The organism is Pseudomonas sp. WS 5021, assembly GCF_012985535.1.
Lineage (GTDB): Bacteria > Pseudomonadota > Gammaproteobacteria > Pseudomonadales > Pseudomonadaceae > Aquipseudomonas.
Genome location: NZ_JAAQWP010000004.1, coordinates 342366 through 454205, shown reverse-complemented (window position 1 = coordinate 454205; position 111840 = coordinate 342366). Strand labels below are relative to the sequence as shown.

Here is a 111840-nt window from a genome sequence, read left to right as displayed (position 1 = left end):
CGATCCGTACAGCAGCAAAATGCGCGGCTTGTGGATGGAGGTCTTTTCGATACCGAGTTTGTCTGTCGATGGGAGATCAACCAGTTCGGTATCGAGTTGGGGGATAGGGTCATCAAACATAGTCTTTGTCCTGCGCAATGGCGCTCTTGGATTCATCGAACCAGCGGCGTTTCAACCAAAGGGCCACACCGACCAGAGAAATAAGTACCGGTACTTCCACCAGCGGACCAATCACCGTGGCAAAAGCGACCGGAGAAGCCAGGCCGAAGGTGGCAATGGCCACGGCAATTGCCAGTTCGAAGTTGTTGCTCGCGGCTGTGAAAGCCAATGCGGTGGTGCGCGGGTAGTCAGCCTTGAGCAGCTTGCCCATCCAGAAGCTAATGAAAAACATCACCACGAAGTAGATCGTCAGAGGGATCGCGATGCGCAATACATCCAACGGCAATTGCAGCACCACATCCCCCTTGAGGCTGAACATGGCCACGATGGTCAACAGCAGCGCCACCAGCGTCAGCGGGCTGATCTTGGGAATGAAGCGTTCCTGGAACCAAGCCTCGCCTTTACGGGCGATGAGAATCTTGCGGGTAAGAAATCCCGCCAGGAACGGCACACCCAGATAGATCAGAACCGACTCGGCAATGGTGACAAAGCTGGTCTCGATCACACTGCCTTCCAGCCCGAACAGCGGCGGCAATAGCCCCAGAAAGATCCAGGCATACACGCTGAAAAACAGGATCTGGAAGATGCTGTTGAACGCCACCAATCCGGCGACGTACTGATTGTTGCCACCTGCGATCTGATTCCAGACCAGCACCATCGCGATGCAACGAGCCAAGCCGATCAGGATCAGGCCGGTCATGTATTCCGGCTGGTCCCGCAAGAAGATGATCGCCAGCGCGAACATCAACACCGGGCCGATGACCCAGTTCTGGACCAAGGACAAAACGAGGATGCGCTTGTCCTTGAAGACTTCCGGCAGCTCCTCATAACGAACCTTGGCCAGAGGCGGATACATCATCACGATCAAGCCAATAGCGATGGGTATGTTGGTTGTGCCCACGGAAAGACTGTTGAGCCACTGCGGCCAGCCTTCGAACAGGCTCCCCAAACCGATGCCCAAGGCCATGGCGAGAAAAATCCACAGGGTCAGGTATCGGTCCAGGAAGGAAAGGCGGCTTTTACTCATGATCATTGCTCCTGTGGTTACAGCGTGCTAATCAGGGCCAGCTCTGCCTTGAGCTGTTCGGCATTCAGTTGGGAATGCGGTAAAGCCAGGAAGGCTTCAATACGGGTTCTGATCTGCTCCAACGTGGCTTCAAAAGCCGCCTCGATCTCTGCTTGAGTTCCGTGGTATTCCGAAGGGTCAGCCAGCCCCCAGTGGGCCTTGGTGGCCGGTCCGAAAAATACCGGGCAGGCCTCACCGGCAGCCTTGTCGCACACCGTGATGACAAAATCTGGAGCCAGGTTCACATGGACATCGCTGGACTTACTGAACAATCCGTCTGTCGAAATAACTGCTTTCTCCAACGTTTTTAGACTCAGCGGATGCACTCCCCCTTTGGGCTGACTGCCAGCGCTGTAGGCTTTCATGCCTTCCGGTGCCAAGTGATTGAAAACCGCCTCACAAAGGATGCTGCGACAGCTATTGGCAGTGCAGAGGAACAGGATTTTCATCGAGCGATCTCGTAGTCGAAGGCGGAATCAGGCGATTTTGCTTTCACAGCACACGGCTGCCCGTTCAGGACGGTCACCCATTTCATCAAGGCGTTTGGCATCAGGGCTCAACCAGTGCTTGTTGCTTTCCAGCACGGTGGTCAGCACTTGATGAACCCAATCAGGGAGATTCGGGTGCAGTCGGTAATACACCCATTGGCCTTGCCGACGGTCCGACAACAGGCCGCAAGTACGCAGTTGCGCTAGGTGCCTGGAGATTTTCGGCTGACTCTCGTTCAACGCGCAGGTCAGCTCGCAAACACAAAGCTCTCCTTCACGGGTGATGAGCATCATCGTGCGGACCCGAGTGTCGTCAGCAAGGCATTTGAAAACAGTGGTCGGTGTCAGATGGTCAGCCATATCGTTTTCTCAGTGTTTGTTTTTGACCAAGACGAACATCTTGATGCGCTCATGAATTTCGTGAAGGGTGTGACGGAAGGCATCGGGTTTGGTGCTGGTGACCGGGTCTTCAAAACTCCAGGCCAATGCCTCACCCGCTCCAGGTAAAGACAGGCATTCCGCTGCGGCTTTATCACACAAGGTGATGACGTAATCGAAACGCTCACCACGGAATTCGTCTATCGACTTGCTACGTAATCCTTCGGTGCTCACACCGATGTGTGAAAGCGCCTCGAAGGTGCGCGGATCTACCTGAGTTGGAGTTGTGCCGGCGCTGAACGCCTCGAAATGCTCCGAATCGGTATGCCTCAGCAACGCTTGGGCCAACTGGGAGCGTGCAGCGTTGGCAGTACAGACGAACAGGACACGGGCTTTGCTGGTCATTGTGAAGCCTCAGCTCATATGCGGTTTAACGAATATATGTTTTTCCGCATGCAAGGTAAAGAGTCAACGACCCATTAATCCATCAAAACGATTGGACTCCGCCGAGCACCTTCAATGAAAGCTGTGTATTAAGGCGCTAGCCAGCCTTCCGTGTCTCTTCAAATATCTGCGGCGGTGCATATATGGTTTCTGTAATGAATCTGTTACTCACCCAGAAATAGGTCGCTCCTTGGTTCAAGGACTACCTGGACGTGCAAAAGAAAATAAGAAGGTCGCCCCTAACCCGCCCCGGTCATCGAGGGCGGGTTCGGTTACTGCGCACTAGGCTTTGCAACAACCCGGCGAGGTACGAGGCGCGGCCTCAAGGATTGTCTCTCCGGTGCCACAACAAGACGTCTGACTTGCCGAAGCCTTCAAGCGATCATCGACTTCATCGAAATCCGAGTTGCAAATGCCCGTTTCCGGGAGGATCAGCTCAACCCTTTTGGCCGCATCCCAATCACCCGCCAGCGCCGCGACGACAGAGCGAACTTGCTCATACCCAGTCATCAACAAGAACGTAGGCGCCCGACCATAGCTCTTCATCCCAACAATGAACAAACCTTCCTCAGGATGGGCAAGTTCTATCGCGTCATGAGGTCTGACCGTACCGCAGCTGTGCTCGTTGGGATCGATCATTGGAGCGAGCAACACTGCGCTTTGAGTTGCGGGATCAAGTGCGATACGCAACTCGGCGAGCAGGCTCATGTCAGGTCGGAATCCGGTCGCCACAATGATTTGGTCCACAGGTGGAAGTATCTGGTCTCCCGCCTTCACAACCAACCCTTGGCCATTGCCTACAACCTGATCAATAGCGACGTTTTTGAACAGCTCGATCACGCCGTCATTCAGCAATTGGCGAATCTTCAGGCCGAGCTTTCCGCGCTCTTCCAATTGATCATTCGCACCACCACCCAGAATGCGCTCAAGAGAATTACCCCGGATCGCCCATAGCACTTTGGTTTGCGGTGCCTCCTGAATCAGACGCACCAGATCCTGTAGGGCGTTAAACGCGGAGTGACCACCACCCACCACCAGCACTCTTTTGTTGGCATAGCGATTCCGCGCACGACCCAGCACCTCCGGAATGCCGTACGCAATGTGCGCTGCATGCTCGATCTCGCCCAATGCAGGGATGCCATGGGCGCCCATCCAGTTTGGTGTCAGGTAGGTGCCCGAGGCATCAATGACAGCACTGGCAAGCACATCCTGTTCACCCGCCGGCCCTGCGACACGCAGTAAAAAAGGAGCTGCCGATCTGCCCTGGGTCTTCATCACATCCTGACCGACGCGAGTGGCTGCCAGAACACGGGTATTGAACTGCAAGTGACGCTTGATCTGTTCGAGGTCGGCGAAAGGTCGAACAAACCGGTCCAGCAGTTCACGACCCGTTGGATACTCGTTCTCCGGTGGTGGAGTCCAACCATCGGCCAGCAGAAGATTGGCCGCCTCCTTGTCCACATTGAACTGCCACGGAGAGAACATCTTCACATGCGCCCATTCTTCAATGCTGGCCCCAGCCTCCGGACCAGCTTCCAGGATCAGCGGAGTGATACCTCTGGCCAGCAGGTGAGCGGCTGTGGCGAGGCCCACTGGGCCTGCACCGATTATGGCGACGGGAAGGTGAGTGTTATCCATGATCGACTCCTTCAGGTTGGCTGATTGTTCGCGAACAGGCGCTCGACAATCGCGCAGTCGAGCCAACGTCCTTCTAGGCAGGCGTGTTTTTCATATACCCCCACTTGGCGGAAACCGCAGGCTTCGCACAATGCGAGGCTGGAGTGATTGAAGGTAACAATGCGTGAAAGGACTTTCCAGAATCCGCGAGCTTCGGCTTCTTTCAGCAGTGCCTGAAGTAACTGTTTGCCTAGCCCCTGGCCGCGAACACTGCGATCTAGGTAAATGGAAAAATCCGCAATGCCGTCGTAACAGGCACGAGCGCGATAACTACTGAGTCCTGCCCATCCAACAACCTGATCCGTCTCATCGACCATGACCAACACTGGATAGCGCTCCATTGATTTGATGCGATCAAGCATGTCTGCCGGGCTTCGAGGAGTCGTTTCAAACGTAGAGCTACGCTCCTCGATCCCCTGGTTGTAGATGGCGGCTATTGAAACAGTGTCTTTAGTTTCAGCTAAACGAACTCGCATTGTTGGAGCCCCATTACGTTGGTAGTAACAACATTATTGGCAAAAAAAGGGAAGTTCTTCCCTTTCATTCCTTGCTCTTCACGGCTGGGCAGCACTCATTCACGAGCCCGCAGCGAATCTCCGTGGCCCGCGTAATCTGTCTGAGTAAACTCAGCGCTCCCTGCCTAGCCTCAGCTGAGAGGTTCTCGATCATCGCTCGCTCCTCTGCAATCAGGTCAGCTCTGATTTTCGCGTATAGCTCACGCCCAGCATCCGTTGCCTGGATTCGTACTGCACGCCGATCTTCATCATCCTCAACACGTGACACATACCCCTTGCGTTCCAGGGTATCGATCACTCGACTCGCCGTGCTCTTGTCCAAGAACATTTCTTCGGCCAAAACCTGAAGGCGCAGTGCGCCCCTTTTGACCAGCGTCTCGACGGCATAGCATTGGGTGACCGATACGTCGTAACAGCAAATCCGATCACGATCACGGAACTGATGGACGCGAACCAACTGATTCAACGCTTCGTATAGGTCCTCGGAATCCTGAGTCAACTGATCGTTTTTACGCTTCGTCATAACCGTCACAAATTAGTTGTTAGCTGCAACAATAATCCTGGTATCCCGAAAGCGTCAACACCGATCTCTCGGTTGACGATAACCAAAGGAAGGCGATAGCTTGTTGTTACTGACAACAAAAAAATGAGCACGTCGGTCATGACACTTCCAGAACAGATCCATCCCCCGATCAATCGCTCCAGACTCGTATGGGCGATGGGTTTTACTCAAATTCTCGCCTGGGGTTCGACCTACTACTTGCCCGCAGTGCTTGCGTCTCCGATAGCCAAAGAGACGGGATGGTCCATCACCAATGTGGTGGGCGGTCTGTCCTGGGGACTTTTGGTAGCGGGAGCCTCCTCGCCGGCCGTTGGTCGTCAGATTGACCGCCACGGCGGACGCTCTGTCCTAGCGGCCAGTTCACTGCTGCTGGCTCTCGGCATGCTACTAATGGGACTGGCGGGCAACGTTGCCACTTACTATGTCGCCTGGACGTTGATCGGTGTTGCCATGGCGGCGGGTTTATACGACGCAGCCTTCTCAACCCTGGGACGACTGTTCGGCGAAGGGGCTCGAACGTCAATTACCGGGCTGACCTTGTTAGGTGGGTTCGCCAGTACCATAGGTTGGCCGGTGATCGCAGGACTGGAAAGTTGGATCGGCTGGAGAAACGCCTGCTTTGTTCTCGCGGCTGCTCATCTCTTGATTGGGCTACCCATCCACTCGCTGTTGATTCCTGGAAGCACAAAACAACCACCCCACCCCGTCATAACAGAATCACCCAGCGCGTCCGAGCTTCACCCCAAGACCACCAATTATCTATTCTTATTGATTGGCGCCATGCTGACGGTTCTAGCGCTGGTCGTATCAGGTATCTCAGTACACCTGCTTAATGTCCTCAAGCAGCTGGGAATCGCGACCGCTGTGGCCTTGGCCATCGGCATGGTGATTGGTCCCTCGCAAGTCTTGGCACGGGTGGCAGAGTTTTCCATAGGCAGAAATCTCCACCCGACCTGGTCAGCGCGGGTCGGTGTGTTTCTATGCCTGGTCGGGTTGGGATTATTGATCTCAGGGATGCCCTGGATGGCCTTCGTGGCGATCGCACTCTACGGCGCAGGCAACGGCATCCTAACGATCGCTCGCGGCACCCTCCCCTTGGCGCTGTTTGCCCCGCAAGGCTACGGAGCGAGAATGGGGCTTCTCGCCAGGCCGGTACTCGTGGCCCAGGCCGGCGGCCCGATAGCCGCCGCATTTGTTTTGCAGAACTTTGGAGCCTCGGCACTGCTTGTCGTTATGTGCGGTTTGGTTTTGCTGTGCTTCATCGCCAGCTGGCGCCTTCCAACGACTCGACGCACTGACTAAACGTTGCTGCGGTTGAGATTCGTCAACTGCCAAGTTGTCTTCTAAACAGGCATACCGCGGACAAATCGCATCAAGCTGGGCATGATGTAAGACGCATCCTGGCCGACACCTCTGAGGGTCGCTGAAGCAAAGTTCCGTTGCTTCGGCAGACCGACAAAATACAGCCCAGGTAGGTGCTCGGCCTGCCCGTTACGATGAGCCCAATATTCATCGCCTGGGCATTCCAACCCGCTCAAAAATTCCAAGTTCGGGCGAAATCCGGTAGCAAACACCAGGCTATCGGCTTCAGTGTGCTGCCCATCAGCCCAGATCACGCCGGTTGGTGTTATCGCCTCGAACATCGGCTTACGCTCGAACAACTTTTTCTTAAGGGCTCGACGATAGATCCCGTCATCAAGCACCGGCGTACTTTGGTCATTCAACCAACGGGTCTTTTCCAACCCCGACCATTTCAACCACGCATGAAAATCCAGACCCAGTATCTTTTGTGGAAAAAACCGAATTGGCTCCCTGCTTGCCAGCACGACTTTGCTCACATGGGCCAGTTCATAAGCAATTTGAACAGCCGAGTTCGCAGCACCGACCACAACCACTCGTTGATCACCAAAGCCTTCGGCATTTCGATATTCCGCGCTGTGCAAACTGCGCCCGAGAAAGCCCTGAAGCCCTTGAATATCTGGAATGAACGGCTGATTGAATCCCCCCGTACACACGACCAGCGCCCTGGAGCAGAAAATTTCTCCATCGTCCGTTTGAAGCTGAAACAGCCCGCGCGCTCTTCGTACATGCTGCACGCGGGTGTACTGACGAACTGGCAATCTGAATGCCTTTGCATAGTCTTCCAGATAGCGTACGACATCATCACGAAGCGGGTAATGATCAGGTTCTGCCGGGAAGCGCATGCCTGGCAATGACGAGTAAGCAGCTGGAGAAAAAAGCTTCAGACTGTCGTAGTAATTGCGCCAATTCCCTCCCGGTGACCGCTCAGCATCCAAAATCAGGAACCTAAGGTTTTGCTGCTGTAAGTGCCAACCGCACGCTAATCCTGCCTGGCCTGCACCGATCACAATGACATCCAAGATTTCATTTATTACATTCATATATGCACACTCATGCACACTACAGAGCAAAAAAAACTATCCGGACGTACCTGGGCAGCAGAATGGGGCGAGGCTTTTCATATGCTGAAGAATGGCTTCGAGGCGTGTCACCACTGCCGGACCATCCACCTCGTAGAACATCTGCCTGCTGACCTTGGTACCGCGGACGATACCTGCCTCTAACAGTACTTGCAGATGCCGGGAAACAACTGAGCGTTCCTGGGGCAGTGCTTCCGCAATCTCTCCGATGTCGGCGCGCCCCAGTTGCATCACGCGCTTGAGCACAGCTACACGCGAAGGCTCGCAAAGCGCCTTGAAGAAAGCGCCATCGAGAGACTCGATTGCAGCGTCAATTGCGCGGGTTCGGTTAAGGATTCGATTAGTCATGCAACCGACTATATGTGCATATCCATGCACACGTCAACACTCTGCAATTGCACCTCTCCTAAGGCTAAAAGCTGTGCCGTGAAGGTAACCAACTCACCGAGAAAGCCAACAATTTAGGGTGTAACCCCAGGTGGTGTTGGTAAAGATTCCACCGAGAGCCAGTCGTTTTGTAGGGGTAAAAACGCTCGAAAATAAAAAGGGGTCGCGAGATAAAGTCTCGCAACCCCTTGATTTATATGGTCGGGACGGAGTGATTCGAACACTCGACCCCTAGCACCCCATGCTAGTGCGCTACCGGACTGCGCTACGCCCCGACTAGGCGTGAAACTGGGTTCGCTTCATAACGAAGCGATCAGGAATATACCGCAAGCATTTGAAATGTGGAAGTATTTTAAAGGCTTGTTTCACTTTTTCAAAACCACCAGTACATCTTCCAATTCGGAGATCATCTGGCGGATCAGTTGCTTGTATTGGGTGGTGTCGTCTTTGGCTTCATCACCAGACATACGCTGGCGTGCGCCGCTGATGGTGAACCCCTGGTCGTACAGCAACGCGCGGATCTGTCGGATCATCAGCACATCCTGGCGCTGATAATACCGACGATTCCCGGTGCGTTTGACGGGGTTGAGTTGAGGAAACTCCTGCTCCCAATAGCGCAACACATGCGGTTTTACCGCACAGAGCTCGCTGACTTCACCAATGGTGAAGTAGCGTTTGCCTGGGATGACGGGTAGCTCGTCGTTATGACTTGGTTCCAGCATAAGCCTCAACTCGGGCCTTCAACTTCTGCCCTGGACGAAAGGTGACCACACGGCGAGCCGTGATCGGGATTTCTTCTCCCGTTTTTGGATTGCGGCCAGGCCGCTGGCGTTTGTCCCGCAGGTCAAAATTGCCGAAACCGGACAATTTGACCTGTTCGTTGTCTTCCAGAGCGTGCCTGATTTCTTCAAAAAACAGCTCGACCAATTCCTTGGCCTCGCGCTTGTTCAGACCCAACTCTTCGTACAGACGTTCCGCCATCTCAGCTTTCGTCAAAGCCCCCATACGTCACTTCCTTAACGTGGCGTTCAACCTTTGTTCGAGCGAGGTGAGGATATTTTGCGTCGTGGTATTCACCTCATCGTCATTAAGAGTGCGCGATGGATGCTGCCAGGTCAAGCCAACTGCAAGGCTTTTTCTATGCGGATCAATGCCTTTACCCTGATAGACGTCAAATAGCCTGAGGTCCGTCAGCCATTCGCCTGCATTTTCTCGGATTACTTGCAGCACGGCGCTGGCCGCGACATCACGATCCGCCACCAGGGCCAGGTCACGACGCACTTCCGGGAAACGCGACAGCTCGCTGAATTTAGGCATCTTGCCCGCAGCGACTTCAGCCAACACCAGCTCGAAGACGAACACAGGACGGTCGAGACCGAGGGTTTTCGACAGTTCAGGGTGGATCGCACCGACGAAACCGACCAGGCGACCTTCGCGCTCGATGCGCGCAGTCTGGCCAGGATGCAAGGCCGGGTGGCTGCCAGGGACAAACGCGAAGGCATCCAGCGCGCCGGCAAAGCCCAGCACCGCTTCCACGTCCGCCTTGACGTCAAAGAAGTCCACTGGGTCGCGACCCTGCGCCCAACCTTCCGGCAAGCGGCTGCCGCAGACCACACCAGCCAGCATCGGCTCTTGCTTCAGGCCGTCCAGTTGGCCGACAAAGCGCAGGCCGCTTTCGAACATGCGCACGCGGTCCTGCTGACGGTTCAGGTTGTGGGAAAGTGCTTTCACCAGGCCTGGCCACAGGGACGAGCGCATGGCTGCCATGTCGTTGGAAATCGGGTTGGCCAGCAACAGCGGCTCGACACCCGGGGTGAACAGTTCGAACTGCTTGGGATCAATGAAGCTGTAGGTCACCGCTTCCTGATAACCACGGGCGACCAGCAGGCGACGCAGCTCAGGCAGGTGTGCACGGGCTTCGGTCTTGGGTTGCGGGGCCAGGCGTGCTTGCGGGTAACGAACCGGAAGGCGATTGTAGCCGTACAGACGGGCCAGCTCTTCGATCAGGTCGACTTCAAGGCTGATATCGAAGCGATGGCTTGGCACTTCTACACGCCATTGCCCTTCCCCATCAGCGCTGATGCCCAGGCCCAGACCGGTCAGCAGGCGCACGATTTGCGCCTCTTCAATCACCAGGCCGAGCATTTGCTCGACGCGCTGAGCGCGCAACGTCACCGGTGCAATCGACGGCAAATACTGCTCGCTGACCGTCTCGATGATCGGGCCAGCTTCACCGCCGGTGATTTCCAGCAGCAGGCCGGTGGCGCGCTCCATGGCTTCACGGGCCAGTTGCCAGTCCACGCCACGCTCGTAGCGGTGCGAGGCATCAGTGTGCAAGCCGTAAGAACGAGCCTTGCCCGCCACAGCGATCTGGTCGAAGAACGCGCTTTCAAGGAACACGTCACGGGTCGTCGCGGACACACCACTGTGCTCACCGCCCATCACACCGGCAATGGCCAGGGCGCGGGAATGATCAGCAATCACCAGGGTATCGCTGCGCAGGGTGACCTCCTGGCCATCGAGCAAGACCAGCTTTTCGCCTTCCTCGGCCATACGCACGCGGATCCCACCGTTGATCTCGGCCAGATCGAAGGCGTGCAGCGGTTGACCCAGCTCCAGCATCACGTAGTTGGTAATGTCGACAGCGGCATCGATGCTGCGCACGTCGGCACGACGCAGGCGCTCGACCATCCACAGCGGGGTCGGCCGGGACAGGTCGACATTGCGGATCACACGACCCAGGTAGCGCGGGCACGCGTTTGGTGCCAGCACTTCGATGGAACGCACTTCGTCGTGGACTGCCGGGACCGCTGTCACTACCGGACGCGCGACAGGCACGCCGTACAGCGCACCAACTTCACGGGCCAGGCCCGCCAGGGACAGGCAGTCGCCGCGGTTCGGAGTCAGGTCGACTTCGATGCTGGCGTCTTCCAGGTCCAGATAGACACGGATGTCCTGGCCCACTGGCGCATCAGCCGGCAGCTCCATCAAGCCATCGTTGCCTTCGCCAACCTGCAACTCCGCCTGGGAGCACAGCATGCCGTTGGACTCGACGCCACGCAGCTTGGCTTTCTTGATCTTGAAGTCACCGGGCAGCTCGGCACCGATCATCGCAAACGGGATTTTCAGGCCCGGGCGCACGTTTGGCGCACCGCACACGACCTGGAAAGTTTCCGCGCCATTGCTGACCTGGCACACACGCAGCTTGTCGGCGTCCGGGTGCTGCTCGGTGCTCAGCACCTCGCCCACTACCACGCCACTGAAAACACCGGCGGCCGGCGTAACGCTATCGACCTCAAGACCGGCCATCGACAGACGAGCAACCAGCTCATCGCGATTTACCTGCGGGCTTACCCAGCCACGCAGCCATTGTTCACTGAATTTCATCCTGCTCTCCTAAAGGTTCGTTACGACTAGCGAAATTGCGCGAGGAACCGCAAGTCGTTGTCGAAGAACAGGCGCAAGTCGTTCACGCCGTAACGCAGCATGGCCAGACGCTCGACGCCCATGCCGAAGGCAAAGCCCGAGAATTCTTCTGGATCGATCCCGGACATGCGCAGCACGTTGGGGTGAACCATGCCGCAGCCCATGACTTCCAACCAGCCAGTCTGCTTGCAGACCCGGCAGCCTTTACCGCTGCACATCACGCACTCCATATCAACTTCGGCGGATGGCTCGGTGAACGGGAAGTAGGACGGGCGGAAACGTACCGCCAGCTCTTTTTCGAAGAACACCCGCAGGAATTCTTCGATGGTGCCTTTGAGGTCGGCGAAATTGATGTCGCGATCAACCAAAAGGCCTTCAACCTGGTGGAACATCGGCGAGTGGGTGATATCGGAGTCGCTACGGTACACACGGCCTGGGCAGACGATGCGGATCGGCGGCTGCTGCGATTCCATGGTGCGGACCTGTACCGGCGAGGTATGGGTGCGCAACAGCATGTTCGCATTGAAATAGAAGGTGTCGTGCATCGACCGGGCCGGGTGATGGCCTGGGATGTTGAGCGCCTCAAAGTTGTGATAGTCGTCTTCGACCTCAGGGCCTTCGGCAATGCCGTAGCCGATGTGGGTAAAGAACTGCTCGATACGTTCCAGAGTCCGGGTAACCGGATGCAGACCGCCAGAGGTCTGGCCGCGGCCAGGCAGGGTCACGTCAATGGACTCGGCGGCGAGCTTGGCCGCAAGATCGGCCTCCTCGAACAACGCCTTGCGCGCATTGAGAACCTCTGTGACACGCTCCTTGGCAACGTTGATCAGCGCGCCGACTTGCGGGCGCTGTTCGGCCGGCAGATTGCCCAGGGTCTTCATCACCTGAGTCAATTCACCTTTTTTGCCAAGGTAGTGAACCCGGATTTGCTCCAGGGCATTGATATCTTCAGCGCTTTGCACAGCCTCAAGAGCTTGAGCGACCAGCGCGTCCAGGTTTTCCATGTACAGACTCCAGATACAAAATAGGGGAAGAGCTTGAAGGCTCTTCCCCTATTTATGACGTTTACCACCTTGGACTACGGCGTAGCCCAGGGTGACTGTCGGGGGTACTTAAGCCAAGGTGGCTTTAGCTTTCTCGACAATCGCAGCAAACACCGCTTTTTCGTTCACGGCCAGTTCAGCCAGAACCTTACGGTCGATTTCGATGGACGCTTTTTTCAGGCCAGCGATGAAACGGCTGTAGGACAGACCGTTAACACGAGCACCGGCATTGATACGAGCGATCCACAGAGCGCGGAACTGACGTTTTTTCTGACGACGGTCACGGTAGGCGTATTGGCCTGCCTTGATTACCGCTTGCTTGGCAACACGGAATACGCGTGAACGCGCGCCGTAGTAGCCTTTAGCGAGTTTCAGAATTTTTTTGTGACGCTTACGGGCAATGACGCCACGCTTTACACGAGCCATGAGTTACTTCCTCTATTCTTGATCCAAAATTAACGAAGGCGCAGCATGCGCTCGACTTTTGCCACGTCAGACGGATGCAGCAAGCTGCTACCGCGCAGTTGACGCTTACGCTTGGTCGACATTTTGGTCAGGATGTGGCTCTTGAAAGCGTGCTTGTGCTTGATACCGTTAGCAGTTTTCAGAAACCGCTTAGCAGCACCACTTTTAGTCTTCATCTTTGGCATGTTCGGATACTCCGCATTCAGTTGATAAACATAATCAGAAGGCCTGCCGTGCCCTATTGATTACTTCTTCTTTTTCGGGGCGATGACCATGATCAGCTGGCGTCCTTCCATCTTAGGATGCTGTTCGACGGAACCGTACTCCAGCAGGTCAGCTTCAACCCGCTTGAGGAGTTCCATACCCAGCTCCTGGTGGGCCATCTCACGGCCGCGGAATCGCAAGGATACCTTGGCCCTGTCCCCATCACTCAGGAAACGTACCAGGTTGCGCAGTTTTACCTGGTAATCCCCTTCCTCCGTCCCTGGACGAAACTTGATTTCTTTAACCTGGATCTGCTTCTGGTTCTTCTTGGCTGCGGCAATCTGCTTCTTCTTTTCGAAGATCGATTTGCCGTAGTCCATCAGCTTGCAGACAGGAGGTACAGCATCGGCGGAAATTTCCACCAAATCGAGCTTGGCTTCTTCAGCCTTAAGAAGCGCGTCTTCAATTGACACAATCCCAAGCTGCTCACCCTCAGCCCCAATTAACCGAACCTCGCGTGCCGAGATATTCTCGTTGATCGGGGCTTTCGGTGCAGCTCGTTTATCTTGTCTCATTTCACGCTTAATAATAATTACTCCGAATCTGGGCGACCACGCCGGGAAACCGCTTGCGCGAGGAACTCAGCGAACTGGGCGACGGGCATCGAGCCCAGGTCAGCACCTTCACGAGTACGCACAGCGACAGTCTGCATCTCGACTTCCCGATCTCCGATAACCAAAAGATAGGGAACCTTGAGCAAAGTATGCTCGCGGATTTTAAAGCCGATCTTTTCATTTCTCAAGTCGGACTTGGCACGAAATCCGCTTTCGTTGAGTGTTTTTTCAACTTCAGCGGCAAAATCGGCCTGTTTATCAGTGATATTCATAATCACTGCCTGAGTCGGAGCCAACCACGCAGGGAACGCGCCCTCGTAGTGCTCGATCAGGATCCCGACGAACCGTTCGAACGAACCGAGGATCGCCCGGTGCAGCATAACCGGGTGTTTACGGCTGTTATCTTCGGAGACGTATTCGGCTCCCAGACGGATCGGCAGGTTAAAATCGAGCTGCAAGGTACCACATTGCCAGACACGGCCAAGGCAATCTTTCAGCGAGAACTCGATTTTAGGACCGTAGAACGCGCCCTCGCCCGGCTGCAGATCGTACGCAAGGCCCGCACTGTCTAGCGCTGCGGCCAGTGCAGCTTCGGCGCGATCCCACAGCTCGTCGGAGCCAACGCGTTTTTCCGGACGAGTGGACAGTTTCATTTCCACTTCGGTAAAGCCGAAATCGCGATAAACGTCCATGGTCAGCTTGATGAACGCGGCGGACTCGGCCTGCATCTGCTCTTCAGTGCAGAAGATGTGGGCGTCGTCCTGGGTGAAGCCGCGCACGCGCATGATGCCGTGCAGCGCACCCGATGGCTCGTTACGGTGGCAGGCACCGAACTCGGCCAGGCGCATCGGCAGCTCGCGGTAGCTCTTCAGGCCCTGGTTGAACACCTGCACATGGCACGGGCAGTTCATCGGCTTGATGGCGTAGTCGCGGTTTTCCGACTGGGTCGTGAACATGTTGTCGGCGTAGTTGGCCCAGTGCCCGGACTTTTCCCACAGGCTACGGTCAACGACCTGCGGAGTCTTGATCTCCAGGTAGCCGTTTTCGCGCTGAACCTTGCGCATGTATTGCTCAAGCACCTGGTACAGGGTCCAGCCGTTCGGGTGCCAGAACACCATGCCCGGCGCTTCTTCCTGGAGGTGGAACAGGTTCAGGCGCTTGCCGATCTTGCGATGGTCACGTTTTTCGGCTTCTTCGATGCGCTGGATGTAGGCAGCCAGCTGCTTCTTGTCAGCCCAGGCAGTGCCGTAGATCCGCTGCAGTTGCTCGTTCTTCGCATCGCCGCGCCAGTAGGCACCGGACAACTTGGTCAGTTTGAACGACTTGAGGAAGCGCGTGTTCGGCACGTGCGGACCCCGGCACATGTCGACATATTCTTCGTGGTAATACAGGCCCATGGCCTGCTCGTCCGGCATGTCTTCCACCAGACGCAGCTTGTAGTCCTCGCCACGGGCGGTGAACACGTCGATCACCTCGGCGCGCGGCGTGACTTTCTTGATGACGTCGTAATCTTTCTCGATCAGTGCGTGCATGCGCTGTTCGATGGCTGCCAGGTCGTCCGGAGTGAAAGGACGCTCGTAGGCGATGTCGTAATAGAAGCCTTCGTCGATGACCGGGCCGATCACCATCTTCGCGGTGGGGTACAGCTGCTTGACCGCATGGCCAATCAGGTGCGCGCAAGAGTGGCGAATGATCTCCAGCCCCTCTTGATCCTTGGGCGTGATGATTTGCAGGCTGGCATCGGAGGTGACCAGGTCGCTGGCATCAACCAGCTTGCCGTCGACCTTGCCGGCCACGGTGGCCTTGGCCAGGCCTGCACCGATGGATGCGGCGACCTCGGCTACGGAAACCGGATGATCGAATGAACGTTGACTGCCGTCGGGAAGAGTAATAGTTGGCATGGCGCCTCCTCTCCTAGTGGTGACCCCTACCAAAGGTCACGTGGGTTGGGATGAGCCAGTACAAGATCCAACACCAGGCCGCTCATTGCTGAGCGCCTGCCTTACAGCGGCAGGAGCCTTTCGGCCAACCGATAATCGAACCAGAGTGACTGGAGTTAAACAAAAGAAGCCTGGCATGAAAAAAGCCAGGTCGTGGATGCTAGCACAGATGAACGGTCATGGCGCTGCCCTACCGCCTTGTAGCGACAAACTCCAGGCTTTTGCAGCCAAAAGTGAACTTGGGCTGTACGACGGGCCTCAAACACACTGAAAATCGCCGTTCGTCATATCGACTCAAGGAGCATCTAACCATGCGCAGCACCTCGATCTTCGCCCTTGCCGCTTCCCTGGCCCTGTTCTCCATCGGCGCACAAGCCGCCGCGCCCTCCAACTGGCCTGCCGGCGCCCGGGACAGCTTTGTTCAGGACTGCAGCGCTGCTGCAAGCCAGAACGTTGATGCCAAAACCGCCAAAGCCCATTGCGAATGTGGCGCGGACAAGATCAACGCAGAATTGAGCACCGCGGAAATCAAGGAGCTGATGACCAACCAGAACGCCAGCCCAGAGCTTAGAAACAAAGCAGTCGCGGCTATTTCGTCCTGCAAGGTCGTAAAGAAAAAGTAAGCACGACGAGAATTCAGTCCATCAAAAAGACCTGAAAACCCTGTGAAAACTGCTATTTCGCACAATTTACACAGCTTTTACGGCTTTTTTTACTAGCGGATATTTCGTGCTAAAGCCCCGTAAACCGGGGCTTACAGCCAGCCAGGGCACTGAAGAAAACGCGATTGATTAGCAAACAGTGCCTTGGGGGGGCTCCCAAGCCGAACATTTCGACTATGATAGCCCAGTGTGCCCAGTTGGCCTGAGCAGCACAGTACTACTGAAAATATATGTTTCTTGGAGATACACCATGTCTAATCGCCAAACCGGCACCGTTAAATGGTTCAACGATGAAAAAGGCTTCGGCTTCATCACTCCTCAAGGTGGCGGTGACGACCTGTTCGTACACTTCAAAGCTATCGAAAGCGACGGTTTCAAAAGCCTGAAAGAAGGCCAAACCGTTTCCTTCGTGGCTGAGAAAGGCCAAAAGGGTATGCAAGCTGCACAGGTTCGCGGCGAGTAATTCTCCGCTGAGCTAAAAAACCCCGTCCATGTGACGGGGTTTTTTATGGGCGATACAAAAGCGCTGCGTTATCAGCCGCAGTTGACGCGGGTGATCACCAGGTTGTCATCGGTATTGAGGTTCAGGCGATCGGAGCGGTATTCAAGGGTGATCATATCGTTGGGCTTGAGAATGCGTGCATTCTGCGCACCTGCGCGGGTACGGGCCTGCTCCAGCAATTGCGGCGAGGCTTTCTGCCCGATTGCAAACTCCGCAGCCTTCGATTCACAGCGTGTATGAACAGCCGCAGCCGTGTCTTTGGCCGGCTCAGAGGTACCCGAAGTGCTGCAGCCCGCCAGGACGGTTGCCGCCAACAAAGTACCGAATGATGCGAGCTTCCAAGGCATGAAGCCTCCTATGATAAAAATGGACAGAGATCGTGCGACCGTGATTTGGCCAATTGGTTTCAGAATTGTCACAATTGGCCGTAAGCGAGTCTGCCTGACTCGGCCCTACGGCCGGATGAATCATTCGTCACCAGATATGAACAAGTGTCAGTAGACGTCGATGTAGTCAAACGGCGGATTCGGCCAATTCTGTTTCAGCGCGTTATAAATCTGTGTCACCCATACCTCATCACTGGCCGCTATCCGGCCCACATAGCCCGACCCTGCCGCCCAGGTCTCCAGGCGAAACAACAGGCCGTTGACGTCCATCCCGCCCACCACGCAGGAGGAGATATAGGCGATACCAGCCTTGGTCACCCGCAATTGGGTGTGCTGGTCGTCGCTGGCACTGGCAATCATTTGGCGAACGGCTTCCAATGTGAGGCTCTTGGGGTTGGTCAAATCGATGTGCACGTGGCTTGTCCTGGCAATTAAACAAAGTACCAGTGTCGCACAGCCCTCCCCTCATGCCTAAGTAGCAGTGCCAAACGCGGCGCAAGATGGTTAACTCTGCAGGCCATTCCAGCCTTTGCGAACCGCGAGAACCCGATGACCATCGTTACCATCAATGCCGATATCAAAGCCAAGTGGCCCCAAGGGCAAAGCTCCTACAGCCCAGGCAGCCCGGAAGAATTGGCAATCATCGGCATAGACCTGCTGGTCAAGGAACTGGGCACCCAGGCCGCACAAGCCTTTATCGGCCAGATATTCGAAAAATACCCGGCCGACCATATGGGCGTCGAAGACCCCCAGCGCGAATAGAAACCCGCCAACAGGCCGCTTACTTCAGGCGCGCCAGGCGTTCGGTGAGCAGGTCGAAGAAGCCCTGGGCATCGCCGCTTTCCACCCAGAACACGTTCTTGTCGTGCTTGAGGCCATCGTACCAATCGACGATGGTCTGGCCGAACGTCGGGCCTTCGCGGCTATCGACCACCATATTGGCCTGGCGCCCGGTGAACAGCTCAGGCTTGAGCAGGTAGCCGATCACGGTGGCATCATGCACCGGGCCGCCGCTCATACCGTAGTGCTCCATATCGCCTTTGACGTATTCATTGAGAATATCGCCCACCACTTTGCTGGCGTTGTTGTTCAGGTCGGCGATCTTCTTCAGGCGCGCGTCGCTGGTGAGTATCTTGTGGGTCACGTCCAGCGGCAGGTAGGTCAGCTTGACGCCACTTTTGAGGACAATTTCAGCAGCCGCCGGATCGGCAAACAGGTTGAACTCGGCCACCGGGGTAATATTGCCGCCATTAAAATGCGCGCCGCCCATGACCACCACCTCCTTGATGCCCTGGGTGATTTGCGGCGCCTGGGTCAGTGCCAGCGCCAGGTTGGTCTGCGGGCCGAGCATGGCAATGGTGATGCTATGGGGCTTGGCGGTGCTCAGGGTCTTGATCAGGTAGTCCACCGCATTGCCTTCGGCCAGGCCTTTTTTCGGCTCATGTACGGTAACCCCGGAAATGCCTTCCTTGCCATGGATATTCTCGGCATAGATCGGCGTGCGCAGCAGCGGCTGCGGCGCGCCGGCATACACCGGAATCTCTTCACGGCCCCCCCACTCACGGGCCAACCGGGCATTGCGCGAGGTCTTGTCCAGGCGCACGTTGCCGGCCACGGTGGTCAATGCCCGGATATTCAGTTCCTGTGGCGACGCCATCGCAAACAGCAGCGCGACCACATCGTCTGCGCCCGGATCGGTATCAATGATCAGGTCGATTTTTTCCGCCGCCTGGGCGCTTGCAGCAGTTAGCACGGACAAAAGCAGCACACTCCGAAACAGGTGTCGCAGGGTTGGGGTTCTACGTTGCATGACGCACTCCTTGTCATTGTGGGAAATGCTAGAAAGTCACGCCAGACACCAGCGCGATATTACAGTAGGGCTGGCACTCGCCTGTACGCACCACCGCGCGCGCCTTGTGGCTGAGCAACTTGAATTGTTCATGACTGAGCAGGCGACGCTCACCCAGGCCACCCTGGTCGAGCGCGTTGAGATCCGCCAGCGCCGGCGGCTGCTTGAGCAGGATTTCCTCGGCCAATACGTGGCTTTCAACCTGCATCTCGCTGAGCACCACGCGCAGGGTGCTGATGAAATCGGGAATGCCCTGGGTCAGCGCCAGATCGATCAGTTCCACGCCCGGCGGCACTGGCAGACCGGCATCACCGATCACCAGGATGTCGCCGTGGCCAAGAGAGGCAATCAGCCGCGACAGGGCAATGTTGAGCAATGGAGTCTTTTTCATGGGCGAGCAACGCCTTGAACGTCATGCAGTGTAGGAATGGAGGGTTGCGCACCGGCACGGGTGACCGACAGGGCCGCCGCGACCTGGCCGAAACGAATGGCCTCGGCCTCACCCTGACCATTGGCCAGTGCCGCGGCAAAACCACCGACAAAGGTGTCGCCCGCCGCTGTGGTATCCACGGCCTGCACCTTGGGCGCCAGCAAATGCTCGAAGCCCTGGCCATCGGCGAACAGTGCGCCCTGCGAGCCAAGGGTCACAATGACCTTGCCTGCCCCGGCTTTTAGCAAATGGGCAGCCGCGACCTTGGCTGTTTCCAGCGAGTCCACCGGCACACCGCTCAAGGCCGACGCTTCACTCTCGTTGGGGATCAGGTAATCGATCGCGGCGTACCAGTCTGCCGGTAACGGGCCACTGGCGGGCGCGGGGTTGAGGATTACCGTCTTGCCCAGTTCACGACCGCGCTTGAGGGCATACCCCACGGTATCCATCGGCACTTCGAGCTGGCAGACAATCACCTGCGCCGCTTGCAGCACGGCGTCGAACGCCAGCAGCGACGCGGGTGTCAGCTGGCCGTTGCTACCAGCGACAATCACAATCGCATTCTGGCTGCTGTCATCGACCACAATCAGCGCGACGCCACTGGAGCCCTGCACCTCACTGACCGCCTGGCAGTCGATACCCTCCACCACCAGCGCATCGCGCAGTTGGGCGCCGTAGGCATCACTGCCCACACAGCCAATCATCGCAACGTCAGCCCCCAGACGCGCCGCAGCGACCGCCTGATTGGCGCCCTTGCCGCCCGGCACCGTGGCAAACGACTGGCCCACCAGGGTTTCACCGCCGCGAGGCAGCCGGCTGGCCCGGGTCACCAGGTCCATGTTCAAACTGCCTACTACCACTACTGTTGCTGGCATACATCAATACTCATCAATTCGTTCAGCGGTTTGAGGCAAACACGCCAGCCAACGGCGCCGTTGACTCACGCAAGACAATGCTCGGCGTGACAATGCGCTGGTCAGCCGGCAATTGTGGTGTCGCAATCCGTCGCAATAACAACTCCGCCGCCGTTTCCCCCAATTGCAGGATCGACTGGCCCACGGTGGTCAACGCGGGGTACACATAGCGGCTCATTTGAATGTCATCAAAACCTATCACCGACAGCTCGGCAGGCACCCGCAGGTTGCGCTCGGCGGCCGCGCGCAGCACACCGAAACCGATCATGTCGTTGCCGGCGAATATCGCGCTGGGCGGTTGGTCCGCCAACAACTGCACCGCCGCCGCATAGCCGCCGGTACTGGTAAAATCGCTCTCCAGCACGCGACTGGCAGACACGACAATCCCGGCCTCCTGCAACGCACGCTGGTAACCGGCCAGGCGCATCTGCGCGACACGCGTGTGCGCGGGCCCACCGATACAGGCGATATCCCGGTGCCCCAGCTCCAGCAAATGCCGGGTTGCCAGGTACGCGCCCTGCTCGTGATCGATGCGCACCAGATCCACATCAACGCCCTCCAGGCCCCGGTCGACAATGACCATGGGCGTGCGCACCGCCTTGAGGCCCGTGGCCAGGCCACTGTCATCGCCGCCGACCGAGGTGACGATCAAGCCGTCGACACGCTTCTCCAGCAGCACCCGCAAATAATTGCGCTGCTTCTCGGCGTTATCGTCGGAATTGCACAGGATCACGCAGTAGCCATTGCGCTCGCAGTAGTCCTCGATGCCCCTGGCCAGCTCAGCGAAATACGGGTTGAGGCTGTTGGGCACCAGCAAGCCGATGGTCGCGGTGGTCTTGGCCTTCAGCGAGCGGGCGACGGCACTGGGTACATAGTCCAGCTGCTTGATCGCAGCTTCGACCTTGAGCCGCACGGGCTCGCTGACCGGACGGGTCCTGTTCACCACATGGGATACCGTGGTGTAGGAAATGCCCGCCAGCGCCGCCACATCCTTGATGGTTGCCATGGCTCAGCCCCGCCGACTGGCGCGTTGACTGCGGTAGGTGTCGAGCACCACTGCAATCACGATCACGGCGCCGGTAATGATGCGCTTGGTCGGTTCGGTCGCGCCGATCTGCGCCAGGCCGGCCGCCAATACCGAAATGATCAGCACCCCGAAGAACGTGCTGATCACCGAGCCACGCCCGCCCATCAGGCTGGTGCCGCCGATCACCACTGCGGCAATCACCTGCAGCTCCAGGCCGGAGCCCGCATTCGGGTCAGCCGCTTCCAGGCGGGAAATCTGGAACAATGCTGCCACCCCAGCCAACAGCCCCATCAGGCTGAACACCAGGATCTTGTAGGGTTTTGGATTGATCCCCGCCAGACGCACCGCTTCTTCATTGGTGCCGATGCCGATCAGGTAGCGCCCAAAGACGGTACGCGTCAGCACTGCCTGGGCGACGATAATCACCAGCAGCGCAATGATGAATGATGGTGAGATACCAAAGGCCACCGGGTTGGACAGCCAGGCGAAAGAGTCGCCGATATAGGCAGTGCGCGACCCGGTCATCTGGTAGGCCGCGCCACGGGCCATTTCCAGCACGCCCAGGGACACAATGAACGACGGAATCCGCCAGGCCACGGTGATCGAGCCGGTGATGGTCCCCGCCAGTGCCGCGCAACCCATGCCGAGCAGCGCTGCCGGGACCACGCTCCAGCCCCAGCCGAGGATCGCCACGCTGACCGCAGACGCGGCCAGGGCCAGCACCGAACCCACCGACAGGTCGATGCCGCCAATGATCAGGATGAACGTCATGCCCACCGCCAGCACCATCAGGTCGGGAATCTGGTTGGCGATGGTGCTGAACGTGTCATAGGACCAAAAGTGGCTGCTCAGAGCCGAGAACAGCGCGATCATGGCCAGCAAGGCGCCGGCCAGGCCCAGGTAAGTGCCCAGGCCGTAGAAATTACCGCCGGCTTTTGCGGTTGGAGTAGCTGTTTTCATGGGGTTGTCCTGGGCGCCGCTTCATTGAGCAGCGCATCACGTTTCTGATAGCCGGCAAATGCGGCGGCAAGCAATTCGTCCTGGGTCCAGCTGTCCCGCTCAAAGGTCTCGATCAGGCGCCCGGCAGACAGCACCCCGATGCGGTCGCAGATCAGCATCAGCTCGCGCAGGTCACTGGACACCACCACCAGCGCCTTGCCCTGGCGGGTCAAGTCACCAAGCAGCGCATAGATATCGAACTTGGCGCCCACGTCGATGCCACGGGTCGGTTCATCAAACAGCATCACCGCACAATCGCGCTCCAGCCAGCGGCCAATCACCACCTTTTGCTGATTGCCGCCCGACAACTCGGACACCAATTGCGCCGGGCTGGAACTGCGGATACGCATCGCGTCGATCTGGCGCTTGGCCAGGGCCGCTTCATCGCGGCCATTGACCAGGCCGGCGCTGGACACTTTGGCCATATTGCCCAGGGCCGTGTTGGCGCTGATGGACTGGCTGAGCAACAGGCCCTCGCCCTTGCGATCCTCGGTGATCAGCGCAATGCCATGCCCCACCGCGTCCACCGGCGAGCGAATGCTCACCACCCGCGCCGGCGAGCCAAGGGCGACCGTGCCACTGTCGGCCAGGTCGGCACCAAAGATCAGGCGCAGCAACTCAGTACGGCCGGCGCCGATCAACCCAGAGATGCCGTAGATTTCACCGGCCCGCACTTCAAAGGACACATCACGAACCTTGTCCGAACGGGTCAGGCCCGTCACCGTCAAGGCCGGCGCGCCGATGGTGCGCGGGCCGAGGTCGATGTGCTCGCCCAGTTCGCGACCGACCATCAACGTGACCAGTTGCTCGCTGTTGTAATTGGCCATCGGCTCGACACATACCAACTGGCCGTCACGCAGCACCGCAATGCGCTGGGCCACCCGTGCCAGCTCTTCCAGCCGATGGGAAATATAAATAATTGCCACCCCCCGGGCCTGCAGGCGGGTGATTTGTTCAAACAGCATCTCGACTTCACGGGCGGTGAGCATCGCCGTCGGCTCGTCGAGGATCAGTACATGACAGTCGCCGATCAGGTTACGGGCGATCTCGACCATCTGTTGATGGCCGATGCCCAGGCTGCCGACCAGGGTGTCTGGATCGATGGCATCCAGGCCCACTTGCGCCATGGCCTCGATCGCGGCCTTGCGCAGTTGCTTGCGGCTGATCCAGCCACCACGGCTGGGCAGGTTGTCGAGGAACAGGTTTTCGGCCACGGTCAGGGTCGGCAGCAGGTTGAGCTCCTGCATCACCATGCGAACCCCCTGCTTTTCTGCCTGGGTGCGGCTGGCCGGGGCATAGTCCTGGCCGTTGAACTGCATCTGCCCAGTGGTTGGCGTGACCAGGCCGCCGATGATCTTCGACAGGGTGCTTTTGCCCGCGCCATTCTCGCCGGTCAGTGCCAGCACCTCGCCGCGATTGAGCGTCAGGGTTATGTCGGACAGGACGGGCTGGGCATAGGTCTTACCGATACCGCTGACCGAGAGGACAGTGGCCGGTGCGGAAGATGACATAGGAAAGTCTCCAGGCGCCCGCTCGACCTGAGCGGGCGCTGTAGTGCGCAGCCAGGGATTATTGCTTGAGGACGAGTTCAACCGGTGTTTCGATCACACCGTCCACGGACTCGACTTTTTCACCCTTGACCAGCTTCAGCGCATTCTGGATACCAAACACTGCTTGTTGTGCAGCCGCCTGGTCGGCGGTGGCCAGGACGCGACCGTCGTTGAGCATCGGCTTGATCGCGGCAATGTTGTCGTAGCCAACTACCTGCACCTTGCCCGCCTTGCCCGCCGCACGCACCGCAGAAACGGCGCCCAAAGCCATATTGTCGTTACCGGCCAGCAGTGCCTTGAGGTCCGGGTATTCGCTCAACATGGCCGCCGCGACCTTGTTGCCCTGGTCAATTTCCCAGTTACCGGACTGCACGGAGACAATCTTCATGCCGGCCGCATCCATCGCATCCTTGAACCCGGCGGTGCGTTGCTGGGCGTTGGTGGTGGTCGGCACACCTTCGATGATCCCAACCTTGTCACCGCTCGCCAGTTGCTTGGCCAGGTACTCGCCGACCAGGCGCGAACCCTTACGGTTATCCGGGCCGACAAAGGGAACGTCGAGGTTTTTGCTTTTCAGCACTTCAGGGTCGAGGCGGTTATCGATGTTGACCACCTTGATCCCGGCGTCGGAGGCTTTCTTCAGCACGTTGACCAACGCCTTGGAGTCGGCGGGCGCGATGACGATGGCGTTGACTTTGGCGAGAATCATTTGGTTGACGATATCGATCTGCGCCGAGGTATCGGTTTCGTTCTTGATGCCGTTGGTGATCATGTCGAAATCAGCGGCGTGGGCTTTCTGATAGTCCTTGGCACCGTCTTGCATGGTGACGAAAAACTCGTTGGCCAAAGACTTCATCACCAGGCCGACCTTGGGTTTGACGGCGGTGTCATCAGCGAATGCAGAGGAGAGAGGCAGGGTAGCGGATGCGGCAGCCAGCACAGCGGCAGCCAGTAAACGTCCAGCGAATGGCAGCTTCATGGGTTCACTCCGATCTTATGATTATTGTGAGCAACGCCTGCACCTTCACCTCACTCATGGAGTGCTCGTGAAACAGCTCGCAAACGTTTGCGCTAAACAAACTATGCGAAGACTGCTGAATTTTGTCAACGAGAGAAATGTGCTTTTCCTGCGCAGGCTCTAGCGCCTGCCTTACAACTTGACCGCGTGCGGGCTAAACATTCGGGTTGGGTAATCGTTCTCCAAAACGACAGTTGCGCAGGAACACTTCAGGAGGGTGACGCTGATTTTTCCAGGGTGATTTTCGGACAACCGAACGCCGAAGCCGCCAGCGTTCGGAAATTCGGACACGAGTTAAAGCCAGCAAATTTTCTAAATGTAAAAAAATGATTTAAATCAATAAGTTAAAATCAAACTTAGAACAAAATCCGCCTGGTACAAATCCTGCTCTTAAACAGCACCTTGTGGCGCTCAGCGCAGCCCTGGGTGTTCTGGATGAACCTGCACACGCACTCATCAAAACTAGAGAGAAAAATAATGAAATCTGCACTCAAGAACTTTGTTCCGGGCGCCTTAGCCCTGCTGCTGCTCTTCCCGGTTGCCGCCCAGGCCAAGGAAGTTGAATCCAAGACCAAGCTGTCCAACGTGGTCGTGCTGGCCACTGGCGGCACCATCGCCGGCGCCGGCGCCAGCGCTGCCAACAGCGCCACCTACCAGGCCGCCAAAGTCGGTATCGAACAACTGATCGCCGGCATTCCCGAGCTCAGCCAGATCGCCAACGTGCGTGGTGAGCAGGTGATGCAGATTGCTTCCGAAAGCATCACCAACGAAAACCTGCTGCAACTGGGTCGTCGTGTCGCCGAACTTGCCGACAGCAAGGACGTGGACGGTATCGTGATCACCCACGGCACCGACACCCTCGAAGAAACCGCCTACTTCCTCAACCTGGTGGAAAAAACCGACAAGCCAATCGTAGTCGTGGGCTCCATGCGTCCAGGCACTGCCATGTCTGCCGATGGCATGCTCAACCTGTACAACGCCGTGGCTGTAGCCGGTAGCAAAGACGCACGCGGCAAAGGCGTACTGGTGACCATGAACGACGAGATCCAGTCGGGTCGCGACGTCAGCAAAATGATCAACATCAAGACCGAAGCCTTCAAAAGTGCCTGGGGCCCACTGGGCATGGTTGTAGAAGGCAAGTCCTACTGGTTCCGCCAGCCGGCCAAGCGTCACACCATGAACTCTGAGTTCGATATCAAGAACATCAAGAGCCTGCCGGATGTTGAAATTGCCTACGGCTATGGCAACGTCAGCGACACCGCCTACAAAGCCCTGGCCCAGGCTGGCGCCAAAGCCATCATCCATGCCGGCACCGGCAATGGCTCGGTACCGGCCAAGGTAGTACCTGCCCTGCAGGAACTGCGTAAGGAAGGCGTGCAAATCATTCGCTCTTCCCACGTCAATGCCGGCGGTTTCGTTCTGCGCAATGCCGAACAGCCTGACGACAAATACGACTGGGTCGTGGCTCATGACCTGAACCCGCAAAAAGCCCGCATCCTGGCCATGGTCGCCCTGACCAAGACCCAGGACAGCAAAGAACTGCAACGCATGTTCTGGGAATACTGAGTCACTGATATAACCCTTGCCGGCGATGGTGGTCCCAGGGATGCCATCGCCGGCAAGCCGGCTCCTACAAAAAATCCTCGCTGTACACCAATCCGCGTAAACCGTTGTCACACGGACTTCTTGAATTTTAAGCAGTTGCGAATTTCCTCACAGTTAAATACTGTATGTTCGTACAGCTAATTAAGGACTCCTCCGTGGCCAAGCCCTCCTCCGCAGCACCGACACCTCCCGACGCCTATCAACGCCTGGCGATCCGCGTGCAAAAAATCATCAATTCCACCAACGCGCAAAAAAACAAGGCCGCGCTGATTTTTCGCCTGCCCGAGGAACCCGAGGACGAATGGGCACGACTACTGGAGGAAATCGCAGAAAACGACAACGTCACCCTCGCCTATCGCGATGATGGCGGCGTGCAGATTTTCTGGGTCGTACCGAAGGAAGATTGAGTCAATGAGTGTCCGTTTTATCGCCCTGTTCTGTGTGTTTTTTGCCACCACTGCCCACGCCCAAGCCCCACGCACCTTCAGTGAAGCCAAGAAAATCGCCTGGAAACTCTACGCCCCGCAATCCACGGAGTTTTATTGCGGCTGCAAATACACGGGTAACCGGGTAGACCTGAAAGCCTGCGGCTACATTCCCCGTAAAAACGCCAACCGCGCGGCGCGCATCGAGTGGGAGCACATTGTCCCGGCGTGGCAGATCGGCCATCAACGCCAGTGCTGGCAGGACGGTGGTCGCAAGAACTGCACACGTACCGATAGCGTCTTCAAACGCGCCGAAGCTGACCTGCACAACCTGGTGCCGAGCATCGGCGAGGTCAATGGCGATCGCAACAACTTCAGTTTTGGCTGGTTGCCGGTGCAGGGTGGGCAATATGGTTCATGCCTGACCCAGGTGGACTTCAAGGCCAAGAAGGTCATGCCCAGGCCATCCATCCGCGGCATGATTGCCCGGACGTACTTTTACATGAGCAAACAATACGGCCTGCGCCTGTCGAAACAGGACCGCCAGTTGTATGAAGCCTGGAACCGTACCTATCCCGTTCAGCCCTGGGAGCGCCAGCGCAATCAGACCGTGGCCTGCGTGATGGGGCGTGGCAACGAGTTCGTCGGCCCGGTGAACCTCAAGGCCTGCGGATAAACGCGAGCGGGATCCACTGATCCCGCCAACCACCGTATTACGGGCGGGCCTTGTGCTCGATCACCAGCGACTCGGCGTCGGTTTTCTTCTTTTTCACCAGCCTTTCCTGCAATTGGGCCTGCTTTGCTTCGGCCTCGGCCTTGCTGGCGAACGGCCCTAACAGCACCAGGTCCTTGCCGTCTTCCTTGGCCAGATAGAACGTGAAGCCGTTTTCCAGCAACCAGGCGGTCAGGTCACTCAGCGCCTGCAGCTTGTTGTCGGGCGAGCGCACCAGGATGTCCCACTGCACAGCGGCAACCGCAGGAGCCTGGGCCTTGGCGGCTTCAGCCTTGTCTCGGGGGGTGTCGAGATTGGGCCCGTCACCGCATCCGGCCAACGCCAATACCACAAATGCCATCGCTACTTTACGCACTGCCCTGCCCCTTTAAGGATCAAAGAGGCAACTTTATCATTCACTGTCTATTCTGGCCGTCATAAACGTTGGCTTAAACATTGCGAAGGATGTTTCCCAGACCTGTATGATGGCGCCATGGGAATTAATGCCGCCTCCATGCGTCCTAAAGAGGCAGCCACAGGGAAGCGCTTCACAGTAAGCTACACACAACCGACATCCGCCCTGTTAGAAACATGCGTCCTTCAAAGCAATCAAGGAGAAGTCCATGCTGATACTCACCCGCAAAGTCGGTGAAAGCATAAATATCGGTGATGACATTACTATCACCATTCTGGGCGTTAGCGGCCAGCAAGTAAGAATCGGCATCAATGCTCCCAAGGATGTTGCCGTGCATCGCGAAGAGATTTACCAGCGCATCCAGGCAGGCCTGACTGCACCGGACAAACGCGAAACACCTTGAAGCCTCCCCAGTAGCCAGCCCGCTCGCCCCTGTAACGGCTGGCGAAAGCCCCTTGGCCTGCCCACGGAATCCCGTGATCCGCGCAACTTGCGCCAGGCCCCGCCACCAGTGGTCAGCACACAGGTTCAGCCACGGAACTTGCTGCACATTTAGCAGACAAATCTCTCCAGGAACGTAACAAAACCTTACGGTGCATTCGGAGCGCGTTGATGAGGCGATCCCTCAAAGAGCCTTATGCCTACAAATCCTGGATGATTGCCCTACTGATTGCCCTGGCTTTCGTGACAATCGGATACGGCCTCAGGTTTTACATGGAAGGCATTACCCCCGCGCAGGATGCCGATTCTTGGCCTGACCTGGCGCTGTTTCTCGGTGGCTATCTGTTCTGCTTCTGCCTCAAGCCCCTTCAGGCTGCGATCCAGCGCAAACTCAACCGCCGCGCATTTGGGCGTGATCGCCAGAAAACCCCCTCTTGAAGCACCGATTGGATCCTATATTCAAACTATGAGGAACTATCCACGTCGGTAGCACCCATACCCATATCTTTCATAAAAAACATTATCGATATGGACATAGAACATAACGCCAAGCACCTACAGTCCCTGATCGAACAACTCTCGGTAGATATCCCGAAATCCTCCAGCGAACTGCGGGGCAAGCCCGAAGAAATCCTCGCAGGCCTGCGCGAGCTTTATCTACTGAAACTGATCACGGGCACCTTCACCCTTGGGCACATTGTCGACCCTCTGGGCCACCAGTGGATTGGCGCGCAAAACATCCTGCTGACCCGGCGCGGCATGGCATTCAAGCCGTTGTAGACGGCAGCAGGCGCAGCCGGCCATCAGCATCGCACTGGGCACGCACGTCGTTATAATTTGCAATAGTCCCATGCTCCGTCAGCATCGGCTCGCAATGGGTGGATGTCACCACTACCACGTCCGCGCCCGCCGCCTCGCCTGCATGAATGCCCGCCGCTGCATCCTCGAACACCAGGCACTCGCCTATCGGCACTCCCAAACGCTGCGCGCCGAGCAGATAACAGGTCGGGGCCGGCTTGCCATTGGTCACATCCTCAGCCGTAACCATGACGGCCGGCGGGACCAGGCCTGCGGCGTGCATACGGCTCAACGCAAGGGCCTTGGGCGCAGAAGTGACCACGGCCCAGCAGTGCGCAGGCAAGCTCTGCAAAAAGGCCACGGCACCTGGGATTGCCACCACGCCCTCCACGTCCTCGATCTCTGCCTCGGTAATAGCGCGCGCTTGCGCTTGCGCGTCCACCCCTGGCAAGGCCTGGCGGCTGATCGTGTCGATGGCCCGCACGCCATGGATGGTGGTCAGGAACGCCTCGACGTCCAGGCCATGGCGCAGCGCCCAGGCAGCCCAGACCCGCTCTGCGGCGGCGATGGAGTTAAGGAGCGTGCCATCCATATCAAACAGAAATGCACGGTACTGGCGATCAAATACGGCCGGATGTTTGGCGGACACTGCTGGGTTTCCTCGTGCGCTCGTCGCCCGTGGTTGGGCCGTGATGCAATCTACGGATCAGCCCAGGCGTTGTAAACGGCGGATCGGCCGTCATCAGCAGACCTGGCCAGCGCTCTCGGCGATGTCACGTGGCGTATTCCAGGCGGCCAGGATTGCCACCCGCAGCCCTTCAACCGTTGTCGCCAACGCCATCGAGGGCTGAGGCTCGGCCGCCTGCCCTGGCAGAAAAGGCACATGGATAAACCCACTGCGCACTCCTGACCCCGCCAACGCATGCTGCAAGCTGTAGAACACCTGATTGCATACGAAAGTGCCCGCTGTGTGCGAGACCGAGGCGGCAATTCCGGCCGTGCGTAGCGCCTTGACCATGGCCTTGACCGGCAAGGTGCTGAAGTAGGCAGCAGGCCCCCCAGGAATCACTGCCGTATCCACGGGCTGGGCACCGAGGTTGTCCGGGATCCGTGCATCGTTGAGATTGATCGCAACCCGCTCGATGGAAATATCACTGCGCCCAGGTCCCAGCCCGGTAGCAATCACCAGTTGCGGTCGATGCTCGGCCAATAACTGTTCCAGGCAGGCGCCGGCAGTGGCGAAGGCACAGGGCAATTGGCGGGCGACGATTGTCACCCCGTCTTGCAGTTGCACCCCATCCAGCAGGCGCACTGCCTCCCAGGACGGGTTGATCAGGTCTTGATCGAACGGCTCGAAACCCGTCAGCAGCACAGTCCCCATCACCACCTCACATCAATACATAAAGAAGGACGATATTGACCAGCAACATCATCAACGCCGTGGGCATCTGCGCCTTGATCACCGCGTTTTTGTCCGGTAACTCCAGGAGCGCCGCAGGCACAATATTGAAGTTCGCCGCCATCGGGGTCATCAGCGTGCCGCAGTACCCGGAAAACATGCCGATGGCCGCCATCACCGCCGGGTTGCCGCCATAAATGCCCACCAGTACCGGCACGCCAACCCCGCCGGTCATGACCGGGAAGGCGGCGAAGCCGTTACCCATGATCACGGTGAACAGCGCCATGCCCAGCACGTAGACCATCACCGCCACCAACTTGTAATCCAGGTTGATGTAGGTGGTGGTGACATGAGCCACGGCCGTGCCAACCCCGGCTTCGTTGAACAGCAGGCCGAGCATGGCCAGCATCTGCGGCAGCACCATGGCCCAGCCCAGGGCTTCGGTCAGGCGTCGCGACTCACGCAAGGCCTGCACCGGCGTATCGCGGGTCAGCCAGCAGGCCAACCCCAGGGCAATCAGGCAACCGAGCCCCAGGGACACGAACGTGGTGTTCTTCGGATCCAGCAGCGGCACGCCACCAATCTCGGTGTTCTTGAGCAGCACCGAGCCAATCACCGTGGTCAACGGAATGGCCAGGGCCGGAATAAATAGTTTATGGCCCAGCCGGCCAGCGCTGGCGCGGGACGCCTTGTCATGCAACTCGGCATGGGTGCCACGCCCTACACCGCCGAGCCCGGCGATCAGTGCCATCAGCACCACGCCAACACCCACCACCACCGACGGCAGGTGCTCGCCCACCAAAAACGGAATGGCGAAGAGCAACCAGAACAACGCGCTTGACCAACGCTTGGGATGGGTCCGGTCAGCCAGGATCATGCCCGCCGTAATCAGCAACAAAACGCCGGCGAGCCAGTACAGGTATTGGATGGAAATGATCATTGCGCGACCTCCGACTGAGCGGTGACTGGCGCAGTGGCCGTCAGCTCACGGGTCAGCCTTCGGTCAAAGCGATGCAAGCGTATGGCATGCACAATGAACGCACAAATCGCCGTGGGGATGCCCCACACCGCAATATGCAGCGGCTCGACATCAATACCCGAACCCAGCAGGAAGGTATGCATCAGGGCAATCGCACCAAAGGCCACGAAGATGTCTTCACCAAAAAACAGCCCCACGTTGTCTGTGGCGGCGCACATCGCCAGGACCTTGTGCCGCACCTTGTCCGGCAGTTTTCCGAAGCGTTTCTCGGCAGCGCCTTCCGCCATGGGCGCCAGCAACGGGCGCACCATTTGCGGGTGCCCGCCAAGGCTGGTCAGGCCCATGGCCGCCGTGGACTCACGAACAAACAGATAGATGATCAACAGGCGCCCGACGGTGGCGCGCTCGAAGCGCGCAATCCAGTTCTGCGCGTGCAGGCGCAGGCCATGGCGCTCCAGCAGGCCGATAACGGCCAGGGGCAGCAACAGGATCAGTTGCAAAGCGCGGGTCTGCAGGAAGCCATCGCCCATGGTGGCGAGGATTTTTTCCAGGGGGAAGTGCGCGGCAAATCCGGTGGCAATCGCCGCCGCCGTTACCACCAGCAACGGATTGAAGCGCAACACAAAGCCGACCACGATGACGAGCACGCCAATCAGCGGCCACAGGTTCACAACAGTTTGCATGGCGTTGAGTCCTTGATTGCGTGCTGCGACGCCTGCATCGCCGATAAACGATAACGGGCAGCCCGACGCGGATTTTTATTATTGACCGGGTAGGTCGAGGGTCACTGGCGGGCATCTTTGCCGCTTGGAGCGGAGGGTGTCCAACAAGAAAAATTGTTGCTGCAAATCAATAAAGTTTGTGAGGGGATGTAATCCAATCAGGGCTTGCCACGATGTGCAAGGCTCAAACCGTGGCAAGCCCTTTTGGGTCAACCTGCTTGATCAGGGCTGCCAAGCCTTGGAGCCGGCTGCAGCCTTGAATTTGGCGCTGTTTTGCGGTGTGGCGGGCGGCTCGGAATCACCAAAGATGGCTTTGAGCCAATGCCCATCGGTGGGGTTGGGGAAGAGAATAAACTTGCGCCCCAACTGTTGTTTATCCTCGGTCATCAACGCCATGCGTTGCTGCACATCAGACACGTAGTACTTGCGTTTGAAGTCATTGAGGTTGTCGCCCAGCATCACGACCACCTCATAATCCTTGGCAATTTCTATCTGCCGGGGCTCTTTATTGGAAGAGTCGCGATAAACCGTCAGGTGCTTTTCATCGGCAAAGGGCAGCTTGTTCTTGCGCAGGTTGGCCAAGGCGTACTCATAGGTTTTTTCGCCCTGGTCACGGCTCGTGACGTAGAAAACCTCGACCCCTTTGGCTTGCGCATAACTCAAGAACTCCACTGCACCGGGGGTGGCCACCGGGCCGTTTTCAGCCACCCATTGGTCCCAGGCGGCATCATCGAAGAACTCTTTGTCCGAATTGATCATGTAGCCCCAATAGCTATTGCTGCTCAACACGGTGTCGTCGATGTCACTGATAATCGCCAACGGCCGATCACCGGCCTTATGCGCTTGCAGAGCGCTGTCCAGGCGCATCTTGGCGACGTTGAAACCTTGATAGTAGAGCGCCTCGAATTCAGCAGCCGTCTGCCTCCAGGCAACGGCTGCCGTCAAATCATTGGAAACAGCGCCTGTGACTTGCCCGGACCATGCGGGCGCGCACTGAAGCATCAAAAGCGAGAAGAGAATGGGAGCGGCCAGGATCTTGTTGGTTTTCTCTACTTTCATTTTCAAACCCATAGTTAAGCTCTAGACAGCCTCAGCAGGCACTGCAAGGGTGTTGTTCTATAACACCCGGCAGGCCGGCTCAATATGGGTGTCGCGATCATGGATCAATCAGACGCAACTTGCGCACACACTGTGCGGTTTACCACTGATGTGTGTAGCTTGCCGTCAGTACGGTGCCTGGCGCAGGCAGGTGGCTGGTGTTGTTGCTGCTACGCATCAGTTGACTGTAAAGCGGGTAGTAACTGCGATTGAACAGGTTCTGGACCCCCATGCTGACCTGATCATTTTCACTGAGTTGGTATTGGCTGATCATATCGACGGTGGTGTAACTGTCGACCTTGCGTCGCCCAAAGCTGGCAACACCATCCAGGCGATAGTCGGCGCCGTCAAAAAAGTTGGCCTGCAAGCGGTTGCTCCAGGCTTCAGTCGGCTTGAACTCCAGGTACGCGGTCAGTTTGAGCGGCGGGATGCGATACCCGGTCATGTCTTGCCAGCCACGGCCTTCGGGCTGCTCCCGGCCTTTGATCCAGGTAAAGGTGCCGCCGGCGCCCCAGCGCTCATCGTCGGTCAGCCAGTCGGCACTGCCTTCCACACCGTAGATTCGCTCTTGGGTGCGGGTCAGGATCAGGCCATTGTTGAAACTCTGCACATCCCCAAGCTTGGACGTGGTGTAGAACACGGCCAGCGAGGCCAATGTCTGCTCGCCCAGCGCGCCGCGCCAGCCCAGTTCGTAGTTGTTGGTTTTCACCGGCTCCAGGTTGGAGGAGCCGATATCGAATCCACGCCGGGCATTGCGCATTTGCACCCCGATATCGGGCAGCTGGAAGCCCTGGCTGAACGCCGCGTAGACCTCCTGGCCCGCTACCGGCGAGTAGGTCAGGCTGATGTTGGACAGCAACGAATCATAATGCACCTTGCCCCCGCGAACAGTGGCCGGCTGGGTCGCTGCCGACTCCGAGAGCGGGATAAAGTCATCGTACTGGGCAGTGGCATATTCGTAGCGTACGCCGCCTTCCACCGACCATTGTTCGTTGAGCTTATGCTGCAACTGCGCAAAGCCGCCAAGGCTGCGGGTTGTCAGGTCGGGCATGTAGGTGAGCTTGCCGATCTTGTCAAACACCCTGCCGCCGCTGGCGTCAAAGGCTCGCGGGTCGAAGATGTCGATGGGCATGTCGCTGCGCTCCTGGTTGAAGTCAGCGCCCCATAACAACTCTGTAGTCCCCAGGCTCCCCAGCGGCGTGCGTAGCGTGACCCGACTGCCAAACACTTCACTGTTCTGCATGACCTGGTCGACATTGCGTCCACGGGTCGCCACTGCGCGAGCATCGAATGGCGTGAACCGGGTGAAGTAGTCCCGGTAGTAGATCTGCGCATTGAGCGTGCCGCCCAGCACGTCGGCATGGGCGTACTCCAGGTTGAGCAGGGTGTTTTTGATCTGGTTCTGCTCCTCCAACGACAGGCCGGACAACGGGCGCGCAGGCACCGAGCCCGCAGGAAGCCTGGCCACGGACGGGTCGGAGGTGTAGTCGCTGTTTTGCTCGGCGTTGTAATGGCTGGCAGAAAGCTGGATGCGCTGCACATCATCAAGGCGCAAGCCCAACTTGCCGCCGACATTGAAGGTGTTGGAGTCGAACAGATCGCCCTGGCTTGGCTCTGGCGCAAGGCGGTGCCCCTTGGCGTCGTAGGAGGCGCCAATGTGGCGGGCACCAAAGTCCAGTGCGTAATCCACCCGGCCCTGGGACCCGGCAACATGATGCTGCAACTGGCCGCCCAGGCCATCGCTACCCAGTTTGCTCAAGGGCGAGACGGCGCTCAGGCTGGTGGTCGCTCGCGGCTCGCCGCCTGCCGGACGCGTCGTGATGGAGATGATGCCCCCAGTCGCACCGGCGCCGTAGATCGCACTGCTGCCACGGATCACTTCGATACGCTCGATCAGCGCGGGGTCGATGTTCGCCAGGTTGCGCGAGGAATCGCGGTTGGTATTGAGCGGAACACCGTCGACCAGCACCAGCATCGTCCGCCCGCGCAAGGTTTGCCCGTAGTCGGTAATGGTCCGGCTTGAGTCGGCCATGCCCGGGATGCTCTTGGCCAGCAGGGTGGCCAGGCTGTCCGAGCCCTGACGCAGTTGCTCCAACTGTTTGTGTTCGATGACATTGACCTGGCGAGCCTGGGGCACCAGGTCGCTGTCGAGCCGCGAGGCGCTGATGGTCAGGCTGGCCAGCTCCATTGTGCCTGGCGTGGGGGCTGGCGCCTGGGAGGTGTTGGCGGTATGCCCCTGGACCACCAGGAACGTTTGCTCATCACGCGCCTGCACCGTCAGCCCGCTTTGGCCGAGCAACCGTTCAAGCGCTTCCTGCAATGTGTAGCGCCCGCGCAAGTCCGGTGCGGTCTTGCCGGCCGTGATTTCACTGGCGAACAGGATCTGTGCCGAAGATTGCCGGGCTACGGCATTCAGGGATTTCTCCAGCGATGCGGCCGGGACATCGAAATCAACCGGTGCAGACTCTGCCAACGACCATTGGCTCAGGAGCAAGCCGCTGGCCAGCAAGGACATGCGCACCGGCGCGCGCAGGAAGGACTGACTCACGTTTTTATTCTCCACGAAGTAGGGTTACAGGGAGATAGCCGTCAGCACTGCGGCGCAACCCTACCTCGGTTGAAGATTATTTTTTCTGGCCGGGGGAATCGATCAGGACCGAGCCATCGGCCCCAGTGGAAACGCGCACCGGCAGGATCCCGGGCAACAGCGCCAGCAAGTGATCAACGTGACCACTGTCAAACACACCGGAAACCGGCAGGCGCGCAAGCCGGGGGTCCATGAGCCTTATGGGCTGGCGGTGATAGCGCTGCAGTGTGTCGATGACGTCTTCGAGCGGAGTGCTTTCAAAGACCAGCCGGCTTTGTTGCCAGGCGGTGACGTCATCCACGTCCACCCGTCCCAACCGAGCCTCTTGCCCCTTATGCACACGCAACTGCTGCCCGGGCTCCAGCGCAGCCACTGCCCCCGTAGCGGCCGCACGCACGGCGACCCTGCCTTCAGCCACCGTGATCTGCACATCCTGTTCCTGGCGCCTGACGTTAAAACGGGTGCCCACCACTCGCACCACAGCCAACCCGGCATCGACCAGAAACGGCCGGTAGACCATCGGCGACACTTCAAACAACGCCTGCCCCGCCTTCAGCTCGACCTGGCGGCTGCGCAGGTGCCAACTGATCGTCATCTCGGTGTTGCTGTCGAGCAACACCTGAGTGCCATCAGCCAGCAGCAGCGCCTGGCGCTGCCCTACCTGGCTGGCAACATGCTCGCTGCGGTAGGCAGGATCAATCCAGGCCACACCTGCAACAATCGCCAACAGCAGCAGCCCGAGGGTTTTTCCTGCCGGGCGTTTGTTTTTCGCGGGCGTCGGCGGGGGCAACGGAAATCGTTGCTTGAGGTCCTCACGAACCCGTGCGATGGCCTCGTCTTCCTGGCTGAAGTCCTTGCTCTTGTGCGGGTCGCGACTCATGGCAAGACCTCCGAGCCTAGATGTGCGCGGCAGATCCCCATGCCCAGGCGCAGGTGCTTTTCGACGGTTTTCAGGGAAATACCCAGGCGCGCAGCCACTTCGGCCTGGGGCAGTTCATGCACTTTGTGCATGACAAACACCATTTGGCAGCGCGGCGGCAGACTGGCAATCGCCTCGGTCAGCAGCTCCAGGGCCCTTTCCCCATCAAGATGACGCTCCTGGCTCGGCGCACCGCAGACCACTTGTGGCAACACCGAAACACCGACCACCCAACCCTGGCGCCGACGCTCGCTGCGATACCGGCTGATCGCCATATCGCTGGCGATCTTGCGCAACAAGGCCACTGGCGTGCGCACACCTTGCTTTTCATCCTGCTCAAGCAACTGCAGGCACAAGTCGTGTATCACCTCACGAGCGAAAATCCGTTCGCCAAAACGCCGGCGCACATGATCCACCAACTCGTCGTAGTGCCGAACCAATGCTGCCAGCAGTGTGGGTTTTGGAGGGTCGGCCTGCACAATGACCTGCGCGATGAGAGGAACGGATGACCTGGAGAAAGGTGCGATTGCGCGCAGTATAAATGCGAATGTTTTACATTTGAAGCGTAGAGATGGACCTTTAGGCGCAATCGCTAAGCGGGTCAGAAATGGCAAATTTCTCGGGATGAGCAACGCTACCTCCACCGGGTAGGTCGTCGGCCTTCAAGCGCAGAAACATGAAGCTGAAAGCCGACCTGAAGGTGCAGTGCAATTGTCGGCGCGAAGCTTTGCATGAAATCCCAGGCAACAAAAAAGGGCCCACCTTTCGGTGAGCCCTTCTAGACCGCCCAGCAGAGCGGATTTTGTTTGGTAGGCGCGATTGGACTCGAACCAACGACCCCCACCATGTCAAGGTGGTGCTCTAACCAACTGAGCTACGTGCCTGCTGTGAGGCGGCATTCTACGGAATTCCCGAGGGGTGTCAACACCTTTTTTGCAGCTAAGCCTATGAATATGCGAATTTTTTATTTTTTATTGGCGCCGCTGCTTTTTCCGGGTGGCTGGCAGGGCATTTTCAACTGAGGTAGGATCGGCGCACTCGTAAAAAATATAAAACAGAGGTTCCAGTATGGCGAACACCCCCTACCCCCAGTCCTATTACGCCGCGTCCGCCAATGCGGTACCTCCCCGGCCAGTGCTGCAAGGTGAAGTCGAAACCGATGTATGCGTGATCGGTGCGGGCTATACCGGGTTGTCGAGCGCGCTGTTCCTGCTGGAGAACGGCTTTCGTGTGACGGTGCTGGAAGCCGCGAAGGTAGGTTTCGGTGCATCCGGGCGCAATGGTGGCCAGATCGTCAACAGCTACAGCCGTGATATCGATGTGATCGAGCGTAGCGTCGGTGCGCAGCAGGCACAGCTATTGGGGCAAATGGCATTCGAGGGCGGCAGGATCATTCGTGAGCGGGTCGCCAAGTACCAGATCCAGTGCGATTTGAAGGACGGCGGTGTATTCGCCGCGCTCAATAGCAAGCACATGGGCCACCTGGAGTCGCAGAAGCGCTTGTGGGAACGCTACGGCCATACTCAATTGGAACTGCTCGACGAGCGGCGCATCCGCGAGGTGGTGGCCTGTGAGAACTACGTGGGCGGCCTGCTGGACATGAGTGGCGGGCATATCCATCCGCTCAACCTGGCATTGGGTGAAGCGGCAGCCGTGGAGTCCCTGGGTGGCACGATCTACGAACAGTCCGCCGCCGTGCGCATCGAGCGTGGCGCCAACCCTGTCGTCCACACCGCCCAAGGCAAGGTGAAGGCCAAATTCATCATCGTCGCCGGCAATGCCTACCTGGGCAACCTGGTGCCCGAGTTGGCGGCCAAGTCGATGCCTTGTGGCACACAAGTGATTACCACGGCGCCCCTGGGTGATGAGCTGGCTAAAAGCCTGCTGCCCCAGGACTTCTGCGTCGAAGATTGCAACTACTTGCTCGACTACTACCGACTGACCAGCGACAAGCGCCTGATCTTCGGCGGTGGCGTGGTGTATGGCGCGCGGGACCCGGCGAACATCGAAGCGATCATCCGGCCGAAGATGCTCAAGGCCTTTCCACAATTGAAGGATGTAAAAATCGACTACGCCTGGACCGGCAACTTCCTGCTAACCCTCTCGCGCCTGCCCCAGGTCGGCCGCATCGGCGACAACATCTACTACTCCCAAGGCTGTAGTGGCCACGGCGTGACGTATACGCACCTAGCAGGCAAGGTACTGGCCGAAGCCCTCAGGGGCCAAGCAGAACGTTTTGATGCGTTTGCCGACCTGCCGCACTACCCGTTCCCGGGCGGCCAACTGCTGCGCACGCCATTTGCGGCGCTGGGCGCGTGGTACTACGGGCTGCGGGACAAGCTGGGTTTCTGATCGATACCCTGTAGGAGCCGGCAAGCCGGCTCCTACAAGTTGCATCATCAAATCGCAGACACAAAAAACCCCGGTCTTTCGACCAGGGTCTTTGCTATCGATCCAATCAAGCATAAAGCTCTTCTTGGCGCTCTCAGGGTGTTCAGTGGACCCTGGAACAGATATGGCGCAGCGGACGGGACTCGAACCCGCGACCCCCGGCGTGACAGGCCGGTATTCTAACCGACTGAACTACCGCTGCGTATCGCTCAGACTGCCGAAGTGTCACCTTCAACCGCCTTCAAACATCTGACTGAGCAGCCTTGGCTGTTCAATCTCAAATCCGAAACATCGGACCTGGAAAATATGGCGCAGCGGACGGGACTCGAACCCGCGACCCCCGGCGTGACAGGCCGGTATTCTAACCGACTGAACTACCGCTGCGCGTCGGTGCAACCTTTAACGTTGCGTCTTGCCCTAGGGCAAAACTCTCAAGAAGTGGTGGGTGATGACGGGATCGAACCGCCGACCCTCTGCTTGTAAGGCAGATGCTCTCCCAGCTGAGCTAATCACCCTTTGCTTCGTTGAGGCCGCGAAATTTACGCAGGTAGCGGACCTAAGTCAAGAGCCTGCTTGAAGTTTTTCTGAAAAAGACAAAATCGCTTCAAGACCGCTCCCCGCTCTACTCGCTGTAAATCATCTTCTTGCTCATGCCACCATCCACCACGAACTCTTGCCCGGTGACAAACCCGGCGCTACGCGACAGCAGCCATGCCACCATGGCCGCCACATCCTCAACCGTGCCTACCCGGCCCGCAGGATGCTGCGCATGATCGGCGTCACTCAGTGGCTCTGCACGGCGCGCAGCGGGATCACGGGCGTCGATCCAGCCAGGGCTGACGGCGTTGACCCGCACCTCCGGCCCAAGACTGATGGCCAGCGCGTGCGTCAGGGCTAACAGGCCGCCCTTGCTCGCTGCATAGGCCTCGGTGTCCGGCTCCGACTGCCGGGCCCGGGTCGAGGCCAGGTTGACGATGGAGCCACCATGGGCCCGCAGATAAGGTGCGCAGTGCTTGGCCAGCAACATCGGCCCACTGAGGTTCACCGCCAGCACCCGGTTCCAGTACGCCAGGTCCAGGCTATCCAGCGTGATATTGCGCGGATCGGCCACAGCAGCATTGCACACCAGCGCATCCAGGCGCCCGAACTGGCCCAGCACCTCGGCAACTCCCAGCGCCACCTGCTGCTCATCGGCCACATCCATGGTGATAAACCAGGCGTTATCGCCCAGCACCTTGGACACCTTGGCGCCCCGCTCGCGATCCAGGTCGGCCAACACCACTTGCCAGCCTTCGCTGACCAACCAGGCCGCGATCCCCAGGCCGATACCCCGCGCCGCGCCTGTCACCAACGCGACCCTGCCATTACTGGCGCCAGCCGCCTCCAGGGACCACTCGATCACAAGGCAGCCAGCCCGCGAGCCAGGTCGGCCTGCAAGTCAGCCACGTCTTCCAGCCCCACCGCAACGCGGATCAGGCTGTCACGGATACCGGCAGCCTCACGCTCCTGCGGGGCCAGGCGGCCATGGGAAGTGGTGCTTGGATGGGTAATGGTGGTCTTGCTATCACCCAGGTTGGCGGTGATGGAAATCAGGCGCGTGGCGTCGATAAAGCGCCATGCGCCCTCCTTGCCACCCTTGACCTCGAAACTGACCACCGCACCGAACCCACGCTGCTGACGCTGGGCCAGTTCGTGTTGCGGATGGCTCTTCAAGCCGGCGTAGTGGACTTTCTCGATGCCATCCTGCTGCTCCAGCCACTCGGCCAGGGCCTGGGCGTTGGCGCAATGGGCCTTCATCCGCAGGCTGAGGGTTTCCAGGCCCTTGAGGAAAATCCAGGCATTGAACGGGCTCAGAGTCGGGCCAGCGGTACGCAAGAAACCCACTACTTCCTTCATTTGCTCGCCACGGCCGGCCACCACGCCGCCCATGCAACGCCCCTGGCCGTCGATGAACTTGGTGGCCGAATGCACCACAATATCTGCGCCCAGCTTCAGCGGCTGCTGCAAGGCAGGCGTGCAGAAGCAGTTATCCACCACCAACATCGCACCTTTGGCGTGGGCCACTTCGGCGAGGGCGGCGATATCCACTAGCTCTGCCAAAGGGTTGGACGGCGATTCGACGAACAGCAATTTGGTATTGGCCTTGATGGCCCCATCCCAGGCAGAAAGGTCCGCCAGCGGCACGTAGTCGACTTCAATGCCAAAGCGCTTGAAGTACTTCTCGAAGAGGCTGATGGTCGAACCAAACACACTGCGCGACACCAACACGTGGTCACCGGCACTGCACAGGCTCATGACCACCGCGAGGATGGCCGCCATGCCAGTTGCCGTGGCGACGGCCTGCTCTGCCCCCTCCAGTGCCGCGATGCGCTCTTCGAAAGCGCGTACCGTCGGGTTGGTGTAGCGGGAATAGACGTTACCCGGCACTTCGCCAGCAAAGCGTGCCGCCGCGTCTGCCGCAGTGCGGAACACGTAGCTGGAGGTGAAGAACATCGGGTCACCATGCTCACCTTCCGGCGTGCGGTGCTGGCCGGCGCGCACAGCCAGGGTATCGAAAGCCACGCCATCGAGGTCGCTGTCCAACCGACCGGCATCCCATTCCTGACTCATGCTGCCACTCCTTCACTCAATTCTTTATTTAAGATACAAAACCGGCCCCTCAGGGCCGGTAGTTACTCAGTTGTTGTACAGATCGATGATCGCGCTGACCGCCTGGGTCTTGATCTTGGAGGAGTCGTTACGCGCCTGCTCGATCTTGTTCAGGTAAGCCTCGTCGACATCACCGGTCACGTACTTGCCATCGAAAACTGCGCAATCGAAATGCTCGATCTTGATCTTGCCGCCGCCAACCGCCTCGATCAAGTCAGGAAGATCCTGATAGATCAGCCAATCAGCGCCGATCAGGTCAGCCACATCCTGGGTCGAACGATTGTGCGCAATCAACTCGTGGGCGCTCGGCATGTCGATGCCGTACACGTTCGGGTACCGCACCGCAGGCGCAGCGGAACAGAAGTACACGTTCTTCGCCCCGGCTTCACGGGCCATCTGGATGATCTGCTTGCACGTGGTACCCCGCACGATGGAGTCATCCACCAGCATCACGTTCTTGCCGCGGAATTCCAGCTCGATGGCGTTGAGCTTCTGGCGTACCGACTTCTTGCGAGCCGCCTGGCCCGGCATGATGAAGGTGCGGCCGATGTAGCGGTTCTTGACGAAACCTTCGCGGAACTTTACGCCCAGGCGAGTGGCCAGCTCCAGCGCGGCGGTACGGCTGGTGTCCGGGATCGGGATAACCACGTCGATATCGTGCTCCGGACGCTCGCGCAGGATCTTCTCGGCGAGCTTCTCACCCATGCGCAGGCGCGCCTTGTACACCGAGACACCGTCGATGATCGAATCCGGACGCGCCAGGTAGACGTGCTCGAAGATGCATGGTGTGAGTTTCGGGTTGATCGCGCACTGACGGGTATGCAGCTTGCCGTCTTCGGTGATGTACACCGCTTCGCCCGGCGCCAGGTCACGCACCAGGGTGAAACCCAGCACATCCAGGGACACGCTTTCGGAGGCGATCATGTACTCGACGCCTTCGTCGGTATGGCGCTGGCCGAACACGATCGGGCGGATGCCGTGGGGGTCGCGGAAACCGACGATCCCGTAGCCGGTGATCATTGCCACGACCGCGTAGCCACCCACGCAGCGGTTGTGCACGTCTGTCACGGCGGCGAACACGTCTTCTTCGGTCGGCTGCAACTTGCCGCGCTGGGCCAGTTCGTGGGCGAACACGTTGAGCAGCACTTCCGAGTCGGAATTGGTGTTGACGTGGCGCAGGTCAGATTCGTAAATCTCCTTGGCCAGCTGCTCAACGTTGGTCAGGTTGCCGTTGTGCGCCAGGGTGATGCCATAGGGCGAGTTGACGTAAAACGGTTGAGCTTCGGCCGAAGTCGAGCTACCGGCAGTCGGGTAACGCACATGGCCAATGCCCATGTGCCCGACCAGGCGCTGCATGTGACGTTGATGGAACACGTCACGTACCAGGCCATTGTCCTTGCGCAGGAATAACCGGCCGTCGTGGCTGGTCACAATACCGGCAGCGTCCTGGCCGCGGTGCTGGAGGACGGTTAGCGCGTCATACAGCGCCTGATTGACGTTCGACTTACCGACGATACCGACGATGCCACACATGCGACGCAACCCCTACTTAATGAATCTTGACTGAACACTACTTACTGCGGCGTGTTGCCCGGCAAGAGGTGCTCCTTGAACGGAAGATCAGCGGGTACGCTGATTCCGCTGGCCAGCCACTGACTGCTCCACCCCAATATGAGGTTCTTGGACCAGTCTGCAACCAATAGAAATTTTGGCACGAGACTCGACTCCTGCCACCACGAATCCTGCTGTACCGGGCCCAGGCTCAACAGCCCGACCGCAATGACCACCAGCAGCGCGCCACGCGCGGCACCGAAGGCCATGCCGAGAAATCGATCGGTCCCGGAGAGGCCGGTGACACGTATCAATTCGCCGATAAGATAATTGACCATTGCTCCCACCAGCAGCGTGGCGATGAACATGATGGCGCAGCCCGCGATGACACGAGCCGAAGGTGTTTCGATATAACCGGCCAGGTAAACGGCCAGGGATCCGCCGAACATCCAGGCGACGACTCCTGCAACGATCCAGGTCAGCAGCGATAATGCTTCTTTGACGAAGCCGCGGCTTAGACTGATCAATGCGGAGATGGCGATGATGGCTACGATCGCCCAATCAACCCAGGTAAATGGCACAGTGCAGCCTACAGACGGATAAGGCGGCGCATTTTAGCAGAGCGCCGGGCTATCGGTAAGCGGTGTTTGGTGGTCCATTGCAAATCAATGGGTTGTGGCAAGCTACGACCATCTCAAGACAGGCACAAACCAATGTGGGAGCGGGCTTGCCCGCGATAGCGGTGTGCCAGCCAACTGTAATATCGACTGGTGCACCGTCATCGCGGGCAAGCCCGCTCCCACACTGAGACCGCATTGGCAGAATCAGCCGCGCTCTGGCTGGAAGCGCACCACAAAACCTTTCAGGTTCTGCTGGCGACCCAACAGGTCACGCAGGCGGTCCGCCTCGGCGCGCTCGATCAGCGGCCCGACAAATACCCGGTTCTTGCCATCAGCAGTCCGGATATACGCGTTATAACCCTGGCTGCGCAGGGTTTTCTGCAAGGCTTCGGCACTTTCGCGATTGGACAGGCTGGCGAGTTGCACCGACCAACTGATCGGCAAGCCATTCGGATCAATACGACTTTGCCCCACATCAGGCTTGCCCGGGGCTGCCGGCTGCGGCGCCACTGGCTTCGGGGCCGGAGCAGGTGTAGCAGGCTTGGCCGCCACCACCGGTGCAGGAGCAGGCTTTACCACCGGCACACTCGGCTGGATCGGCGCCGAAGGTGCTTGCTGTTCGGCAATTTCCGTATCAGTCGGCACCGGCTCTTCCTCGGGCAACGCCTGCGGCTCAGGCACCACCACTGGCTCGACCTGGACCTGCGGCATCACCGGGGCCTGGGGCGCAGCCGGGGCCTCAACCGTGACCTGGCGCTGCTCGTCCTGGCGAGAAAACAGCATCGGCAGGAAAATCACCGCCAACGCCACCAATACCAGGGCTCCGACCATTCGCTGCTTGTATGCGCTATCCAGTAATGCCATGTGCAGCTTCCTCCGTGGAGCGCCGGGCCAACCACTCAAGCGCCTCGGCAACACAATAAAATGATCCGAACAACAGAATCTCGTCCTCGGCCGTTGCCACCGCGCATTGAGCCTCCAATGCAGCGGTTACGCTTGCATGGGACGTCACCGTCGCGCCAAGGTTCTGCAGCACCGCCTGCACATCATCGGCCGTACGGGTGCGCGGCGTATCCAGCGGGGCGACTGCCCAGGACTGCACACTGCTCAGCAAAGGCGCGACCACACCGTCCAGATCCTTGTCCGCCAGCAGGCCGAACACCGCCAGGCGCCGACCCGCTGGCACTTGGCCGGCCAAACGGCGTGCCAGGTACTGTGCAGCATGCGGGTTGTGCCCAACATCCAGCAACAGGTTCAAGCGCTTGCCTTGCCATTCGAACGAACGACGATCCAGGCGCCCGACCACCTGCGTACGCTGCAAAGTATCGGCGATCTGCGCGCCATTCCACGGCAGATCCAGCAACAAATAGGCCTGCAGCGCGAGTGCCGCGTTTTCCATGGGAAGGTTCAGCAGCGGCAGGCCGTGCAACTCGACGCCCTGGCCCCGCGTATCGACACCGCGCCACGACCATTGGTCACCAGACACCTCCAGGGCAAAATCACGGCCCCGCAGGAAAAACGGGCAATCCAGCTCGCGCACCTTGTCCAGCAAGGTATGCGGCGGATCCAGGTCACCACACAAAGCCGGCTTGCCCTGACGGAAGATCCCGGCTTTTTCATAGGCCACGGATTCGCGGGTATCGCCCAGGTAATCGGCATGATCCACACCAATACTGGTGACCAACGCCAGGTCGGCATCCACCACATTGACGGTATCCAGGCGACCACCGAGGCCGACTTCCAGCACCACCGCATCCAGCTGTTCACGCTCGAACAGCCAGAACGCGGCCAGGGTGCCCATCTCGAAATAGGTCAGGGAGATTTCGCCACGCCCGGCATCCAGCGCCGCAAAGGCTTCGCACAACTGCTCGTCAGTGGCTTCGACGCCGTTGAGTTGCACGCGCTCGTTGTAGCGCAGCAGGTGTGGCGAGCTGTAGACGCCAACCTTCAAGCCCTGGGCCTGCAGCAACGCCGCGACAAAGGCGCAGGTAGAGCCCTTGCCATTGGTGCCAGTGACCGTGATCACCCGTGGCGCAGGCCGACCCAACCCAAGGCGGGCCGCTACCTGTTGCGAGCGCTCCAGGCCCATGTCGATGGCTGACGGATGCAACTGCTCAAGGTAGGCGAGCCATTCGCCCAGGGTCCGTTGGGTCATAGGTTTGCAGGCACCGGCGGCACAACGATGGGTTCGACCTTGGGCGCGACGTACACCGGTGTCGGCAAGCCCATCATCTGTGCCAGCAGGTTGCCCAGGCGCGGACGCAGTTCGGAACGGGCGATGATCATGTCAATGGCGCCGTGTTCCAGCAGGAACTCGCTACGCTGGAAGCCTTCGGGCAGCTTTTCACGCACGGTCTGCTCGATCACGCGTGGGCCGGCAAAACCGATCAGCGCCTTGGGCTCGCCGACGATTACGTCGCCCAGCATCGCGAGGCTGGCGGAAACGCCGCCGTAGACCGGATCGGTCAGCACCGAGATGAACGGAATGCCCTCTTCACGCAGACGCGCCAGCACCGCAGAGGTCTTGGCCATCTGCATCAGCGAGATCAGCGCTTCCTGCATCCGTGCACCACCGGAGGCGGCGAAGCAGATCATCGGGCAACGGTTTTCCAGGGCGTAGTTGGCGGCGCGTACAAAGCGCTCACCGACAATGGCGCCCATGGAACCACCCATGAAGGAAAACTCAAACGCCGACACCACTACGGGCATGCCCAGCAGTTTGCCGCTGACGGAAATCAGCGCGTCTTTCTCGCCGGTCTGCTTTTGCGCAGCGGTCAGGCGGTCCTTGTACTTCTTGCCGTCGCGAAACTTGAGGCGGTCCACCGGCTCCAGGTCAGCGCCCAGCTCGGCACGGCCATCGGCGTCGAGGAAGATGTCGATACGGGCGCGGGCGCCGATACGCATGTGGTGGTTGCACTTGGGGCAAACGTCCAGGGTCTTTTCCAGCTCCGGGCGGTACAACACCGCGTCGCAGGATGGGCACTTGTGCCATAGACCTTCAGGAACCGAGCTTTTCTTCACCTCGGAACGCATGATCGAGGGGATCAGTTTGTCTACTAACCAGTTGCTCATGCTTTCTTTCTCCAGTACCGGTGGCTTGAACACAGCCCCGCGTATGCCCTTGAGCTAAATTCATTGATGTGGCGATAACAACCACAGGACGGGGTCAGACGTTCGACCAGCCATTTCCTGCACCTGCCCTCAGCCTTCCAGACAACCCGCCAGTGCGTGGCTGCCACTTCATTGGCGCCGCCCGAGGGCAACGCCGGCCTGTTTTACACAGTGGTAGTTACTGACGGCGGCAGACTGCCAGCCGTCACATCGCGCCACTGCTGCTGCGCACTGCCTGCATGAATGCGTGAATCTTGCCAGGATCCTTGATGCCCTTGGCCTGCTCCACCCCGCCGCTGACGTCGACGGCATACGGGCGAACCTGGGCAATGGCCTGCGCCACATTGCCGGCGTTCAAACCGCCCGCCAGGATGATCGGCTTGCTCAAGCCCTGGGGAATCAGCGACCAATCGAAGGCCTCGCCTGTACCACCGGGAATGCCCTCGACATAGGCATCGAGCAAAATCCCGCTGGCCCCGGCGTAGGCGGCGCAACTGGCGGCGATATCGTCACCGGCCTTGACCCGCAACGCCTTGATATACGGGCGATGGTAGCCGGCGCACTCCCCCGGGGTTTCGTCGCCATGGAACTGCAACAGGTCCAGGGGCACAGCATCCAGGGTTTCATTGAGCTCGCAGGCGCTGGCGTTGACGAACAGCCCCACCGTGGTCACGAACGGCGGCAAGCCGGCAATGATCGCCCGGGCCTGCTGCACCGACACCGCGCGCGGGCTCTTGGCATAAAACACAAAACCAATAGCGTCAGCCCCCGCCTCGACTGCCGACAGCGCGTCTTCCATGCGGGTAATCCCGCAAATCTTGCTGCGAACGCCTGACATATCGTCAAAACCTCAGGGGGCTGTCCAGGAAAGTCCCGGATGGTAACAAATGCTTTTCCGGGCGTCAGCCGCCAAGTTCAGTGAAACCTGTGAGGAAGTGTGGCCCGATGAAACGCTGCGGCAGCTCGAACTCATCTCGGTACTCCACATCCACCAGATACAGGCCGAACGGGTGCGCCGTCACCCCGCCGGTCCGCCGCACCCGACTCTCCAGCACTTCCCTGGCCCACTCCACCGGGCGCTCGCCAGTACCAATGGTCATCAGCACCCCGGCGATATTGCGCACCATATGGTGCAGGAACGCCCCGGCGCGGATATCCAGGACAATCATCTTGCCGTGACGTGTCACCCGCAGGTGGTGGACTTCCTTGATCGGCGACTTCGCCTGGCACTGCCCGGCGCGAAAGGCACTGAAGTCGTGGATCCCCACCAGATGCTGGGCCGCCTCGGCCATACGCTCGGCGTCCAGCGGGCGGTGGTTCCAGGTGATTTCTTCGTTCAAGTGCGCCGGACGGATCTGATCGTTGTAGATCACATAGCGGTAACGCCGGGCAATGGCCTTGAACCGCGCATGGAAGTGCGCCGGCATGACTTTGGCCCAACTGACGCTGACATCGTGGGGCAGATTGATATTGGCGCCCATGACCCACGCCTTCATCGAACGCTCGGCCTGGGTGTCAAAATGCACCACTTGCCCGCAGGCATGCACGCCCGCGTCGGTGCGCCCTGCGCACATCAATGAAACCGGCGAGTCGGCGACCTTCGACAGGGCCTTCTCCAGGGTTTCCTGCACAGTCGGCACGCCAGAGGCCTGGCGCTGCCAGCCGCGATAGCGCGAACCTTTGTATTCCACGCCCAGGGCGATTCTGAAAAAGCCGGCGGCCGCCATTTCGGCGGCCGCGTTATCTATATTTGCCAAGAGCTGAGAGCCTGATAGTTGCGCAAAGGCGGCCATTATAAAGTGCCGGGCCTGGTCCTGGGGCATTTTGTGGAAGCTGGCTGGCCTGCGATAGCCTCGCCTCGACTCTACCGAAGGACCGAGTCGCCTCTATCACGGGCAAGCCCGGCTCCCACCTTTGAATGCAAAACGGCGACCCGAAGGCCGCCGCTGCGTTAATTGCCAGTAATCACGCCAGGCGGCTAAGCATTTCCTTAGCTTCGCTGCGTTGGCCGTCGTCGCCTTCGGTGAGGACTTCGGCCAGGATGTCACGTGCACCACCCTCATCGCCCATGTCGATATAGGCCTGGGCCAGGTCGAGCTTGGTGGCGACTTCGTCGGTGCCCGACAGGAAGTCGAACTCTGGCTCATCGTCGCCCTTGGCGGCATCTTCAGCGGTGAAGCTCGGCTCGATCGACGGGCTTTCCAGGCTCTGGGACAGGCGCTCCAGCTCGGCGTTGACATCGTCAAGCTCGGAGGTGAACGCATCAGGCTTGTCCGATGGCGCAGGTTCGTCGGCCAGGGACAGGTCGAAGTCTTCCGGCAGGTCAAAATCTTCCAGCGCGGCGGGTGTCAGGGTCGGCGGCTCTACCGGTGGCAGGTCCTTCATCTCTTCTTCCAGGCCCGAGAGGAAGTCGTCGTCGGACTGGGAAGCCGGTGCATCCAGTTGCAAGTCGAGATCAAAGTCAGACAAGTCGTCCTCGCTGGCCTTGGCTTCGGTCTGCTGCTGCAAGACCGAGTCGAAGCTCAGGTCATCGACCTCGGGGGCGACCACCGCCGGCGACGCCGCCTCGAGGTCGTCCAGGCTCAGGTCGAAGTCGGTGTCGAACGCATCGGTTTGAGGCGTGGCGGCAGGCGCCGGTTCTTCCTGGAGCAGATCCTTGACGTACTGCGCATCCAGCGCGGCAGCGGCGACTGCAGCACTCACGCCCGCAGCCAGCACGGCCATGGCCGGGTAGCGATTTTTCAACAGTTCGACCTGGGCGTGGTTCTCGCCATTGGCGACCAGTTGGCGCTCCTGGGTCACGAAACCATCCTTGTCGCCCTGCTGGCCGTAGACCTCCAGGAGTTTGAGGCGCAGATCGCTGCGCTTGGGCTCCAGCTTGATCGCTTCTTCCAGCACCGCAGCGGCCTGGTTCAAGTGACCACGGTCCAGATGGGACTGGGCCTGGGCCAGGGCATCAGAGGAACCGGGCTCGATGATGGGCTTGCTCGGCGGCGCCATGCTGGTCGCAACTGCAGCTACAGGCGCCACGGCAACCGGAGCTGGAGCTGGAGCTGGAGCTGGAGCCAGCTTGACGTTTGCCGCCGGGACTTCAAGGCCTTCGAAGCTATCGAGCGACAAGTCTTGTTCAAGTTTTGCGGAAAACTCTGGCTCTTCCGCCAGCGCCCGCGCCATGCGCAGGTGTTTTTCCTCTTCCAGGCGCGCATTGCGATGACGTGCCCACAGCAGCAGGAGCAACAGCACCAAGAGGCCGGCAGCGCCGCCGATCACCCCGAGAACAATGGGGTTGGTCAGCAGGTCATTGAATTTGCCTTCGGCGCTGGCCTCGGGCGCAGGCTCAGCGGGGATTTGCACGGGCGCAACCACCGGCGTTTCGGCCGCCGGAGCAGGCGCAGTCGGCGCCGCAGCCAGTTCGGCAGGTATTACCGCCGGTTGCGCCGGGGCGCCGCCTTCGGCCTGCAATTTGGCCAATTGGTTGTTCTTCAGTTCGATCAGCCGCTGCAGCTTGTCCAACTGACTTTGCAGGTCAGACATGCGGCTTTTGAGTTCTTCGTTTTCGCGGCGGGTCGAATCCAGGCTTTCCTGGGTCACGGCCAACTTGTTGTTCAGGGCCTTGCTGTCACCTGCGGCGCCTTTGACGCCGGCCTTGGCAGCCTCAGCCGAGACTAGGCTCAGGTTGTCCTTGGCGGCCGTTTGCGACGGCGCTGCGCCAGCCTGGGCGCGCTTGGTGGCGTCCAGTTGCTGACGCCCCGCTGCTTGATTAGCGGCACCGCGACGCCCCTGGCGCCAGGCCGCATTCTGCGCGGTCACTTCGGCAATCGCCTGGGGTTGCGGCAGGCTGGTGCTTTGTACCGGATCCGGCAGGCGCAATACCTGGCCGGTCTTCATGCGGTTGATATTGCCGTCGACAAAGGCGTCCGGGTTCAGCGCCTGGATCGCCAGCATGGTTTGCTGGATCGAGCCGCCATTGCGGTTTTTCGCGGCGATTTCCCACAGAGTGTCGCGAGAAGTCGTGGTGTGTTCAGCCGCCTTGGTCACGCTGGCAGCAGCCGGCGTGGCAAGGCGCGGCGCTGGGGCAATGACCTCTGGAGCCTTTTGCTCGAACTTGGCCGGGTCCAGCAAGACGCTGTAGTCCCGCATCAACCGGCCATTGGGCCATTGCACCTGCAACAAGAAGCGTACGTAGGAGTCGGGCAACGGCTTGCTGGAGGTGACGCGCACCACACTGCGGCCACTGGGGTTGAGCACCGGGGTAAAGGTCAGCTCATCGAGGAACGCCTGGCGATCGACACCCGCATCCACAAAGGCCTGGGAAGACGCGAGGCTGGGCACGATATCGGAGGCGCTGAGCCCGCCCACATCGAGCAGCTCGATCTCCACCGACAACGGCTGGTTCAACTTCGACTTGAGGGTCATCTCCCCAAGTTGCAGCGCTTGCGCCATACCGGAGGACAGCGCCGAGACGGCCGCTATTGCTAACACCAGTTTGCGAACTTGAACCATAGCCTCATCCTTTGTTTGAACACTCCTCGGCCCGCGAGAAGGTTGGGTACCGCTGCCATTCGGCATGGCGAGCCGATAGGTCACCGACGCGCAACTTTTCCTGCATGGGGCCAAGCATAGCGCTTGGCTAGAATCAATCTACAAATTGCCGCCAAGTATCTTTTACACAAGGTGTTTTATCAACAACTGCGCCAGTTGCACCGCGTTAAGCGCCGCGCCTTTGCGTACGTTATCTGACGTCAGCCACAAGTTTAGTTCCGCCGGGTCATCAATACCGGCCCGCACCCGACCCACGTAGACCACGTCCTGACCGACCGCATCCCCAACAGCGGTGGGGTAATCGCCCTCTTCCACCAGTTCGATGCCCGGCGCCGCCTCCAACACGCGATTGACTGCGCCAAGGTCCACGGCCCCCGCCAGTTGCAGGGACACGCTCAGGCTATCGCCAAAAAACACCGGAGCTTGAACGCAGGTTGCGGAAATCTTCAGTAACGGTAATTCAAGCAGGCTACGCAGTTCGTGGACCAGGCGTTTTTCCAGGGCGGTGTGGCCCTGCGCATCCGGCGTGCCGACCTGGGCCAACAGGTTGAAGGCCATCTGCCGATCAAAGAACTTGGGCTCCAGGGGCCGCACATTCAGTAGCTCGGCGGTTTGCCGGGCCAGTTCGCTAACGGCTTCACGGCCCTGGGCAGACACGGCCAGGTTGGCGGTGACGCTCACGCGCTGGATGTCCAACAGGCTGCGCAACGGTGCGAGCACCACCGCCAGGTGGGTGGCGCAAGGGCTTGGGCTGCCCACCTGGAACGGCTTTTTCAAGCCGTCCAGTACCTGGGCATTGGCTTCCGGCACCACTTGGGGCGCCTGTTCGGCCGGCAGGGCGCCGGACAGGTCGATCAATGAGCAACCGGCTGCCGTGGCGCGCGGCGCGAAACTCAGGGTGACCGCCGGGCCTGCGGCGAAGAAGGCCAGTTGCACCTTGCTGAAATCGAACTCATCGACTTCCCGTACCCGCACGTTTTTGCCGCGAAACGGCACCGACGCGCCGGCCGACTCGCTGCTGGCCAGCAGGTGCAGGGCGCCTACCGGGAACGCCAGTTCTTCGAGGATCTGCACCAGGGTTTCGCCCACCGTGCCGGTGGCGCCGATCACGGCGATATCAAAGGTCTGGGTCATGGAGGCTGCCTCGGGCATTGCGGGGGGAGCGGCACTTTACCGGGTGGTGGGGGGTGAGGCAATTGGCCTGGGGTTTGTGGTGTGGCGCGGGCCGTCATCGCGGGCAAGCCCGCTCCCACATTTGGATTTGTGAACACATTCAAGTGTGGGAGCGGGCTTGCCCGCGATGATGGCCTCAGGCGCAATAAAAAACCCGCGCCTGTCACCAGAACGCGGGTTTCTTCAACACCACTAAGCGATCAACGCTCCAGCAGAATCCGCAACATCCGACGCAGCGGCTCGGCCGCGCCCCACAGCAATTGGTCACCTACAGTGAAGGCGCCCAGGTACTGGGTGCCCATGTTCAGCTTGCGCAGACGGCCCACCGGTACATTCAGGGTGCCGGTGACCTTGGTCGGGCTCAGCTCCTGCATGCTGATATCACGGCTGTTGGGCACCAGCTTGACCCATGGGTTGTGCTGGCTGATCAGCCCTTCGATATCGGCGATCGGCACGTCTTTATTGAGCTTGATGGTCAGCGCCTGGCTGTGGCAGCGCATGGCGCCGATCCGCACGCAAATACCGTCCACCGGGATCGGGTTCTTGAAGCGCCCGAGGATCTTGTTGGTCTCGGCCTGGGCTTTCCACTCTTCGCGGCTCTGGCCGTTCGGCAGTTCCTTGTCGATCCACGGGATCAGGCTGCCGGCCAAGGGCACGCCGAAGTTCTCGGTCGGGTAGGCTTCGCTGCGCATGGCCTCGGCCACACGGCGGTCGATGTCGAGGATCGCACTGGCCGGGTCGGCCAGTTGATCGGCGACGGCCGCGTGGGTCGCGCCCATCTGCTTGATCAGCTCGCGCATGTTCTGCGCGCCGGCACCGGAGGCCGCCTGGTAGGTCATGGCACTCATCCACTCCACCAGCCCGGCTTCGAACAGGCCACCCAGGCCCATCAGCATCAGGCTGACGGTGCAGTTGCCACCGACATAGTTCTTGGTGCCGGCGTCAAGCTGCTGGTCGATGACCTTGCGGTTGACCGGGTCGAGGATGATCACCGCGTCGTCCTGCATACGCAGGCTGGACGCTGCATCGATCCAGTAGCCCTGCCAGCCGGCTTCGCGCAGCTTGGGGAAGACTTCACTGGTGTAGTCGCCGCCCTGGCAGGTCAGAATGACGTCGAGGGTCTTGAGCTCTTCAATGTTGTAGGCGTCCTTGAGCGGGGCGATATCCTTGCCCACGGACGGCCCTTGGCCACCGACATTCGAAGTGGTGAAAAACACCGGCTCAATAAGATCGAAATCCTGCTCTTCCAGCATCCGCTGCATGAGCACGGAACCGACCATACCGCGCCAACCGATCAGACCTACACGTTTCATCGCAACTACACCTTGTTAAAAAGTGGGCCGCCTTGCAGCAACAACTGCAAGCGGGCCCGAGAGATTACAGATTCCGCAGCGCGGCGACTACTGCGTCGCCCATTTCCTGCGTCCCGACCTTGGTGCAACCCTGCGACCAGATGTCGCCGGTACGCAGGCCCTGGTCCAGCACCAGGCTCACCGCTTGCTCGATGGCATCCGCCGCTTCGCTGAGGTTGAAGCTGTAGCGCAGCATCATCGACACCGACAAAATGGTCGCCAGCGGGTTGGCAATGCCCTGGCCCGCGATGTCTGGCGCCGAACCGTGGCATGGCTCGTACATGCCCTTATTGTTGGTGTCCAGGGACGCCGACGGCAGCATGCCGATGGAACCGGTGAGCATCGAGGCCTGGTCGGACAGGATGTCGCCGAACAGGTTGTCGGTGACGATCACGTCGAACTGCTTGGGCGCACGCACCAACTGCATGGCGGCGTTGTCGACGTACATGTGGCTGAGTTCGACGTCCGGATAGTCCTTGGCCACTTCTTCGACGATCTCGCGCCACAGCTGGCTGGAGGCCAGGACGTTAGCCTTGTCCACCGAGCAGACCTTCTTGCCGCGCACCCGGGCCATGTCGAAACCGACACGGGCGATACGGCGGATTTCACTCTCGCTGTACGGCAGGGTGTCGTAGGCCTGGCGCTCGCCATTTTCCAGCTCGCGCACGCCCCGTGGCGAGCCAAAGTAGATACCGCCGGTCAGCTCACGCACGATCAGGATATCCAGGCCCGCCACCACTTCCGGCTTGAGGCTCGACGCGTCGGCCAGTTGCGGGTAGAGGATTGCCGGGCGCAGGTTGCCGAACAGGCCCAGTTGCGCACGGATTTTCAGCAGGCCGCGCTCCGGACGGATGTCACGTTCGATCTTGTCCCATTTCGGCCCACCCACGGCGCCGAGCAGCACCGCGTCGGCAGCACGGGCACGGTCCAGGGTTTCGTCGGCCAGGGGCACGCCATGCTTGTCGATGGCAGCGCCGCCGATCACGTCGTGACTCAGTTCAAAGCCCAGGCTGTACTTGCTGTTGGCCAATTCCAGGACCTTGACCGCTTCGGCCATGATTTCCGGACCAATGCCGTCGCCAGGGAGAATCAGAATCTGCTTGCTCATGGGTTCCTCATTTCATCAAGCGACCCGCCCTCGGGCAGGTCGGGAAAATTATTAGCGTTCGGCCCAGACCACCAGCACGTCGGTGCTGAAGGTGCCATCGGCTTGAATCTCAAAATAATCGCGCACTTCCTGGCCCATCGCCTTTTGCAGCTCCAGGATCGCGGCGCGCAATACCTCTGGCGTGCGCATGCGCTCGACCCACGAGGTGTATTCCAGGCGCAGGCGCTGGCGATTGCTGTTGCGTACATGCAGGCCGGCTTCGCTGAGCTGGCGCATCCACTCGCCGGCGGAGTAATCGCGCACATGGCTGGTGTCGCGCAGCACTTCGACGGTTTGCAGGTAAGTGTCCAACAGCGGGCTGCCCGGTGACAAGACATCGACAAACGCCGCTACGCCGCCCGGCTTGAGCACCCGGCGCACTTCGCGCAGGGCCTGGCCCAGGTCGCTCCAGTGATGGGCCGAGTAGCGGCTGAACACGAAGTCGAACTCGCCATCGGCGAACGGCAGGCGCTCGGCGGCGCCGTGCAGGGTACGAATATTGTCCAGGCCACGCTCTGTGGCAGCGGCGGCGACCACGTCGAGCATCTGCTGCGACAGGTCGTAGGCCACCACTTCCTTGACCAGCGGTGCTACGTGGAAACTCACGTGACCGGCACCACAGCCCAGGTCCAGCAGTCGTGCAGCGCCCTGCCCGGCCAGTTCGGCCTGCAGCAGTGCGAATTCGCTGCCCTGGGCGTGCACGGCACTGCTCAGGTAGGCCGAGGCCTGTTCGCCGAATTGTTTTTGCACGACTTGGGTGTGGGCGGTGTTGGTCATGGTGGCTTTCCTCAGGTTTTGGGGTGGCTGTACGGGCGCTATCGCAGGCAAGCCAGCTCCCACAGTTGGAATGCATTCCAGTGTGGGAGTCGGGCTTGCCCGCGATGGGGCCCGCACGGTTACCGCAAATCAGGCATCACGAAACAACCAAGGCTGGCTGGCCCGGTGCTTGGCTTCAAACGCGGCAATTGCCTCGCCGTCCTGCAAGGTCAGGCCGATGTCGTCCAGGCCGTTGATCAGGCAGTGTTTACGGAAGGCATCCACTTCAAAGTGGTACACCTTGCCATCCGGACGGGTCACGGTCTGTGCAGCCAGGTCGACGGTCAACTGGTAGCCCACGTTGGCTTCCACTTGCCCGAACAACTCGTCCACTTCGGCATCGCTCAGGATGATCGGCAACAAGCCATTCTTGAAGCTGTTATTGAAGAAGATATCGGCGTAGCTCGGCGCGATGATGCTGCGAAAACCATATTCTTCCAGGGCCCACGGCGCGTGTTCGCGGCTGGAGCCGCAACCGAAGTTTTCCCGGGCCAGCAACACGCTGGCGCCCTGGTAGCGCTCGGCGTTGAGTACGAAATCCTTGTTCAACGGGCGCTTGGAGTTGTCCTGGTAGGCGTAGCCCACGTCCAGGTAGCGCCACTCATCGAACAGATTGGGGCCAAAGCCGGTGCGCTTGATCGACTTCAAGAACTGCTTGGGGATGATCTGGTCAGTGTCCACGTTGGCACGGTCCAACGGCGCGACCAGACCTGTGTGTTGGGTAAAAGCTCTCATCGGGTATTCCTCAGATCAATTCGCGAACGTCGATGAAACGACCGTTGACGGCAGCCGCAGCGGCCATGGCCGGGCTGACCAGGTGAGTACGACCACCGGCGCCCTGACGCCCTTCGAAGTTACGGTTGGAGGTGGACGCGCAATGCTCGCCGGACTCCAAACGGTCCGGGTTCATCGCCAGGCACATCGAGCAGCCCGGCTCGCGCCATTCAAAGCCGGCTTCGAGGAAGATTTTGTCCAGGCCTTCCGCTTCCGCCTGGGCCTTCACCAGGCCCGAACCTGGCACCACAATGGCCTGCTTGATGGTCGAGGCCACCTTGCGGCCCTTGGCGATCACCGCCGCGGCGCGCAGGTCTTCGATCCGCGAGTTGGTGCAGGAACCGATAAACACACGGTCCAACTGGATGTCAGTGATCGCCTGGTTGGCTTTCAACCCCATGTACTTCAAGGCGCGCTCGATGGAGCCGCGCTTGACCAGGTCGGCTTCCTTGGCCGGGTCCGGCACGTTCTGGTCAACGGCCAGGACCATTTCCGGCGAGGTGCCCCAGCTGACTTGCGGCTTGATCTGGGCCGCGTCGAGTTCAACCACCGTATCGAACACCGCATCCTTGTCGGACACCAGGTCTTTCCAGGCTTCTACGGCGGCATCCCAATCGGCGCCCGCCGGTGCAAACGGACGACCCTTGACGTATTCGACGGTTTTTTCATCCGCCGCGACCATGCCCACGCGGGCACCGGCCTCGATGGACATGTTGCAGATGGTCATGCGGCCTTCGATGGACAGGTCGCGAATGGCGCTGCCGGCGAATTCGATGGCATGGCCGTTGCCGCCGGCGGTGCCGATCTTGCCGATCACCGCGAGCACGATGTCCTTGGCGGTGACACCAAAGGGCAAGGTGCCTTCGACCAGCACCAGCATGTTCTTCATTTTTTTAGCAACCAGGCACTGGGTGGCGAACACATGTTCCACCTCGGAAGTGCCAATACCGTGGGCCAGGGCGCCGAACGCGCCGTGGGTCGAGGTATGGGAGTCGCCGCAGACCACGGTCATGCCCGGCAAGGTCGCGCCCTGCTCCGGGCCGATTACGTGGACGATGCCCTGGCGCACGTCATTCATCTTGAATTCGGTGATGCCGTACTCGTCGCAATAGTCGTCGAGGGTCTGGACCTGCAAACGCGAGACCTGGTCGGCAATGGCTTCGATACCGCCCTTGCGCTCCGGGGTGGTCGGCACGTTGTGGTCTGGGGTGGCGATGATCGAGTCGACGCGCCATGGCTTGCGCCCGGCCAGTCGCAGGCCTTCGAACGCTTGGGGCGAGGTCACTTCGTGGATGATGTGACGGTCGATGTAGATCAGCGACGAGCCATCATCGCGCCGTTTCACTTCATGGGAATCCCAGAGCTTGTCGTAAAGCGTTTTGCCGGCCATCAGTCGGTCCTCATCAGCGTCTTTCTATGCCCTGGGCGTTGAACGATTCAATAACCCTTTGGCTTGTGAGGCTGATGCTATGGCGTTACATTAAATAACTCAAATTCATATTTTTCATGCTTTGGATAACCAACTGGAATACGACCATGGACCTGGCCAACCTCAATGCTTTTATTGCCATCGCCGAAACCGGCAGCTTCTCCGGGGCCGGGGAACGCCTGCACTTGACGCAACCGGCAATCAGCAAGCGCATCGCCGGCCTTGAGCAACAACTGAAGGTGCGCCTGTTTGATCGACTGGGCCGGGAAGTGGGCCTGACAGAGGCCGGGCGTGCCCTGCTGCCCCGCGCCTATCAGATCCTCAATGTGCTGGATGACACCCGCCGCGCCTTGACCAACCTGACTGGCGAAGTCAGCGGACGCCTGACCCTGGCGACCAGCCATCACATCGGCCTGCACCGCCTGCCCCCGGTGTTGCGCACGTTCACCCGGGAATACCCGAACGTGGCACTGGATATTCAGTTCCTGGATTCGGAAGTCGCCTACGAGGAAATCCTCCATGGCCGTGCCGAAGTGGCCGTCATCACCCTGGCCCCGGAGCCCCACAGCCTGGTGCGAGCCACCCCGGTGTGGGACGACCCCCTGGATTTCGTGGTGGCGCCCGAACATAGCCTGGCCAGCAACGCCAGCATCAGCCTGGCCGACATTGCCCGGCACCCGGCGGTATTCCCCGGTGGCAACACCTTTACCCACCATATCGTGCACCGGCTGTTCGAGGCCCAGGGCCTGACGCCGAACATCGCCATGAGCACCAACTACCTGGAAACCATCAAGATGATGGTCTCCATCGGCTTGGCCTGGAGCGTGTTGCCGCGCACCATGCTCGATGATCAAGTGGCCAGTATCGCTTTACCGGGCATACAGCTCAGTCGCCAGCTAGGCTATATCGTGCACACCGAAAGGACGCTGTCGAACGCTGCGCGGGCTTTCATGAGCCTATTGGATGCACAGGTCGATCCGGCTGGGATGCCGGCATGAGGCCGTGCGGCCTGTAGACCCTGCTCCCGCGCCGAACGCCCATCGAGCCAAGGCCCCTTGATAATGCCCAACCCTGTCGATCCCGTGCCGCCGCTGCCGCGCATTCACGCCCTGGACCCCCAGCAGGCGGAACAAAGCTGGGAAAACGCCCCGCAACTGCTGGCGGCGCTCAATGCCGCACGGCTCGGCGCCTGGAGCTGGGATATCGACAGCGGGCGGATCAGTTGGTCGCGCGGCACCCAGGCGCTATTCGGCTTCGACCCCCGGCAGCCATTGCCCAAGGACCTGGACTACCTCGACCTGCTGGCCGCCGAGGACCGCGGCCGCGTGATCCGGGCGTTTCACGCGGTCCTGGCCGGCGCACCCTTCGAACAAGCCATGCATCACCGCATCCAGTGGCCGGACGGCAGCCTGCACTGGCTGGAAATCAATGGCAGCCTGCTGCCGGATGCGTCCGGGCGCCGGCGCATGATCGGGGTGATCCGCGAAACCACCCAGCAGCGCGAACGCGAACATGCCCTGGGCCACTCCGAAAAACGCTTCGCCACGCTGTTCCACCTGTGCCCGAACATGGTCCTGCTGACCCGCCAGGAAGATGGCCTGATCAGTGAAGCCAACCAGTATTTTGAAAGCCTGTTCGGCTGGCCGGTGGCCGATGCCATTGGCCGCACCACCCTCGACCTGGGGCTGTGGGTCCACCCGGAGCAACGGGCCCTGTTGGTCAGGGCGACCCAGCGCAAGGGCGAGCCCATCACCATGGAGGTGCAATTTCGCGCCAGCAACGGGCAAATCCATGACGGCACCCTCAGCGCACAAAAGGTCGAGCTCGAGGGCCAGGCCTACCTGATCAGCACCTTCCTCGACACCACCGAACGCAAGAACGCCGAGCAGGCCCTCAAGGACAGCCAGGAACGCCTGGATCTGGCCCTGGACTCGGCCCAGTTGGGCACCTGGGACTGGCATATCCCCAGCGGCATGCTCTACGGCTCGGCGCGGGCCGCGCAGTTGCACGGCCTGGATCCGCACCCGTTCCATGAGTCGTTCGACGCGTTTTTTGAAGGCATGCCCGATGAAGAGCGCGCCAGCATGCGCGATGCCTATCGCACCTTGCGTGAGGGGCCGGCGGGCAACTACCAACTGACCTACCGCGTGCAACTGGAAGACGGCAGCTCGCGCTACCTGGAAAGCCGCGCCCGCCTCTACCGTGACGCGCAGGGCACGCCGGTGCGCATGGCCGGCACCTTGCTGGATATCACCGACCAGGTGGAACGCGAACAGCGCCTGAGTGCGTCTGAAGAGAAATTCGCCAGCCTGTTCCTCGCCAGCCCCGACCCGATCTGCGTCACACGCCTGGCCAGCGGCGAGTTCATCGAAATCAACCCCAGTTTCAGCCAGACCTTTGGCTGGGCCGCCGCCGAAGTCATCAACCACACCGCCGAGCAGATCGGCCTGTGGGATCAGCCAACCCAGCGCCTGCAGCGCATCGAGCAGGTGATCCGCGAGCAGGCGCTGAACAACGTGGCGATCATCGTCCACCACAAGAACGGCCAGCGCCTGACCTGCATGATTTCCAGCCGGCTGATCAAGGTCGGCAACCAGCCCTGTGTGGTCACCACCCTGCGCGATATCACCCAGCAACAGCGCTCGGAGGCGGCGCTCAAGGCCAGTGAGGAGAAATTCGCCAAGGCCTTCCATTCCAGCCCCGATGCGGTGTCCATTACCGAGCGCGACACCGGGCGCTATGTGGAGGTCAATGACGGCTTCTGCCGCCTGACCGGCTACCGCGCCGAAGAAGCCATTGGCCTGACCCTGTATCAGATCGGCATCTGGGCCGATGAAAACCAGCGCGCCGCGCTGTTGGCCGAATTGCAGATCAAGGGCCGCATCCACCACCTGGACATGCTCTGGCACAACAAACGTGGCGAGTTGCTGGCGGTAGAAGTGTCGGTCGAGCCGATTACCCTCAATGAAACCCCGTGCCTGCTGCTGACCGCACGGGATGTCAGCCTGCTCAAGAGCGCGCAGGCGCAGATCCGCCACCTGGCCTATCACGACCCGCTGACCAACCTGCCCAATCGCGCCTTGCTGATGGATCGCCTGAGCCAGCAGATCGCCCTGCTTAAACGCCACAACCTGCGGGGTGCGCTGCTGTTTCTGGACCTGGATCACTTCAAGCACATCAACGATTCCCTCGGCCACCCGGTGGGCGACACCGTGCTGAAAATCGTCACTGCGCGCCTGGAGGCCAGCGTGCGCATGGAGGACACCGTGGCGCGCCTGGGAGGGGACGAATTCGTGGTGCTGCTCAGCGGGCTGGAAGGTACTCGGTTAGAGGTCAGCAAGCAGGTGCAGTTGCTGTCCGACACCCTGCGCGAACTGTTGTCCGAGCCGATGTTTCTCGATGGCCAGCGCTTGCAGGTCACCCCCAGCATCGGCGTGGCGCTGATTCCCGACCACGGCTCGACCCCGGCCGACCTGCTCAAGCGCGCGGATATTGCCCTGTACCGGGCCAAGGATTCGGGGCGCAATACCACGCAGATGTTCCATAACAGCATGCAACGCACCGCCAGCGAGCGCCTGCGCATGGAGACAGACCTGCGCCTGGCGTTGTCGCGGGGCGAGTTCAGTGTGCATTACCAACCCCAGGTCGATGCCCGGGGCAATCGCATTGTCGGCGCCGAGGCCCTGGTGCGCTGGCAGCATCCGCAGTTGGGTGCGCAATCGCCGACGGAGTTCATCAAGGTTCTGGAAGACAGCGGGCTGATTCTCGAGGTGGGCACCTGGATCCTCGACGAAGCCTGTGGTGCCTTTGCCCGGCTGATCGCCGAAGGCCTGGTGGAGCCGGACGGCTTCAGCCTGTGCGTGAATATCAGCCCCCGGCAGTTTCGCCAGAACGATTTTGTCGAACGGGTAGAGCGCAGCCTCAAGCAGCATCAACTGCCGTTCACCTTGCTGAAACTGGAAATCACCGAAGGCATCGTGATCCAGAACCTGGACGACACCATCGGCAAAATGCGCCGCCTGAAAAAACTCGGGGTCAGCTTCGCCATGGACGATTTCGGCACCGGTTATTCGTCATTGACCTACCTCAAGCGCCTGCCGGTCGATGCCTTGAAGATCGATCAATCGTTTGTGAGGGACGCCACCCACGACCCGAACGACGCCGAGATCATCCGCGCGATCGTGGCCATGGCGCGCAGCCTGAACCTGGAGGTGATTGCCGAAGGCGTAGAAACGCCCGAGCAACTGGCGTTCCTGCAGGGGCTGGGTTGCCATCTGTATCAGGGTTATTTGCACAGCCGGCCGTTACCCCTGGATGCATTTATAGAGCTGTTACGGCCAGGCGCCGGGACCTGAAGAGCGCTCTGGGTCCCTGCGCCGGGTATCACACTAATTTCAATGCCCGGTGGAAGTGCCCCTGCCAGTGCGAGTTTTCCAGGCTGAGTTTTTGCCCATACAGGTCCAGCTTGCCGTCGATCACCGCCACCGAGTGATAGGTGTTGGCCAAGGTGCCCGTGGTGCCACGAGCCAGTTCTTCAACCGTACTTTCACGGATATAGGCAAACAACCCAAGCCGACGCAATGCGGCGCCGGGGTATTCACCGTCGTTGAGTGTTGCCATGGCAACCTCGTAACTTTGGTTGCCACGCGAATCGTTGTTTTCCACCTGGGCCCGCTTGGCACTCACGGCGTACAAGAAGTTGGCATCGTCCAGCAGCGCCGGATTGCTACCCTTCAAGTTGGAGGCAGCCTTGGCCTGTTTCAGTTCATCGTGGGTCAGGGTCAGCTTGAAGGAATCCCTCATGAGCACTTCATAACCCTCAGCCGTGGCGGTGATCTTTTTAAAGATGCCTTGGGGATTTTGTCCAAACCGCATCATGGCCGCCTTGATCGCTGACACGGTGACACAGTTGCCTTCTGCCCCCTGGTAAAAACCGTTCCAGATATCTGCGGGTTGGGTGCCTATGGGCACACTGGATAATTTCAGGTCAGGTAAATCGACGGTTGCGGGCGATACGCCAGGCACAGTCTGGTCATTGAACAACATATAACCGTAACTTCTATCAACCCGCTGTTTTTGCCCATAATTATGTTGGGTATTGTCCATGACAAACGCGGAGCCAAAATTATGGGTTTCCACCACACCTACGGCGCCGCTGGCGGCCATGTAAGTGGCAGGCACAAACTGGGCAAAACCAATCATCCCCATGCCCCGCAGGCAGTTCTGCATCGTTTCACCCTCAAGGCTCTTGTGCAGGACCTTGTCGAAACTGTCATAGCCACCTGCTTGTTGTTTGCGCTTGGCAAAAGCGGCGAGTACAACGTTGGCGTCGTTGATGGCTGATTGATCGTTGCCGGAAAATCGCGAGGCCTGCGCCGTAAGTTTTAGTTCATCATGGGACACATGAACCTTAAACTCATCTTTCATCGTAATGTCATAACCATCACCAGTCGATTTAATCTCATCAAACATATCGCGGGGGCTTTGACCAAAGGTCATCATCATCATTTTGATAACAGCCGCATGGGTACTATTGTCAAAATGCTCACCGAATCCACGGGGGGTGGCGGTAAAGGCATTCACGATATCTTGGGGCTTCTCCCCGCTACTAGTTGAAAAAACGTCAGCAGAAACAGCATTGACAGGTTTATCACCCAGCCTATAACTGTCAGTAAATGACCGATTGAGCATATTCACATTCATGACAACCTCCTAACCACAGACTTATTAAAAGTATGACAAACAAGACATCGCGCAAACCCGCGCATGCCAAGCATCAGGAAAACCCAAAGTAAAATTAACGTTAAAAACCTGCGCAGGAAAACAACAGCCACTCTTATAATTTAAAACGACAACTACACAACACTACTGATCACCCGATTAACGCCACTGCATCCCCATACCGCGGCGCCCTGCCTTTTCGACCCCATAACTCTTCCTTGCCGTCGATCACTGCGACCGAATGCCGGGCACGGTTGACCATCCCGACCTGGCCGCGGGCCAAGGTATTTACCGGGACATTTTTTATATGCTTCTTTAAGCCCAAGCGCTCGAACCCTTCCCCTGCGCCACGCTCATCTTCACCATCATTGAGACTGCGGATGGCCGCGCTGAAACTTCTCGCCGCTCGACCATCGTTGTTTTCTATCTGCGCACGCTTGGCACTGGCAGCAAACAAAAACTCAGCGTCCTTGAGCATGCCCCTGTCGCGCCCAAAAAAACGTGCGCCCGCTGCCGCCTGTTTCAACTCCTGGCTGGTCAACGTCAAATGAAAACCGTCACGCATCGTCACGTCATAGCCGCGCTCGGTTTTACTGACATTTTTGTAGATATCAGTGGGGCTTTGTCCAAACTTGTGCATGGCGGCCTTGATCGCTGAAACCGTTACGCAATTGCCATCCGGCCCTTGGCGAAAACCACCCCAGATATCATCGCATTTGGCCCCATTACGCTTGGTCGACAAATCCGGAAGAGGCGTCTGGGGCTTTGGCACTAACGGTAAGGGCTTGATTTCAGGCGTGACAGGCGCGGGAACAACCTTGGCTTTATCAAGCTCCTTGCCACCCGACAGCAGCGCTGTAATTTGGCTCATGAACGTACTGAACATTGAAATGATGGTTTGCAAGTCCGCCGCCTGGTTTGCCCCACAGCCGTCCAGTTCAGCGACATGCCTGGGCGAGTGCTGATGGGAAAACCTGCTGACAGCCGAGCCCTGTAGCGAGGGACTAGCGGTCTCAATACTAAAAGCTCCTGCCAAGTACCCGGAACCATTACACATGACGCTGGAAGCACGGTTAACGCTTGAAACAGACATGTTTTTTCTCGCACAAAGTGCCCCTCCGGCCGATCGCTGACCGGAGAAGCAACTGATTGAAGTTAGAGGTCTATTGGCCCAAGAGGCGCGTTAAAACCGGCGATAGGGACGCGCCGACCACCCCATTTCATCAGGGCGGCATTCCGGCCCCGCAGCGGTCACATCCGGCTCAGGCCCAGGCTTATCCGGTAGCACTTCAGGGTTTGGCAGCGGGGATACCTCAGGCTTTACGCGACTGTCATTCGGGACTGCCGGTTCAGGCACCGCGTCGGGTGTCACCGCTGCAACACGGTTGGGCACCAAGCCCGGCCTCGCCCGACCATCACTCCCAGGCACCTGGGTATCAGGCGTCACCTTCGCATCGTTACCGGGCACTACCGTTGGCTTGGACTGCGGGCCAGGCCTCACCTTGGCGTCGTGGCGTATCACCACACCTGGCTCGGGTTCGAAACGAGGCGTCACTGTGACGCCGCCGCGCGGGCTGGGTGGCTGGTGAGTCGATGGGCAGTGGCAGTTGTTCACATTCACGTTCACCTGCACATGGTTGTCCGACGACACCTTGGCCTGCGTTTCTGGAGTCCCTGGCATAACCTTGACCTGCGGCAGCACCACAGGTTGTTTGCCGCCATCCAACAGTACCTTGACTTCTTTGCCGGGAGTCGCGGGCTTGGTGTCCGTGTCCAGTTTTTGCTCGGGCTTCTTATCGGTATCAACCAGGACCTTGGCGTCCTTGCCCGCAGGCACGGGCTTGCTTTCGGCGTCCGGTTTTAGCTCGGGTTTCTTGTCGCTATCAACCAGGACCTTGGCGTCCTTGCCCGCAGGTACGGGCTTGCTTTCGGCGTCCGGTTTTAGCTCGGGTTTCTTGTCGCTATCAACCAGGACCTTGGCGTCCTTGCCCGCAGGCACGGGATTGCTCTCGGCGTCCGGTTTTAACTGGGGCTTCTTGTCTGTATCAAGCAGTAGTTTGGTGTCGTTGCTCGCAATCGCAGGCTTGCTCTCAGTGTCGGGTTTCTTCTCGGCTAGCTTGTCCGCATCGAGCTGCTTTTTTAAAGCCTGGCCTGAAATCAACAGTTTGCCGGTGGTCTGCGGTGTTTGCGTAGTAGGTTTGTCTCCACCCACCTGTGCCTTTGCATCCTTAGTGGTAATGGCGGCTCTGTCCCCAAGAGCGGGTTTGGTTTCAGACGGTTTATCCGCCGTGGGCAAGGCCTCGGAAGGATGCTTTTTACCCGACAACACATCTCGCATTGCCTTGAAGAGCAGTTCGAACATATCCAGCAGCTTTGCAAGAGCATCCGTACTGACAGTTGTATTTTCCCGCCCAACTTCAACATGCCGAGTGTGTTCCGGCACTACGCTCGACTTAGTATTTAACAACTTACTCACATCACCACTTCCAGGCGGCGCGACCAGATCAAGCTGATGATTAGCAACATTGACGCTCGGAGGATTATTAACAGACAGATAAGACATTATTCATCCCTCTTTCAGAAAAGCACCAGGACGTTCAGACGCCCATGACAAACACTGTTTTTTTATGACTTGAAACGGCAGCGACCGTATCGAAGTCACTGGATTCGTGGGGAAATAAGCGTTCTGGTTCCAGATATCGCGGAAAACATAAGGACACTAAAAGGTAACTTAGGACTTTTACCCATGGACTTCTGCCGAAAACCTGCTTTTCTACGGCTTGTGCCTGATAAAAATACGTCATACCCGTTAATAAACTGCTGCGAGGAAAAAAACCGTTATGATTCACCGAGTGTGCATGACAGCGCCCATGATATTTCCCGCGCGACTAAGACTGCTGCCATGCCTCCAAACAAAGAAACATTCTAACTATGCAAACACGCACCCAACCAAGAAAGTTACACACACTTGCTAGCAAACAAATAAAACAACACACCCTCAACTAAACAAAACTTCCCTCGCTATCGATTAAAACACCTGCAACCTCCTTCAAGACCCTAAACAAAAAAAGGGCGCCAGAGGCGCCCTTTTTGCAGATGATGAAAGATTTAAAAATATGCGCTTAGTGTTGCAGCGCCGGCTTCTGCGCCCCATTGATCGGGATACGCTTGGCCTTTGCTTCTTCCGGCACGACCCGCAACAGATCGATGCTCAGCAAACCGTTACTCAGGTCCGCAGCCTTGATCTCGATATGGTCCGCCAAGCGGAATGACAGCTTGAAGGCCCGCTGGGCAATGCCTTGATGCAGATAGGTGACGCTCTCAGCCTTGGTGTCGCGCTTGCCGCCGCTGACGGTCAACACGCCCTTCTCCACCTGCAACTCCAGATCGTCTTCCTGGAAACCGGCGGCCGCGATCACAATGCGGTATTGGTCTTCGCCATGTTTCTCGACGTTATAAGGTGGGTAGCTGCTGCCCGGCTCATTGCGCAATGCGGTCTCGAACAGGTCGTTGAAACGGTCGAAACCCACGGAAGAGCGGAACAACGGCGCCAGGGAAAATGCGGTACTCATAGGTCAAATCTCCTGAAATATCAGCAAGGTTCTTTATCTCCACGACCCGAGTTCGGCATCGTGTAATCCCTAGATAAGGACCACCCATTACATTTCAAGAGAGGCTGTAAGAAAAATTTCAGGCCGCTTGCGGGTGAGGCATACCGAGCAAACGACTGACCTGCAGCAGATCGGTTTCCCGGCGCAGCGCGGTAAACAGCTCCACGGCTTGCGGGTAATTGCGCGTCAGCATCGCCAGCCACTGCTTCAAGCGGCCAGGAGCCTGGCGCTCAGTCAGTTGCGCTACAGACTGCGTCCAGAACTCCCGGAGCATGGGCTGCATCTCCTCCCAAGTCATCTCTACCACCTCTTCACCTGCACGCGCGGCGGCGATTTGCCGGGCCAGGTCGGGACGCGCTACCAGGCCGCGGCCGAGCATGATGTCTTCGACCCCACTGATCTCGCGGCAGCGCCGCCAGTCCTCGACGCTCCAGATATCACCGTTGGCAAATACCGGCACCTTGACCACGTCCTGCACGCGCGGGATCCATTCCCAATGGGCGGGGGGCTTGTAGCCATCGGCTTTGGTCCGCGCATGCACCACGATGTGCGCCGCGCCACCTTCGGCCAGGGCCGTGGCGCACACCAGCGCGCCATCCGGGCTGTCGAAGCCCAGGCGCATCTTGGCGGTCACCGGGATATGCGCCGGCACCGCACGACGCACGTGCTCGACGATCTGGTTGAGCAGCTCCGGCTCCTTGAGCAGCACCGCACCGCCACGGGATTTGTTGACGGTCTTGGCCGGGCAGCCGAAGTTCAGGTCGATTACCTGCGAACCCAGCTCGCAGGCCAGCGCGGCGTTTTCCGCCAGGCACACGGGGTCGGAACCAAGCAACTGCACGCGCAACGGCACGCCCGCAGCGGTCTTGGCGCCGTGCAGCAGTTCAGGGGCAAGCTTGTGGAAATAGGCCGGGGTCAGCAGGCGGTCGTTGACCCGGATAAATTCGGTCACGCACCAATCGATACCGCCCACCTGGGTCAGCACGTCCCGCAGGATGTTGTCGACCAACCCCTCCATGGGCGCCAAGGCAATTTGCATGGAAAACACTCAACGAAAAACGTGGCGCAGTTTACTGGGTTTCCCACAGTAACCGTTAACCCCCTTGTCAGATGTGCAACGCCACGCCATAGCCCTCGATAAACTCCGCCGGCATGCGCTTGGGCTTGCCGCTGGAGAGTTCGATACAGACAAAGGTGGTTTGTGCACGCAGCAAGGTGGTGCCATCGCTGGGGCGTATCAGTTGGAAGCGCCGGGTCATTTTCAGGCGCTGCTCCCAATCGACGATCCAGGTCGCCAATTGCAACTCATCACCTTCGTAGCCCGCCGCCAGGTAATCGATTTCATGGCGCACTACCGCCATGGCCCGATCCAGGCGCCGGTACTCGCTGAGGTCCAGGCCCAGGCGCTGGGAATGGCGCCAGGCGCAACGCTCCAGCCAGGATACGTAGACGGCATTATTGGCATGCCCCAGGCCGTCGATATCCTCAGGGGCCACCTGCAGATCGATGATAAACGGCTTTGCCAAGTCCCAGCCCATGCCCTGCTCCCGGTCGATTAATGTCGGCGGCGAGCAGTGTAACCCATCGTTCGGCTCTAGCGGTTTGCCGCGCTGGTTCACGACAGCCGGCCAGTAGCGCCAGTACGCCTTCGACCACCCGGGGATCGGCCAGGACTTTCTGGTGCCCGCCTTGCTCCAGGCGTAACAGGCGGCTGTCGAACCAGGCCTCGTGGATCATCTGCGAAGCCTTGACCGGGACGAAGGTATCGTCTTCGGCATGCACGATCAGGCCCGGGATGTTCATTTGATAGTGCGCCACATCCAGGTGCTTGAGCGGGATGCCCAGGGAGTACTCGACCTCCTGGATAAACGCCGCCCGTGCCCGCGCCGGCATGCCGACCACTCCGGCAAAGCCGCGCAATACATCGAGCAAGCGGGAAGGCGCGGCAATGCTCACCAACGCATTGGTGCGCAGGCCCAACTGGATGGCCAGCATCGCACTGGCGCCGCCCATGGAGTGGCCGACCACCGCGTGCAACGGCGGCAACTCAGCGGCAGCCTCCAGCATCGCCCGGGCAAACAGCACCACGTGGGCCTCGCGGCCCGGCGAGCGGCCATGGGCCGGACCGTCGAGGGCAATCACCGAGTAGCCGGCACCCACCAATGCGTTGATCAGGCTGGCGAACTGGGTCGGGCGCCCTTCCCAGCCATGCATCATCAGCACCGCCGGGCCCTGGCCCCAGCGCAGGGCCGACAGGCCAAAGCGCAAGGTGATGCGCTCGGCCTGCGCCAGCAGCGGCAATTCCCAATCACGCGGCGGCAGATCCCGCGGCGTCATGAAAGCGCGACGCATCTGGTTGGCGATGGTCTGCGGCGCCAGCCTGCCCACGGTGCCGTTGACACGACGAATCCAGCTCAAGGTGCTCATCCATTCACTCCCCAGGCCCGCAAGCCTTGTTCAGCGCACTGCCGACTTGGAGGCGCGTAATACACGGTCCGACAATTCGCCAGGCCCCAGCGCCCGGGCCAATGCCAGGCCACCAATCATCAAGGCCATGTCGGCCAGGGCCTTATCGGTGTCTTCCGGGCTGGCAGCCAGTTGTGCGGCCATCAGTTCGACGTGCCGGTTCAATACATCGCGAAATTCATCTGGCAGGCGGCTCATCTCGCCGACCGTGGCCGGGATCGGACAGGCCTGAGCGGTGGAATCACGGTGCTTGCGCGACAGGTAGAACGCCGCCACCAGGGCTCGGCGCTCTTCGCCTGTCAGGCTGGGGTCCATATCGTCGATAGAGGCCCGACGCGTGGCCAATAGCTGCTCGAACGCCTCCAGCATCAAGGCGTCCTTGCTTTCAAAGTGGGCGTAGAAGCCACCAACGGTCAGCCCCGCCGCCCCCATGACTTCACCCACACTCGGTTCGGCCGGGCCACGCTGGATCAGCGCGGAGCTGGCGGCCTGCAAAATACGTTCACGGGTTTGCGCTTTCTTATCGCTCATGACGGCCTCCGAATATTACGATTAAAATATTATCTTCATAATAATTTTTAGCAAGCGCTGAATTCGACCGTTGGTCAGAAGAAGTTTTTTGAAAGAGGGAGGGAGAAAACCCAAACGCCAGACAAACAAAAGGGCCATTCAATAATTGAATGACCCTTAAAAATCCCGCAGAGCGGGTAATCGTGGCGTCCCCTAGGGGACTCGAACCCCTGTTACCGCCGTGAAAGGGCGGTGTCCTAGGCCACTAGACGAAGGGGACACAAACCTTCTATACAACTGATCAGGCTGAACCTGATCGATCCAAGGACGGTGTGGCCGGAACCTTGAACCTGTAAATTGGTGGAGCTAAACGGGATCGAACCGTTGACCTCTTGCATGCCATGCAAGCGCTCTCCCAGCTGAGCTATAGCCCCGATTTTTCGCCTGGCGGCGCAGCAGACCTTGCGAGCTGCTTGTTGAAACTGGCGTCCCCTAGGGGACTCGAACCCCTGTTACCGCCGTGAAAGGGCGGTGTCCTAGGCCACTAGACGAAGGGGACAAAACCTTCTGTACAACATGATCAAGCTGGGCCTGATCGATTCAAGGACGGTGTGGCCAGACCTTGAACCTGTAAATTGGTGGAGCTAAACGGGATCGAACCGTTGACCTCTTGCATGCCATGCAAGCGCTCTCCCAGCTGAGCTATAGCCCCTCATCGGTGAGGACGGGGCGAATCTTAATGGCGCTTTGAAAGGCTGTCAAATTTATTTTCAACAATTTCCAAAGTTTTTTGCCGGGATAACAATCACTTACCGTCAAAACCCCGCAAAGCCGGGGTTTTGCCCTCACCAACGCTTAACTAGGCGATAGCAGCCAGCAGCTTTTCCCATTCCTTGTTTTCTTTCTTTGATACACCGCCAAGCAAATCAAGGGCTTGGCGCAGACGGAAACGGGTCAGGTCCGGACCGAGGATTTCCATCGCATCGAGTACCGACACCGAGCTGGCTTGCCCGGTAATCGCGGCAAACATCAGCGGCATGGCATCGCGCAGCTTCAGTTCCAGGGATTCGACCACGGCCTGGATGGTCGCGGTGATGGCCTCTTTTTCCCACTGGCGCAGGCTTTCGAGTTTCCACAGGATCAACTGCATCAACTGGCGAACCTGGTCAGCCGAGAGTTTTTTCGACTCGAACAGCTTGGCATCCGGGTTCACGCCACCGGCAAAGAAGAAGCTGGCCAGCGGGGCGACCTGGCTGAAAGTCTCCACCCTGCCCTGCACCAGCGGTGCGATCTTCATCATGTACTCGGGGTTCAACGCCCACTGCTGCACACGGCTGGCGAACTCTTCCACCGGCAGGTCACGCAGCCATTGGCCATTGAGCCACGACAGCTTCTCGATATCGAAGATCGGCCCACCCAGCGAGACGCGGGACAAGTCGAAGTTATCGACCATCTCCTGCAGCGAGAACTTCTCGCGCTCGTCCGGCATCGACCAGCCCATGCGGCCCAGGTAGTTGAGCATCGCTTCAGGCATGAAGCCCATACGCTCGTAGAAGGTCACCGAAGTCGGGTTCTTGCGTTTGGACAGCTTGCTCTTGTCCGGGTTACGCAGCAGCGGCATGTAGCACAGCTGCGGCTGTTCCCAGCCGAAATATTCGTAAAGCAGGATCAGCTTGGGTGCCGACGGCAACCATTCTTCACCACGCAACACGTGGGTGATGCCCATCAAGTGGTCGTCAACCACGTTGGCCAGGAAGTACGTCGGCAGGCCGTCGGTCTTCATCAGCACTTGCATGTCCATGCGGTCCCACGGGATCTCCACGTCGCCACGCAACATGTCTGGCACCACGCACACGCCTTCGCTCGGCACTTTCATACGGATCACGTGCGGCTCACCGGCGGCCAGGCGCGTGGCCACTTCTTCCTTGGACAGCAGCAGCGCGCGGCCGTCGTAGCGCGGGGTTTCGCCGCGGGCCTGTTGCTCGGCGCGCATCTGGTCCAGTTCTTCGGCAGTGCAGAAACACGGGAAGGCGTGGCCCATATCGACCAGTTGCTGGGTGTATTGCTTATAGATGTCGCTGCGCTCGCTCTGGCGATACGGGCCGTGCGGGCCGCCGACATCCGGGCCTTCAGCCCAGGTGATGCCCAACCAGCGCAGGGCATCGAAAATCTGCTGTTCCGACTCGCGGGTCGAACGCACCTGGTCCGTGTCTTCGATCCGCAGGATGAATTCACCGCCGTGCTGCTTGGCAAAGCAGTAGTTGAACAAGGCGATGTAGGCAGTACCGACGTGGGGATCCCCAGTAGGCGATGGCGCGATGCGCGTGCGGACGGTGGTCATGGCGGGTCTCGAATGGGCAATAAAGCTGAAAATAAAACAAGGGGCGAATGGTAACAGCCCCAAGCCCCCTGGCTCCAGCGTAGGCCGATCAACAAAGGGCATATAAGCCAAGGTTGGGGCTGGAACCTCGACATGGCTATTTGCCAAATCGTTAGCTGGCTATATTCCATTACCTTTTGTAACTGACACTGCGCCGCCATGCCTGCCCAACTCAAACGCCGCCTGTTTATCTTCCTGTTTATCGTCGCCCTGGTCGCCGCGGGCTTCTTTGCCCATTGGTTCTTCAAGGGACGTTTTTATGAAAGTACCGATAACGCCTACGTGCAGGGCGAGATCACCCGGGTCTCCAGCCAGCTTGGCGCGCGCATCGCCGAGGTCAAGGTGGGCGATAACCAGCACGTAGAAAAAGGCCAGTTGCTGGTCATCCTGGAGCAGGACGACTTCCTGCTGGCCATCGACCGCGCCAACGCCGCCCTCGCCACCCGCGAAGCCGAGCGCTTGCAGGCCACGAGCAAGCTAACCCAACAAGCCAGCCTGATCGCGGCCGCCGATGCCCAGGTGGCGTCCAGCCAGGCGACCCTGGGCCGCGCGCAGATCGACTTGTCCCGCGCGCAAACCCTGCGCAAGCCCGGCTATGTCTCGGAAGAGCGCGTCACCACCCTGTCTGCTGACAACCACATCGCCCGCTCCCAGGTCGCCAAGGCCCAGGCTGACTCCCAAGGCCAGCGCCAGCAAGTCAGCGCCCTGAACGCCGAGATCAAGCGCCTCGACGCGCAGATCGCCAATGCCCGCGCCGACATCGCCCAGGCCGAACTGAACCTGACCCGCAGCGAAATCCACGCGCCCATCAGCGGCCTGGTTGGCCAGCGCGCAGCGCGCAACGGCCAGTATGTGCAGGCCGGCGCGTACCTGCTGTCCATCGTTCCCGACCAGGACATCTGGATCCAGGCCAACTTCAAGGAAACCCAGATCGGCCATATGGCCCCTGGGCAGACGGCCGAGTTGACCTTCGATGCCTACGGCGATACCCCCATCGAGGCGCGGGTCGACAGCCTGTTCGCCGCCTCCGGCGCGCAGTTCAGCCTGCTGCCGCCAGACAATGCCACCGGCAACTTCACCAAAGTCGTACAACGAATCCCGGTAAAACTCACCTTTGCCGCCGACAACCCACTGCACGGCAAGATCCGCCCTGGCATGTCGGTGACCGTCAAAGTGAAGATCCAAGACCCTGACCATGGCCGGTGATCAACTGCTGCGCCCGGTCGGCGAACCGACCCGGCGCGACTGGATCGCGGTAATGAGCGTCATGCTCGGCGCCTTCATGGCGGTGCTCGACATCCAGATCACCAACTCCTCGCTCAAGGACATCCAGGGCGCGCTGTCGGCCACCCTGGAAGAAGGCTCGTGGATTTCCACCTCCTACCTTGTAGCCGAAATCATCATGATCCCCCTCACCGCCTGGCTGGTGCAGTTGCTCTCGGCACGGCGCCTGGCGGTGTGGGTCTCGGTGGGGTTCCTCATCGCTTCGCTGATGTGTTCCATGGCCTGGAGCCTAGAAAGCATGATCGTGTTCCGCGCCCTGCAAGGCTTTACCGGCGGTGCGCTGATCCCGCTGGCCTTCACCCTGACCCTGATCAAGCTGCCCGAACACCATCGCGCCAAGGGCATGGCGATGTTCGCCATGACGGCCACCTTTGCCCCCTCCATCGGCCCGACCATTGGCGGCTGGCTCACGGAAAACTGGGGCTGGGAATACATCTTCTATATCAACGTACCGCCAGGGCTGCTGATGATCGCCGGCCTGCTGTATGGCCTGGAGAAAAAGGCCGCGCACTGGGAATTGCTCAAAAGCACCGACTACATGGGCATCCTGACCCTGGCCGTGGGCCTGGGTTGTTTGCAGGTATTTCTTGAAGAGGGGCATCGCAAGGACTGGCTGGAATCGAGCCTGATCGTCAGCCTGGGCAGCATTGCCCTGTTGAGCCTGATCACCTTCGTCATCGTGCAGTTGTCCAAGCCCAACCCGCTGATCAACCTGGGCATCCTCGCCAACCGCAACTTTGGGCTTTCAAGCATTTCCAGCCTGGGCATGGGCGTGGGGCTGTATGGCTCGATCTACCTGCTGCCGCTGTACCTGGCGCAGATCCAGAACTACAACGCCCTGCAAATCGGCGAAGTGATCATGTGGATGGGGGTGCCGCAGTTGTTCCTGATCCCGCTGGTGCCGAAACTGATGAAATACGTGTCGCCGAAGTGGCTTTGCGCGGTGGGATTTGGCCTGTTTGGCTTTGCGAGTTTTTCCTCGGGCGTGCTCAACCCGGACTTTGCCGGCAGCCAGTTCAACCAGATCCAGATCATCCGTGCCCTCGGCCAGCCGCTGATCATGGTCACCATTTCGCTGATCGCCACCGCTTACATCCTGCCCCAGGACGCGGGCTCGGCGTCGAGCCTGTTCAATATCCTGCGTAACCTGGGCGGCGCCATCGGTATTGCGCTGCTGGCGACGTTACTGGATGCGCGGACCAAGACCTATTTTGACTACCTACGCGAAGCCATTGTGCCGACCAACCCGCAGGTGGCCGAGCGCATGGCGATGCTGACCCAGAAGTTTGGCAATGAGACGGCAGCGCTGGGCAAGCTCAGTGAGATTGCGCATCAACAGGCGCAGATCATGGCCTACAACGATGCGTTTCACTTCGTGGGGTTGGCGTTGGCGGTGAGCATGCTGGCGATCTTTTTGACCAGGGCGTTGCCGGCGGGGCTCAAGGCTGGGGAAGCCCACTAGACCGAGTTGCCCCTATCGCGAGCAAGCTCGCTCCCACATTCGACTGCATTCCAAAGGTGGAACTCGATCAAATGTGGCAGCTGGCTTGCCTGCGATGAGGCCCGAGCAGTCACTGCAAATTCAGACCGCCAGCAACCGCTCGCGCAACTTGCCAATCTCATCGCGCGTCTGCGCTGCCGCTTCAAACTCCAGGTCCCGCGCCAACTGGTACATCTTCTCTTCCAACTGGCGGATACGCTTGGTGATTTCACTCGGCGAGCGCAATTCGTTTTCGTACTTGGCGCTTTCCTCGGCAGCCTTGGCCATGCCTTTGCGCTTCTTGCTGCGCGAACCCGGTACGGTGGCGCCTTCCATAATGTCGGCGACGTCCTTGAACACGCCCTTGGGGGTGATGCCATTGGCCAGGTTGAACGCAATCTGCTTGTCGCGGCGGCGCTCGGTCTCGCCGATGGCGCGTTCCATGGAGCCGGTGATGCGGTCGGCGTACAGGATCGCGCGGCCGTTGAGGTTACGCGCCGCACGGCCGATGGTCTGGATCAACGAGCGCTCGGAGCGTAGGAAACCTTCCTTGTCCGCATCCAGGATTGCCACCAGCGACACCTCGGGCATGTCCAGGCCTTCACGCAGCAGGTTGATGCCCACCAGCACATCGAAGGTGCCCAGGCGCAGGTCGCGGATGATTTCCACGCGCTCCACGGTGTCGATGTCCGAGTGCAGGTAACGCACGCGCACGCCGTGGTCGGCCAGGTAATCGGTAAGGTCTTCAGACATGCGCTTGGTCAGCGTGGTGACCAGCACCCGCTCTTCCAGGGCCACGCGCTTGGTGATTTCCGACAGCAGGTCATCGACCTGGGTCAGGGCCGGACGGATCTCGATTTGCGGGTCGACCAGGCCGGTGGGGCGCACCAGTTGCTCGATCACCCGGCCCGCATGCTCGGCCTCGTAGTTGCCCGGCGTGGCGGACACAAAGATGGTCTGCGGGCTGATGCTTTCCCATTCGTCAAAGCGCATCGGCCGGTTATCCAGCGCCGAAGGCAGGCGGAAGCCGTATTCCACCAGGGTTTCCTTGCGCGAGCGGTCGCCTTTATACATGGCGCCGACTTGCGGCACGCTGACGTGGGATTCGTCGATCACCAGCAAAGCATCCGCCGGCAGGTAGTCGTAGAGGGTCGGCGGCGGCGCACCGGACTCACGGCCCGACAGGTAGCGCGAGTAGTTTTCGATGCCGTTGCAGTAGCCCAGCTCGAGAATCATCTCCAGGTCAAAACGCGTGCGCTGCTCCAGGCGCTGGGCTTCCACCAGCTTGTTGTTGGCGCGCAGGTATTCGAGGCGCTCGGCCAGCTCGGCCTTGATCCCTTCCATGGCATCCAAAAGGGTTTCACGGGGCGTCACATAGTGGCTTTTTGGATAGAAGGTAAAGCGCGGCAGTTTGCGGATCACTTCGCCGGTCAACGGGTCGAAGGCCGACAGGCTCTCGACTTCATCGTCGAACAGCTCGATCCGGATCGCTTCCAGGTCCGACTCTGCCGGGTAAATGTCGATCACATCCCCACGCACGCGGAAGGTCGCGCGGGCAAAGTCCATGTCGTTGCGGGTGTACTGCAAATCCGCCAGGCGTCGCAGCAAGGCGCGCTGGTCGAGTTTGTCGCCGCGATCGACGTGCAGCACCATCTTCAGATAAGTTTCCGGGCTGCCCAGGCCGTAGATGCAAGAAACGGTGGTGACGATGATCGCGTCCTTGCGCTCCAGCAGCGCCTTGGTCGCCGACAGCCGCATCTGCTCGATATGGTCGTTGATCGACGCATCCTTCTCGATAAAGGTATCGGAGGACGGCACATAGGCTTCCGGCTGGTAGTAGTCGTAGTAGGAAACGAAGTACTCCACCGCGTTGTTCGGGAAGAACGCCTTGAACTCCCCATACAACTGCGCGGCCAGGGTCTTGTTTGGCGCCAGCACCAGGGTCGGGCGGTTGATCTGCGCGATCACGTTGGCGATGCTGAAGGTCTTGCCCGAACCGGTCACCCCGAGCAACGTCTGGTGAGCCAGGCCGGCCTCGATGCCTTCGACCATCAGGCGGATGGCCTCGGGCTGGTCGCCAGCAGGTTCAAAGCGGGTGACTAGTTGGAAATCCGACATAACGTACCTCTTGAAGTCACCCCAGACTGTAAACCCGTCGGGGACGAAAAAGACCACAGCCCGCGAAGTTTCAGAGCAGACCGTAGGAAAAAACCATGATAGCTGTAGAAGTGGAGGCGAATGTGACGGGTTTCAAGGCACTCGCCCTACATGCCTGTGGCCATCAATGTTGCAATAAGACTAACGGTCGATAAATAAACCGAAAAACTTGGCCGAAAAGCCGTTTCGGCTGTCGCCGCGAGCGGTGTTGGCCTCTATACTAGCTCCCCGTTTGTGCACCGCTCTAGTGCATTCGGCTGGAGCGCGACACGTCCCTCCATTCCCCCATAGAGCTGCCGCAAAAATGAGCCTGTTCTCCGCTGTCGAAATGGCACCACGCGATCCTATCCTGGGCCTCAACGAAGCATTCAACGCCGATACCCGTACTACCAAGGTCAACCTTGGCGTAGGCGTTTACTGCAACGAGGAGGGGAAGATTCCACTCCTGCGTGCCGTTGCCGAAGCGGAAGCCATTCGCGTGGCGCAACACGCCGCTCGTGGCTACCTGCCGATCGATGGCATTGCCGCCTACGACCTGGCCGTACAGAAGCTGCTGTTTGGCGCCGAGTCGCCATTGCTGAGCGCTGGCCGCGTGATCACCGCCCAGGCCGTTGGCGGCACCGGCGCGCTGAAAATCGGTGCCGATTTCCTCAAGCAGCTGCTGCCCAATGCCGTGGTTGCCATCAGCGACCCGAGCTGGGAAAACCACCAGGCGCTGTTTGAAAAAGCCGGCTTCCCGGTGCAGACCTATCGTTACTACGATGCCGCCACCCACGACGTGAACCGCGCCGGCCTGCTGGAAGACCTCAACGCCCTGCCCGCCCAGTCCATCGTCGTACTGCACGCCTGCTGCCACAACCCGACCGGCGTCGACCTGAGCCCGGCCGACTGGAAAGACGTGCTGGAAGTGGTCAAGGCCAAGAACCTGGTGCCGTTCCTCGACATGGCCTACCAGGGCTTTGGCGACGGTATCGACGAAGATGCCGCCGCCGTGCGCCTGTTCGCCGAGTCGGGCCTGACCTTCTTTGTGTCCAGCTCGTTCTCCAAATCGTTCTCGCTGTACGGCGAGCGCGTGGGCGCACTGTCGATCGTCAGCGAGTCGAAAGAAGAAAGCGCGCGCATCCTGTCCCAGGTCAAGCGCGTGATCCGCACCAACTACTCCAACCCGCCGACCCACGGCGCGGCGATTGTGGCGGCGGTGCTCAACAACCCAGAGCTGCGCGCCCAGTGGGAAGCGGAACTGGCCGAAATGCGCCTGCGCATCCGCGGCATGCGCGAGCAGATGGTCAGCGAGCTGGCCAAGGCAGCGCCGGGCCATGACTTCAGCTTCGTCGGTCGCCAGCGCGGGATGTTCTCCTACTCCGGCCTGACCGTAGAGCAAGTCACCCGCCTGCGTAGCGAGTTCGGCATCTACGCCCTCGACACCGGCCGCATCTGTGTGGCGGCGTTGAACCAGGCGAACATCGCTGCCGTGACCAAGGCGATTGTGCAGGTGCTGTAAGCCTGAGCGCGGGGTACGAAGGGGGAAGCCAATGGCTTCCCCTTTTTTGTGCGAGACTCTGTAGGAGCCGGCTCCTACAGAGGCCGTGTTCCTTCACCATTGATATGAGCCGCCTATGAGAAACGACGACCTGGACCTGCGTGCCGACCGCGACGAACTGGACCACTTCACCCCGCGCACGCCCCCAGCCAAGCGGCAAAAAAGCCTGGTCCTGCAAGTCGCCCTGGGCGTCTTCCTCGGCGGCCTGGCCCTGTGGCTGGTACAGCTGGGCGCCACGGCGCTGATGGCGAAACTGGCGATGGGCACCCTGCAATTTGGTGGCTAGCTTGCCGGCTCCTGCAGGGGAATGCGTTCCTCCAGCAGTTGCACAAAGCTGTCCAGACTCTGCGACACCGTGCCCCGGCGCCAGATCAGCCAGGTGTTGAGCAGGCGGAACTCGTCCGCCAACGGCCACACGCTGACCGTGGTAAACCCCGGCATACTCTCCAGCATACTGCGTGGCATCAGCGCCAAACCGGCGCCGGCGCTGACGCAGGCGAGCATGCCGTGGTACGACTCCATCTCGAAAATCTTCCCCGGCACCGCGCCATCCTGGGAAAACCAACGCTCAAAGTGATGCCGGTACGAGCAGTTGGAGCGAAAGGTATAGATGCTCGCCCCGTTCACATCCTGCCCACGGGTGATCGGCCCGTGATGCAACGGCGCAATCACCACCATTTCCTCTTCAAACACCGCCACGCCTTCCAAGGTGGGGTGCAACACCGGGCCGTCGACAAATGCCGCCGCCAGTCGGCCCGATAGCACGCCTTCGATCATCGTCCCCGAGGGCCCGGTGGTCAGGTCCAGCTCGACCTTGGCGTGTTTCTGGTTGTAGGCCGCAAGCAACGCCGGGATGCGCACGGCGGCGGTACTTTCCAGCGACCCCAGGGCAAATGGCCCCTGGGGTTCCTCACCCGCGACGGTGGCGCGAGCCTCTTGCACCAGGTCGAGGATGCGCCGCGCATAGCCGAGGAAATTCCAGCCGGCAGGCGACAGGCGCAGGCGACTTTTCTCACGGATAAACAACTCCACACCCAGGTCCTGCTCCAGTTGCTTGATACGCGTGGTCAGGTTCGACGGCACCCGATGAATCAATTGTGCGGCAGCGCTGATGCTGCCTTGCTCGGCCACGGCCTTGAAAATCTCCAGTTGCACCAGATCCAAGTCATTCTCCAATCGTGAACGTATTGCTTAATATTATTCAGTTCCCGGAAAAGATACAGCCCCGTACGCTGGGCATCTTCTCCAACACTGCGCAGGACGGTGCCATGACCGCTATTTCTCACCAGACCCATGCCTTGTCGATCAACCCCGCCAATGGCGAAACCGTCGGCAGCTACCCGTACGAATCCGCCGCACAACTGGACGCCGCCCTCACCCGCGCCAGCACCGCCTTTCGCAAGGGTCGCCATACACCTGTGGCACAGCGCGCCGAATTGCTCCTGGCCCTGGCCGGCGCCCTGCGCGAACAAGCTGAAGAAATGGCGCAAATGATCACCCTGGAAATGGGCAAGCCCATCGCCCAGGCCCGTGGTGAAATCGAGAAATGCGCCTTGCTGGCCGAGTGGTACGCCGCCCACGGGCCGGCCATACTCGCGCCGGAGCCGACCCTGGTCGACAACGGTAGCGCCCGGATTGAATATCGCCCGCTGGGCCCGATCCTCGCCGTAATGCCGTGGAACTTCCCGGTCTGGCAGGTACTGCGCGGTGCCGTGCCGACCATGCTCAGCGGCAACACCTACGTGCTCAAGCACGCGCCCAACGTGATGGGCAGCGCCTACCTGATGCAACGGGCCTTCCACACAGCCGGTTTCGCCGAAGGCTTGTTTGAAGTAATCAACGTCACCGCGCACGGCGTGTCCCAGGCCATCGCCGACCCGCGCATCGCCGCCGTGACCCTGACCGGCAGCGTGCGCGCGGGTATCGCCATCGGCTCCCAGGCCGGCGCTGCGTTGAAAAAATGTGTGCTGGAACTGGGCGGCTCCGACCCCTTCATCGTGCTCAACGACGCCGATCTCGATGCCGCCGTGCAAGCCGCCGTGACCGGCCGCTTCCAGAATTCCGGCCAGGTCTGCGCCGCCGCCAAGCGCCTGATCATCGAGCAAGGCGTGGTCGAGGCCTTCACCGCCAAATTTCTTGAAGCCAGCCGGCAACTGGTGATGGGCGACCCGACATCGAACGACACCTATATCGGCCCCATGGCCCGCTTCGACCTGCGCGACGAACTGCACGCACAAGTCCAGGCGACCCTGGCCGAAGGCGCCAGCCTGCTGCTGGGCGGCCACCCCATCGACGGGCCAGGCAACTATTACGCCCCCACCGTCCTGGCCGATGTCACCGACCAGATGACCTCGTTCAAGCAGGAACTGTTCGGCCCCGTCGCCTCGATCATCACCGCCCGCGACGCCGACCACGCCGTGGCCCTGGCCAACGACAGCGAGTTCGGCCTCACCGCCAGCGTCTTTACCCGCGACCCGGCCAAGGCACGCGAGATCGCCAACCAGTTGGAAACCGGCGGCATCTTTATCAACGCCTACAGCGTGTCCGATCCTCGGGTGGCGTTTGGCGGGGTGAAAAAGAGTGGGTTTGGCCGCGAATTGTCACATTTCGGCGTGCGCGAATTCTGCAATGCGCAGACGGTATGGGTAGATCGGCGGTAGGCCGATCATCAAGATTCCTCATTGCCAGCTTGCGGGTTCAGGATATGATCAGGCCGTTATTTGAACCGGACTGCACTGACCCATGCCCGTTGACCTGCAAGCGCTCTATCCCAAACTGATCCATCTGATGCTGGATACGGTTTTCGTGGTCGACAGGGACAACCAGATTGCATTTGTCAGCGACGCCTGCGAGGCACTGCTCGGCTACCGTGCCGACGAGCTGACCGGCAGCCTGATCACCGACTACATGCACCCCCAAGACCTGGCAGCCACCCGGGCCTCGATTATTCGGGTGATGAACGGCCAGCCCCACGTGGATTTCCGCAACCGCTATATCCGCAAGGATGGCAGCCTCGTCCATATCCTGTGGGCGGCGTTCTGGTCCGAGGATGTCGGCGCGCGGATCGGCGTGGCACGGGACATCACCGCCCTCACCCAGGCCGAGGAAGAACTGCGCTTCCTCGCCCATCACGACCCGCTGACCGCCCTGACCAACCGCTCGCTGTTCAATGATCGCCTCGATTCGGCCCTGCGCAACGCGCGCCGGCAGAAGAGCACGCTGGCGCTGCTGTTCCTGGATATCAATGACTTCAAAGGCATCAACGATGTGCATGGGCATGTCGCCGGCGACCGCGTGCTGTGCACCATCGCCAGGCGCCTGGAAGCCTGTGTGCGCGAGACCGACACGGTGGCGCGGATGGGTGGCGATGAGTTCACCGTGCTGTTGACCGACCTTCATTGCGAAAACGCCGTGGCCGAGAAGGTGCAGCAGATCCTCGCCATCATGGCCGCCCCCCTTGGCCCTGAGTTTGGCCCGGTGAAAATGCCGTCGTGCAGTATCGGCGTGGCGCGCTACCCGGATGACGGGGAAGATGCCGACACCCTGCTCAGCCATGCCGATGGCGATATGTACCGGGTGAAAAAACTGCACCGCGCGGCGGGGTGAAAGTCGCCCCTGCCCTGGCGATTATCCACGCTGGCCATCAACGGTTACTGCGCAGGATCGAAAAATTCAACGCCACGGCAACACACAGCCACGCCAGGTAAGGGAACAGGATCAACCCGGTTATCAGGTCCAGGCGCACCGCCAGCACCACCATGGCCGCCACGGTGAGCCAAAGCAGGGTGATAACCACCATCGCGGCGAAAATCCGATGTGCGCCGAAAAACACCGGCGTCCACAGGGTATTCAACGCAATCTGCGCCGCCCACAAGGCCAGCACCGTTTGACTGCCGGGGATCAGGCTCAGGCGGTAACCGGCCCAGGCGAGCAGCAGGTAAATCAGCGTCCAGGCCACCGGGAACAGCCAGTTGGGCGGGGTGAAGCGGGGTTTGACCAGGGACTCATACCAGGCACCGGGCTTGAACATGATGCCGGTGCTGGCAGCGGTGGCGCAGGCGAGCAGGAAGATAAAGAAGGTCATTGGCGGTCCTTGGCTCAAGTCAGCAATCTGGAAAGTGTTCCAGGATTGGACGCCCCGGGGGCCCTGAAAAGTTCAGTATTTCCCGGTACGACAATCTGAACCGCAACCGTACTGGCTAGCCCTTCAACTCGCCGGCGCGATTACTCGCGGCGTCGTCATAAGCCACATACAGCGACTCGGCGATCTGGCTCTTGATGGCCTTGCTGGCCTCCAGCCCCAACACAAAGCCTTCGGCCTTGCCGCCAGCGCGGTTCAGGTCTTCGGCGGTGCTGGCGCCAGTGATCGCGTCCAGCAATTTGGTAGCGTGCGGGCCAACGCCCTTGGGCAGGCTGATCTGGTCGATGCTCATTGCGCCACCTCGCAGAAGGTTGGGGATGGGGTGCTGCGGGTAAACGAGGTCATATGCGATACCTTGATGGCTTGGGGCCGATAGCGCGTGGAACCACTGCCGGGCAGGCATGGTAGACCGGGACGGAGGAAAAGGGTTGTATAAACGATCAGGCGCCGATGCTGTAGGATCTTTCACCTTTCGTCGCATCGCCAAGGCAATGGAGCGCAGGTCTAAATGGAAAACCCGCAGGGCAAACGAGTCGTGGTGATTGGCGCCGGTATCGTCGGCGCATCCTTGGCCTATCACCTGGCGCAAAAGGGCGCGCAGGTCAGCCTGGTCGAGGCGCATGAGATTGCGTCAGGCGTCACCGCCACGTCATTCGCCTGGCTCCACGCCACCCATCCGGGGCCCGACCCCATTGCCCAATTACGCGGCGCCGCCATCCAGGAATACCACCGCCTCCAAACCCAGCTGCCCGGCTTGCAGATCCAATGGACGGGCGCCTTGTCTTACGATGGCTCGCCACCGGCCTCGACAAACCGGGTATCACGCGCGCAGATTCTTGAGCTTGAGCCCAACCTCAAGCAGCCCCCTGACTATGCAACGTACGTAGCCGAAGAAGGTGCCCTCGACGCAGTGGCGGCAACCCATGCGCTGGTCGCCGGCGCCCAGGTGCATGGCGCGAAGCTGCTCACTCAGACGCCGGTGCTGGGGTTTGTCACCGAGGGCCAACAGGTGACCGGCGTCGAAACCTCACAGGGCATCATCCACGCCGATATCGTTGTACTGGCAGCCGGGACAGGCACCGCCAGGCTGACAGACATGTTGCACGTATCCCTGCCGATAACCGCATCGCCGTCCATCTTCATCCGCTACAAGCCACAACCCAAGCTTGTGCACACCCTCATTTCCAACCCGCACATGGAAGTGCGGCAAAACGCGGATGGCGCATTGCTGGCAGCCGAGGATTACCTGGGCGACGCCGAGGAAAACCGGGCAGAAGCGATAGCACTACGCACAGCCAAGGCGATCGACCATGAGCTCAATGGGCTGGTGTGCCTTGAGCCGGAGCTGGCCTGTGTCGGGCTCAGGCCAATTGCTGCCGATGGCATCCCGATCATTGGGTATCTGCCCCAGGTGGCAGGTGTGTACGTTTGCACCATGCACCCTGGGGTCGCACTGGCTGCGGTCGTGGGTCGGCTTGCCAGTGAAGAGATGCTTGAAGACAAGCCAGCAGAGGCGCTTGGGGGATGTCGTCCGGGTCGATTTTTCCGCGGGTAGGCGCCGGCTTGCCTAGGGCAAGGTCGCGCTCTTGAAAATCGGTTCGCTGTGCAGCACTCGCACCCCATCCGGACCGCTTTCAAGCAGCCGGCGCTCGCTATCGGCGACCAGCAGTTCAAGGCCGTACCCTGCAGCCGCCAGGCACCGCGCGATTTCCTGCGCGGCGTCGTGCGCCCACGGGGTGGCGGATTCGAAATGCCCCAGCAGCCTGTCGTTGCTACTAATCATGAGTCGGTATCTATTCATTCTGTTCTCACACGTTCAATACGGCCAAAACTGACATTAAGGCCAAGCGGGGAAATGGCCAGCAATTGGTCAAGTCGCACCTCACACTGGCCACTGTCGCGGGCCAGCAGCAAAAACTCTTCCTTGCTCGCCGCAGTTCGCGTAGTCAGCGCCCTGGCGACGAAGCTGCGCCCGTCGATCAGTTCTACCTGCAGGCGGTAACGGTGCATGCAGGCGATCTCCAGGTAGTCGTGCACATCGCAGTTCAGGGGCTGATACGCGTTCATGATGTTTTCCAGCGCCTTATTTCAGGTCATCGATGGACGCACCGAAATTCAGGTGCAACACCTGGCCGTCGTGAACAAACGCAGGGACTGACTTGACCCCGGCCAGTTCGGCTTCGCCAATGCGCTGGGGTTGTTGGCCAAGGTGGACGACCTCGACCTTGAGTGCCGGGTCCAGCAGGTTGAGCAAGGTCTGCTCAGCGGAAATACAGACGGAGCAACCAGCGTGGTAGAAGCGTGCGTTAGACATTTTGCGTCTCCTTCATTGAGTTGGTATCGATTCGATACATAACCAAGAATTACCCGCGCGTCGGTATTTGTCAATATAGTATTTAATCGATACTATATGTCGACAGGAGTGACTCATGTCCGACACAACCCTTTTCGATCTGCTTGAACGGCTTGCCAGCCTCAGCCGCATCTGGTTCCGCCAGCACCCGTTGCTGGCCGATTTGCAACCCATCCAGTTGAGCGCGCTGATGTACCTTTCGCGCTGCAACCGCTACTCCAATACACCGTTGGGCGTGACTGACTATTTGGGCCTGACCAAAGGCACAGTGTCGCAGTCACTCAAGGCGCTGGAGGCCAAGGGGCTGATCGTCAAAACCCAGGATGTGCACGACAAGCGCAGCGTGCATCTGCAGTTGACGGACACGGCGCGCGACCTGCTGGACGCATTGTTGCCGCCGGACTTCCTCGCCGCCGGTGAGGCACGCATGGGCGCGCGCGGCGGGCAACTGCAGACACTGCTTGGCGAGTTGCTGCGCGAAGTGCAGCGCAGCGCGGACGTGCCCAGCTTTGGCCTGTGCCGCACCTGCCGCTTCCATCAGCACGTCGACGATCTGCCGTTCTGCGGCCTGACCCAGGAACCCCTGGCGCCGAGCGATGCCGCGCTGATCTGTCGTGAACATCAACCCCCGCAGGTGCCTGCATGAGCCTGACCACGATTCGCCTCGACACCCTGCTCACCGGGCGTGCGCAGCCTTTCACCCGGCCCGGCTCCCGCAGCGCCATCGACAAACAGCCGCGACCCGGCCCCCTGAAGGTCGCCACCCTGGGCCTCAGTGGCGACGAACAGGGCGACCTGCGCATCCATGGCGGAGTAGAAAAAGCCATCCACCACTACCCGCTCGAGCATTACGCCCGCTGGGCCGAGGAATTGGGCGCCCATCCATTGCTCGCCCAGCCGGGAGCCTTTGGCGAGAACTTCAGCACTACCGGCTGGAGCGAGCATGACGTATGCCTGGGCGATCGCATCCGGGCCGGGACAGCGTTGCTTGAGGTGTCCCAGGGGCGTATGCCGTGCTGGAAACTCAGCGACCGCTTCGCCGTGGCCGAACTGGCCCTGCGCGTGCAGCAGTCGGGCCGCACCGGCTGGTACTACCGGGTGCTGGAGGAAGGTGTGGTGAGCGCCGGCGACAGCCTGCAACTGGTCGAGCGGCAATTTGCCGACTGGTCATTGGCACGCTTGTCCGCTGTGCTGTTCGACAAGCGAATGGAGAGCGAACTGTTGCGCGAATGCCTGGCGCTGCCGTTGGTCCCGTCATGGCGGCGTACGCTGGAGCGGCGCCTGGAAAAAGGCATGACCGAAGACTGGGGGCCCCGCCTGTTGGGTTGAAGCGCGGCGCGGGAGCGAGTGCTGCTGCCCCGCCAGATTGTGCGAACAACCCGGCAGATGCCCAGGTTTTTCGCCGCAAAGCCGGCGCCTACTGGGGGTTGAGCTGATATCATCCAGGCATTAACGCGCTGAGTAGAAAGCATGAACCGTCGTAAGAAACTCAATCAGATATTAAAAGCCAACGCCAAAAAGGCCAGTGCCAAACTGGCCCCCAAAAGCAAAGAGAAGTACATCAGCAAGGCCGATCGCCTGAAACTGGAGACCGAGCCCGCTCAGGACGCGCCGATTTCCTCTGACACGCCCAGCTGATTCAGGGCACTCTACGCCGGCGCAGCAGTCTGCTTACAGACACCCACTCTCGCCCGGCGGAGCTTCCCATGATGATTGTTCACCACCTCAACAACTCACGCTCGCAGCGCATTCTCTGGCTGCTCGAAGAACTCGGCCTGCCCTACGCGCTCAAGCTCTACCAGCGCGACCCAAAGACCAACCTCGCCCCACCAGAGCTCAAGGCGATCAACGCATTGGGCAAATCGCCGGTGCTTGAAGACGGCACCCGCGTGGTGATCGAGTCTGGCGCCATTGTCGACTACCTGATCCGCCGCCATGGCCAGGGCCGCCTGCAACCAGACTCCGCCACGGCCGCCTACGACAGCTACGTGCAATGGCTGCACTTTGCCGAAGGCTCGGCCATGCTGCCGCTGATGCTCAACCTGTACGTCGGCCGCCTGGGTGAAGCCGGCGCGCCTTTGCACCCGCGGATCGAGTCGGAACTGGCCAACTACCTGGGCTACCTGAACGACGCCCTGGCGCAGTCGCCATACCTGCTGGGCGAGGAACTGAGCGGCGCGGATATCCAGATGAGCTTTATCGGCGAAATCGCCAAGGCCCAGGGCAAGTTGCCGGCGTACCCGAACCTGGCCGCGTGGGTCCAGCGGTTCCAGGACCGGCCGGCCTATCGCAAGGCGCTGGAGAAGGGTGGGGAATACGCGTTTGCCCAGTAAATCACCGGGCGTTTGACTCCTCTTCCAGAGCCGGCATAATTGCCGGCTTTTTTTCGGGACGTCCCCATGCCGGCAGGTGGCAGACTTTCTAGATGGATTGCCCCGGCCATTGAATGTTCGCCTTGAGTAACGAAGTCTGAACGTAGGACCAGTCGCCCTTCGCTCCCTGAATAAACACCATCCAACCAGTACTTCCCTCGTAGAGTACACTCCAACATCCCGGCGCAAGCATATGGAAATATGCCTCCTCCAACGAGGCGATTACAATTTCTTAACAACATGAATCTTATTTGGATAGCCTGCTATATCTGAATTTATAATTCCGCCCTCAACAAAAACATTCATATACGGCCCCGTATAGGTGATATTTGTTATCAGGCGACCTTTCGAGCCACCAAAAATCAAATAATTTCCGACAGCGATAGAAACCCTATTACTTACTGTGTTTGCAATGACAAGACCTGAAAAGGCTGTGGATATTCCTTTTGTCCAGTTCGCATCTGAAAGATCGGCTGCCAAAATACTATCCGAAGCAAGCCGCACTTCGGTGCGTTTCCACACGCCTCCTTCCTTATCAAACCTTACGGCATATCCCCCCTCCTTCCAGACTAAAGCACTTAGATACTCAGGGAAATCTACAAATGGCACGCTTGCTGTCAAATGCACACTCGCGCATGAATCTACTGCATCATCCTTAACAACGAGATCAGAACGAGATTCATAAATACCTCGATGAAACAACAGATTTGCATAAGCTCGGACACGCGTGTTCGACGATAAGACAGCACAATCAATATCGACCTCTTTGAGTACAAGCACTTTAAGATCTTGGTTTGCAGCATCCATTGCAGACCAGGCTGAATAACGCTCGTTGTAAACCTTATATGAATAAAATCCGTACATTGCTGAAGCCAGGATAAAAACGAGTAAAACGCTGCGCCATTTAGTATCTAGCCAAGCAAAATAAAAGGACAGAATCATCGCTATGGGCAGTAACATTTTTAAACGATCGAAAGAAAATTCCTGTGCATGCTGAAGCATTACCAAATTTTCTATCAGCGGTATGCTGGCCGCCACCAGCAGGCTCCAGAACACTGCGAGGCGCACATCTTTTTTAGCCGAAAAAAACGCAACAACAGGGAAAAACACAGCAACGACAAGTAAAAACAGGCCATACGAAAGCACGTAACCTTCAAACAGGCTATAGAGGCTACCTGTTGAGGTGTTTCTTGCAAAAAAGCGCGCTATGAATGAATTGATTGACGATTCGAATCCCGTCACTACCCCATAATGCACAATCGTCAATATGCCAGCAAAAAAAGTCGCTATGAAAATTTTGACTGCAAGCGCCTTCGAAAAAGGTACTTTCAATCTGTCAAACAGCAGGATGAAAAATATCCCAGCATTGAAGACATAACCTGTCCATTCTGTGGAGGCTCCCCAAAATGCCAAGCCAACTAAAATCCACCCATAAACACGTGATGCTCGTTCGTTCTCCGAAGATAGGTACTTAAAAAAAACGAATAACGAAAGTACTAATATTACCTGATAAAAACTATGAACCCAATAAAGCACGCCATGCGAGAGGAGCGCTTCACGGCTAAAGATCGCCACCGCCGCCCCGACCACCCCACCCGAGACAGCAGACCACTTGCTGAACCCGCAAAAGAATAACAACTGACTGAGCAAAGTATAGATAATCAATGCACTCAGCGCACCAATCACAAAATTAAATCTTGCCAAATTCTCCAAAGAGAACTCAATATTCAACGCACTAAATGTAAAATATGGAGCCAAAAATCCGCTCGAGGCAAAGCTCGTGTAAACATAGTCTCCTGTACTGGTTGGTATTGTTGCCCCCCAAGGAATGTTTTTATCCAGAGTGCTACCCAATGAAACTGTCGGTAAAAACCAATGATTCACAATTGGAGACTCTTTAAGTGCACTCATGGTCAAAATCACATGATAGCTGGCCTCCATATTCGGTGCGGGCGGAACTTTTTCAAAATCACCAGCCCGGATAAAAAAAGACACCACCAACATTAACAAAACAACTAGCACGCCAGGAATATAGCACTCCCGATACAGTTTTCTAGACATGATACAAACCCCTAACAACCGCTTAATGATTTCCATATGAAAATCAGCATTGACTTTCTAATAGATAGTTTTTCCCGACATGCAATCAATGTATAAACATAAAATAACCCTGCGCCCCCCTCCTTGTTAAACGGGTGCCATAATAGCAAGGTGCCACCAATAAAACATGTGTCTATACATGACTTTCAAAATTTTGCTCACTGGGCTGACGCCGGGGCTAAACGAGGCATGACAACTATGGGCATCCATTTGCAAGCTGGCTAAGTGACTACGGCTCGGCGTTATCGAGGCTCTGTGCTCGTAGACGGGCGAAAGCGCCCTGACGGGCACCTGACTGCGTGACAGCATCTACCCAGACACAACATTGTGCAGGCACCCGCCCCATGTCCATCGCCGATAATCTGCTCGCCTTTACCCTCGCCGCCACCCTGCTGACCCTCACTCCCGGGCTCGACACCGCGCTGGTGCTGCGTACCGCCACGGTGGAGGGCAAGCAGCAGGCATTGCGCGCGGCGCTGGGGATCAATGCGGGCTGTTTCTTATGGGGTGCGGCGGTGGCCTTTGGCTTGGGGGCGTTGATCGCAGTATCGGAGCTGGCGTTCAACCTGTTGAAGTACTGCGGCGCCGCTTACCTGGCCTGGCTGGGGCTGAATATGCTGCTGCGCCCACGTACTTCCCTGACGGTCGGCGACGCCCATGCCACACCCGGCACCCGCTGGTTCTTGAAAGGCATGCTGGGCAATGTGCTCAACCCCAAGATCGGGATTTTCTATGTGTCGTTCCTGCCGCAGTTCATTCCCCAGGGCCATTCGTTGATCGCCTGGACATTCGGCCTGGTGAGCATCCATGTGGTGCTCGGCCTGGCATGGTCCTTGACCCTGATCGGCGCCACCCAGCCACTGGCCGCAGTGCTGCGCCGGGGCAAGGTGATCACCTGGATGGACCGCAGCACCGGCCTGCTCTTTGTGCTGTTCGCGGCCCGCCTGGCATTGAGCAAACGCTGACCAGGGCTTGGACGAAGATCCAGCTGGGCGCTGTCGAGCCCCACAGGGATCACTACGGCTTCGGGGCCGTCATGTACTGGCTGAAGTTGTTGATGTGATCATCCAGATTGTCTTCGAGCATCATCCGGTACTGCTCACAGAAGTACTTGAGCATCGCTTCTCGCGCCTCGGCCATCTCGGCGCCGGACTTGAAGTTGCGCGCACTCGCCCAGGCGTTGAAACGTGTGGTGCCGAACATCATCGAGGCGCTGACCTGGCCCAGGTTCTCGAGGGTTTTGAGTTGCTCGTTCGACAGCTCGATGTGCGCGTCGGCACGGTCATAAAAGGCTTGGTCTGTAGCGTCTAGCATGGTGGAGCACCTGGATGGGATAAGGGTGTCATCAAAATATTTACCGCAGGCATGACCCTAGACCGGGTGCGTCGCCTCCAGCAACTGGGTAATCCAGCGCACCTCTTGCGCCAGTTCCTGCACTTTCTGTTCGGGCAGCGCCTGTCGCGCCTCGGCGAGCTGGCCCAAGGTGCGTTGTTTGTAGCGCAGCAGGCGCTGCCACTTGGCCAGGAAGGCCGGGCTGCGCGCCTGCATCTGCAAGGGGCCGAAGTACAGTTGCTCGGCGCTGTAGCTCACCGGCCCGCTGCGCTCGGCGACGATGATTTCGTAGTCGAAGCGGTTTTCCCGCAGCAACTCCTCGCAAAGGATGCGGTAGCCGTTGTCCATCAGCCACACACGCAACGGTTGTTCGCCGCCGTTGGGTTGCAGGATCAGGCGTTCCCGGCCGCTGAGATGCGCCTTGCCGCGCTCGAGGATGTCGCGGATGGTCTCGCCGCCCATGCCGCAGATACTCACCGCGTCGAGCAGGTCGGCCGGTTCGATAGCCGCCAGGCCATCGGCCAGGCGCACGTGGATGTGCAGTTCGTGGCCGTTGTCGCACACGGTGCGCTGGGCCGCGCGAAATGGCGTCAACGCCACCTCGCCGGCCACTGCCGCGACAATCGCGCCGCGGTTCATCAACGCTACCGGCAGGTAGGCGTGATCCGAGCCGATGTCGGCCAGGCGCGCACCGGCTGGCACCTGCGCCGCCACGCGCTCCAGGCGCTTGGACAATGTGTTGTGGTTCAACTGCTGTTCCTTTTCAAGGCACCGTTGGCCTCGCTGAGGGCCGCAGGGTAAAGCCTCGGCGCCCGCCAGGCCAGCGCCTTGTAGAGGTCCACCGCATTGCCATAGGACGCAGCCTGCGCCTGGGCAATGGCCTGGCGCAGGTTGAGCAGGTCGCGCAGGCTTTGCTGCACCGACAGGTAACTGCCGGAACCCGCGCCATAACGTCGCTGGGCGATGTCCAGTGCAGCTTCGGCATGCCGTGCCGATTGCACCAGGTTGAGCAGGTGTCGCTGATGCTCGGCCAGTTGGGTGATGGCACCCTCCACTTCTTCCACGGCCACCAGCAGCACCTGTTCAAAGTGCGCGGTCTCGCGCTGCGATAGCGCCTGGGCGCCCCGCAGGCGCGCACGCACGGTGCCCAGGTTGAGTGCCGGCCAGGTCAGGCCTGGGGTCAGCTCGAATGCCCGGGATGCACTGCCCAGGTCACCGTCGCGCAAGGCGAAAAAACCGACAAACCCACCCAGGTTCAAGCGCGGGTACAGGTCGGCAGTCGCCGCGCCCACATCCTCGACACGCGCCGCCAGCAGGCGCTCGGCCTGCACCACGTCCGGTCGATTGCGAATCAACTGGTCGACATCTCCCAACGGCAATTGCCGCGCTACAGGCCCCGGCGCCAGGGCGTCGAGGTCGACGCTAAAACTGCCCGGCCGCTGCCCCGACAACACCTGCAAGCGGTACAGGCTGCGTTGCAGCTGGCTTTGCAGCGGCGCAATCGCCGCCTGGGCGCGCAGCGCATTGCCGCGGGCGCTCTCCAACTCTTCAGGCAAGCCACTGCCGGCCTGGCTTTGTGCCTCGGTCAGGGCCACCGTCTCTTGCCAACTGCGCACCGCATCCTGTGCCAACCGTAGTTGTTCGCGCTGGCCCTGCGCCGCGTAATAGGCATGGGCCACTTGCGCGGCAATGCTCAATTGCACCTGCTCAAGGTCGGCTTGGGAGGCTTGGGCACGGGATTGCGCGGCACGGTTCAAGTGATCGAGACGGCCAAACAGATCCAGCTCCCATTGCAGGTCCAGGCCAGCACGCCAGGACTCGGACAAGCTGCGACTCGGCCGCGCGCCCGTCACCGCCTGCTGCTCCAGGCTGCGCTGGTACGCCGCCGTACTGGTGACCGTCGGCAGGCGCTGCAACGCTTGCTCGTCGACATACGCGCGAGCCAGCAGCAGGTTTGCGCGCGCCTGGCGCACATCGTGGTTGTGGGCCACGGCGCTATCGATCAGGCGCGCCAGTTGGGCGTCGTCGAAAAAAGTCCACCACGCGGCCACCGGCTGCACCTTGGGCCCGGCGAATTCCTGGGCCTGCGGGCTGGCCAGTTGAATCGGCGCGATCTCGGGCACGCGGTAGTGTGGCCCCAGCGAACACCCGCCCAGGCCGGCCAACGCGCCAAGCAACAGCGGGTAATGGATAAACGTCTTCATGGGCGTACCTCGACATGCCCGGGCGCCAGGTACTGCTCGGCATCGGCCAATTGTTGCTGGCGCAGGCCCCGCACCCGGTGATCACGGGCCAGCCAGGCATAAATAGTGGGAAGGACAAACAGCGTGAACAGCGTGCCAACCAGCATCCCGCAGACGATCACCACGCCCAGGCCAAAGCGGCTATTGGCCCCGGCACCGTTGGCGAACAGCAGCGGCAGCACGCCGAAGGTCATCGCCGCCGTGGTCATCAGCACTGGCCGCAGACGGATCTGCGCGGCCCGGATGATCGCGCTGGCGCGGTCGAGGTTCTCGCGCACCTGGAGTTCATTGGCGAACTCCACCATCAGGATCCCGTGTTTGCTGATCAGGCCGATCAAGGTCACGAGCCCGATCTGCGTGTAGATATTCAATGTGGCCCAGCCCAGCGCCAACGGAATCAACGCGCCGCAAATGGACAAGGGCACGGTGACCAGAATGATCAACGGATCGACCAGGCTCTCGTACTGCGCCGCGAGCACCAGATAAATCACCACCAGGGCGGCGAGAAACGCCAGCACCAGCGCACTGCCCTCCTGCACGTATTGGCGCGACTCGGACTGCCAGTCGTGGCTGAACCCCGGCGGCAGTTCGCCGGCCAATTGCTCCAGCAGGGCCACCGCCTGCCCCTGGGAAACGCCCGGCGCCGGAATGGCTTGCAAGGTGCTGGCGTTCTGCTGATCGAACTGCAGCAAGCGGTTCGGCGCCACCGTGATATCCAGGTGCACCAGCGCCGACAGCGGGATCAACTGCCCGCCTTCGGTGCGCACATACTGGCGGGCCAGGGCCTGCGGGGTCAGGCGCTGCTCCTCGGTGCTTTGCGCAATCACATCATAAGAGCGTCCATACAAAGCGAAGCGGTTGATGTACTGCTCGCCCACCAGCACCGCCAGCGAATCGCCGATGTCGCGCATGCCAATGCCCAGGCTCGCGGCCTTGGCCCGATCGACCGTGACTTTGACCACCGGGTTGTTGTAGTCCAGGTCGCTGTCGACCACGGCAAACAGGCCGCTGTCACGGGCACGCTGCTTGAGGGTTTCCATGGTCTGGTACAGCACCGGGTAGTCCTGGGCGCTGCGCAGCACCATCTGCACCGGCAGGCCGCCGCTGGAGCCGGGTAGCGCCGCCACCTGGAAGGCAAAGATGCTGCTGCCCTCGACCTCGCCCACGGCCTGCTGCAACTGGGCCTGGACCTGCTCGGCCGAGCGCTCGCGGGCCTGCCAGGCGCTGAGGTTGATCCCACCGAAACTGGCCGCCGGCCCGTCGGTACCATTGATGATCCAGGTGTCGGTGGTTTCCGGCAGGCTTTCCATGACCCGATTGAGCTTGCTCGCAAAGCGTTCCGCGTAGTCGCGGTTGGCGTACTGCGGTGACTTGATGGCGGTCAATATCGCCGCCTGGTCCTCGGGCGGCGCCAGTTCGCGCTGCGGTAGCGTGTACAACCACGGCAGGCTCAGGCACACCAGCACTGCAACGCCGCCGCTGATCCAGCGTCGCGCCAGGGAGTAGCCCAACACCCGGCCATAGGTCGCGGCCAGTGCGCCAAACACCCGCTCGGCCAACTTGGCCATGCGCCCTTCTTGCTGCCCGGGCTTGAGCAGCAGCGAGCTCATCACCGGCGACAGGGTCAAGGCGACCACGCCCGAGACAATCACCGCCCCCGCCAGAGTCAGGGCAAATTCGCGGAACAGCGTGCCGGTCAGCCCGCCGATCAGGCCGATGGGCGCATACACTGCCGCCAGCGTCAGAGTCATGGCAATCACCGGCCCGGCGATTTCCCGGGCGCCAACCAACGCGGCGGCCACCGGCGTCAGGCCTTCTTCGATATGCCGGTGGACGTTTTCCACCACCACAATCGCATCGTCCACCACCAGGCCGATGGCCAATACCATCGCCAGCAGGGTCAGCAGGTTGAGGCTGAAGCCGAAGAGCAGCATCAAGGCCGCCGCACCGAGCATCGACAGCGGTATCGCCAACACCGGAATCGCCACGCTGCGCAGCGAGCCCAGGCACAACCAGATCACCAGCACCACGATCAGCATGGCCTCGAGCAAGGTATGCAGCACCTCCTCGATGGACGCCTCGATAAACCGTGCGGTCTCGTAGGCCAGGGCCACATTGACCCCCGGTGGCAGGGTCTGCTGGATTTGCGGCAGCAGTTTGCGGATCCCATCAACGATCACCAAGGGGTTGCCCGAAGGCGTGGGGAACAACCCCAGGTGCACCGCCGGGCGGCCATTCATGGTGGCGCTGGTCTGGGTGGCCGCAGCGCCCAGCTCCACGATGCCGACATCGCGCAGGCGTACCAGGGCCGTGCCATCGTTGCGAATCACCAGGTCACGGAAGGCCTCGACGCTGGTCAGGTCGGTGTCGATATGAATGTCGGCCAGCACGAACTGGCCACGGATCTGCCCCGGCGTGGCCTGGTAGTTATTGCGGCGCACCGCTTGCGCCACGTCGGCGGCGGTCACTCCGCGCCCGGCCATGCGATCACTGTCCAGCCACAGACGCATCGCCAGGTTCTGCCCGCCGAAGGTCTGCACCTTGGCTACCCCGTCGATCCCGGACAGCTGCGGTTCGACCACCCGCGACAGGTAGTCGCTGAGCTCGGGAATCGACAGCGTGTCACTGGCAAACCCCACGTAGGCGACGGCGGTGGAGTCGCCGGCCGACAGCTCGACCACCGGGTCGTAGGCATCGTCGGGCAAGCGGTAACGCACCTGATTGACCTTGGCCATGGTCTCGGCCAGCGCCTGGGTCGAATCGCGGTTGAGGGTCATGCGCAGGGTGATCACGCTGCGCCCCTGGACCGACGACGACGCCAGGTAGTCGATGCCCTCTACCGACGACACGGCCTGGGTGATCGGCTGGGTGACGAAGCCTTGCATCAATTCGGCCGAGGCCCCGGGGTACTCGGTACTCACGGTGATGGTCGAGCTTTCCAGCAGCGGGTACTGGCGTACCGGCAACTGGCCGAGGGCAAACAGGCCGGCGAGGACGATCAGGCTGCTGACCACCAGCGCCAGCACCGGGCGCCGCACAAAACTGTCGGTGAAGCTCATGAGGCGGGTTTCCCTTCAACGTCCAGGGTGTTTTGCTCGACCGCTTCGACGGGCATGCCGTCGCTGAGCTTGAGCTGCCCGGAAACCACCACCTGGTCGTCCAGCGCCAGGCCCGAGGTGACTTCCACCACGCCCTGCCAACGCTCCCCGGTGGTCACCTGGCTGCGACGCACACTCAAGGCGCCGGCCGGATCGGCATTGGCGACAAACACGGTCTGCCCGTAGGCGGTATAGGTGATGGCCGTTTCCGGCACCACCAGCACCCTGGGCGACTGCACCGCCGACAGGCGCACGCTGGCATACATGCCGGCCTGCAACGGCCCGCCGGGGTTGGCCAGGGTCGCTTGCACCCGCACCGAGCGCGACTGGCCGATCAGCGGGTCAATGGCGTTGATCTGCGCCGAAAAATGCTGGCCGGGCAAGGCATCCACCGTGAGTTCGGCGGTCTGGCCGATGCTCAAGCCTGGGGCCGACTGTTCACTCAGGGCGAAATTCACGTGCAGGCGCTGGGCATCCACCAGGCTGGCGATGGCTTCGCCGGTCTGCAGGTATTGGCCTTGATGCACACGGCGGATGCCCAACTGCCCGGCGAACGGCGCGCGGATGGCTTTTTGCGCAATCCGCGCGTCGACCTGTTGCAGCTCGCCCTTGGCCATGTCCAGGGCGGCGGTGGCGTTGTCCAGTTGCTCCTGGGTCGCGACATTCACGGCCTCAAGCTTTTGAATGCGCTGGAACAGGCTCTGGGCATTGCGCAGTTGCGCGTGCAGGCGCAAACGGTCGGCCTGCTCGGGGGCGTCATTGAGCTGCACCAGCAACTGCCCGGCCTTGACCGCTTGCCCGGACTCGAACGCGATCCGCGTGATCCGCCCTGGGGTTTCCGCCGCCACCTGCACCTGGTTGGCCGCTTCCAGTTCCCCGGCGGCAAAGGCCTGGCGAGGCGCCTCGCCCTGGCGCACCTTGGCCAGCGCCACCTTGGCTACCGGCCACGCCGCTGCTGCCTGGGTTGAGGATTGATTGCCCCATAACGTGATAACCAGGGCCAGCACCGCTACCGCTGCCACGCCCCCGCCCACTAGCATCCTTCTGCCCATGCCCTGCTCCGCTGATTTGTGGTGTGTTCGCTGCCGCTCCACCCCACACAGGCGCAAAGCGGTTGCAGCAAAGATCGGGCAGGACTATAAAACCTCAACTTAACTTGAGGGCAACCCCCATGGCAGCAGAAAAGCACCCGGACGGCGTGCGCTCACTCACCATCGGCGAGGTGGCCAGGCGCAGCGGCGTACCGATCTCCACCTTGCACTTCTACGAGTCCAAGGGCTTGATCGCCAGCACCCGCAACGCGGGCAACCAACGGCGCTTCCCGTCGCTGGTGCTGCGCAGCATCGCGATTATCAAAGTGGCGCAACGTACCGGCATCCCTCTGGAAGAGATCAAGCGCGCCCTGGGCCGCTATCCGCCGAACAGCAAACTGACCGCCGCGCAATGGTCAGAAATGTCCTCGGCCTGGCGCGACAACCTCAACGAACGCATCCGAACCCTGCAAGCCCTGCGCGACAGCCTGGACAACTGTATTGGCTGCGGTTGCCTGTCGCTTAACGACTGCCCGTTGCGCAACCCCGGCGATACCTTGAGCCAGGAAGGACCGGGCCCGAGGATCCTCGAGCGCGCCGCTAGCGCATCTGAAATGCAATCTTCCAATCCCTGAAGCTCAAGGTGGGAGCTGTCGAGCCTTGGCGAGGCTGCGATGGCGGCGGTATTGCTGGGGTTGATGTTGGCTGACTCGACGCTATCGCTGGCAAGCCAGCTCCTACATTGGATCGTTGTACATTGAGTACCGTATGCATCCTGCGGTGACAGCTGAAATGCAATCTTCCAAACCCTGAGGATCAATGTAGGAGCTGTCGAGCCTTGGCGAGGCTGCGATGGCGGCGGCATTGCTGGGATGGAAGTTGGCTGACCCACCGCTATCGCTGGCAAGCCAGCTCCTACATTGGATCGTCGTACATTGAGTGCCGTGTGCATCCTGCTCTGGCAGTGAAATGCACTCCTCCAAACCCTGAGGATCAATGTAGGAGCTGTCGAGCCTTGGCGAGGCTGCGATGGCGGCGGCATTGCTGGGATTGATGTTGGCTGACTCGACGCTATCGCTGGCAAGCCAGCTCCTACATTGGATCTTCAGTACATTGAGTACCGTATGCATTCTGCGGTGACAGCTGAAATGCAATCCTCCAATCCCTGAGGATCAATGTAGGAGCTGTCGAGCCTTGGCGAGGCTGCGATGGCGGCGGTATTGCTGGGGTTGATGTTGGCTGACCCGCCGCTATCGCTGGCAAGCCAGCTCCTACATTGGATCTTCAGTACATTGAGTACCGTGTGCATTCTGCTCTGGCAGTGAAATGCAATCCTCCAATCCCTGAGGATCAATGTAGGAGCTGTCGAGCCTTGGCGAGGCTGCGATGGCGGCGGCATTGCTGGGATTGATGTTGGCTGACCCGCCGCTATCGCTGGCAAGCCAGCTCCTACATTGGATCGTCGTACATTGAGTACCGTGTGCATCCTGCACTGGCAGCTGAAATGCAATCCTCCAATCCCTGAGGATCAATGTAGGAGCTGTCGAGCCTTGGCGAGGCTGCGATGGCGGCGGCATTGCTGGGGTTGATTTTGGCTGACCCACCGCTATCGCTGGCAAGCCAGCTCCTACATTGGATCTTCAGTACATTGAGTACCGTGTGCATCCTGCAGTGACAGCTGAAATGCAATCCTCCAGACCCTGAAGATCAATGTAGGAGCTGTCGAGCCTTGGCGAGGCTGCGATTGCGGCGGTATTGCTGGGGTTGATGTTGGCTGACTCGACGCTATCGCTGGCAAGCCAGCTCCTACATTGGATCTTCAATAAATTGAGTACCGTATGCATCCTGCGGTGGCAGTGAAATGCAATCCTCCAATCCCTGAGGATCAATGTAGGAGCTGTCGAGCCCCAGCGAGGCTGCGATGGCGGCGGTATTGCTGGGATTGATGTTGGCTGACCCACCGCTATCGCTGGCAAGCCAGCCACATTTGATCTTCAGGGCCTTGCCAGGTCGGTGCTGACTACGCCGATGACACTTTTGAAGTAAGCCGCCCCGGGCGCTTTCCCGATAATCGAGGGCTTACTGACAAAATGCCGAGGCCCCGCCATGACGCGCGCATCTACCGAACAGGTCCCGCCGCAAACCCTGAGAAAAGTCATCGTCGCCGCCGGTATCGGCAATTTTGTCGAGTGGTTCGACTTCGCCGTGTATGGCTTTCTCGCCACCACTATCGCGCAACAGTTTTTCCCCAGTGGCGATGCCAGCGCGGCGTTGCTCAAGACGTTCGCGGTGTTTGCCGTGGCTTTTGCCTTTCGGCCCCTGGGCGGGATTTTTTTCGGCATGCTGGGCGATCGCATCGGCCGCAAGCGCACCCTGGCGATGACGATTTTGCTGATGGCCGGGGCCACCACCCTGATCGGCCTGCTACCCACGTATGCCGCGATTGGCGTTACCGCGCCGATCCTGCTGTCGTTGATCCGCTGCGCCCAGGGCTTTTCCGCCGGCGGTGAATACGCCGGCGCCTGCGCCTACCTGATGGAACACGCGCCCAGCGATAAACGGGCGTGGTACGGCAGCTTTATCCCGGTGTCGACCTTTGCCGCCTTCGCCTCGGCGGCGGTGGTGGCCTATGCGTTGGAGGCCTCGCTGTCGGCCCAAGCCATGGGCAGTTGGGGCTGGCGCCTGCCGTTCCTGATTGCCGCACCACTGGGCCTGGTTGGCCTGTACCTGCGCTGGCGGCTGGATGAAACCCCGGCGTTCCAGGCGGTCAAGCAGGAGCACGCGGTGGCCCATTCGCCGCTCAAGGAAACCCTGCGCAACCATGGCGCGGCGATCTGCTGCCTGGGCGCCTTTGTGTCGCTGACGGCGCTGTCGTTTTATATGTTCACCACCTACTTTGCCACGTACCTGCAAGTGGCCGGTGGCCTGAGCCGGGCGACGGCGTTGCTGGTGTCGCTGATTGCACTGATCTTCGCTGCGGCAATGTGCCCGCTGGCCGGCTGGTATTCCGACCGCGTCGGGCGGCGCGTCACGGTGATGACCGCCTGCGGGCTGTTGATGGTGGTGGTGTATCCCTCGTTCCTGATGGCCAGTTCCGGCTCGTTCGCCGCGTCCATCGTCGGCGTGATGCTGCTGGCGGTGGGCGCGGTGTTGTGCGGCGTGGTCACGGCGGCCCTGCTCTCGGAAACGTTCCCGACCCGCACGCGCTACACCGCCTCGGCGATTACCTACAACATGGCCTACACGATCTTTGGCGGCACTGCGCCACTAGTGGCGACGTGGCTGATCAGCACCACCGGCAGCAACCTGTCACCGGCGTTTTACCTGATTGCCGTGGCCCTGCTCGCGCTGGCCGGGGGCCTGGCCTTGCCGGAAACCTCGCGCATTTCCCTGCACGACGCGTAAGGCGCGGCGAACCTTTCTTGCGCAAACACCGTCCGAGCTAGGGCACTGATGCTTTTCGCCCGCTCGGAGGTTTGTGTTTGAAAGCTGCCATCGTCAAAAAGTACCGCCTGATTATCAAGACCATGGGTTATGTCGGCTGGGCACTGTTCTGGCTGCTGCTTTGGGACATTGCGGTCACCGTGGACTTCATGCTGTTTCTCAACGCCAAGATCAACCTACCGCTGATGCCCCTGACGCTGCTCGGTTCAGCGCTGGTGGTGCTGATCAGTTTTCGTAACACCAGCGCCTACAACCGCTGGTGGGAAGCGCGCACGCTGTGGGGCGCGATGGTCAACAATTCGCGCAGCTTTGCGCGGCAGGTGCTGACGTTGCTCGATGACCCAGGCAGCGAGGTCAACCCGATCAAGTCGACCCTGCTGCGCCGCCACGTGGCCTATGTGAACTGCCTGGCGGCGCACCTGCGGGGCGAGCCGTGCCCGGAGGAAGTGCGGGCGTTTATTCCTGGGGATGAGTTTGCGCGCAACGGTGCTACCAACAACTTTGCCAACGACATCCTGACCGGCTCCGCCGCCCTGCTGGCGCGCGAGTACAAGGCCGGGCGCCTGGACAGTATTCGCCTGGCGCGGCTCGAATCAACCATGGTGGACTTGTCCAACAGCCAGGGCGGCATGGAGCGCATTGCCAATACGCCACTGCCCTACCCGTATGTGTATTTTCCACGGCTGTTTATCTCGCTGTTCTGCCTGATCGTGCCGGTGGGGCTGGTGGAGTCCCTGGGCTGGTTCACCCCGCTGGCATCGACGGTGGTGGGGTTTATGCTGCTGGCCATCGAACGTATCGGCACTGACCTGCAAAGCCCGTTTCGCTCCAGCGAACACCAGATCCAGACCGAAGCCATCTGCGAAACCATCGAGAAAAACCTGCAGTCGATGCAGCGTGATTCGTTGGGGGATGTTCGCAGGGACCACTAAAAAGCCTGCATTTTTCGGGCATCTATATAATAATGCGTCGCATTAAACGATTCGTTTATCACACCGCGCTCTTCCCCGCCGAGTGAGCGTCGCATTAGTCAGAAGGATCTCTATGCAAGGCTTTTACCTGCCCTCTGTGCGCCTGCTGGGCGCACTGTTTTTGGCTGTCTGTTCGCTGATGACCCAGGCCGCTACCGATGAAACCGACCACTCGGCCACCTTCGAAAAAAACCAACAGTCCTACGTGATCAATGCCGATGGCAGTTTCGTCCAGACCATCGAGCTGGTCACGCGGATCAACGAAGAACGGGCGATCAAGCACAACGCGCAACGTTCGCTGAGCTACAACCGCTCCCTGGAAAACCTCGAAGTGCTGCAAGCCTTCACCCAGAAACCCGATGGCCGCAAGGTGAAGGTGGGCGCCGAACAGATCAAGGAGCAGCAGGAAACTGCCTCTTCCCAGGCGCCGATGTTCCAGGACTCGCGGGTCAAGGTGGTGATTTTTCCAGAGGTGGCGGTCGGTGACCGGCTGGTCCTGCGCTACCAGCGCCAGCGCACTACGGCGCTGTTCCCGCAGCAGTTCGAAGACTTCTTCGTGCCGGACTTCTACGATGCCGAGCAGTTGAGCCTGAGCTACGACTTGCCAGCCGACAAGCCGCTGTTCGTCGATGCCCGGGGCTTCAAGGCCAGCACCCCGGCCGCGGCAGCCGGGCGCAAGGTGTACCGTTGGGACTACGTACCGCAGGAAAAAGCTCGCATGGAAACCGGCGCCGTGTCCTATGTCGATTACGGCCAATTCCTCGCGGTCTCGACGTTCGCCAGCTACAAGGACTTCGCCCAGGCCTATGAGGCCAGGGCCCAGGTCGAAGTGACGCCGGCCATTGCCGCCCTGGCCAAGCAACTTACGGCCAACCTGAGCACCCCGCGCAGCAAAGCCCTGGCCCTGAGCGACTGGGTGCGTAAGAACATTCGTTATGTCGCGGTGTATGTCGGCGCTGGCGGCGTAGTACCGCATCCAGCCCAGGCCGTGCTGGACAACCGCTATGGCGACTGCAAGGACCATGTGGCCCTGCTGGAAGCCATGCTGCGCGCAGTAGCGATCGAGAGTTCGCCGGTGCTGGTCAACCTGGGTAACAGCTACACCCTGGCCAAAGTACCCACCCTGGGCGTGCTCAACCATGCGATCACGTATGTGCCGGCCCTGGATCTGTACCTGGACTCCACCGCCACGGCCATCGCCGCCGGCTACCTGCCGATCCCGGTGCTGGGCAAGCCGGTGCTGTTGACGCAATCGGGCGAACTGGCCAAGACCCCGGCCGCGCAAACCGGCAAGGTTACCAACGACCTGCTATTCAAGGTCGACAGCAACGGCGCGGCGGACTTTGTGCATGCCACCACCGTGGAAGGCTGGGGCTCGGAGTTCAATCGCTACCTGCTCAATGCGATGAAACCGGCTGACCGCGACTCGATGATCCGCAACGTCCTCGGCTGGTACGGGCAAACGGGCCAGGGCACGTTCAAAAGCGACTCCCTGCAGGATGAAGTCAACCCGTTCAAGAACACCCTTGAAGGGCGCACCGACAACCTGGTCAACCTTCCAGGCCCCACCGGCGTGCCAGCGCTCAGCAGCCTGGTCGGCGGCATTGCGCAGAACGTGTTTGCCTTCGCCTCCGAGAAAGACCGCACCCAAGGCTTCGGTTGCCTCTCCGGAGAAACCCAGGAGCAGGCCCGCTTCGAGTTCCCCAAGGAAGTCACCGTGCTCGCCGTGCCCAAGCCGCAGTCCCTGCAACAGGCCGGCTTTGACTACCAGGCCACCTACGCCAAGGAAGGCAACACGGTGCTGATCACCCGCCACTTCAAGTTCGCCCATGCCAATACGGTGTGCAGCCCCGAGGACTTCAAGGCGATGAAGCCGGTGATCGAAAGCATGGTCAACGACCTCAAGAGCCAGATCATCGTGCAGACCCTGTAAGCAGGAGCAGCGCCCAGGCGGCCAGATACAGACCCACCCCAAACACCCCATGGGCCACCGTGCTGCGCAACCGCGCAGTATTGGGCCTGGGGGTTCTGGACGCTGCGATGCCGGCACCCATCGCCGGTTGCAAGATGAAGAACGGCGCGACCACCGATAGCACACCGAAGGTCAGGGCCGGCAGCAACGTAGGCTGTCGCGCCCATTCAAGACCCACCATCAACAGCAGCAACGCCGCAAAGAACACCCCGATCAGGTAATGGGTGACCCAACCCAGCAGCCCCTCCCCCGGCACGGGTGATGATTGGGCGATACCGGCATGCATCCAGCGCCCACGCGGCAGGTGGCCGACCCAACGACCGACCATGGAAAAATCCAGGGACGGCATGCCAAGGCAGCGCTTGAGCAACAACGCCCAAAGATCCATGACCAGGGTCGCACCGGCCCCGATAAACACCGAAAACCCAACAAACTCAAGCACGTCCCTACTCCCTTTGACCATTGGCGGTGAGCGCAGCAGCGGTGCTGAAGCGCCAGCAAAAAAACATTCAATTAATTGATTGAATGTTTGGCCGATGCTAGGATCTTTGCCATGAAACCGTCAAGCCCCTTATTCCCCGCCGATCACTTCATCGCCCTGGCCGACATTGCCCGGACCCTGGGCCACGCCCATCGCCTGGCGCTGCTTGAACACATTGCCCAGGAGGAGCGCTCTGTCGAACAACTGGCGCAACTGTCCGGCGTGTCTGTGGCCAATGCTTCGCAGCATTTGCAGCAACTCAAGCGCGCGGGCATCGTGCAGACGCGCCGTGATGGCAAACGGGTGCTGTACAGCCTGGGGGCCGGTCCGGTGGCGCCTTTGCTGGAAGCATTGCGTGGCTACCTGGCGTTCCAGCATGCCGAGATACGCGAGGTAGCCCTCGATAGCCTGTCGCGACGTGACCGCCTGGAGGGTATATCCATCGAGGAGTTGCTGCTGCAGATGCAAAGCCAGAGCGTGGTGCTACTGGATGTGCGCCCCGAAGACGAGTTCGCTTCAGGGCACTTGCCAGGCGCGCTCAACATCCCGGCTGAGGCCCTGCAACAGCGTTTGGCAGAGCTGCCCAAAGGCAAGCACGTGGTCGCCTACTGCCGCGGGCCTTATTGCGTGCTGTCCACCGATGCCATCAACACCTTGCACGCCCATGGCTTGCCCGCACGCCGGCTGCGCGCCGGGTTTGACGACTGGAAAGCGGCCGGCCTGAGCGTCGAATAACCCATCGCAAGACTTAAAAAATGATCAGACCCCTTGACCCCAAAGACCTCGATTGCGTCCTGCAGATCTGGCTGGATGCCTCGCTCATAGCCCACGACTTTATCGACGCCGCCTTCTGGCAGTCGCAGGTCGAGAACATGCGCAACCTGTACCTCCCTGCATCCCAGACCTTCGTCATTGAGCGTCAATCGACGGTGGTGGGGTTTTACTCGTTGCTCGAGCAGCAGATGGCCGCGCTGTTTGTCGCCCCCGACTGCCAGGGCCAGGGCCTCGGCAAACAGCTGGTGGCGCACGCCAGGAAGCAGCGGCCCGTACTGACCTTGACGGTTTATAAAAACAACAGCGCCAGTTGCCAGTTCTACCTGTCACAAGGGTTTGTGGTCACCCATGAGGAGATCGATGAGCACAGCGGCCAAGCGCAATACTGGATGAGCAGCGTCGCCAGCACACCTCAGTAATCCGTCATCACCACCATCACTTCAGCGTCCGCCTCGCTTTCGGCGAGGTAGATATGGCCGATGCCGCTATTGAAATAAGCGGTTTCGCGACAGCCAATGCTGATGGACTCGCCCGTTTCGAATTGAATCCGCACCCGTCCGGACAGCACCACCGCGAACTCCTGGCCGGGGTGGCGGATGTAGTCGTCAAACTGGGTCAGTTCACGGGCGAAGATGCGTGCGTACATCGGCGTCATGCGCCGCCCGGGGAAGTCCCCGGCCATCGGGTGATAGTCATAATTGCCCGTGCTGTAGCCCGCCGCGCTATCTATGGCGGTGCTGACCACGGTGGGCTGGACCTGGTTGGGCGCGGTCGTTTCCGGGATGAATAACTGCGCAATATCCACGCCCAGCGCCCGCGCCGCCGCCGCCAGTTTTTCGTAGCTCACCGATACCTGCGCCAGTTCCATCTTCGACAAGGTCGACAGCGCCACGCCCGAACGCTCAGACAATTGCTTGAGCGTCAGCTGCTGGTTTTTGCGGATCCCCCGCAGGCGGGCGCCTACCTGGCTGCGATCTATCAGCGGATGGGCCGTGGAACACGAAGCGGGCGCTGTCTGATCGGAACTCATGCTGACTCTCTGTCGTGGACCAAGCCCGGAATATTAACCCACGAGGAAGGCTTGACTGGGAAATTCTCATACCCTACATTTCTCTTATGTGAGAATTATCAAAAACGAGAAAAACCCATTCGCACACAGAAGGTACTCAGGCATGCAGGACCGCGATTGTTTCGATTTCGCCATTATCGGCGGGGGCATTGCAGGGGCTTCACTGGCCTATCGCCTGGCAAGTGAGGCCAGTGTGGTGGTGCTCGAGCGTGAGAGCCAGCCGGGTTATCACGCCACTGGCCGTTCTGCCGCCATGTTCATGGAAACCTACGGCACCCCGCAGATTCAAGCGCTGACCCGCGCCAGCCGGGCCTTCTACGAGCAACCACCGGCAGACTTTACCGAGCACGCACTGCTGGAGCCTCGCGGCTGCCTGTATGTTGCCAATCACGAACAGCAGCCATTGCTGAAAAAATCCTTCGACAGCCACTTGGCAACCGCAGCCAATGTGTCGCTGATCGATCGTGAACAGGCGCTGTCACTGGTGCCCTGCCTGCGCCCGGAGGCGATCGCCGGTGCCATGCTTGAAACCGAGGCCCGTGACCTGGATGTGCATGCGCTACACCAGGGTTTCCTGCGGGCGATGCGCCGTGCCGGTGGGGTCTTGCAGTGCAACGCGCAGTTGAGTGGCGCCACCCGCCAGGGCCGTTACTGGCTGCTGACATTGGCCGACGGTCGGCAAATACGCGCACGTAATCTGGTCAACGCCGCTGGCGCCTGGGCCGACCAGGTTGCACAGCTATGCGGCGTAGCACCGGTCGGCTTGCAAGCGTGCCGCCGTACCGCATTCACCTTCGATGGCCCCGAGGGCGTCGACTTTTCACGCTGGCCCGCCGTTATCGGCATCGATGAAAGCTTCTACTTCAAACCCGACGCCGGCCAACTGCTGGGCTCACCGGCCAACGCCGACCCGGTCCCGCCACAGGACGTGATGCCCGAAGAGCTGGATGTTGCCACCGGGATTTATCACATCGAAGCCGCCACTTCCCTGAGCATTCGACGGCCACGCCACAGCTGGGCCGGCCTGCGCTCATTCGTGGCCGATGGCGACCTGGTGGTCGGCTGGGACGAACAGTGTGAAGGCTTCTTCTGGCTCGCCGCCCAGGGCGGTTATGGCATCCAGTCGGCGGCCGGCGTTTCGCAACTGGCCTGCGCCCTATTGCTCGATCAACCCTTGCCTGAAGCGCTGCGGCGCCAGGGCGTAGAACCACAGCGCCTGGCTGCGGCCCGCTTGCGCTGATCATTCACTCTGCCGAGGTTCCTTGTCATGCCAGAAAGTCTCCAGCGTTATCCCAGTCACCTGCCCTACCCGTTCTCCAAAGCCATTCGGGCGGGCGATCTGCTGTACCTCTCCGGGCAAGTGCCCATGGACCCAAAGGGCGAAGTGGTACGCGGTGATATCCAACTGCAAACCGAAGCCGTCATGAGCCGCATCGGCGAAACCCTGGCCGAATGCGGTGCCGGGTTTGACCAGGTGGTGAAGGCCACGGTGTGGCTATCAGATATGCAGCATTTCGCCGGTTTCAACGAGGTGTACGCACGCCACTTCAAGCAGGGATTCCCGGTGCGCTCCACGGTCGGTGGTACGCAACTGGCGCTGGGGGTCGATGTAGAAATCGAAGTCCAGGCCTGGGTCGGCCCGCCTACCCGCTGATAGTTCGCCACAAACCTCAAGGCAACGCGTTGGTTCAAGGACTGCGCGTTACGCCTGCGGTGTTTCACAAGCAAGCTCGCACGCCCCTTAACAAAAACAATTCAAGGGAAGTCGTCATGAAAGAGAGTCTGAAGATTGCCGGTGCATTTGTCGGCGTGATCGTTGGTGCGGGGTTCGCCTCGGGTCGGGAACTGTTGCTGATGTTCGTCGATTTCGGCGTATGGGGATTGCTCGGCGCAGTGCTCAGCGCGGCGTTGTTCACCTTCCTTGGGATGGCGCTGGCGGGCATGGGAAACCGCCTGCGCGCCACCTCCCATAAAGATGTGGTGTATGCGTTGTGCGGGCGGCACCTGGGGGTGCTGGTCGACCTGATGATCACCTTTTTCATGTTTGCGGTAACGGTGGTGATGCTCGCGGGCGGCGGCGCATTACTGGAACAGCAGTTCGGCATCCCGGCCACCCTGGGCAGCGTGGCGGTCACCCTGGTGGTGATCGTTATTGTGTGCCTGGATGTGCACAAGGTCATCGGCCTGATCGGCTCGGTCACCCCGTTCTTGATCCTCACGGCAGTCGGCGTGGCGCTGTACGGCGTTGCCACCCGAGGCCTGAGCTTCCCTGAGCTGGACCAACTGGCCGCCCGCCAGAGTGCCGGCGCCAGCCATTGGCTGCTCGGCGCATTGCTGTACGTGTCCTACAACATTGTGGCCGGCGTACCGATCCTGGCAATCATGGGCGGCGCGGCGACAAGCGAAAAACAGGCGGTCTGGGGCGGAATTCTCGGCGGCGCCATATTGGGCCTGCTGATGCTGGTCATGAGCCTGGGGTTGTTGTCGCGCCTGGACAGCGTGGCGGATCTGCCGATGCCGATGCTGTCCATCGCCAGCGAAGTCTCGCCGGCGCTCGGGCTGCTGATGGCGGTGATTATCTTCTTGATGATCCTCAATACCGCCGTCGGCACTTTGTACTCCTTCTCGGCCCGCCTGCTGCCACCCGGCACCCGTACATTCCGGGTCGGTTCGGCGGCCTTTGCCACACTGGCCTTTGCCGGCAGCCTGATCGGTTTTATCAGCCTGGTCGGCCAGGTTTACCCGCTGTTTGGCTACCTGGGTTTCTTGCTGATCGCGGCCGTGTTGATTGGCTGGTTGCGCCTCGGGCGCCTGGCCGGGGCCACAAGCTAAACCCAAGGCTGATGGCTGGTCACGCAGTGAATGCCACCACCGCCGGCCGCAATGGCGTCGATATCCAGCTGCACCACCTTGCGTCCCGGATAGAGTCGGGACAACAGGTCGAATGCCTTGCGGTCGGCGGCCTTGTCGCCAAACTGCGGGGCGATCACGGCGCCATTGATCACGAAGTAGTTGATGTAGCCGGCGGCGTAGTCCGGATTGTCACGGCTGAAACGGTTGCTGCGCGGGTTGAGCGGCGGCGATACGGTGTGTATTTGCAACGGTCGGCCATCGGCATCGGTGGCCTGCTTGAGAATCTCCAGGTGGGCCAAGGTCACTTGGTGGTCGTAGGACTCGGGGTCGGTGTCCAGGTTGGCGATGACCACGCCCGGCGAGACAAAGCGTGCGTAAAAGTCGACATGGGCGTCGGTAATGTCCTTGCCCTTGATGCCCGGCAACCAGATGATCTTGCGCAAGCCCAGCCGGCTCTTCAGTTCGGCCTCGACGTCGGCCTTGCTCCAGCCGGGGTTGCGGTTGCTATTGATCCAACTGCTTTCGGTCATGATCCCGGTGCCGTGGCCGTCCACTTCGATGGCACCGCCCTCGCCCACCAGTTCGCTGCGGATATAGGTGGCGCCTGCCAGCTCGGCAACGTGAGCCGCCAGTTCGGCATCGTCGGCGTGCTGCTGCTTGTTGCCCCAGCCGTTGAAGTTGAAGTCCACCGCGCCCAACTGGCCATTGTCATCCACGACAAAGTTGGCGCCGGTGTCACGCATCCAGATGTCATCCAGTTCGGTGTGCACGAAGGTGATGTTGCGGGTGCCGCATTTTTCTTCGGCCAACTCACGCTCTTCTTCGCGGCAGAACACCGTGACCGGTTCGTACGCGGCAATCGCCCGGGCGATACGGCCCAGGGCGTCCTGCACAGCGGGGGTAAAGTCCTGGTGAATCGCCTCCTGGGCGCCGAAGGCGATAAAGGCACGCTGGTGTTTCTCACCCTCGTCGGGCATGAACCAGCGGCCCAGGAGTGCCGCCTGCACGGGCAGCCCCATGGAGGCGGCGGCGCCCAGGCTGGCCACCACAGCGGCCTGTTTGATGAATTGGCGACGTGTGCTCATGTGTACCTCTGTAGGTGCCGTCATTGACCGACGGCCGTCTTGAATTTAGTCCAAACCCGCATGCGTGCGCGCATATCGGCCTGGGGAATATCCTGGCCGGCCACCAGTCGCTTGAAGGTGGCGTCGTCCGGGTAAATGTCCGGGTTGTTGCCCATGGCCGGATCCACACTGGCGCGGGCCTTGGCATTGGCCGTGGGGTAGCCGGTGAAATTGCTGATGGCCGCCATGTTCTCCGGGCGCATGACAAAGTTGATAAACGCGTAGGCATATTCCGGATGCCGCGCATCCACGGGGATGGCCATGGTGTCCATCCATACCGTCGTGCCCTCGCGGGGGATGTGGTATTGGAAGCGCGCCTTTTTACCCGCCGCATCCGCCGCCCGTTGCGCCTGGGTCATGTCGCCGCTGTAGCCCAGGGACAGGCACAGGTTGCCATTGACCAGGTCAGTCACCGGCTGCGACTGGAACTTGCGGATGTATGGCCGCAGCTTGAGCAACAGGGCGCTGGCCGCGGCCAGGTCTTCGGGCTTGGCACTGCGCGGTTCGCGCCCCAGGTAGATCAGCGCGACGG

At 60.0% G+C, this 111840-nt stretch carries 113 protein-coding genes and 9 tRNA genes (2 of these 122 running past the window's edge); 34 read left to right on the top strand and 88 right to left on the bottom strand.

All coding sequences use genetic code 11. The features are described 5' to 3' along the window. The 9 genes from arsH to HBO19_RS28505 form a co-directional block, all read right to left on the bottom strand. Nucleotides 1–120: the beginning of an arsenical resistance protein ArsH gene (gene arsH / locus HBO19_RS15635; protein ID WP_048377486.1), read on the bottom strand. 597 nt of this gene lie to the left of the window's left edge; only the first 120 of its 717 coding nucleotides appear in the window; it begins with the start codon at nt 118–120; its stop codon lies off the left edge, out of view. Further along, nucleotides 113–1186 (bottom strand): ACR3 family arsenite efflux transporter, encoded by a 1074-nt coding sequence (gene arsB / locus HBO19_RS15630; protein WP_115128619.1) that lies wholly within the window; start codon nt 1184–1186, stop codon nt 113–115. The genes arsH and arsB overlap by 8 nt, the downstream gene beginning before the upstream one ends. Before the next feature lie 17 nt (nt 1187–1203). Then, nucleotides 1204–1674, bottom strand: a complete 471-nt coding sequence (locus tag HBO19_RS15625) for an arsenate reductase ArsC (protein WP_048377488.1) — start codon at nt 1672–1674, stop codon at nt 1204–1206. A 27-nt stretch (nt 1675–1701) separates the two neighbouring features. After that, nucleotides 1702–2073: a metalloregulator ArsR/SmtB family transcription factor gene (locus tag HBO19_RS15620; RefSeq protein ID WP_010455862.1), complete on the bottom strand. Its 372-nt coding sequence runs from the start codon at nt 2071–2073 to the stop codon at nt 1702–1704. Between the two features lie 9 nt (nt 2074–2082). Continuing rightward, the gene (locus HBO19_RS15615) at nt 2083–2496 is read right to left on the bottom strand and encodes an arsenate reductase ArsC (protein WP_046056646.1); all 414 of its coding nucleotides are present in this window, start codon (nt 2494–2496) and stop codon (nt 2083–2085) included. Nucleotides 2497–2817: 321 nt separating this feature from the next. Beyond that, nucleotides 2818–4173, bottom strand: a complete 1356-nt coding sequence (locus HBO19_RS15610) for an FAD-dependent oxidoreductase (protein WP_115128620.1) — start codon at nt 4171–4173, stop codon at nt 2818–2820. A gap of 11 nt (nt 4174–4184) precedes the next feature. Next, the gene (locus HBO19_RS15605) at nt 4185–4688 is read right to left on the bottom strand and encodes an arsinothricin resistance N-acetyltransferase ArsN1 family A (protein WP_170057817.1); all 504 of its coding nucleotides are present in this window, start codon (nt 4686–4688) and stop codon (nt 4185–4187) included. 64 nt (nt 4689–4752) lie between these two features. Further along, nucleotides 4753–5250: a MarR family transcriptional regulator gene (locus HBO19_RS15600; RefSeq protein ID WP_048377492.1), complete on the bottom strand. Its 498-nt coding sequence runs from the start codon at nt 5248–5250 to the stop codon at nt 4753–4755. A gap of 5 nt (nt 5251–5255) precedes the next feature. Further along, nucleotides 5256–5390 (bottom strand): hypothetical protein, encoded by a 135-nt coding sequence (locus HBO19_RS28505; RefSeq protein ID WP_258558634.1) that lies wholly within the window; start codon nt 5388–5390, stop codon nt 5256–5258. On the opposite strand from HBO19_RS28505, the gene HBO19_RS15595 reads away from it, so the two are divergent. Then, a complete protein-coding gene (locus HBO19_RS15595; protein WP_048377493.1) occupies nt 5389–6591 on the top strand; it encodes an MFS transporter in 1203 nt (400 codons plus the stop codon). The genes HBO19_RS28505 and HBO19_RS15595 overlap by 2 nt on opposite strands. A 41-nt stretch (nt 6592–6632) precedes the next feature. On the opposite strand, the gene HBO19_RS15590 is transcribed toward HBO19_RS15595, so the two are convergent. The 11 genes from HBO19_RS15590 to thrS all read right to left on the bottom strand — a co-directional run bounded on the left by HBO19_RS15590 (nt 6633) and on the right by thrS (nt 15770). Further along, entirely contained in the window at nt 6633–7691 is a 1059-nt protein-coding gene (locus tag HBO19_RS15590) for an NAD(P)/FAD-dependent oxidoreductase (protein ID WP_048377494.1), read from the bottom strand. Nucleotides 7692–7727: 36 nt separating this feature from the next. Beyond that, complete coding sequence (locus tag HBO19_RS15585) at nt 7728–8078, bottom strand: metalloregulator ArsR/SmtB family transcription factor (protein WP_048377495.1); 351 nt, start codon at nt 8076–8078, stop codon at nt 7728–7730. A gap of 237 nt (nt 8079–8315) precedes the next feature. Further along, nucleotides 8316–8392 (bottom strand) — tRNA-Pro (locus tag HBO19_RS15580). Nucleotides 8393–8482: 90 nt separating this feature from the next. Then, entirely contained in the window at nt 8483–8839 is a 357-nt protein-coding gene (locus tag HBO19_RS15575) for a MerR family transcriptional regulator (RefSeq protein ID WP_003174972.1), read from the bottom strand. After that, nucleotides 8820–9122, bottom strand: a complete 303-nt coding sequence (gene ihfA / locus HBO19_RS15570) for an integration host factor subunit alpha (RefSeq protein ID WP_002553164.1) — start codon at nt 9120–9122, stop codon at nt 8820–8822. The genes HBO19_RS15575 and ihfA overlap by 20 nt, the downstream gene beginning before the upstream one ends. A gap of 3 nt (nt 9123–9125) precedes the next feature. After that, complete coding sequence (gene pheT, locus HBO19_RS15565; protein WP_170057816.1) at nt 9126–11504, bottom strand: phenylalanine--tRNA ligase subunit beta; 2379 nt, start codon at nt 11502–11504, stop codon at nt 9126–9128. 26 nt (nt 11505–11530) lie between these two features. Then, on the bottom strand, nt 11531–12547 hold the full coding sequence (gene pheS, locus HBO19_RS15560; RefSeq protein WP_169953514.1) for a phenylalanine--tRNA ligase subunit alpha: 1017 nt from the start codon (nt 12545–12547) through the stop codon (nt 11531–11533). A 108-nt stretch (nt 12548–12655) separates the two neighbouring features. Further along, complete coding sequence (rplT, locus tag HBO19_RS15555) at nt 12656–13012, bottom strand: 50S ribosomal protein L20 (protein ID WP_003174975.1); 357 nt, start codon at nt 13010–13012, stop codon at nt 12656–12658. Nucleotides 13013–13041: 29 nt separating this feature from the next. Beyond that, nucleotides 13042–13236 carry a 50S ribosomal protein L35 gene (rpmI, locus tag HBO19_RS15550; protein ID WP_002553160.1) on the bottom strand — a complete coding sequence of 65 codons (195 nt, stop codon included), beginning with the start codon at nt 13234–13236 and terminating at the stop codon, nt 13042–13044. A gap of 60 nt (nt 13237–13296) precedes the next feature. Beyond that, nucleotides 13297–13848 (bottom strand): translation initiation factor IF-3, encoded by a 552-nt coding sequence (infC, locus tag HBO19_RS15545; RefSeq protein WP_169851780.1) that lies wholly within the window; start codon nt 13846–13848, stop codon nt 13297–13299. Further along, entirely contained in the window at nt 13848–15770 is a 1923-nt protein-coding gene (gene thrS, locus HBO19_RS15540; protein WP_169953513.1) for a threonine--tRNA ligase, read from the bottom strand. The genes infC and thrS overlap by 1 nt, the downstream gene beginning before the upstream one ends. 350 nt (nt 15771–16120) lie before the next feature. On the opposite strand from thrS, the gene HBO19_RS15535 reads away from it, so the two are divergent. Together HBO19_RS15535 and HBO19_RS15530 are read left to right on the top strand one after the other, a co-directional pair. Then, nucleotides 16121–16432, top strand: coding sequence for a hypothetical protein (locus tag HBO19_RS15535; protein ID WP_169953512.1), 312 nt, complete (start codon nt 16121–16123; stop codon nt 16430–16432). Between the two features lie 289 nt (nt 16433–16721). Further along, nucleotides 16722–16934, top strand: coding sequence for a cold-shock protein (locus HBO19_RS15530; protein WP_003234260.1), 213 nt, complete (start codon nt 16722–16724; stop codon nt 16932–16934). A gap of 71 nt (nt 16935–17005) precedes the next feature. On the opposite strand, the gene HBO19_RS15525 is transcribed toward HBO19_RS15530, so the two are convergent. Both HBO19_RS15525 and HBO19_RS15520 read right to left on the bottom strand, forming a co-directional pair. Beyond that, entirely contained in the window at nt 17006–17320 is a 315-nt protein-coding gene (locus HBO19_RS15525; RefSeq protein ID WP_169953511.1) for an I78 family peptidase inhibitor, read from the bottom strand. Nucleotides 17321–17467: 147 nt separating this feature from the next. Then, nucleotides 17468–17773, bottom strand: coding sequence for a hypothetical protein (locus tag HBO19_RS15520; RefSeq protein ID WP_169953510.1), 306 nt, complete (start codon nt 17771–17773; stop codon nt 17468–17470). A 135-nt stretch (nt 17774–17908) separates the two neighbouring features. On the opposite strand from HBO19_RS15520, the gene HBO19_RS15515 reads away from it, so the two are divergent. Further along, nucleotides 17909–18121, top strand: coding sequence for a hypothetical protein (locus HBO19_RS15515; protein WP_169953509.1), 213 nt, complete (start codon nt 17909–17911; stop codon nt 18119–18121). Nucleotides 18122–18140: 19 nt separating this feature from the next. Here the strand turns inward: HBO19_RS15515 and HBO19_RS15510 are convergent, their stop codons facing one another. Genes HBO19_RS15510 through HBO19_RS15480 form a run of 7 tightly spaced genes read right to left on the bottom strand, consistent with a single transcriptional unit; the run spans nt 18141 to nt 25107 of the window. Next, nucleotides 18141–19169 carry a nucleoside hydrolase gene (locus HBO19_RS15510; RefSeq protein ID WP_170057815.1) on the bottom strand — a complete coding sequence of 343 codons (1029 nt, stop codon included), beginning with the start codon at nt 19167–19169 and terminating at the stop codon, nt 18141–18143. A gap of 28 nt (nt 19170–19197) precedes the next feature. Beyond that, nucleotides 19198–19599 (bottom strand): D-ribose pyranase, encoded by a 402-nt coding sequence (rbsD, locus tag HBO19_RS15505; RefSeq protein WP_169953506.1) that lies wholly within the window; start codon nt 19597–19599, stop codon nt 19198–19200. Next, nucleotides 19596–20513 (bottom strand): ribokinase, encoded by a 918-nt coding sequence (gene rbsK / locus HBO19_RS15500; protein ID WP_169953504.1) that lies wholly within the window; start codon nt 20511–20513, stop codon nt 19596–19598. Before rbsK ends, rbsD begins: the two co-directional genes overlap by 4 nt. A gap of 22 nt (nt 20514–20535) precedes the next feature. Continuing rightward, a complete protein-coding gene (locus HBO19_RS15495) occupies nt 20536–21558 on the bottom strand; it encodes a LacI family DNA-binding transcriptional regulator (protein ID WP_169953502.1) in 1023 nt (340 codons plus the stop codon). Between the two features lie 3 nt (nt 21559–21561). Continuing rightward, complete coding sequence (locus HBO19_RS15490; protein WP_169953500.1) at nt 21562–22539, bottom strand: ABC transporter permease; 978 nt, start codon at nt 22537–22539, stop codon at nt 21562–21564. Continuing rightward, the gene (locus HBO19_RS15485; RefSeq protein ID WP_169953498.1) at nt 22536–24089 is read right to left on the bottom strand and encodes a sugar ABC transporter ATP-binding protein; all 1554 of its coding nucleotides are present in this window, start codon (nt 24087–24089) and stop codon (nt 22536–22538) included. Before HBO19_RS15485 ends, HBO19_RS15490 begins: the two co-directional genes overlap by 4 nt. 58 nt (nt 24090–24147) lie before the next feature. Beyond that, a complete protein-coding gene (locus HBO19_RS15480; RefSeq protein ID WP_170057814.1) occupies nt 24148–25107 on the bottom strand; it encodes a sugar ABC transporter substrate-binding protein in 960 nt (319 codons plus the stop codon). A 516-nt stretch (nt 25108–25623) separates the two neighbouring features. On the opposite strand from HBO19_RS15480, the gene HBO19_RS15475 reads away from it, so the two are divergent. The 3 genes from HBO19_RS15475 (at nt 25624) to HBO19_RS15465 (ending at nt 27852) form a co-directional block, all read left to right on the top strand. Continuing rightward, nucleotides 25624–26712: an asparaginase gene (locus HBO19_RS15475; RefSeq protein ID WP_057438625.1), complete on the top strand. Its 1089-nt coding sequence runs from the start codon at nt 25624–25626 to the stop codon at nt 26710–26712. A gap of 194 nt (nt 26713–26906) precedes the next feature. Further along, a complete protein-coding gene (locus tag HBO19_RS15470; RefSeq protein WP_057438624.1) occupies nt 26907–27158 on the top strand; it encodes a DUF1654 domain-containing protein in 252 nt (83 codons plus the stop codon). 4 nt (nt 27159–27162) lie between these two features. Then, nucleotides 27163–27852 (top strand): endonuclease I family protein, encoded by a 690-nt coding sequence (locus HBO19_RS15465; protein ID WP_169953494.1) that lies wholly within the window; start codon nt 27163–27165, stop codon nt 27850–27852. A 37-nt stretch (nt 27853–27889) separates the two neighbouring features. On the opposite strand, the gene HBO19_RS15460 is transcribed toward HBO19_RS15465, so the two are convergent. Further along, on the bottom strand, nt 27890–28264 hold the full coding sequence (locus HBO19_RS15460) for an SPOR domain-containing protein (protein WP_346266498.1): 375 nt from the start codon (nt 28262–28264) through the stop codon (nt 27890–27892). A gap of 247 nt (nt 28265–28511) precedes the next feature. Between HBO19_RS15460 and csrA the strand changes: the two genes are divergently transcribed. The 3 genes from csrA to HBO19_RS15445 all read left to right on the top strand — a co-directional run bounded on the left by csrA (nt 28512) and on the right by HBO19_RS15445 (nt 29524). Next, nucleotides 28512–28706: a carbon storage regulator CsrA gene (csrA, locus tag HBO19_RS15455; RefSeq protein WP_007920550.1), complete on the top strand. Its 195-nt coding sequence runs from the start codon at nt 28512–28514 to the stop codon at nt 28704–28706. Nucleotides 28707–28915: 209 nt separating this feature from the next. Then, on the top strand, nt 28916–29182 hold the full coding sequence (locus HBO19_RS15450; RefSeq protein WP_170057813.1) for a hypothetical protein: 267 nt from the start codon (nt 28916–28918) through the stop codon (nt 29180–29182). A gap of 90 nt (nt 29183–29272) precedes the next feature. Beyond that, complete coding sequence (locus HBO19_RS15445) at nt 29273–29524, top strand: hypothetical protein (RefSeq protein ID WP_170057812.1); 252 nt, start codon at nt 29273–29275, stop codon at nt 29522–29524. On the opposite strand, the gene HBO19_RS15440 is transcribed toward HBO19_RS15445, so the two are convergent. From HBO19_RS15440 to HBO19_RS15400, 9 genes are all read right to left on the bottom strand, one after another. Then, nucleotides 29511–30191, bottom strand: a complete 681-nt coding sequence (locus tag HBO19_RS15440) for an HAD family hydrolase (RefSeq protein WP_170057811.1) — start codon at nt 30189–30191, stop codon at nt 29511–29513. The two genes, HBO19_RS15445 and HBO19_RS15440, sit on opposite strands and share 14 nt — an antisense overlap. 93 nt (nt 30192–30284) lie before the next feature. Then, nucleotides 30285–30923: a pyroglutamyl-peptidase I gene (pcp, locus tag HBO19_RS15435; RefSeq protein ID WP_170043457.1), complete on the bottom strand. Its 639-nt coding sequence runs from the start codon at nt 30921–30923 to the stop codon at nt 30285–30287. A 7-nt stretch (nt 30924–30930) separates the two neighbouring features. After that, complete coding sequence (locus HBO19_RS15430; RefSeq protein WP_169953484.1) at nt 30931–31881, bottom strand: DUF979 domain-containing protein; 951 nt, start codon at nt 31879–31881, stop codon at nt 30931–30933. Beyond that, a complete protein-coding gene (locus HBO19_RS15425) occupies nt 31878–32603 on the bottom strand; it encodes a DUF969 domain-containing protein (protein ID WP_170057810.1) in 726 nt (241 codons plus the stop codon). The genes HBO19_RS15430 and HBO19_RS15425 overlap by 4 nt, the downstream gene beginning before the upstream one ends. Before the next feature lie 261 nt (nt 32604–32864). Next, nucleotides 32865–33701: a 5'-nucleotidase, lipoprotein e(P4) family gene (locus HBO19_RS15420; protein WP_170057875.1), complete on the bottom strand. Its 837-nt coding sequence runs from the start codon at nt 33699–33701 to the stop codon at nt 32865–32867. Nucleotides 33702–33840: 139 nt separating this feature from the next. Next, complete coding sequence (locus HBO19_RS15415; protein ID WP_170057874.1) at nt 33841–36255, bottom strand: TonB-dependent receptor; 2415 nt, start codon at nt 36253–36255, stop codon at nt 33841–33843. A gap of 109 nt (nt 36256–36364) precedes the next feature. Beyond that, nucleotides 36365–37207: a FecR domain-containing protein gene (locus HBO19_RS15410; RefSeq protein ID WP_170057809.1), complete on the bottom strand. Its 843-nt coding sequence runs from the start codon at nt 37205–37207 to the stop codon at nt 36365–36367. Then, nucleotides 37204–37725 (bottom strand): RNA polymerase sigma factor, encoded by a 522-nt coding sequence (locus tag HBO19_RS15405; protein WP_170043454.1) that lies wholly within the window; start codon nt 37723–37725, stop codon nt 37204–37206. Before HBO19_RS15405 ends, HBO19_RS15410 begins: the two co-directional genes overlap by 4 nt. A gap of 328 nt (nt 37726–38053) precedes the next feature. Beyond that, a tRNA-Val gene (locus HBO19_RS15400) sits at nt 38054–38130 on the bottom strand. Between the two features lie 184 nt (nt 38131–38314). Between HBO19_RS15400 and HBO19_RS15395 the strand changes: the two genes are divergently transcribed. Continuing rightward, nucleotides 38315–39598 (top strand): FAD-binding oxidoreductase, encoded by a 1284-nt coding sequence (locus HBO19_RS15395; protein WP_169953476.1) that lies wholly within the window; start codon nt 38315–38317, stop codon nt 39596–39598. Between the two features lie 164 nt (nt 39599–39762). On the opposite strand, the gene HBO19_RS15390 is transcribed toward HBO19_RS15395, so the two are convergent. The 19 genes from HBO19_RS15390 to leuC form a co-directional block, all read right to left on the bottom strand. Beyond that, nucleotides 39763–39839 (bottom strand) — tRNA-Asp (locus HBO19_RS15390). 105 nt (nt 39840–39944) lie between these two features. Then, a tRNA-Asp gene (locus HBO19_RS15385) sits at nt 39945–40021 on the bottom strand. A gap of 55 nt (nt 40022–40076) precedes the next feature. Next, nucleotides 40077–40152: transfer RNA gene (locus HBO19_RS15380), tRNA-Val, on the bottom strand. A 107-nt stretch (nt 40153–40259) separates the two neighbouring features. Beyond that, complete coding sequence (locus tag HBO19_RS15375; RefSeq protein ID WP_170043540.1) at nt 40260–41024, bottom strand: SDR family oxidoreductase; 765 nt, start codon at nt 41022–41024, stop codon at nt 40260–40262. Nucleotides 41025–41035: 11 nt separating this feature from the next. Beyond that, nucleotides 41036–42247 carry an O-succinylhomoserine sulfhydrylase gene (locus HBO19_RS15370; protein WP_169953475.1) on the bottom strand — a complete coding sequence of 404 codons (1212 nt, stop codon included), beginning with the start codon at nt 42245–42247 and terminating at the stop codon, nt 41036–41038. Between the two features lie 66 nt (nt 42248–42313). Further along, nucleotides 42314–43819: an amidophosphoribosyltransferase gene (gene purF / locus HBO19_RS15365; protein ID WP_169953473.1), complete on the bottom strand. Its 1506-nt coding sequence runs from the start codon at nt 43817–43819 to the stop codon at nt 42314–42316. A 41-nt stretch (nt 43820–43860) separates the two neighbouring features. Further along, nucleotides 43861–44418, bottom strand: coding sequence for a CvpA family protein (locus HBO19_RS15360; RefSeq protein WP_169953471.1), 558 nt, complete (start codon nt 44416–44418; stop codon nt 43861–43863). 243 nt (nt 44419–44661) lie between these two features. Then, nucleotides 44662–45321 carry an SPOR domain-containing protein gene (locus tag HBO19_RS15355; RefSeq protein ID WP_170043451.1) on the bottom strand — a complete coding sequence of 220 codons (660 nt, stop codon included), beginning with the start codon at nt 45319–45321 and terminating at the stop codon, nt 44662–44664. Next, a complete protein-coding gene (folC, locus tag HBO19_RS15350; RefSeq protein ID WP_170057808.1) occupies nt 45305–46612 on the bottom strand; it encodes a bifunctional tetrahydrofolate synthase/dihydrofolate synthase in 1308 nt (435 codons plus the stop codon). The genes HBO19_RS15355 and folC overlap by 17 nt, the downstream gene beginning before the upstream one ends. Continuing rightward, on the bottom strand, nt 46609–47529 hold the full coding sequence (gene accD, locus HBO19_RS15345; RefSeq protein WP_038442050.1) for an acetyl-CoA carboxylase, carboxyltransferase subunit beta: 921 nt from the start codon (nt 47527–47529) through the stop codon (nt 46609–46611). The genes folC and accD overlap by 4 nt, the downstream gene beginning before the upstream one ends. Before the next feature lie 244 nt (nt 47530–47773). Further along, entirely contained in the window at nt 47774–48406 is a 633-nt protein-coding gene (locus HBO19_RS15340; RefSeq protein WP_170057807.1) for a phosphoribosylanthranilate isomerase, read from the bottom strand. 64 nt (nt 48407–48470) lie between these two features. Further along, complete coding sequence (gene truA / locus HBO19_RS15335; RefSeq protein ID WP_169953538.1) at nt 48471–49295, bottom strand: tRNA pseudouridine(38-40) synthase TruA; 825 nt, start codon at nt 49293–49295, stop codon at nt 48471–48473. 238 nt (nt 49296–49533) lie between these two features. Beyond that, a complete protein-coding gene (locus HBO19_RS15330; RefSeq protein WP_170057806.1) occupies nt 49534–52071 on the bottom strand; it encodes a FimV family protein in 2538 nt (845 codons plus the stop codon). A gap of 162 nt (nt 52072–52233) precedes the next feature. Next, nucleotides 52234–53244: an aspartate-semialdehyde dehydrogenase gene (locus tag HBO19_RS15325; protein WP_170057805.1), complete on the bottom strand. Its 1011-nt coding sequence runs from the start codon at nt 53242–53244 to the stop codon at nt 52234–52236. Nucleotides 53245–53483: 239 nt separating this feature from the next. After that, entirely contained in the window at nt 53484–54596 is a 1113-nt protein-coding gene (gene asd, locus HBO19_RS15320; protein WP_169953460.1) for an aspartate-semialdehyde dehydrogenase, read from the bottom strand. A gap of 64 nt (nt 54597–54660) precedes the next feature. Continuing rightward, on the bottom strand, nt 54661–55743 hold the full coding sequence (gene leuB, locus HBO19_RS15315; protein ID WP_169953458.1) for a 3-isopropylmalate dehydrogenase: 1083 nt from the start codon (nt 55741–55743) through the stop codon (nt 54661–54663). A 51-nt stretch (nt 55744–55794) separates the two neighbouring features. Then, entirely contained in the window at nt 55795–56559 is a 765-nt protein-coding gene (locus HBO19_RS15310; protein ID WP_169953456.1) for a class I SAM-dependent methyltransferase, read from the bottom strand. Nucleotides 56560–56688: 129 nt separating this feature from the next. Then, the gene (leuD, locus tag HBO19_RS15305; RefSeq protein WP_169953454.1) at nt 56689–57333 is read right to left on the bottom strand and encodes a 3-isopropylmalate dehydratase small subunit; all 645 of its coding nucleotides are present in this window, start codon (nt 57331–57333) and stop codon (nt 56689–56691) included. 10 nt (nt 57334–57343) lie between these two features. Further along, entirely contained in the window at nt 57344–58762 is a 1419-nt protein-coding gene (gene leuC, locus HBO19_RS15300; protein WP_169953452.1) for a 3-isopropylmalate dehydratase large subunit, read from the bottom strand. 146 nt (nt 58763–58908) lie between these two features. Here leuC and HBO19_RS15295 point away from each other — a divergent pair, with 146 nt between their 5' ends. Together HBO19_RS15295 and HBO19_RS15290 are read left to right on the top strand one after the other, a co-directional pair. Next, nucleotides 58909–59799, top strand: coding sequence for a LysR family transcriptional regulator (locus tag HBO19_RS15295; RefSeq protein WP_169953450.1), 891 nt, complete (start codon nt 58909–58911; stop codon nt 59797–59799). 63 nt (nt 59800–59862) lie between these two features. Continuing rightward, nucleotides 59863–63156: an EAL domain-containing protein gene (locus HBO19_RS15290; protein ID WP_169953448.1), complete on the top strand. Its 3294-nt coding sequence runs from the start codon at nt 59863–59865 to the stop codon at nt 63154–63156. A gap of 28 nt (nt 63157–63184) precedes the next feature. Here the strand turns inward: HBO19_RS15290 and HBO19_RS15285 are convergent, their stop codons facing one another. The 13 genes from HBO19_RS15285 to gltX form a co-directional block, all read right to left on the bottom strand. Continuing rightward, nucleotides 63185–64504: a hypothetical protein gene (locus HBO19_RS15285; RefSeq protein WP_262386272.1), complete on the bottom strand. Its 1320-nt coding sequence runs from the start codon at nt 64502–64504 to the stop codon at nt 63185–63187. 169 nt (nt 64505–64673) lie between these two features. After that, nucleotides 64674–65426 carry a hypothetical protein gene (locus tag HBO19_RS15280; RefSeq protein WP_346266497.1) on the bottom strand — a complete coding sequence of 251 codons (753 nt, stop codon included), beginning with the start codon at nt 65424–65426 and terminating at the stop codon, nt 64674–64676. Nucleotides 65427–65705: 279 nt separating this feature from the next. Continuing rightward, nucleotides 65706–67085 (bottom strand): hypothetical protein, encoded by a 1380-nt coding sequence (locus tag HBO19_RS15275; protein WP_170057804.1) that lies wholly within the window; start codon nt 67083–67085, stop codon nt 65706–65708. A 559-nt stretch (nt 67086–67644) separates the two neighbouring features. Continuing rightward, on the bottom strand, nt 67645–68094 hold the full coding sequence (locus HBO19_RS15270; RefSeq protein WP_170043442.1) for an Hsp20 family protein: 450 nt from the start codon (nt 68092–68094) through the stop codon (nt 67645–67647). A 118-nt stretch (nt 68095–68212) separates the two neighbouring features. After that, entirely contained in the window at nt 68213–69172 is a 960-nt protein-coding gene (locus HBO19_RS15265; RefSeq protein WP_169953442.1) for a tRNA-dihydrouridine synthase, read from the bottom strand. A 67-nt stretch (nt 69173–69239) separates the two neighbouring features. Further along, complete coding sequence (locus HBO19_RS15260; RefSeq protein ID WP_170057803.1) at nt 69240–69671, bottom strand: thioesterase family protein; 432 nt, start codon at nt 69669–69671, stop codon at nt 69240–69242. Beyond that, nucleotides 69619–70560, bottom strand: a complete 942-nt coding sequence (locus HBO19_RS15255; RefSeq protein WP_170057802.1) for an alpha/beta fold hydrolase — start codon at nt 70558–70560, stop codon at nt 69619–69621. The genes HBO19_RS15260 and HBO19_RS15255 overlap by 53 nt, the downstream gene beginning before the upstream one ends. Before the next feature lie 30 nt (nt 70561–70590). Beyond that, nucleotides 70591–71130 carry a TetR/AcrR family transcriptional regulator gene (locus HBO19_RS15250; RefSeq protein WP_169953437.1) on the bottom strand — a complete coding sequence of 180 codons (540 nt, stop codon included), beginning with the start codon at nt 71128–71130 and terminating at the stop codon, nt 70591–70593. A 183-nt stretch (nt 71131–71313) separates the two neighbouring features. Beyond that, a tRNA-Glu gene (locus HBO19_RS15245) sits at nt 71314–71389 on the bottom strand. Nucleotides 71390–71467: 78 nt separating this feature from the next. Next, nucleotides 71468–71543: transfer RNA gene (locus HBO19_RS15240), tRNA-Ala, on the bottom strand. Nucleotides 71544–71592: 49 nt separating this feature from the next. Continuing rightward, nucleotides 71593–71668, bottom strand: a tRNA-Glu gene (locus HBO19_RS15235). Between the two features lie 77 nt (nt 71669–71745). Continuing rightward, nucleotides 71746–71821: transfer RNA gene (locus tag HBO19_RS15230), tRNA-Ala, on the bottom strand. A gap of 147 nt (nt 71822–71968) precedes the next feature. After that, nucleotides 71969–73450, bottom strand: coding sequence for a glutamate--tRNA ligase (gene gltX / locus HBO19_RS15225; RefSeq protein WP_170057801.1), 1482 nt, complete (start codon nt 73448–73450; stop codon nt 71969–71971). Nucleotides 73451–73648: 198 nt separating this feature from the next. On the opposite strand from gltX, the gene HBO19_RS15220 reads away from it, so the two are divergent. Beyond that, a complete protein-coding gene (locus HBO19_RS15220) occupies nt 73649–74695 on the top strand; it encodes an HlyD family secretion protein (RefSeq protein WP_169953433.1) in 1047 nt (348 codons plus the stop codon). Beyond that, nucleotides 74685–76235 (top strand): MDR family MFS transporter, encoded by a 1551-nt coding sequence (locus HBO19_RS15215; RefSeq protein WP_170057800.1) that lies wholly within the window; start codon nt 74685–74687, stop codon nt 76233–76235. Before HBO19_RS15220 ends, HBO19_RS15215 begins: the two co-directional genes overlap by 11 nt. Before the next feature lie 120 nt (nt 76236–76355). Here the strand turns inward: HBO19_RS15215 and uvrB are convergent, their stop codons facing one another. After that, nucleotides 76356–78371 carry an excinuclease ABC subunit UvrB gene (gene uvrB / locus HBO19_RS15210; RefSeq protein ID WP_170057799.1) on the bottom strand — a complete coding sequence of 672 codons (2016 nt, stop codon included), beginning with the start codon at nt 78369–78371 and terminating at the stop codon, nt 76356–76358. 343 nt (nt 78372–78714) lie between these two features. Between uvrB and HBO19_RS15205 the strand changes: the two genes are divergently transcribed. Beyond that, a complete protein-coding gene (locus HBO19_RS15205; RefSeq protein ID WP_170057798.1) occupies nt 78715–79911 on the top strand; it encodes an amino acid aminotransferase in 1197 nt (398 codons plus the stop codon). 115 nt (nt 79912–80026) lie between these two features. Further along, nucleotides 80027–80236 carry a hypothetical protein gene (locus tag HBO19_RS15200; protein ID WP_057438594.1) on the top strand — a complete coding sequence of 70 codons (210 nt, stop codon included), beginning with the start codon at nt 80027–80029 and terminating at the stop codon, nt 80234–80236. Here the strand turns inward: HBO19_RS15200 and HBO19_RS15195 are convergent. Continuing rightward, nucleotides 80233–81114, bottom strand: a complete 882-nt coding sequence (locus HBO19_RS15195; RefSeq protein WP_170057797.1) for a LysR family transcriptional regulator — start codon at nt 81112–81114, stop codon at nt 80233–80235. The genes HBO19_RS15200 and HBO19_RS15195 overlap by 4 nt on opposite strands. 104 nt (nt 81115–81218) lie before the next feature. Here HBO19_RS15195 and HBO19_RS15190 point away from each other — a divergent pair, with 104 nt between their 5' ends. Both HBO19_RS15190 and HBO19_RS15185 read left to right on the top strand, forming a co-directional pair. Beyond that, on the top strand, nt 81219–82610 hold the full coding sequence (locus tag HBO19_RS15190) for an aldehyde dehydrogenase family protein (RefSeq protein WP_170057796.1): 1392 nt from the start codon (nt 81219–81221) through the stop codon (nt 82608–82610). Nucleotides 82611–82692: 82 nt separating this feature from the next. After that, nucleotides 82693–83556: a sensor domain-containing diguanylate cyclase gene (locus tag HBO19_RS15185; protein WP_170057795.1), complete on the top strand. Its 864-nt coding sequence runs from the start codon at nt 82693–82695 to the stop codon at nt 83554–83556. A gap of 37 nt (nt 83557–83593) precedes the next feature. Here HBO19_RS15185 and HBO19_RS15180 read toward each other — a convergent pair whose 3' ends face one another. Both HBO19_RS15180 and HBO19_RS15175 read right to left on the bottom strand, forming a co-directional pair. Continuing rightward, entirely contained in the window at nt 83594–84034 is a 441-nt protein-coding gene (locus HBO19_RS15180) for a TspO/MBR family protein (protein WP_170057794.1), read from the bottom strand. Nucleotides 84035–84149: 115 nt separating this feature from the next. Next, complete coding sequence (locus tag HBO19_RS15175; protein ID WP_170043435.1) at nt 84150–84383, bottom strand: hypothetical protein; 234 nt, start codon at nt 84381–84383, stop codon at nt 84150–84152. A 216-nt stretch (nt 84384–84599) separates the two neighbouring features. Between HBO19_RS15175 and HBO19_RS15170 the strand changes: the two genes are divergently transcribed. Further along, nucleotides 84600–85646: an FAD-binding oxidoreductase gene (locus HBO19_RS15170; RefSeq protein ID WP_170057793.1), complete on the top strand. Its 1047-nt coding sequence runs from the start codon at nt 84600–84602 to the stop codon at nt 85644–85646. 12 nt (nt 85647–85658) lie between these two features. Here the strand turns inward: HBO19_RS15170 and HBO19_RS15165 are convergent, their stop codons facing one another. Genes HBO19_RS15165 through HBO19_RS15155 form a run of 3 tightly spaced genes read right to left on the bottom strand, consistent with a single transcriptional unit; the run spans nt 85659 to nt 86405 of the window. Then, nucleotides 85659–85874: a cytoplasmic protein gene (locus HBO19_RS15165; RefSeq protein ID WP_346266496.1), complete on the bottom strand. Its 216-nt coding sequence runs from the start codon at nt 85872–85874 to the stop codon at nt 85659–85661. Between the two features lie 14 nt (nt 85875–85888). Beyond that, complete coding sequence (locus tag HBO19_RS15160; protein WP_169953410.1) at nt 85889–86158, bottom strand: Rho-binding antiterminator; 270 nt, start codon at nt 86156–86158, stop codon at nt 85889–85891. A 16-nt stretch (nt 86159–86174) separates the two neighbouring features. After that, nucleotides 86175–86405 (bottom strand): thioredoxin family protein, encoded by a 231-nt coding sequence (locus HBO19_RS15155; RefSeq protein WP_169953408.1) that lies wholly within the window; start codon nt 86403–86405, stop codon nt 86175–86177. A 115-nt stretch (nt 86406–86520) separates the two neighbouring features. On the opposite strand from HBO19_RS15155, the gene HBO19_RS15150 reads away from it, so the two are divergent. The 4 genes from HBO19_RS15150 to HBO19_RS15135 all read left to right on the top strand — a co-directional run bounded on the left by HBO19_RS15150 (nt 86521) and on the right by HBO19_RS15135 (nt 88777). Further along, complete coding sequence (locus HBO19_RS15150; protein ID WP_170057792.1) at nt 86521–87090, top strand: MarR family winged helix-turn-helix transcriptional regulator; 570 nt, start codon at nt 86521–86523, stop codon at nt 87088–87090. Then, nucleotides 87087–87773, top strand: a complete 687-nt coding sequence (locus tag HBO19_RS15145; RefSeq protein ID WP_169953404.1) for an MOSC domain-containing protein — start codon at nt 87087–87089, stop codon at nt 87771–87773. Before HBO19_RS15150 ends, HBO19_RS15145 begins: the two co-directional genes overlap by 4 nt. A gap of 141 nt (nt 87774–87914) precedes the next feature. Further along, the gene (locus HBO19_RS15140; RefSeq protein WP_170057791.1) at nt 87915–88082 is read left to right on the top strand and encodes a DUF2986 domain-containing protein; all 168 of its coding nucleotides are present in this window, start codon (nt 87915–87917) and stop codon (nt 88080–88082) included. Between the two features lie 68 nt (nt 88083–88150). Next, entirely contained in the window at nt 88151–88777 is a 627-nt protein-coding gene (locus tag HBO19_RS15135) for a glutathione S-transferase (RefSeq protein WP_170057790.1), read from the top strand. A 261-nt stretch (nt 88778–89038) separates the two neighbouring features. On the opposite strand, the gene HBO19_RS15130 is transcribed toward HBO19_RS15135, so the two are convergent. Beyond that, on the bottom strand, nt 89039–90877 hold the full coding sequence (locus HBO19_RS15130) for a hypothetical protein (protein WP_170057789.1): 1839 nt from the start codon (nt 90875–90877) through the stop codon (nt 89039–89041). 383 nt (nt 90878–91260) lie between these two features. On the opposite strand from HBO19_RS15130, the gene HBO19_RS15125 reads away from it, so the two are divergent. Continuing rightward, nucleotides 91261–91881 (top strand): LysE family translocator, encoded by a 621-nt coding sequence (locus HBO19_RS15125; protein ID WP_170057788.1) that lies wholly within the window; start codon nt 91261–91263, stop codon nt 91879–91881. Nucleotides 91882–91933: 52 nt separating this feature from the next. Here the strand turns inward: HBO19_RS15125 and HBO19_RS15120 are convergent, their stop codons facing one another. The 5 genes from HBO19_RS15120 to HBO19_RS15100 are packed head-to-tail and all read right to left on the bottom strand — an operon-like array spanning nt 91934 to nt 98629. Next, a complete protein-coding gene (locus tag HBO19_RS15120; RefSeq protein ID WP_170057787.1) occupies nt 91934–92230 on the bottom strand; it encodes a DUF3144 domain-containing protein in 297 nt (98 codons plus the stop codon). Between the two features lie 57 nt (nt 92231–92287). Continuing rightward, nucleotides 92288–92998: a tRNA (adenine(22)-N(1))-methyltransferase TrmK gene (locus tag HBO19_RS15115; RefSeq protein ID WP_170057786.1), complete on the bottom strand. Its 711-nt coding sequence runs from the start codon at nt 92996–92998 to the stop codon at nt 92288–92290. Beyond that, entirely contained in the window at nt 92995–94452 is a 1458-nt protein-coding gene (locus tag HBO19_RS15110; RefSeq protein WP_170057785.1) for a TolC family protein, read from the bottom strand. Before HBO19_RS15110 ends, HBO19_RS15115 begins: the two co-directional genes overlap by 4 nt. Next, nucleotides 94449–97550 (bottom strand): MexW/MexI family multidrug efflux RND transporter permease subunit, encoded by a 3102-nt coding sequence (locus HBO19_RS15105; protein WP_170057784.1) that lies wholly within the window; start codon nt 97548–97550, stop codon nt 94449–94451. The genes HBO19_RS15110 and HBO19_RS15105 overlap by 4 nt, the downstream gene beginning before the upstream one ends. Next, nucleotides 97547–98629: an efflux RND transporter periplasmic adaptor subunit gene (locus tag HBO19_RS15100; RefSeq protein WP_275942218.1), complete on the bottom strand. Its 1083-nt coding sequence runs from the start codon at nt 98627–98629 to the stop codon at nt 97547–97549. Before HBO19_RS15100 ends, HBO19_RS15105 begins: the two co-directional genes overlap by 4 nt. Nucleotides 98630–98760: 131 nt before the next feature. Here HBO19_RS15100 and soxR point away from each other — a divergent pair, with 131 nt between their 5' ends. The 4 genes from soxR (at nt 98761) to HBO19_RS15080 (ending at nt 104968) form a co-directional block, all read left to right on the top strand. Continuing rightward, nucleotides 98761–99255 carry a redox-sensitive transcriptional activator SoxR gene (soxR, locus tag HBO19_RS15095; RefSeq protein ID WP_169953389.1) on the top strand — a complete coding sequence of 165 codons (495 nt, stop codon included), beginning with the start codon at nt 98761–98763 and terminating at the stop codon, nt 99253–99255. Nucleotides 99256–100726: 1471 nt separating this feature from the next. Next, a complete protein-coding gene (locus tag HBO19_RS15090) occupies nt 100727–102025 on the top strand; it encodes an MFS transporter (protein WP_169953387.1) in 1299 nt (432 codons plus the stop codon). A 77-nt stretch (nt 102026–102102) separates the two neighbouring features. Continuing rightward, a complete protein-coding gene (locus HBO19_RS15085) occupies nt 102103–102996 on the top strand; it encodes a bestrophin family ion channel (protein ID WP_170057782.1) in 894 nt (297 codons plus the stop codon). Between the two features lie 112 nt (nt 102997–103108). Further along, entirely contained in the window at nt 103109–104968 is a 1860-nt protein-coding gene (locus tag HBO19_RS15080; RefSeq protein ID WP_170057781.1) for a DUF3857 and transglutaminase domain-containing protein, read from the top strand. Here HBO19_RS15080 and HBO19_RS15075 read toward each other — a convergent pair. Further along, nucleotides 104949–105449: a DUF2938 domain-containing protein gene (locus HBO19_RS15075; protein ID WP_346266495.1), complete on the bottom strand. Its 501-nt coding sequence runs from the start codon at nt 105447–105449 to the stop codon at nt 104949–104951. The two genes, HBO19_RS15080 and HBO19_RS15075, sit on opposite strands and share 20 nt — an antisense overlap. Before the next feature lie 111 nt (nt 105450–105560). Here HBO19_RS15075 and HBO19_RS15070 point away from each other — a divergent pair, with 111 nt between their 5' ends. Together HBO19_RS15070 and HBO19_RS15065 are read left to right on the top strand one after the other, a co-directional pair. Next, nucleotides 105561–106223 (top strand): metalloregulator ArsR/SmtB family transcription factor, encoded by a 663-nt coding sequence (locus HBO19_RS15070; RefSeq protein ID WP_169953377.1) that lies wholly within the window; start codon nt 105561–105563, stop codon nt 106221–106223. Between the two features lie 20 nt (nt 106224–106243). Further along, nucleotides 106244–106681 carry an N-acetyltransferase gene (locus HBO19_RS15065; protein WP_170057779.1) on the top strand — a complete coding sequence of 146 codons (438 nt, stop codon included), beginning with the start codon at nt 106244–106246 and terminating at the stop codon, nt 106679–106681. Here the strand turns inward: HBO19_RS15065 and HBO19_RS15060 are convergent. Next, on the bottom strand, nt 106675–107292 hold the full coding sequence (locus HBO19_RS15060; RefSeq protein ID WP_169953373.1) for an XRE family transcriptional regulator: 618 nt from the start codon (nt 107290–107292) through the stop codon (nt 106675–106677). The two genes, HBO19_RS15065 and HBO19_RS15060, sit on opposite strands and share 7 nt — an antisense overlap. 142 nt (nt 107293–107434) lie before the next feature. Between HBO19_RS15060 and HBO19_RS15055 the strand changes: the two genes are divergently transcribed. The 3 genes from HBO19_RS15055 to HBO19_RS15045 all read left to right on the top strand — a co-directional run bounded on the left by HBO19_RS15055 (nt 107435) and on the right by HBO19_RS15045 (nt 110163). Further along, on the top strand, nt 107435–108571 hold the full coding sequence (locus tag HBO19_RS15055; RefSeq protein ID WP_170057778.1) for an FAD-dependent oxidoreductase: 1137 nt from the start codon (nt 107435–107437) through the stop codon (nt 108569–108571). A gap of 27 nt (nt 108572–108598) precedes the next feature. Continuing rightward, on the top strand, nt 108599–108985 hold the full coding sequence (locus HBO19_RS15050; protein ID WP_170057777.1) for a RidA family protein: 387 nt from the start codon (nt 108599–108601) through the stop codon (nt 108983–108985). 116 nt (nt 108986–109101) lie between these two features. After that, nucleotides 109102–110163, top strand: coding sequence for a hypothetical protein (locus HBO19_RS15045; RefSeq protein WP_170057776.1), 1062 nt, complete (start codon nt 109102–109104; stop codon nt 110161–110163). On the opposite strand, the gene HBO19_RS15040 is transcribed toward HBO19_RS15045, so the two are convergent. Further along, nucleotides 110160–111269 (bottom strand): agmatine deiminase family protein, encoded by a 1110-nt coding sequence (locus HBO19_RS15040; protein WP_169953365.1) that lies wholly within the window; start codon nt 111267–111269, stop codon nt 110160–110162. The two genes, HBO19_RS15045 and HBO19_RS15040, sit on opposite strands and share 4 nt — an antisense overlap. Before the next feature lie 20 nt (nt 111270–111289). Then, on the bottom strand, nt 111290–111840 hold the 3' portion of the coding sequence (locus HBO19_RS15035) for an extracellular solute-binding protein (RefSeq protein ID WP_169953363.1). It continues 535 nt past the right edge of the window; 551 of the gene's 1086 nt are visible here — the last part of the coding sequence; its start codon lies off the right edge, out of view — the gene reads right to left on this strand; the stop codon is at nt 111290–111292.

Bases quoted from the DNA above. Each gene is read 5' to 3' on its own strand.
- HBO19_RS15290 (WP_169953448.1), top strand. From the start codon at position 59,863: ATGCCCAACCCTGTCGATCCCGTGCCGCCGCTGCCGCGCATTCACGCC.
- HBO19_RS15295 (WP_169953450.1), top strand. From the start codon at position 58,909: ATGGACCTGGCCAACCTCAATGCTTTTATTGCCATCGCCGAAACCGGC.
- HBO19_RS15325 (WP_170057805.1), bottom strand. From the start codon at position 53,244: ATGACCCAGACCTTTGATATCGCCGTGATCGGCGCCACCGGCACGGTG.
- HBO19_RS15495 (WP_169953502.1), bottom strand. From the start codon at position 21,558: ATGGCAACCATCAAGGATGTGGCGGCGCTGGCGGGCATTTCCTACACC.
- HBO19_RS15065 (WP_170057779.1), top strand. From the start codon at position 106,244: ATGATCAGACCCCTTGACCCCAAAGACCTCGATTGCGTCCTGCAGATC.
- HBO19_RS15370 (WP_169953475.1), bottom strand. From the start codon at position 42,247: ATGAGTCAGGAATGGGATGCCGGTCGGTTGGACAGCGACCTCGATGGC.
- HBO19_RS15125 (WP_170057788.1), top strand. From the start codon at position 91,261: ATGTCCATCGCCGATAATCTGCTCGCCTTTACCCTCGCCGCCACCCTG.
- HBO19_RS15270 (WP_170043442.1), bottom strand. From the start codon at position 68,094: ATGAGTACCGCATTTTCCCTGGCGCCGTTGTTCCGCTCTTCCGTGGGT.
- HBO19_RS15180 (WP_170057794.1), bottom strand. From the start codon at position 84,034: ATGACCTTCTTTATCTTCCTGCTCGCCTGCGCCACCGCTGCCAGCACC.
- HBO19_RS15485 (WP_169953498.1), bottom strand. From the start codon at position 24,089: ATGTCATCTTCCGCACCGGCCACTGTCCTCTCGGTCAGCGGTATCGGT.
- HBO19_RS15450 (WP_170057813.1), top strand. From the start codon at position 28,916: ATGAGGCGATCCCTCAAAGAGCCTTATGCCTACAAATCCTGGATGATT.
- HBO19_RS15530 (WP_003234260.1), top strand. From the start codon at position 16,722: ATGTCTAATCGCCAAACCGGCACCGTTAAATGGTTCAACGATGAAAAA.
- HBO19_RS15525 (WP_169953511.1), bottom strand. From the start codon at position 17,320: ATGCCTTGGAAGCTCGCATCATTCGGTACTTTGTTGGCGGCAACCGTC.
- HBO19_RS15135 (WP_170057790.1), top strand. From the start codon at position 88,151: ATGATGATTGTTCACCACCTCAACAACTCACGCTCGCAGCGCATTCTC.
- HBO19_RS15585 (WP_048377495.1), bottom strand. From the start codon at position 8,078: ATGACTAATCGAATCCTTAACCGAACCCGCGCAATTGACGCTGCAATC.
- HBO19_RS15410 (WP_170057809.1), bottom strand. From the start codon at position 37,207: ATGAGTCGCGACCCGCACAAGAGCAAGGACTTCAGCCAGGAAGACGAG.
- HBO19_RS15595 (WP_048377493.1), top strand. From the start codon at position 5,389: ATGACACTTCCAGAACAGATCCATCCCCCGATCAATCGCTCCAGACTC.
- HBO19_RS15355 (WP_170043451.1), bottom strand. From the start codon at position 45,321: ATGGCATTACTGGATAGCGCATACAAGCAGCGAATGGTCGGAGCCCTG.
- HBO19_RS15080 (WP_170057781.1), top strand. From the start codon at position 103,109: ATGCAAGGCTTTTACCTGCCCTCTGTGCGCCTGCTGGGCGCACTGTTT.
- HBO19_RS15155 (WP_169953408.1), bottom strand. From the start codon at position 86,405: ATGTCTAACGCACGCTTCTACCACGCTGGTTGCTCCGTCTGTATTTCC.
- rbsK (WP_169953504.1), bottom strand. From the start codon at position 20,513: ATGCCAGCAACAGTAGTGGTAGTAGGCAGTTTGAACATGGACCTGGTG.
- HBO19_RS15490 (WP_169953500.1), bottom strand. From the start codon at position 22,539: ATGAAAACAGCTACTCCAACCGCAAAAGCCGGCGGTAATTTCTACGGC.
- HBO19_RS15120 (WP_170057787.1), bottom strand. From the start codon at position 92,230: ATGCTAGACGCTACAGACCAAGCCTTTTATGACCGTGCCGACGCGCAC.
- HBO19_RS15250 (WP_169953437.1), bottom strand. From the start codon at position 71,130: ATGAGCGATAAGAAAGCGCAAACCCGTGAACGTATTTTGCAGGCCGCC.
- HBO19_RS15515 (WP_169953509.1), top strand. From the start codon at position 17,909: ATGACCATCGTTACCATCAATGCCGATATCAAAGCCAAGTGGCCCCAA.
- HBO19_RS15040 (WP_169953365.1), bottom strand. From the start codon at position 111,269: ATGAGCACACGTCGCCAATTCATCAAACAGGCCGCTGTGGTGGCCAGC.
- HBO19_RS15465 (WP_169953494.1), top strand. From the start codon at position 27,163: ATGAGTGTCCGTTTTATCGCCCTGTTCTGTGTGTTTTTTGCCACCACT.
- rplT (WP_003174975.1), bottom strand. From the start codon at position 13,012: ATGGCTCGTGTAAAGCGTGGCGTCATTGCCCGTAAGCGTCACAAAAAA.
- HBO19_RS15130 (WP_170057789.1), bottom strand. From the start codon at position 90,877: ATGTCTAGAAAACTGTATCGGGAGTGCTATATTCCTGGCGTGCTAGTT.
- HBO19_RS15620 (WP_010455862.1), bottom strand. From the start codon at position 2,073: ATGGCTGACCATCTGACACCGACCACTGTTTTCAAATGCCTTGCTGAC.
- HBO19_RS28505 (WP_258558634.1), bottom strand. From the start codon at position 5,390: ATGACCGACGTGCTCATTTTTTTGTTGTCAGTAACAACAAGCTATCGC.
- HBO19_RS15605 (WP_170057817.1), bottom strand. From the start codon at position 4,688: ATGCGAGTTCGTTTAGCTGAAACTAAAGACACTGTTTCAATAGCCGCC.
- HBO19_RS15420 (WP_170057875.1), bottom strand. From the start codon at position 33,701: ATGAAAGTAGAGAAAACCAACAAGATCCTGGCCGCTCCCATTCTCTTC.
- HBO19_RS15260 (WP_170057803.1), bottom strand. From the start codon at position 69,671: ATGGGCTGGGACTTGGCAAAGCCGTTTATCATCGATCTGCAGGTGGCC.
- HBO19_RS15510 (WP_170057815.1), bottom strand. From the start codon at position 19,169: ATGCAACGTAGAACCCCAACCCTGCGACACCTGTTTCGGAGTGTGCTG.
- HBO19_RS15170 (WP_170057793.1), top strand. From the start codon at position 84,600: ATGGAAAACCCGCAGGGCAAACGAGTCGTGGTGATTGGCGCCGGTATC.
- gltX (WP_170057801.1), bottom strand. From the start codon at position 73,450: ATGACCACCGTCCGCACGCGCATCGCGCCATCGCCTACTGGGGATCCC.
- ihfA (WP_002553164.1), bottom strand. From the start codon at position 9,122: ATGGGGGCTTTGACGAAAGCTGAGATGGCGGAACGTCTGTACGAAGAG.
- HBO19_RS15190 (WP_170057796.1), top strand. From the start codon at position 81,219: ATGACCGCTATTTCTCACCAGACCCATGCCTTGTCGATCAACCCCGCC.
- asd (WP_169953460.1), bottom strand. From the start codon at position 54,596: ATGAAACGTGTAGGTCTGATCGGTTGGCGCGGTATGGTCGGTTCCGTG.
- HBO19_RS15535 (WP_169953512.1), top strand. From the start codon at position 16,121: ATGCGCAGCACCTCGATCTTCGCCCTTGCCGCTTCCCTGGCCCTGTTC.
- HBO19_RS15165 (WP_346266496.1), bottom strand. From the start codon at position 85,874: ATGATTAGTAGCAACGACAGGCTGCTGGGGCATTTCGAATCCGCCACC.
- HBO19_RS15045 (WP_170057776.1), top strand. From the start codon at position 109,102: ATGAAAGAGAGTCTGAAGATTGCCGGTGCATTTGTCGGCGTGATCGTT.
- HBO19_RS15415 (WP_170057874.1), bottom strand. From the start codon at position 36,255: ATGTCCTTGCTGGCCAGCGGCTTGCTCCTGAGCCAATGGTCGTTGGCA.
- HBO19_RS15615 (WP_046056646.1), bottom strand. From the start codon at position 2,496: ATGACCAGCAAAGCCCGTGTCCTGTTCGTCTGTACTGCCAACGCTGCA.
- HBO19_RS15070 (WP_169953377.1), top strand. From the start codon at position 105,561: ATGAAACCGTCAAGCCCCTTATTCCCCGCCGATCACTTCATCGCCCTG.
- truA (WP_169953538.1), bottom strand. From the start codon at position 49,295: ATGGCGGCCGCCGGCTTTTTCAGAATCGCCCTGGGCGTGGAATACAAA.
- HBO19_RS15090 (WP_169953387.1), top strand. From the start codon at position 100,727: ATGACGCGCGCATCTACCGAACAGGTCCCGCCGCAAACCCTGAGAAAA.
- leuD (WP_169953454.1), bottom strand. From the start codon at position 57,333: ATGAGAGCTTTTACCCAACACACAGGTCTGGTCGCGCCGTTGGACCGT.
- HBO19_RS15200 (WP_057438594.1), top strand. From the start codon at position 80,027: ATGAGAAACGACGACCTGGACCTGCGTGCCGACCGCGACGAACTGGAC.
- uvrB (WP_170057799.1), bottom strand. From the start codon at position 78,371: ATGTCGGATTTCCAACTAGTCACCCGCTTTGAACCTGCTGGCGACCAG.
- HBO19_RS15340 (WP_170057807.1), bottom strand. From the start codon at position 48,406: ATGTCAGGCGTTCGCAGCAAGATTTGCGGGATTACCCGCATGGAAGAC.
- HBO19_RS15395 (WP_169953476.1), top strand. From the start codon at position 38,315: ATGGCGAACACCCCCTACCCCCAGTCCTATTACGCCGCGTCCGCCAAT.
- pheS (WP_169953514.1), bottom strand. From the start codon at position 12,547: ATGGAAAACCTGGACGCGCTGGTCGCTCAAGCTCTTGAGGCTGTGCAA.
- HBO19_RS15445 (WP_170057812.1), top strand. From the start codon at position 29,273: ATGGACATAGAACATAACGCCAAGCACCTACAGTCCCTGATCGAACAA.
- HBO19_RS15110 (WP_170057785.1), bottom strand. From the start codon at position 94,452: ATGAAGACGTTTATCCATTACCCGCTGTTGCTTGGCGCGTTGGCCGGC.
- HBO19_RS15160 (WP_169953410.1), bottom strand. From the start codon at position 86,158: ATGAACGCGTATCAGCCCCTGAACTGCGATGTGCACGACTACCTGGAG.
- HBO19_RS15060 (WP_169953373.1), bottom strand. From the start codon at position 107,292: ATGAGTTCCGATCAGACAGCGCCCGCTTCGTGTTCCACGGCCCATCCG.
- HBO19_RS15145 (WP_169953404.1), top strand. From the start codon at position 87,087: ATGAGCCTGACCACGATTCGCCTCGACACCCTGCTCACCGGGCGTGCG.
- purF (WP_169953473.1), bottom strand. From the start codon at position 43,819: ATGTGTGGCATCGTCGGTATCGTCGGTAAGTCGAACGTCAATCAGGCG.
- HBO19_RS15275 (WP_170057804.1), bottom strand. From the start codon at position 67,085: ATGTCTTATCTGTCTGTTAATAATCCTCCGAGCGTCAATGTTGCTAAT.
- arsB (WP_115128619.1), bottom strand. From the start codon at position 1,186: ATGAGTAAAAGCCGCCTTTCCTTCCTGGACCGATACCTGACCCTGTGG.
- HBO19_RS15425 (WP_170057810.1), bottom strand. From the start codon at position 32,603: ATGCAAACTGTTGTGAACCTGTGGCCGCTGATTGGCGTGCTCGTCATC.
- folC (WP_170057808.1), bottom strand. From the start codon at position 46,612: ATGACCCAACGGACCCTGGGCGAATGGCTCGCCTACCTTGAGCAGTTG.
- HBO19_RS15285 (WP_262386272.1), bottom strand. From the start codon at position 64,504: ATGAATGTGAATATGCTCAATCGGTCATTTACTGACAGTTATAGGCTG.
- rbsD (WP_169953506.1), bottom strand. From the start codon at position 19,599: ATGAAAAAGACTCCATTGCTCAACATTGCCCTGTCGCGGCTGATTGCC.
- thrS (WP_169953513.1), bottom strand. From the start codon at position 15,770: ATGCCAACTATTACTCTTCCCGACGGCAGTCAACGTTCATTCGATCAT.
- HBO19_RS15330 (WP_170057806.1), bottom strand. From the start codon at position 52,071: ATGGTTCAAGTTCGCAAACTGGTGTTAGCAATAGCGGCCGTCTCGGCG.
- pheT (WP_170057816.1), bottom strand. From the start codon at position 11,504: ATGAAATTCAGTGAACAATGGCTGCGTGGCTGGGTAAGCCCGCAGGTA.
- HBO19_RS15175 (WP_170043435.1), bottom strand. From the start codon at position 84,383: ATGAGCATCGACCAGATCAGCCTGCCCAAGGGCGTTGGCCCGCACGCT.
- HBO19_RS15600 (WP_048377492.1), bottom strand. From the start codon at position 5,250: ATGACGAAGCGTAAAAACGATCAGTTGACTCAGGATTCCGAGGACCTA.
- HBO19_RS15575 (WP_003174972.1), bottom strand. From the start codon at position 8,839: ATGCTGGAACCAAGTCATAACGACGAGCTACCCGTCATCCCAGGCAAA.
- leuB (WP_169953458.1), bottom strand. From the start codon at position 55,743: ATGAGCAAGCAGATTCTGATTCTCCCTGGCGACGGCATTGGTCCGGAA.
- HBO19_RS15480 (WP_170057814.1), bottom strand. From the start codon at position 25,107: ATGAAGCTGCCATTCGCTGGACGTTTACTGGCTGCCGCTGTGCTGGCT.
- rpmI (WP_002553160.1), bottom strand. From the start codon at position 13,236: ATGCCAAAGATGAAGACTAAAAGTGGTGCTGCTAAGCGGTTTCTGAAA.
- HBO19_RS15310 (WP_169953456.1), bottom strand. From the start codon at position 56,559: ATGACCAACACCGCCCACACCCAAGTCGTGCAAAAACAATTCGGCGAA.
- HBO19_RS15590 (WP_048377494.1), bottom strand. From the start codon at position 7,691: ATGAATGTAATAAATGAAATCTTGGATGTCATTGTGATCGGTGCAGGC.
- HBO19_RS15215 (WP_170057800.1), top strand. From the start codon at position 74,685: ATGGCCGGTGATCAACTGCTGCGCCCGGTCGGCGAACCGACCCGGCGC.
- HBO19_RS15100 (WP_275942218.1), bottom strand. From the start codon at position 98,629: ATGCTAGTGGGCGGGGGCGTGGCAGCGGTAGCGGTGCTGGCCCTGGTT.
- HBO19_RS15055 (WP_170057778.1), top strand. From the start codon at position 107,435: ATGCAGGACCGCGATTGTTTCGATTTCGCCATTATCGGCGGGGGCATT.
- HBO19_RS15140 (WP_170057791.1), top strand. From the start codon at position 87,915: ATGAACCGTCGTAAGAAACTCAATCAGATATTAAAAGCCAACGCCAAA.
- HBO19_RS15150 (WP_170057792.1), top strand. From the start codon at position 86,521: ATGTCCGACACAACCCTTTTCGATCTGCTTGAACGGCTTGCCAGCCTC.
- HBO19_RS15220 (WP_169953433.1), top strand. From the start codon at position 73,649: ATGCCTGCCCAACTCAAACGCCGCCTGTTTATCTTCCTGTTTATCGTC.
- HBO19_RS15185 (WP_170057795.1), top strand. From the start codon at position 82,693: ATGCCCGTTGACCTGCAAGCGCTCTATCCCAAACTGATCCATCTGATG.
- leuC (WP_169953452.1), bottom strand. From the start codon at position 58,762: ATGGCCGGCAAAACGCTTTACGACAAGCTCTGGGATTCCCATGAAGTG.
- HBO19_RS15475 (WP_057438625.1), top strand. From the start codon at position 25,624: ATGAAATCTGCACTCAAGAACTTTGTTCCGGGCGCCTTAGCCCTGCTG.
- accD (WP_038442050.1), bottom strand. From the start codon at position 47,529: ATGAGCAACTGGTTAGTAGACAAACTGATCCCCTCGATCATGCGTTCC.
- HBO19_RS15625 (WP_048377488.1), bottom strand. From the start codon at position 1,674: ATGAAAATCCTGTTCCTCTGCACTGCCAATAGCTGTCGCAGCATCCTT.
- csrA (WP_007920550.1), top strand. From the start codon at position 28,512: ATGCTGATACTCACCCGCAAAGTCGGTGAAAGCATAAATATCGGTGAT.
- HBO19_RS15610 (WP_115128620.1), bottom strand. From the start codon at position 4,173: ATGGATAACACTCACCTTCCCGTCGCCATAATCGGTGCAGGCCCAGTG.
- HBO19_RS15105 (WP_170057784.1), bottom strand. From the start codon at position 97,550: ATGAGCTTCACCGACAGTTTTGTGCGGCGCCCGGTGCTGGCGCTGGTG.
- HBO19_RS15255 (WP_170057802.1), bottom strand. From the start codon at position 70,560: ATGAGCACCTTGAGCTGGATTCGTCGTGTCAACGGCACCGTGGGCAGG.
- HBO19_RS15265 (WP_169953442.1), bottom strand. From the start codon at position 69,172: ATGCAAATTGCCTTGGCGCCCATGGAGGGGTTGGTCGACAACATCCTG.
- soxR (WP_169953389.1), top strand. From the start codon at position 98,761: ATGGCAGCAGAAAAGCACCCGGACGGCGTGCGCTCACTCACCATCGGC.
- HBO19_RS15430 (WP_169953484.1), bottom strand. From the start codon at position 31,881: ATGATCATTTCCATCCAATACCTGTACTGGCTCGCCGGCGTTTTGTTG.
- HBO19_RS15205 (WP_170057798.1), top strand. From the start codon at position 78,715: ATGAGCCTGTTCTCCGCTGTCGAAATGGCACCACGCGATCCTATCCTG.
- HBO19_RS15050 (WP_170057777.1), top strand. From the start codon at position 108,599: ATGCCAGAAAGTCTCCAGCGTTATCCCAGTCACCTGCCCTACCCGTTC.
- pcp (WP_170043457.1), bottom strand. From the start codon at position 30,923: ATGGGGACTGTGCTGCTGACGGGTTTCGAGCCGTTCGATCAAGACCTG.